This window comes from Pedobacter heparinus (genome assembly GCF_032678725.1).
Classification (GTDB): Bacteria; Bacteroidota; Bacteroidia; order Sphingobacteriales; family Sphingobacteriaceae; genus Pedobacter; species Pedobacter heparinus_A.
The window spans coordinates 57,672-139,469 of sequence record NZ_JAVTSC010000017.1; the positions used below are offsets into that span (position 1 = coordinate 57,672).

Annotated in this window: 71 protein-coding genes (1 of these 71 cut by a window edge); 42 read left to right on the forward strand and 29 right to left on the reverse strand. The window is 42.6% G+C overall.

Features of this window, described 5'->3' with window-relative positions:
• Positions 1-1,525, forward strand: the 3' portion of a protein-coding gene (locus tag R2Q85_RS21650; RefSeq protein WP_316813892.1) for an AAA domain-containing protein. Its footprint begins 386 nt before the window's first position; only the last 1,525 of its 1,911 coding nucleotides appear in the window; the start codon falls outside the window, past its left edge; the stop codon is at positions 1,523-1,525.
• Here the strand turns inward: R2Q85_RS21650 and R2Q85_RS21655 are convergent.
• Both R2Q85_RS21655 and R2Q85_RS21660 read right to left on the reverse strand, forming a co-directional pair.
• Complete coding sequence (locus tag R2Q85_RS21655; RefSeq protein ID WP_316813893.1) at positions 1,522-1,725, reverse strand: hypothetical protein; 204 nt, start codon at positions 1,723-1,725, stop codon at positions 1,522-1,524. The two genes, R2Q85_RS21650 and R2Q85_RS21655, sit on opposite strands and share 4 nt — an antisense overlap.
• Positions 1,726-1,851: 126 nt before the next feature.
• Positions 1,852-2,013 (reverse strand): hypothetical protein, encoded by a 162-nt coding sequence (locus tag R2Q85_RS21660; protein ID WP_316813894.1) that lies wholly within the window; start codon positions 2,011-2,013, stop codon positions 1,852-1,854.
• Between the two features lie 98 nt (positions 2,014-2,111).
• Here R2Q85_RS21660 and R2Q85_RS21665 point away from each other — a divergent pair, with 98 nt between their 5' ends.
• Complete coding sequence (locus R2Q85_RS21665; protein ID WP_316813895.1) at positions 2,112-3,692, forward strand: M1 family metallopeptidase; 1,581 nt, start codon at positions 2,112-2,114, stop codon at positions 3,690-3,692.
• Here the strand turns inward: R2Q85_RS21665 and xrtY are convergent.
• The gene (gene xrtY, locus R2Q85_RS21670) at positions 3,659-4,222 is read right to left on the reverse strand and encodes an exosortase Y (RefSeq protein WP_316813896.1); all 564 of its coding nucleotides are present in this window, start codon (positions 4,220-4,222) and stop codon (positions 3,659-3,661) included. The genes R2Q85_RS21665 and xrtY overlap by 34 nt on opposite strands.
• Before the next feature lie 104 nt (positions 4,223-4,326).
• Here xrtY and R2Q85_RS21675 point away from each other — a divergent pair, with 104 nt between their 5' ends.
• From R2Q85_RS21675 to R2Q85_RS21760, 18 genes are all read left to right on the forward strand, one after another.
• Positions 4,327-4,941, forward strand: a complete 615-nt coding sequence (locus tag R2Q85_RS21675; protein WP_316813897.1) for a DUF1269 domain-containing protein — start codon at positions 4,327-4,329, stop codon at positions 4,939-4,941.
• Positions 4,942-5,050: 109 nt separating this feature from the next.
• The gene (gap, locus tag R2Q85_RS21680) at positions 5,051-6,046 is read left to right on the forward strand and encodes a type I glyceraldehyde-3-phosphate dehydrogenase (protein WP_316813898.1); all 996 of its coding nucleotides are present in this window, start codon (positions 5,051-5,053) and stop codon (positions 6,044-6,046) included.
• Between the two features lie 283 nt (positions 6,047-6,329).
• Positions 6,330-7,523, forward strand: coding sequence for a phosphoglycerate kinase (locus R2Q85_RS21685; RefSeq protein WP_316813899.1), 1,194 nt, complete (start codon positions 6,330-6,332; stop codon positions 7,521-7,523).
• Positions 7,524-7,723: 200 nt separating this feature from the next.
• Positions 7,724-8,197, forward strand: coding sequence for a division/cell wall cluster transcriptional repressor MraZ (mraZ, locus tag R2Q85_RS21690; RefSeq protein ID WP_316813900.1), 474 nt, complete (start codon positions 7,724-7,726; stop codon positions 8,195-8,197).
• A complete protein-coding gene (rsmH, locus tag R2Q85_RS21695) occupies positions 8,187-9,092 on the forward strand; it encodes a 16S rRNA (cytosine(1402)-N(4))-methyltransferase RsmH (RefSeq protein WP_316813901.1) in 906 nt (301 codons plus the stop codon). The genes mraZ and rsmH overlap by 11 nt, the downstream gene beginning before the upstream one ends.
• Complete coding sequence (locus tag R2Q85_RS21700) at positions 9,089-9,505, forward strand: FtsL-like putative cell division protein (protein ID WP_316813902.1); 417 nt, start codon at positions 9,089-9,091, stop codon at positions 9,503-9,505. The genes rsmH and R2Q85_RS21700 overlap by 4 nt, the downstream gene beginning before the upstream one ends.
• Complete coding sequence (locus R2Q85_RS21705; RefSeq protein WP_316813903.1) at positions 9,495-11,585, forward strand: penicillin-binding protein; 2,091 nt, start codon at positions 9,495-9,497, stop codon at positions 11,583-11,585. The genes R2Q85_RS21700 and R2Q85_RS21705 overlap by 11 nt, the downstream gene beginning before the upstream one ends.
• A 1-nt stretch (position 11,586) precedes the next feature.
• The gene (locus R2Q85_RS21710; protein WP_316813904.1) at positions 11,587-13,044 is read left to right on the forward strand and encodes a UDP-N-acetylmuramoyl-L-alanyl-D-glutamate--2,6-diaminopimelate ligase; all 1,458 of its coding nucleotides are present in this window, start codon (positions 11,587-11,589) and stop codon (positions 13,042-13,044) included.
• Complete coding sequence (mraY, locus tag R2Q85_RS21715) at positions 13,044-14,291, forward strand: phospho-N-acetylmuramoyl-pentapeptide-transferase (protein WP_316813905.1); 1,248 nt, start codon at positions 13,044-13,046, stop codon at positions 14,289-14,291. Before R2Q85_RS21710 ends, mraY begins: the two co-directional genes overlap by 1 nt.
• Positions 14,291-15,634 (forward strand): UDP-N-acetylmuramoyl-L-alanine--D-glutamate ligase, encoded by a 1,344-nt coding sequence (gene murD, locus R2Q85_RS21720; protein ID WP_316813906.1) that lies wholly within the window; start codon positions 14,291-14,293, stop codon positions 15,632-15,634. The genes mraY and murD overlap by 1 nt, the downstream gene beginning before the upstream one ends.
• Positions 15,635-15,637: 3 nt before the next feature.
• On the forward strand, positions 15,638-16,804 hold the full coding sequence (locus R2Q85_RS21725; protein WP_316813907.1) for an FtsW/RodA/SpoVE family cell cycle protein: 1,167 nt from the start codon (positions 15,638-15,640) through the stop codon (positions 16,802-16,804).
• 32 nt (positions 16,805-16,836) lie between these two features.
• Positions 16,837-17,952, forward strand: coding sequence for an undecaprenyldiphospho-muramoylpentapeptide beta-N-acetylglucosaminyltransferase (murG, locus tag R2Q85_RS21730; protein WP_316813908.1), 1,116 nt, complete (start codon positions 16,837-16,839; stop codon positions 17,950-17,952).
• Complete coding sequence (gene murC / locus R2Q85_RS21735) at positions 17,952-19,307, forward strand: UDP-N-acetylmuramate--L-alanine ligase (protein ID WP_316813909.1); 1,356 nt, start codon at positions 17,952-17,954, stop codon at positions 19,305-19,307. Before murG ends, murC begins: the two co-directional genes overlap by 1 nt.
• Positions 19,300-20,244 carry a cell division protein FtsQ gene (locus R2Q85_RS21740; RefSeq protein ID WP_316813910.1) on the forward strand — a complete coding sequence of 315 codons (945 nt, stop codon included), beginning with the start codon at positions 19,300-19,302 and terminating at the stop codon, positions 20,242-20,244. The genes murC and R2Q85_RS21740 overlap by 8 nt, the downstream gene beginning before the upstream one ends.
• Before the next feature lie 24 nt (positions 20,245-20,268).
• Entirely contained in the window at positions 20,269-21,630 is a 1,362-nt protein-coding gene (ftsA, locus tag R2Q85_RS21745; RefSeq protein WP_316813911.1) for a cell division protein FtsA, read from the forward strand.
• A 129-nt stretch (positions 21,631-21,759) separates the two neighbouring features.
• Complete coding sequence (gene ftsZ / locus R2Q85_RS21750; RefSeq protein ID WP_316813912.1) at positions 21,760-23,394, forward strand: cell division protein FtsZ; 1,635 nt, start codon at positions 21,760-21,762, stop codon at positions 23,392-23,394.
• A gap of 167 nt (positions 23,395-23,561) precedes the next feature.
• Positions 23,562-24,803, forward strand: coding sequence for an aminotransferase class I/II-fold pyridoxal phosphate-dependent enzyme (locus R2Q85_RS21755; protein WP_316813913.1), 1,242 nt, complete (start codon positions 23,562-23,564; stop codon positions 24,801-24,803).
• 259 nt (positions 24,804-25,062) lie between these two features.
• Entirely contained in the window at positions 25,063-25,239 is a 177-nt protein-coding gene (locus R2Q85_RS21760; protein ID WP_015809123.1) for a hypothetical protein, read from the forward strand.
• 51 nt (positions 25,240-25,290) lie between these two features.
• On the opposite strand, the gene dapA is transcribed toward R2Q85_RS21760, so the two are convergent.
• The 3 genes from dapA to R2Q85_RS21775 form a co-directional block, all read right to left on the reverse strand.
• Complete coding sequence (gene dapA, locus R2Q85_RS21765) at positions 25,291-26,172, reverse strand: 4-hydroxy-tetrahydrodipicolinate synthase (protein WP_316813914.1); 882 nt, start codon at positions 26,170-26,172, stop codon at positions 25,291-25,293.
• A 10-nt stretch (positions 26,173-26,182) separates the two neighbouring features.
• On the reverse strand, positions 26,183-28,195 hold the full coding sequence (gene ligA, locus R2Q85_RS21770) for an NAD-dependent DNA ligase LigA (RefSeq protein ID WP_316813915.1): 2,013 nt from the start codon (positions 28,193-28,195) through the stop codon (positions 26,183-26,185).
• 156 nt (positions 28,196-28,351) lie between these two features.
• Positions 28,352-29,068 carry a hypothetical protein gene (locus tag R2Q85_RS21775; protein WP_316813916.1) on the reverse strand — a complete coding sequence of 239 codons (717 nt, stop codon included), beginning with the start codon at positions 29,066-29,068 and terminating at the stop codon, positions 28,352-28,354.
• A 67-nt stretch (positions 29,069-29,135) separates the two neighbouring features.
• Here R2Q85_RS21775 and tyrS point away from each other — a divergent pair, with 67 nt between their 5' ends.
• Positions 29,136-30,422, forward strand: a complete 1,287-nt coding sequence (tyrS, locus tag R2Q85_RS21780; RefSeq protein WP_316813960.1) for a tyrosine--tRNA ligase — start codon at positions 29,136-29,138, stop codon at positions 30,420-30,422.
• Here the strand turns inward: tyrS and R2Q85_RS21785 are convergent.
• From R2Q85_RS21785 to R2Q85_RS21795, 3 genes are read right to left on the reverse strand one after another with little or no spacing between them, the layout of a single operon-like run.
• Positions 30,419-31,402: an acyl transferase gene (locus R2Q85_RS21785; RefSeq protein ID WP_316813917.1), complete on the reverse strand. Its 984-nt coding sequence runs from the start codon at positions 31,400-31,402 to the stop codon at positions 30,419-30,421. The genes tyrS and R2Q85_RS21785 overlap by 4 nt on opposite strands.
• A gap of 27 nt (positions 31,403-31,429) precedes the next feature.
• Positions 31,430-31,780 carry a hypothetical protein gene (locus R2Q85_RS21790; protein ID WP_316813918.1) on the reverse strand — a complete coding sequence of 117 codons (351 nt, stop codon included), beginning with the start codon at positions 31,778-31,780 and terminating at the stop codon, positions 31,430-31,432.
• A gap of 4 nt (positions 31,781-31,784) precedes the next feature.
• The gene (locus R2Q85_RS21795; RefSeq protein ID WP_316813919.1) at positions 31,785-34,220 is read right to left on the reverse strand and encodes a penicillin acylase family protein; all 2,436 of its coding nucleotides are present in this window, start codon (positions 34,218-34,220) and stop codon (positions 31,785-31,787) included.
• A gap of 188 nt (positions 34,221-34,408) precedes the next feature.
• Between R2Q85_RS21795 and R2Q85_RS21800 the strand changes: the two genes are divergently transcribed.
• The 3 genes from R2Q85_RS21800 to glgB all read left to right on the forward strand — a co-directional run bounded on the left by R2Q85_RS21800 (position 34,409) and on the right by glgB (position 41,873).
• Positions 34,409-37,333: a TonB-dependent receptor gene (locus tag R2Q85_RS21800; protein WP_316813920.1), complete on the forward strand. Its 2,925-nt coding sequence runs from the start codon at positions 34,409-34,411 to the stop codon at positions 37,331-37,333.
• A gap of 164 nt (positions 37,334-37,497) precedes the next feature.
• The gene (locus R2Q85_RS21805) at positions 37,498-39,963 is read left to right on the forward strand and encodes a glycoside hydrolase family 31 protein (RefSeq protein WP_316813921.1); all 2,466 of its coding nucleotides are present in this window, start codon (positions 37,498-37,500) and stop codon (positions 39,961-39,963) included.
• Positions 39,963-41,873 carry a 1,4-alpha-glucan branching protein GlgB gene (gene glgB / locus R2Q85_RS21810; protein ID WP_316813922.1) on the forward strand — a complete coding sequence of 637 codons (1,911 nt, stop codon included), beginning with the start codon at positions 39,963-39,965 and terminating at the stop codon, positions 41,871-41,873. The genes R2Q85_RS21805 and glgB overlap by 1 nt, the downstream gene beginning before the upstream one ends.
• Here the strand turns inward: glgB and R2Q85_RS21815 are convergent.
• The 3 genes from R2Q85_RS21815 to R2Q85_RS21825 all read right to left on the reverse strand — a co-directional run bounded on the left by R2Q85_RS21815 (position 41,848) and on the right by R2Q85_RS21825 (position 47,793).
• A complete protein-coding gene (locus tag R2Q85_RS21815) occupies positions 41,848-44,586 on the reverse strand; it encodes a CHAT domain-containing protein (protein WP_316813923.1) in 2,739 nt (912 codons plus the stop codon). The genes glgB and R2Q85_RS21815 overlap by 26 nt on opposite strands.
• Positions 44,574-46,655 (reverse strand): PKD domain-containing protein, encoded by a 2,082-nt coding sequence (locus tag R2Q85_RS21820; RefSeq protein WP_316813924.1) that lies wholly within the window; start codon positions 46,653-46,655, stop codon positions 44,574-44,576. The genes R2Q85_RS21815 and R2Q85_RS21820 overlap by 13 nt, the downstream gene beginning before the upstream one ends.
• A 148-nt stretch (positions 46,656-46,803) precedes the next feature.
• Positions 46,804-47,793 (reverse strand): hypothetical protein, encoded by a 990-nt coding sequence (locus R2Q85_RS21825; protein ID WP_316813925.1) that lies wholly within the window; start codon positions 47,791-47,793, stop codon positions 46,804-46,806.
• 175 nt (positions 47,794-47,968) lie between these two features.
• Between R2Q85_RS21825 and R2Q85_RS21830 the strand changes: the two genes are divergently transcribed.
• From R2Q85_RS21830 to R2Q85_RS21865, 8 genes are all read left to right on the forward strand, one after another.
• Positions 47,969-48,538: a sigma-70 family RNA polymerase sigma factor gene (locus R2Q85_RS21830; protein ID WP_316813926.1), complete on the forward strand. Its 570-nt coding sequence runs from the start codon at positions 47,969-47,971 to the stop codon at positions 48,536-48,538.
• Positions 48,535-49,290, forward strand: a complete 756-nt coding sequence (locus tag R2Q85_RS21835) for a hypothetical protein (RefSeq protein ID WP_316813927.1) — start codon at positions 48,535-48,537, stop codon at positions 49,288-49,290. The genes R2Q85_RS21830 and R2Q85_RS21835 overlap by 4 nt, the downstream gene beginning before the upstream one ends.
• A 157-nt stretch (positions 49,291-49,447) precedes the next feature.
• Positions 49,448-49,981 carry an RNA polymerase sigma factor gene (locus R2Q85_RS21840; protein WP_316813928.1) on the forward strand — a complete coding sequence of 178 codons (534 nt, stop codon included), beginning with the start codon at positions 49,448-49,450 and terminating at the stop codon, positions 49,979-49,981.
• 28 nt (positions 49,982-50,009) lie between these two features.
• Positions 50,010-51,176 carry an outer membrane beta-barrel protein gene (locus R2Q85_RS21845; RefSeq protein WP_316813929.1) on the forward strand — a complete coding sequence of 389 codons (1,167 nt, stop codon included), beginning with the start codon at positions 50,010-50,012 and terminating at the stop codon, positions 51,174-51,176.
• Positions 51,151-51,711 (forward strand): YceI family protein, encoded by a 561-nt coding sequence (locus tag R2Q85_RS21850; protein WP_316813930.1) that lies wholly within the window; start codon positions 51,151-51,153, stop codon positions 51,709-51,711. The genes R2Q85_RS21845 and R2Q85_RS21850 overlap by 26 nt, the downstream gene beginning before the upstream one ends.
• 8 nt (positions 51,712-51,719) lie before the next feature.
• On the forward strand, positions 51,720-52,658 hold the full coding sequence (locus R2Q85_RS21855; RefSeq protein ID WP_316813931.1) for a DUF5777 family beta-barrel protein: 939 nt from the start codon (positions 51,720-51,722) through the stop codon (positions 52,656-52,658).
• Between the two features lie 17 nt (positions 52,659-52,675).
• Positions 52,676-53,140, forward strand: coding sequence for a ubiquinol-cytochrome c reductase iron-sulfur subunit (locus R2Q85_RS21860; protein ID WP_316813932.1), 465 nt, complete (start codon positions 52,676-52,678; stop codon positions 53,138-53,140).
• 115 nt (positions 53,141-53,255) lie between these two features.
• Positions 53,256-53,918 carry a Pr6Pr family membrane protein gene (locus R2Q85_RS21865; RefSeq protein ID WP_316813933.1) on the forward strand — a complete coding sequence of 221 codons (663 nt, stop codon included), beginning with the start codon at positions 53,256-53,258 and terminating at the stop codon, positions 53,916-53,918.
• A 9-nt stretch (positions 53,919-53,927) separates the two neighbouring features.
• Here R2Q85_RS21865 and R2Q85_RS21870 read toward each other — a convergent pair whose 3' ends face one another.
• From R2Q85_RS21870 to pfkA, 4 genes are all read right to left on the reverse strand, one after another.
• Positions 53,928-54,731, reverse strand: a complete 804-nt coding sequence (locus R2Q85_RS21870) for a hypothetical protein (protein ID WP_316813934.1) — start codon at positions 54,729-54,731, stop codon at positions 53,928-53,930.
• A 130-nt stretch (positions 54,732-54,861) separates the two neighbouring features.
• Positions 54,862-55,863: a type I glyceraldehyde-3-phosphate dehydrogenase gene (gene gap, locus R2Q85_RS21875; protein WP_316813935.1), complete on the reverse strand. Its 1,002-nt coding sequence runs from the start codon at positions 55,861-55,863 to the stop codon at positions 54,862-54,864.
• A gap of 9 nt (positions 55,864-55,872) precedes the next feature.
• Complete coding sequence (locus R2Q85_RS21880) at positions 55,873-56,715, reverse strand: hypothetical protein (RefSeq protein ID WP_316813936.1); 843 nt, start codon at positions 56,713-56,715, stop codon at positions 55,873-55,875.
• A gap of 1 nt (position 56,716) precedes the next feature.
• Complete coding sequence (gene pfkA / locus R2Q85_RS21885) at positions 56,717-57,703, reverse strand: 6-phosphofructokinase (RefSeq protein WP_316813937.1); 987 nt, start codon at positions 57,701-57,703, stop codon at positions 56,717-56,719.
• 117 nt (positions 57,704-57,820) lie between these two features.
• On the opposite strand from pfkA, the gene R2Q85_RS21890 reads away from it, so the two are divergent.
• A complete protein-coding gene (locus R2Q85_RS21890; RefSeq protein ID WP_015809095.1) occupies positions 57,821-58,510 on the forward strand; it encodes an NUDIX hydrolase in 690 nt (229 codons plus the stop codon).
• A 72-nt stretch (positions 58,511-58,582) separates the two neighbouring features.
• Here R2Q85_RS21890 and R2Q85_RS21895 read toward each other — a convergent pair whose 3' ends face one another.
• Positions 58,583-59,443, reverse strand: a complete 861-nt coding sequence (locus R2Q85_RS21895; RefSeq protein ID WP_316813938.1) for an N-acetylglucosamine kinase — start codon at positions 59,441-59,443, stop codon at positions 58,583-58,585.
• Positions 59,444-59,764: 321 nt separating this feature from the next.
• Between R2Q85_RS21895 and R2Q85_RS21900 the strand changes: the two genes are divergently transcribed.
• The 3 genes from R2Q85_RS21900 to R2Q85_RS21910 are packed head-to-tail and all read left to right on the forward strand — an operon-like array spanning position 59,765 to position 62,899.
• Complete coding sequence (locus R2Q85_RS21900; protein ID WP_316813939.1) at positions 59,765-60,799, forward strand: GntG family PLP-dependent aldolase; 1,035 nt, start codon at positions 59,765-59,767, stop codon at positions 60,797-60,799.
• 12 nt (positions 60,800-60,811) lie between these two features.
• The gene (gene accC / locus R2Q85_RS21905; protein WP_316813940.1) at positions 60,812-62,305 is read left to right on the forward strand and encodes an acetyl-CoA carboxylase biotin carboxylase subunit; all 1,494 of its coding nucleotides are present in this window, start codon (positions 60,812-60,814) and stop codon (positions 62,303-62,305) included.
• Positions 62,306-62,314: 9 nt separating this feature from the next.
• Positions 62,315-62,899: a riboflavin synthase gene (locus tag R2Q85_RS21910; RefSeq protein ID WP_316813941.1), complete on the forward strand. Its 585-nt coding sequence runs from the start codon at positions 62,315-62,317 to the stop codon at positions 62,897-62,899.
• Here R2Q85_RS21910 and R2Q85_RS21915 read toward each other — a convergent pair whose 3' ends face one another.
• On the reverse strand, positions 62,900-63,946 hold the full coding sequence (locus tag R2Q85_RS21915; protein WP_316813942.1) for a hypothetical protein: 1,047 nt from the start codon (positions 63,944-63,946) through the stop codon (positions 62,900-62,902).
• 110 nt (positions 63,947-64,056) lie between these two features.
• On the opposite strand from R2Q85_RS21915, the gene R2Q85_RS21920 reads away from it, so the two are divergent.
• Positions 64,057-64,353 carry a hypothetical protein gene (locus R2Q85_RS21920; RefSeq protein WP_316813943.1) on the forward strand — a complete coding sequence of 99 codons (297 nt, stop codon included), beginning with the start codon at positions 64,057-64,059 and terminating at the stop codon, positions 64,351-64,353.
• 33 nt (positions 64,354-64,386) lie between these two features.
• Here the strand turns inward: R2Q85_RS21920 and R2Q85_RS21925 are convergent, their stop codons facing one another.
• Positions 64,387-66,156 (reverse strand): histidine kinase N-terminal 7TM domain-containing protein, encoded by a 1,770-nt coding sequence (locus R2Q85_RS21925; protein WP_316813944.1) that lies wholly within the window; start codon positions 66,154-66,156, stop codon positions 64,387-64,389.
• A 219-nt stretch (positions 66,157-66,375) separates the two neighbouring features.
• Here R2Q85_RS21925 and R2Q85_RS21930 point away from each other — a divergent pair, with 219 nt between their 5' ends.
• Positions 66,376-66,963, forward strand: a complete 588-nt coding sequence (locus R2Q85_RS21930; protein ID WP_316813945.1) for a porin family protein — start codon at positions 66,376-66,378, stop codon at positions 66,961-66,963.
• 112 nt (positions 66,964-67,075) lie between these two features.
• Positions 67,076-67,351, forward strand: coding sequence for a hypothetical protein (locus R2Q85_RS21935; RefSeq protein ID WP_316813946.1), 276 nt, complete (start codon positions 67,076-67,078; stop codon positions 67,349-67,351).
• Positions 67,352-67,355: 4 nt separating this feature from the next.
• Here the strand turns inward: R2Q85_RS21935 and R2Q85_RS21940 are convergent, their stop codons facing one another.
• From R2Q85_RS21940 to R2Q85_RS21950, 3 genes are all read right to left on the reverse strand, one after another.
• A complete protein-coding gene (locus R2Q85_RS21940) occupies positions 67,356-68,276 on the reverse strand; it encodes a YihY/virulence factor BrkB family protein (RefSeq protein WP_316813947.1) in 921 nt (306 codons plus the stop codon).
• Between the two features lie 112 nt (positions 68,277-68,388).
• Complete coding sequence (hppD, locus tag R2Q85_RS21945) at positions 68,389-69,519, reverse strand: 4-hydroxyphenylpyruvate dioxygenase (protein ID WP_316813948.1); 1,131 nt, start codon at positions 69,517-69,519, stop codon at positions 68,389-68,391.
• Positions 69,520-69,567: 48 nt separating this feature from the next.
• On the reverse strand, positions 69,568-70,725 hold the full coding sequence (locus R2Q85_RS21950) for a homogentisate 1,2-dioxygenase (RefSeq protein WP_316813949.1): 1,158 nt from the start codon (positions 70,723-70,725) through the stop codon (positions 69,568-69,570).
• Between the two features lie 207 nt (positions 70,726-70,932).
• On the opposite strand from R2Q85_RS21950, the gene R2Q85_RS21955 reads away from it, so the two are divergent.
• The 3 genes from R2Q85_RS21955 to R2Q85_RS21965 all read left to right on the forward strand — a co-directional run bounded on the left by R2Q85_RS21955 (position 70,933) and on the right by R2Q85_RS21965 (position 74,223).
• On the forward strand, positions 70,933-72,264 hold the full coding sequence (locus R2Q85_RS21955) for an anaerobic C4-dicarboxylate transporter (protein ID WP_316813950.1): 1,332 nt from the start codon (positions 70,933-70,935) through the stop codon (positions 72,262-72,264).
• 70 nt (positions 72,265-72,334) lie between these two features.
• On the forward strand, positions 72,335-73,333 hold the full coding sequence (locus tag R2Q85_RS21960) for a fumarylacetoacetate hydrolase family protein (RefSeq protein ID WP_316813951.1): 999 nt from the start codon (positions 72,335-72,337) through the stop codon (positions 73,331-73,333).
• Positions 73,334-73,335: 2 nt separating this feature from the next.
• On the forward strand, positions 73,336-74,223 hold the full coding sequence (locus tag R2Q85_RS21965) for a flavin reductase family protein (protein ID WP_316813952.1): 888 nt from the start codon (positions 73,336-73,338) through the stop codon (positions 74,221-74,223).
• Between the two features lie 19 nt (positions 74,224-74,242).
• Here the strand turns inward: R2Q85_RS21965 and R2Q85_RS21970 are convergent, their stop codons facing one another.
• The 7 genes from R2Q85_RS21970 to R2Q85_RS22000 all read right to left on the reverse strand — a co-directional run bounded on the left by R2Q85_RS21970 (position 74,243) and on the right by R2Q85_RS22000 (position 81,573).
• Positions 74,243-74,788, reverse strand: coding sequence for a C40 family peptidase (locus R2Q85_RS21970; RefSeq protein WP_316813953.1), 546 nt, complete (start codon positions 74,786-74,788; stop codon positions 74,243-74,245).
• A gap of 63 nt (positions 74,789-74,851) precedes the next feature.
• Positions 74,852-75,553, reverse strand: a complete 702-nt coding sequence (locus tag R2Q85_RS21975) for an SDR family oxidoreductase (RefSeq protein ID WP_316813954.1) — start codon at positions 75,551-75,553, stop codon at positions 74,852-74,854.
• On the reverse strand, positions 75,554-77,344 hold the full coding sequence (locus tag R2Q85_RS21980; RefSeq protein ID WP_316813955.1) for an aromatic amino acid hydroxylase: 1,791 nt from the start codon (positions 77,342-77,344) through the stop codon (positions 75,554-75,556).
• 77 nt (positions 77,345-77,421) lie between these two features.
• Positions 77,422-77,907 carry a GtrA family protein gene (locus tag R2Q85_RS21985; RefSeq protein WP_316813956.1) on the reverse strand — a complete coding sequence of 162 codons (486 nt, stop codon included), beginning with the start codon at positions 77,905-77,907 and terminating at the stop codon, positions 77,422-77,424.
• 4 nt (positions 77,908-77,911) lie between these two features.
• A complete protein-coding gene (locus R2Q85_RS21990) occupies positions 77,912-79,840 on the reverse strand; it encodes an LTA synthase family protein (protein ID WP_316813957.1) in 1,929 nt (642 codons plus the stop codon).
• Positions 79,841-79,877: 37 nt separating this feature from the next.
• Entirely contained in the window at positions 79,878-80,573 is a 696-nt protein-coding gene (locus R2Q85_RS21995; RefSeq protein WP_316813958.1) for a CAP domain-containing protein, read from the reverse strand.
• Positions 80,574-80,850: 277 nt separating this feature from the next.
• Positions 80,851-81,573, reverse strand: coding sequence for a copper homeostasis protein CutC (locus R2Q85_RS22000; protein ID WP_316813959.1), 723 nt, complete (start codon positions 81,571-81,573; stop codon positions 80,851-80,853).
• Positions 81,574-81,798 lie beyond the last annotated feature (225 nt).

The window sequence follows — 81,798 nt, forward strand, 5'->3', positions numbered from 1 at the left end:
TGATCACACTTATGATGAAATGCAAGCTGCGATTAAAAAAGCCGACGGACAGGTAGCAAAAGGAGAGGAAAGTGCCTTGACGAGCGTGCTTCTGGGTAGGAAAATCCCTGGTTTCAATCCGCATGTTTTTCCTTATCCTATTCCTGAATTAAATGCGGTTCAGCAACTGGCGGTAAATCATATTGTTGCGGCTCATGAACTGGCTGTGGTTCACGGGCCACCCGGAACAGGTAAAACCACCACGTTGGTACAAGCCATCAAAGCGTTGATTAAGCAGAAGGGTAAGCAAATACTGGTTGTAGCGCCCAGCAATACGGCGGTTGACCTGCTGAGCGAAAAATTAGCTGATGAGGGCCTGGATGTTTTGCGCATTGGCAATCCGGCAAGGGTTTCTGCGCAACTGTTTTCTTTAACCCTGGATAGTAAAATGGCAGCTCATGCCAGCATAAAAGAAGTCCGGAGCTTAAAAAAACAGGCTGCCGAATATAAAAACCTGGCCCATAAGTATAAACGGAATTTTGGCAGGGCAGAAAAGGAGCAGCGTAAAGCACTTTTTGATGAAGCGCACAAGATCATGAAAGAAGTGGGCATTATAGAAGAGTATATTATTAATGATCTGATTGAAAAGGCCCAAATTATTACTGCAACACTGGTAGGTTCGGTACATTATACGGTAAAGGACCGGAAGTTTGATACGGTAGTAATTGACGAGGCTGGTCAGGCGCTGGAACCCGCATGCTGGATACCTATTTTGAAAGCCAGTAAGCTGGTTCTTGCAGGGGATCATTGCCAGCTGGCCCCCACTATTAAATCAAACGAGGCTGCAAAAGCAGGTCTGAATAAAACCTTGCTGGAAAAGTGTGTTGCTCTGCATCCTGAAGCTGTTATTTTACTGGAGGAGCAGTACCGGATGCATGAAAAGATCATGAACTATTCCTCTGCCGTATTTTATCAGAACAGATTGAAAGCACATCCTGCTGTTGCCGGGCACCTGCTGTTTCCGGAAGATGCACCTTTGGCTTTTGTGGATACTGCCGGATGTAGTTTTGAGGAAAAGATTGATGGAACAAGTACTTTTAATCCTGACGAGGCGGTCTTTTTGCTGAAACACCTGAGTCAATTGGTTGTTCAGTTAACGGCGCTGTATTCGATTACAGATTTCCCTAGCATAGCCATCATTTCGCCCTATAAACAGCAAATTCAAGTGTTGAAGGAATTGTTGGACAGTCATCCGGTATTGCAGGAATTTGCTGTTAAAATTTCAGTGAACACCATAGATAGTTTTCAGGGACAGGAACGCGATATTGTCTATATTGGCATGACCAGAAGTAATAATGAAGGAGTTATCGGTTTTTTAAGTGATATTCGCCGTATGAATGTGGCCATGACCCGGGCCAGGAAAAAACTGGTCATCATAGGGGATAGCGCAACACTTTCAAGATTGCCTTTTTATGCCGATTTTATTACTTATGCTGCTGGTATTGATGCTTATCAGAGTGCATGGGAGTTTGCTGATGCAGACTAAGCACCTTTAGTTTCATCAGATTGATCGCCACTGCCATATTGGTCCGAATAATCTCTGGCTTGTTCGTCAGCAGTTTCATCACCTTCATGTTCATTTTCCAGGTTATGATCCAGGCGGTCATTCCATTTATCGAGCCCGTCAGGGTGGTCATGTTTTTTGATCAGGTTAGCGTTTTCCGGGTTAGTTTTTGGTTTTTTCATGAGTATGCATCTTTATATGGATGTTCTAAATTTTCCAGCCTAATGTTGAAACAGTTTTTAGAAACAATTGTTTTATAGTCCTGATGACCTGATAAAGTTTTTGAGTTAACTCCTCCCCTTGCTTAATTATTTCTTTGTTTTTACTTTTTTTGCATCTTTTGCAGAGGTTGCATTTTCAGGTTCGGCGCCTTTTGGTTTCTTTTGATCGGTTGTCTCTGCTTTTTCTGTTTTTGTTTTAGGAGCTTTCATGGTTATTTTTTTAGTAATAGATATAAATGACTGCTTCAATAAAACACCGCTTGGCAGAATAGGTTTTTTTGTTTTTTGCTGATCAGATGAATTTGATCCATGATAAATTATTATCTTTCGAAACTTAATATCCAGTAATGAAGAAATACCTAACCCTTGTACTTATATTTTTTAGTTCCATAGTTTTTGCCCAGGAAAAGTACTGGCAGCAACATGTTAGTTATCAGATTGATGTTGCCTTAAATGACCAGGACAAATCGCTTAAAGGTTTTGAAACAATTGTATACAAAAATAATTCACCTTCCAGTCTGGATTTTATCTGGTTCCACCTCTGGCCAAATGCCTATAAAAATGAAAACACAGCTTTATTTGAGCAGTTAAAGAATGATACAGCGAGAGCGGGGAAATTAGATAAATATACTTTTGGCAGCATAGAAGGGTTAAATTTCAAAGTGAACGGAAAGCTGGCGGTTACGGAAGCGCACCCGAATCCCAAATATATAGATGTGATGAAGGTAAAACTGGCTTCTCCGTTAAAACCTGGAGATTCTGTAAAGATCACGACTGATTTTAAAGTGAAACTGCCTTCGTATTTCTCCCGTTCGGGCTTCGCTGATGGAGAGTTTATGGTTTGTCAATGGTATCCCAAACCAGCGGTTTTTGACAAAAATGGCTGGCATGAGTTCCCTTACCTGGATATGGGCGAGTATTATAGTGATTATGCCTCATTTAATGTGAATATCACCGTTCCATCCGCATATGTGGTGGGGGCTACCGGTGTGTTGCAAAACGCGGATGAACTTGCGGCCTATAAAAGCACGGGTGCAAAGAATGTGGCCAACAGAACGGGGAAGCCTGTATTATATACCGCTAAAAATAGCAAAGGGTATAAAAAATTGAATTACAAGATCAATAATGTGCCGGATTTTGCCTGGTTTGCCGATAAGGATTTTGTGATCCAGTATGATACGGCAAGGCTGGCTTCCGGAAAAGTGGTTGATGCATTTACCTATTATCACAATAAGGACAGTACTTTGTGGAATTATAGCATTGATTATGCAAAAGATGCCGTTAAACGTTACAGCAAATGGATTGGCGAGTATGAATATCCGGTAGTACAGGTGGTGGAAGGGCCGAAAAATAACTCCAGTGGAGGTATGGAGTATCCTACCATTACATTGATCACCAGTCCGGATGCCAAAAAAGAATCCCTAGATGCTGTGATAGCACATGAGGTAGGCCATAATTGGTTTATGAGTATGCTGGGCAGTAATGAAAGACAACATGCCTGGCAGGACGAAGGGCTGAATACCTATTTTCAGTTCAGGTATGAGGCGGAAAAGTACAGGTCCAATTCAATTTTTGGCAGCGGAATCCCGATAGAAGTTCAGGCCTTGCCTGTTGATAAATTTTTAAATGCGATTTATGGCGCCTTGAGTGGCATACCCATGCCGTCAGCCATTGATCTGCCATCGGATAAATTCAAGTCCTCAGACGAATACAGTACAGCTTCTTACCTTAAAACTGCGTTATGGCTGTACATTCTGGAAAATGCTGTCGGCAGAGAAAAACTGGATGCCGCCTTTCAACATTATTTTAAATTATGGACTGGCAAGCATCCTCAACCTGCTGATTTGAAAGCCGCTTTTGAGGAATCCTTAGGTACCAATCTGGACAGGTACTTTCAGCTGTTGAACAAGGAAGGCAAGTTTGAATAATTTAGCCAGCTATATATCATGGTTAAAAGTATGAGATACAAGGCGAAATTGAAAACATCGTGATGATCTGCTAAGAACCACATTGGCCCGGGCTTGTAAAATAAGGCAATCAGCACAAATCTTAATGTATTTAAAAGTTGAATACTAATTAGACCTGTAACCAGGAAAACAATTCTTGAACGTAATGATTTAGGAAAAGCCAGTGTAAAGGCGGCGAAGAAACTCATTACACCATAACCAAGACAGGAATAGATGAGTCTGAACCCAGCATGACCTTGTACCTTAAGGCTAATGTCTGTCGTATAAACGGTATGCCCGGTCAATTCCAGTATTTTTGCTGTTGTAAACAGGCATAGCTCTCGCCAGGCTTTGATGTAATTTAAATGATGATCTGCAAATGGATGGTATAATCCACCAGGGGTACTAAGGCCAATAAACCCTAGGTTGAATCCATAGAAGAGAAAAAACAGACATGCGAAATGGATGAGGAAGCGTATGGAAGAAGGGGGATGCTGATTGGTGTTGAACATAGCAATTGATCCTGAAACCCAAATGTATAACTATTTTGTCATTTGATACAAAACTAAAGTGGGCATTCAATTGTCTTAATTTCTACACTGAATAAACTGATGTTATGGAAAAGATAATTCATGCCGTATTTGATAACGAAGTAACTGCCTACAAAGGTTTACAAGCTTTGGAGCAGCTGGATTTGGTGCACGATATATCCTTGGGTGAATCGTATGTGTTGACAAAAAATAGCGATGGCGAAACCTCAATTAAATCAGCTAAAGACAAATCGGAAGGAACTGGTATGGTAAGTGGAGGTTTGCTGGGCGGATTGGTTGGCTTGCTTGCAGGCCCCCTGGGATTTATTGTAGGTATAGCAGGGGGGATGATTGCCGGATCGGCTACTGAAACGCTTCGTGCTGAAGACAGATCTGATTATCTTGATGTGGTTTCAGCGGGTATCCCAAATGGAAAATCACTACTTGTTGTGCATGTATGGGAAGATTGGCAAACACCTGTTGATTCGGTTCTGCAACCTTTTACGGAACAGGTGCTGAGGTTTGAAGTGCAGGACAAGGTTTTTGATGCCGATTTTCAATCCAGGCAATATCAGGCCTGGATAGACAAAAATCCTGGTATAGCGGTTGATTATGATGAGGAGAAGCAGAAAAGACTTGAAAGCCGTCTGAATGCACAGCAAAACAAATTAAAGCTGGCAAAAAAAGTTGATAAAATCTGATTCTTACCGTTTGTACGCCAGCGGCATAAACAGATAATATTATGACCATTTTTACTACCATTACCTTAAAGAATATAGGTACTTTTGCGCCGATAGTTATACGAGCAAAATGAAATTAGCAATTAATGGTTTTGGAAGAATAGGGCGTATTTTTTTACGCACTGCGATTGAAAAAAACATCAATGTGGTTGCCATAAATGACCTTGGTGATCCGGCAACTTTAGCGCACCTTTTTAAATATGATACGGTTCACCGTGGTTTTAAAGGCGAGGTTTCTTATGAAGCGGACGGGTTGATCATTAACGGGAAGAAAATTCTGGTATATAGTAAAACCCATCCTGAAGATTTGCCCTGGGGGGAACTTGGGATAGATCTGGTACTGGAAGCTACAGGCAGGTTTACCAGCAGAACCGGAGCGACGCTTCATTTGAAGGCTGGAGCCAGGCAGGTGCTGATATCGGCGCCATCTGCTGACAAGGATGTTCCGATGGTTGTGCTTGGTGTAAATGATGACAAGATAGATCTGGCGACCCCGGTATTGTCAAATGCTTCCTGTACGACCAATAACGTTGCGCCAATGGTTAAGATATTAGACGATAACTGGGGGATTTTGGACGGTTACATCACTACGATACATTCCATGACAGGCGATCAGAACCTGCATGATGCTCCGCATAAAGATTTAAGAAGGGCGCGAGCTGCTTCAGCTTCCATTATACCAACCAGTACAGGTGCTGCAAAGGCCGTTACCAATATTTTTCCGCATCTGGAGGGAAAGCTGGGCGGCGCTGGTATCAGGGTTCCCGTTTTAAATGGTTCATTAACTGATTTTACCTGTATCCTAAAAACAGATACGACCCGGGAAGCGATTAATGCTGCTTTTAAAAAAGCATCAAGAGAGGAGATGCAAACCATTTTAGAATATACAGAAGATCCTATTGTATCAGTTGATATCCTGGATAATCCTCATTCCTGCATCTTTGACGCACAATTGACCTCTATTGTGGGCGACCTGGTGAAAGTGGTCGGCTGGTACGACAATGAGGCTGGTTACTCCGCCCGTTTGGTTGATCTGGTAGAAAAAATTGCGGCTAACAATGGTTAAGTACATCTCAGCAGCTGCGGGGTATGGCTACTGACCCTGATTTTTCAGGCAGGGGGATATGGTTCTGAATTGAAAATTTGCAATTAATGAGCTAAGATCTGCTAATGCTTCTTATATTTGGTGCGATGCACGAAGCGTTGCTGTTGAGTTTTATAAAAAGCCGGGCTTTGAAACCCATTTCGGAGGAATTTGAAGTTCCAGGAATAGGCCCGCATTTTAAAATGATTAAAAACATCTGTTAAATAAGCACGTAACCAAACCACTAGTACAAAACAAATTTAAAATGAGAATAATAGATCAATACAATTTCAAAGATAAGAAGGCTTTAATCAGGGTAGACTTTAATGTTCCTCTTGATGCTGACTTCAACATTACTGATGATAAACGGATGCGTGCAGCTTTGCCTACCATTAATAAAATATTGAATGATGGCGGATCAGTGATCTTAATGTCTCATTTGGGTAGGCCTAAGGGGGGTCCGGAGGACAAATATTCTTTAAAGCACATTTTGGGTGACCTTTCGAGAATGCTGGATCTGGAAGTGAAGTTTGCTGATGATTGTATCGGGCCTGACGCGGTGGAAAAAGCGAAGAACTTAATGCCAGGACAGGTTTTATTATTAGAGAACTTACGCTTTTACAAAGAAGAAGAAAAAGGTGACCGTGATTTTGCTGAGAAACTTTCAAAGTTAGGTAACGTATATGTGAATGATGCCTTTGGTACCGCACACCGTGCGCATGCTTCAACTGCTATTGTTGCTGAGTTTTTCCCTTCAGCTAAATATTTTGGTTACCTGATGGCTGAAGAGTTGAAAAATGCTGAAAAGGTGAATCATGGTGCTGATAAACCTTTTACCGCTATTATGGGTGGTGCTAAGGTGTCTGACAAAATTCTGCTGATCGAAAGCCTGCTGGAAAAAGTAGATAACCTGATCATTGGAGGAGGAATGGCTTATACTTTTGCTAAAGCTCAGGGTGGGGAGATCGGAACTTCCTTACTGGAAGAGGACAGAATGGCTTTGTGTCTGGAGCTGATGGAAAAAGCTAAGGCAAAAGGCGTCCATTTATATTTGCCCCTGGATACAGTTATTGCGGATAAGTTTGATAACGAAGCCAGTAAGGATACGGTTGATACAGGCAAAATTCCAGCCGACTGGATGGGGCTTGATATCGGTCCCAAAACAATTAAATTGTTTGCGGATGTGATCGCTGGTTCTAAAACATTATTATGGAATGGCCCGATGGGGGTATTTGAGATGGCTAATTTTGAGAAGGGAACGCGGGCAATTGCAGATGCAGTAGTGGCTGCAACCCAAAACAACGGTGCTTTTTCTTTAATTGGTGGAGGCGACTCGGCAGCTGCAATTGCAAAATTCAACCTGGAAGAGAAAGTAAGTTATGTTTCTACCGGTGGCGGGGCCTTGCTGGAATATATGGAAGGTAAGGAGTTGCCTGGTGTTAAGGCAATTAATGATTAAACGAAAAGAATGATTTTAGGACAGGCGTTTCGTTTTTACGAGACGCCTGTTTTTGTTTACCACCTAATTTTCTGCGTTTTTGATGGTGTAGAGGCAGAAAAATCAGGTTATAAAATATGTTGATAATTTTTTGTGGTAGAATGTGGTAAAAAGTGGTAGAAATATCTATTTTTACACTACATAAAATTGCACATATAAAAATGGTTCAGCTGTTAGGAGAATTTGATTGTAAATTGGATGCGAAAGGCCGCTTGATGGTCCCTTCGAATCTGAAGAAACAATTGCCTGATGTTGAGGCTGAGGGACTTGTGGTTAACCGCGGTTTTGAGAAGCATTTGGTGCTTTACCCTAAAAAGGTATGGGAAGGCATGGTGGAGGAGTTGAGCAAGTTGAACCAGTATGAGCCAAAAACAAGAGAATTTATCAGATATTTTACCCGTGGCGCAACGTCTTTGACGCTTGATGCTGCCGGAAGGGTGAATTTGCCGAAGTCTTTATTGGAATCTGTAGGGATTGAAATCAGTGATGAGCTGGTTTTGGCTTGTCAGTTTGATAAAGTTGAGGTTTGGTCGAAGAAAGCTTACGAAGCGTTGTTTGACAAGGAGCCTGAAAATTTTGCATTTCTCGCCCAGGAAGTAATGGGAAATAAAAACAGGGGGGAAGATGGAAAATAGTTATCATGTTCCTGTCTTGTTAAAAGAATGTCTGGAGGGATTGAATATCAAACCTGATGGGGTGTATGTTGATGTCACTTTTGGTGGCGGTGGGCATTCCAGGGAAATACTTAAAAAATTAGATGCTAAAGGTGTGCTGATTGCTTTTGATCAGGACCCAGATGCCCAAAGAAATAAAATTGAGGATCCCCGTTTCCATTTTGTAGATCAGAATTTTGCTTTCCTTAAAAATAACCTGCGTTTGCTGGGTATTAAAGCTGTTGACGGTATACTAGCTGATTTGGGTGTTTCTTCGCATCAGTTTAATGAGCCCGAACGGGGTTTTTCTACGCGGTTTGATGCGGCATTGGATATGCGTATGGATAAGCAGGGAAAGCTGACTGCGGGGGAGGTGCTGAATACTTATGCTGAAGAGCAGTTGCATAAAATTTTTGGGATATACGGTGAAGTTAAAAATGCAAAATCACTGGCCAGGGCAATCGTCACAGGTAGGGTTGATCGTCCGGTACTTACTTTGGCTGACTTTAAAGCTGTAGCGGCTGCTCATATACCTAAGGGGAAAGAACATAAGTATATGGCGCAGGTTTTTCAGGCGCTGCGCATTGAGGTAAATGCGGAAATGGAGGTTTTGGAGAGTTTTCTTACTCAGACTGCGGATGTGATTAAGCCTGGCGGGCGTTTGGTGGTGATGTCTTACCATTCGCTGGAAGATAGGCCGGTTAAGAATTTTATTGCTAAAGGGAAATTCAGGGGCGAAGTAGATAAAGATTTTTTTGGAAATGAGCAAAAGCCCTTTAAAGCGGTTACCAGGAAAGCAATTGTTGCCGAGGCTGCAGAGCTGGAACGAAACAGCAGGGCAAGAAGTGCCAAGTTAAGGGTGGGGGAAAAGATATGAATAACCAGTTTAGGACAAGGGTAGAAGAGGAGCCGGAGCTGGAAGAAGAGGTGGAGGTACAGCCCCGGCTGAAGAAAAAAGAGCCGGAAAACAGTAATGCTTTTTTCAGAAAGTTGTTTACTGAAGGGGTGGTGAGTAAAGAGTCGGCTACGGAGATGCTGCCATTTTTAATCTTTCTGTCGGTTTTGTGCATGCTGTATATCGCCAACAGTCATATGGCAGTTAAAAATGTAAGGAATATTGATAAGTTAAATAAAGAAGTGAAAGAGTTGAGCTGGGAGTATAAATCACTCAAAGCTGACCTGATGTTTAAAAGTAAACTAACTGAAGTAGCAAAAAAAGTGGATACACTGGGAATTAAAGAATTAACAGAGCCACCAAAAAAAATTGTAATAAACAGTAATGAATATTAGAGACAACATATTATTGCGTGTTTATCTGGCTTTCGGGCTGATTGTACTGCTTGCCGTGGCAGTATTGGTCAGACTATGCGATGTACAATTTGTGGAGGGACAAAAGTGGCGTGCCATGGCCGATAGTCTCTCTACAAAGTATATCAACATTGAAGCTGCGCGGGGTAATATTTACTCTGTAGACGGTAGCCTGCTGGCAACTTCGATCCCTGAGTACGAGTTGAGGATGGACATGTTTGCCGGTGGAATACAGGATAAAGATGTTTTTGATGAAAAAGTAGATTCCCTGGCGCTGAGATTATCGCAGTTCTTTAAGGATAAAACATCCAAAGAATACTCCCGTTACCTGCGTGCAGCGAGAAGGGATAGCGCGCGTTACCTGCTGATTAAACGCAAGGTTGGCTATCAGGAATTGAAAATGGTAAGGACTTTTCCTTTGTATAACATCGGTAAATATACCGGAGGGTTGATCGCAATACAGCAAAATAAAAGAATAAGACCTTTCAAATTCCTCGCTGCAAGGACTATTGGCTATAAGAATGAGAATGTTGCCAATGGAGTAGGTCTGGAAGGTGCCTATAAGGAATACATTAACGGCGAAAGTGGTAAAAGACTGGTTCAGCGGATTGCAGGAGGAGTTTGGATGCCGGTTAATGATGAAGCTGAGGTAGCGCCAAAAGAGGGTGCGGATATCATATCAACCATTGACATCAACATGCAGGACCTGGTTCAAAGTGCATTGGAAAAACAGTTGAAGCTAAGTGATGCAGATCATGGAACAGTGATTCTGATGGAAGTAGGATCGGCTGAAGTTCGCGCTGTAGCTAATTATACAAGGGTAAGCAAAGGTGTATACGAAGAAAAGTTTAATTATGCGATTGGCGGGAGTCAGGATCCGGGATCTACATTTAAACTGGCTTCTTATATGGCTTTGCTGGAAGATAAAAAGATTGATACCAATACCATGGTTGCCACGGGTGATGGAACTTACAGAATTCCGGGACATACCATAAAAGACTCACATGGTGGAATAGGTACGGTTACGGTAATGAAGGCTTTTGAGCAGTCTGCAAATACGGCTGTTGCGAAACTGGTCAATACCCATTATCAGGATAATCCTTCTCAGTTTACTGATCATTTGTACGACATCCACATGAACGAGAGGCTTGTCTTGCAGATCCCGGGAGAGACCAAGCCGGTAATCAAGAACCCTTCGTTCAAGAGCTGGAATAAAAATATGACCTTACCGCAAATGGCCTATGGCTATGAAATGCAGATTACGCCATTGCAAATGCTGGCATTTTATAATGCCGTAGCCAATGATGGTAAATATATCGCACCAATTTTTGTAAGGGAAATCAGACGGCTCGGCAGCCCTATTGAGCAATTCCAGGCCAGGGTGATTGCTGATCGCATTTGCTCTGAAAGAACCATTAAGAAGTTGCAGGCTATGCTGGAATCTGTAGTAACTAAAGGAACCGGCAAACTGATGGGTTCGCCCTTATATAGGGTGGCTGGTAAAACAGGTACGGCACAGGTTGCGGATGAAAACAGGGGCTATGGTAAAAAAGTGTATCAGGCTTCATTTTGCGGCTACTTTCCGGCAGATAAGCCTAAGTATTCCATTATTGTGTCTATAAACGGACCAAAAAACGGGTATTACGGTGCCCAGGTGGCAGGACCGGTATTTAAGGAAATTGCCGATCGCATTTATGCAAGTGATATGGAAATGTACAACAATATTCCTGAGCGTCTGGTTGGCAATACCACCAATCCAGAAGCTAAGGCTGGTGAAAGTAAGTCGGTTAAACGGGTTTATAATGCTTTGGGTGTTAAAGCGCTGTATGCGGCAAGATCCGGAGGGGTAGATACCAATAATGGAGTAGCATACGAGGCGTACAATACGATAAAGGGTGTGATGCCAAATGTGAATGGAATGGGCTTAAAAGATGCATTGTATCTTTTAGGAAACGCGGGTTTAAAGGCAAAGGTAAAGGGAAGTGGAAAAGTGATCAGTCAGTCTATCCCTGCGGGAAATAGGATAGGAAAAGGATTATTGGTACAAATTGATTTACAATAAGATGCAGTTGCAGGATGTTTTATATGGTGTGCAGATAGCTGAGCAGGTTGGAACAACCAGCAGGGAAGTGAGTGCGCTGGTATTTGATTCCCGTCAGGTTGTTAAAGATGCTGTTTTTTTTGCAATAAGGGGTACTTTATCCGATGGGCATGAATATATTGCGGCTACGATAGCTGCAGGTGCGACAGTAGTGGTTTGTGAGGAGATCCCTGCAGAAAAGCTTGCTGACGTTACCTACATTCAGGTACAGAGCAGCGCACAGGCCCTGGGTAAAATGGCTGCCAATTTTTACGGAAATCCTTCTGCCAAATTGCAGTTGATTGGGATTACCGGCACCAATGGTAAAACAACCATTGCTACACTGCTTTTCAAATTGTTCAGAGCGCTGGGCTATAAAACAGGCCTGATCTCGACGGTAGAAAATCAGATCAATGATGAGGTGATCCCTGCCACACATACCACACCAAATCCTATCGCATTAAACATGCTTTTGCAAGATATGGTTGATGCAGGTTGTGATTATTGTTTTATGGAAGTGAGCTCGCATGCTGTTGTTCAGCATAGAATTGAGGGTTTGAGTTTTGCGGGAGGAGTGTTTTCGAACATTACACATGATCATTTAGATTTTCACAAAACCTTTGATCAATATATAAAGGCCAAGAAAGGATTTTTTGACAGCTTGACGGCATCAGCCTTCGCGCTTACCAATCTGGATGATAAGAATGGCATGGTCATGCTGCAAAATACCAAGGCTGCTAAAAAGACCTATGCATTGAAACAGCTTGCTGATTTTAAAGCAAAGGTGATAGAAAATAGTTTTAACGGTTTACATCTGGATATTGACGATGCTGATGTTTTCTTTAAGCTGGTAGGCTCTTTTAACGCTTATAATTTACTGGCTGTTTATGGTACAGCGGTATTGCTGGGCCAGGATAAATTAAATGTGCTGACCTTGCTCAGTAATTTAATGGGAGCAGAAGGAAGATTTGATTACATCACATCCGACCAGCAGATTATCGGAATTGTAGATTATGCGCATACGCCAGATGCCGTTCAGAATGTGCTGAGCACCATACATGACATCAGGAAAGGAACGGAACAGGTGATCACCATCATCGGATGCGGTGGGGACAGGGACAAAAGTAAACGCCCCGTTATGGCACAGGTGGCCTGTGACTGGAGCGATAAAGTGATCCTTACGTCCGATAATCCCAGAACGGAAAATCCACAAACAATAGTGGAGGAAATGGAAAAAGGCGTTTCGCCAACAAATAAACGTAAGACACTCAGTATAGTAGACAGAAAGGAAGCCATTAAAACAGCTTGCCATTTGGCCAGACCCGGCGATATCATATTGCTGGCTGGAAAAGGACACGAAAAATACCAGGAGATAAATGGGATCAGGTATCATTTTGATGATAAGGAAATATTAACCGAACAACTAAACTTAATCAGCTAATGTTATACTATTTATTTGAATATCTGAATCAGCATTATGATTTTCCTGGGCTAAGGTTGTTCCAGTACATTACTTTTCGTACCTCATTGGCTGTCATTTTATCCCTGATCATTACTACTGTTTACGGCCGGAGACTGATCAATTACCTGCAAAAAATGCAGGTCGGAGAAACGGTAAGGAATCTGGGCCTGGAAGGGCAGATGCAAAAGCAGGGCACGCCTACGATGGGTGGGATCATCATCCTGCTGGGTATTCTGGTACCTACATTACTACTGGCCAATCTTACAAATATTTATGTGATACTGATGATCGTAACCACGATCTGGATGGGGGTAATTGGTTTTGTTGACGATTACATTAAGGTTTTCAGAAAGAATAAAGAAGGTTTAGCGGGTAGGTTTAAGATTGTTGGTCAGGTTGGTCTGGCGCTGATCATAGGCTGGACCATGTATTTTAACCCCAATATCGTGGTTAGGCAGACGGTAGATGAAGCCAGTGTTTCTAAAGCGACTGCACCTATGGTATTGCGGCAGAAAGGGGAAAGTTTTTATTATACCCAGGATGTGAAATCGACTTTAACCAATGTTCCTTTTTATAAGAACAATGAGTTTGATTATGCCAAGGTACTTAAGTTTTTGGGCCCGGGGTATGAAAAATATGCTTTCATGGTATTTCTTGCTTTTACCGTCTTTATCATTACAGCGGTATCAAATGGCGCCAATATTACCGATGGCATCGATGGCCTTGCAACAGGAACTTCAGCAATAATTGGAATTACGCTTGGCTTGCTGGCTTATGTTTCGGGTAATACCGTGATTGCTGATTATCTGAATATCATGTACATTCCCAATTCTGGTGAGCTCATGATCTTCGCAGGGGCCTTTGTTGGAGCTTGTGTGGGCTTTCTTTGGTACAATTCCTATCCGGCCCAGGTCTTTATGGGAGATACCGGAAGTTTAGCCATCGGAGGTATTATTGCCTCTTTTGCCATCATGATCCGTAAGGAACTTTTGATCCCGATTTTATGTGGTCTGTTCCTGATTGAGCTGGTATCTGTAATTATGCAGGTTTCCTATTTCAAGTACACCAGGCGAAAGTTTGGTGAAGGCAGAAGGATATTTTTAATGTCACCGTTGCACCATCACTATCAGAAAAAGGGCTATCACGAAGCAAAAATTGTAACACGTTTCTGGATCATCGGGATATTACTGGCCATTATCACCATCATTACCTTAAAACTACGCTAATGGAAAAGAAAAGGATAGCAATTCTTGGAGCTGGAGAAAGTGGTGTAGGTGCGGCAATGCTGGCGCAGCAGCAGGGCTATGACGTATTCGTATCTGATTTTGGGGCAATCCCATCTCAATATAAAGAAAAGCTTCAGGAGCTGAATGTCGTATTTGAGGAAAATATGCATACCAGGACTGAGATTTTAAAAGCTGTTGAAGTGATCAAAAGTCCTGGTATACCAGATACTGCCGGGATCATCAAAGAAATCAGATCGCGGAATATTCCGGTACTTTCTGAAATCGAATTTGCGAAACGGTATACCAGGGCAAAAACCATTTGTATTACAGGTTCTAATGGTAAGACCACTACTACAATGTTAACTTACCATATTCTAAAAAATGCAGGTTTAAATGTAGGGCTTGCAGGGAATATCGGGCATAGTTTTGCGGCGCAGGTGGCTGCTGCTGATTTTGACTGGTATGTATTGGAGATCTCAAGTTTTATGCTGGATGATATGTATGATTTTAAAGCGGATATCGCTGTTTTATTGAACATCACTCCCGATCATCTGGACCGCTACGATTATAAACTGTCTAACTATGCTGCATCAAAAATGCGCATCACCCGGAACCAGACCAGTGAAGATATTTTTATTTACTGCGCTGATGACGAAGAAACCTTAAAGGCATTAAAAAGTGCCCGGTTGAATTCAACCGTATATCCTTTTTCTATCAGGAAAAAAATTGAAAAGGGCGCATACCTGGAAAGCAACAACATACACATCAATATAAACCTAAACGATCAACTAACCATGTCTATTACAGAATTAGCCCTGCAGGGAAAGCACAATATTTACAACTCTATGGCATCGGGCATAGTAGCTAAGGTATTGGATATCAGAAATACTGCTATACGGGAAAGTATGGGAGATTTTAAGAATATTGAACATAGACTGGAGCATGTGGCCAGGATATCCGGTGTAGAATATATCAACGATTCTAAAGCTACAAATGTCAATTCTACCTGGTATGCCCTGGAAAGCGTGGGTACGGATGTGATCCTGATTATGGGTGGGGTGGATAAAGGGAATGATTATGATATGTTGAAGGATATGGTCCGTCAAAAAGTGCGGGCAATTGTATGTTTAGGTAAAGATAATAAACGGATTCACGAGGCTTTTGAGGATGATGTGGAAATTATAGTAAATACATTTTCTGCTCATGAGGCTGTGCAGGTTGCTTACCATCTGGCCAAAAAAGGAAATACAGTATTGTTGTCTCCGGCTTGTGCAAGTTTTGACTTGTTTAAGAATTACGAAGACAGGGGGAACCAGTTTAAGGCAGCGGTTAAAGAATTATAGGCTATGATTGCAATAAATAGAATTTTAGATAAAACAAAAGGAGATCGCTGGATTTGGCTGATCATTATCCTTTTGTCCATGATCTCCATACTTACAGTTTATAGTGCTACGGGTGCTATTGCTTATAAGAAAGGGGTTACGGTAGAGCGGTATTTATTGTATAAACATGTTATTTTCGTTATTCTGGGTATTGGAATGATCTATATCGCCCATTTGCTGGATTATAAGTATTATGCCGGTATTTCAAAGATCCTGATGATCATCACCATTCCGCTGCTGTTTTATACGGCTGCTTTTGGAGAACACATCAATGATGCTTCGAGATGGGTAAAAATCCCTGTAATCGGGTTAACTTTTCAAACCTCTGATTTAGCCAAACTTGCGCTGATCACCTTTCTAGCCAGAATGCTGACCAGGAAACAGGAAAATATTAAAGATGTAAAAAAAGCATTTATCCCGATCATGGGCTCTGTATGTGTGGTGTTTGCACTCATTGCCTGGGCTAATTTATCTACTGCACTGATGCTTTTTGGAGTAAGTATTTTATTGCTGATCATTGGAAGGATCAGTATTAAACAGATCCTGATGGTATGTGCAGGGGGCTCGGTGCTGTTGTTGTTCATTGTGTTTCTGGGGCCAAGAGCGGCAACGTATGAATCAAGGATCAAATCATTTTTGCATCCGGAACAACAACATTCAGACAAAACTTATCAGGCCGATCAATCAAAAATTGCGCTGGCAACTGGTGGTGTTTTCGGGAAAGGTCCAGGTAACAGCACACAAAGAAACTTCCTTCCGCACCCCTATTCAGATTTTATTTTTTCCATAATTGTGGAAGAATACGGGGTAATTGGTGCGGTAATGATGATTGTTTTATATCTGGTGCTGTTGTACCGCTGTGTAAGGATCGTAACCCAGAGCCCCAAAGCTTTTGGGGCCCTGCTTGCTGCAGGGCTAAGTTTTAGTTTAACCATACAGGCTTTTGCGAATATGGCGGTTGCTGTTGGTTTAGGTCCGGTTACCGGGGTTCCGCTGCCATTGGTGAGTATGGGAGGAACCTCCATATTGTTTACCAGTATTGCATTTGGCATTATATTAAGTGTGAGCAGGGATGTAGAAGAACAAGGTAGTAAAAAGGTGATTGTAGGCGAAATACCAGCAATGGCTTAAGGATGGTGTGTAAGGATTAAAGAAAAAATAAAATGAGACCAACAAGAATAATTATTTCAGGAGGCGGTACGGGCGGACATATATTTCCGGCCATATCGATAGCCAATGCGCTAAAGCGTATGGAGCCCGGCTGTGAAATTTTATTTGTTGGGGCTGCTGGCCGTATGGAAATGGAAAAGGTTCCTGCTGCCGGTTATAAAATTATTGGTCTGAACATCAGTGGTATACAAAGGGGCTCTATTGCCAAAAATTTAAGTCTGCCATTTAAATTAATGGGCAGTATACGTAAAGCGCTGCAGTTAATCACTGATTTTAAACCTGATGTTGTAGTAGGGGTTGGTGGATATGCTTCCGGGCCGATCTTGTTCGCCGCATCCCTAAAAAAGGTTCCTTATCTGATCCAGGAGCAAAATTCTTATGCCGGTATGACCAATAAATGGCTGGGCAAAAAAGCAGCCAGGGTTTGTGTGGCCTTTGATGGAATGGATCAGTTTTTCCCTGCCGCCAGCCTGCTTAAAACTGGCAATCCAGTACGGAAAGATGTGGTAGATATATTAAACAAGCATCATGCAGGGGCAGAATTGTTAAAGCTCGATCCATTAAAGAAGACCATTCTGGTTACCGGCGGAAGCCTTGGTGCCGGAACTTTAAATAAGAGTATTGAAAAACACATTCTGGAAATATTGGATGCAGATGTGCAGCTCATCTGGCAAACCGGTAAGTTTTATTATAAAGATATCGCCGGGCGCCTGGGTTTAGATTTTCATCCCAATGTACGCATACTGGAATTTTTGAATAAGATGGACCTGGCTTACGCTGCGGCTGATGTAATTGTTTCAAGGGCAGGAGCGGGTACCATTGCAGAATTGTGCCTGATCAAAAAACCAGTGATACTGGTTCCTTCACCTAATGTGGCGGAGGATCATCAGACAAAAAATGCAATGGCACTGGTAAAAAACAATGCTGCACTATTAATTGCAGACCGGTCAGCTGAAGACACCCTGGTTGCCGAGGCTTTGAGCTTGTTGAATGATAAGGAACGTGGCAGAATATATGCAGAAAATATAGGCAAAATGGCCCTGCCTAATGCGGATGATCTGATCGCAGCGCAAGTGATGTTACTTGCCGGAAAGGGGGGCAACAGCTGATGGAACTGAATCACATACAGCGGGTTTATTTTGTAGGTATCGGAGGGATAGGAATGAGTGCCATTGCCCGCTACTTTGCAAAACGGGGATGTGTAGTTTGCGGATACGATAAAACGCGCACAAATTTAACTGTTGCTTTGGAACAGGAGGGGATATTGGTTTCCTATCTTGATGATGATGCCGTGTTGCCTGTATGTTTTTTAGAAAGTAACAGCGATACCTTAATCGTTTATACACCTGCAATACCTAAAAATTCGGAGATCTTAAATTACTTTAAAGACAATAGTTTTATTCTAAAGAAGCGCTCCGAAGTTTTAGGCATCATCAGTAAAGGTCAGTTTTGTATAGCTGTTGCCGGTACGCACGGAAAAACCACTACATCATCCATTATAGCACATGTGCTGATAGACAGCGGATATGGTTGCACTGCTTTTTTAGGTGGCATTGCTACCAATTACAACAGCAACTTTATTATCGGAAACAATAACGTTGTGGTGGTTGAAGCAGATGAATACGACCGTTCTTTCCTTACGCTTCATCCTGATCTGTCTGTAATTACTTCTATGGATGCAGATCACCTGGATATTTACGGTGATGCTGCCAGCCTGCACGAATCTTTCGGTCTGTTTTCGAAGCAGTTAAAACCAAAAGGCACTTTGTTTGTAAGGGCAGGACTACCTTTAAAAGATGGGCTTAGCTACAGTGTTGGGCAGGCCTCGCAAATTACCGGGCAAAATATCAGGGTGGATGGCTCAATGTTTGTCTTTGATTATGTTGATACTGAGCTGAAGATCAATGATATACGGCTGATGCTGCCAGGTAAGCATAATGTTGAAAATGCTGTTGCGGCTATTGCAGTAGCGCTTAAACTGGGCATAGCGCAGGATAAAATAAAGGCTGCAATAGCTTCCTTTAAAGGCGTTAAAAGGAGGTTTGAATACATCGTTAATACGCCGGAACATATTTATATAGATGATTATGCACATCATCCGGAAGAACTAAGGGCATGCTTTGATGCGGTAAGACAATTGTACCCTGATAAAAAACTGACTGTTATTTTTCAACCTCATCTTTTTACGCGTACCCGTGATTTTGCAGATGAATTTGCAAAAGTTTTAAGCACTGCCGATCATTTGTTGCTGCTGGAAATATATCCGGCCAGGGAATTGCCGCTGCCAGGTATAAATTCGCAATTTTTACTGGATAAGATCTCCTTAAAACACAAGGAAATATGTGGAAAAGATTTGGTGTCCGAACAGATAAAGAATAGCAAACCTGAATTACTTTTAACAGTAGGTGCGGGAGATATAGATACATTGATACAACCACTTAAAGCCATTTTAACCCATGCTTAAAAGGATAAATTGGAAACCGGTTTTTAAATGTTTTGCCTGGATAATTTGTCTGGGAGGTCTATTTGTGCTCATGAGTTTTGTGGAGGGGAAAAAGAAGACTGTTGTTTGTACTGATGTTAAAATCCTGATTCCCGGAGCGGATAATTTTATAGAGCGTGAAGAAATAGATGCCATTTTAAAGCAAAGCCAGGGTAAACTGGTTGGTCAGCACCTGGCTGATATTAACCTGCAGCGTATTGAAAAGGACATTATTGCAAACCCATATATCGCGTATGCAACAGTGTACGCAGATATGAATGGTATTATCCAAATAAAAGTGAAGCAGCGGCAACCGGTTTTGCGGCTGATCAATGCCAATGGTCAGGACTACTATATCGATAAATACGGACTGAAAATGCCTGTTTCGCCCAATTTTACTGCCAATGTTCTGGTGGCCAATGGCAACATTCTTGAGCACTTTAGTGGTAAAGTAGATACCTTGATTACAAAACTGGCTGGTGATTTGTATAAAGTGGCTTTATACATCAAACAGGATACGCTTTGGGACGCGCAGATTGAGCAGCTGTATGTAAATGATAAAAAAGATATAGAGCTGGTGCCCAGGGTAGGAAACCAGCGTATTATTTTGGGCAGTGCGGATTCGCTGGAAACTAAAATGAGAAATCTGCTGGTTTTTTATAAAAAGGCCATGCCTAAAGTTGGCTGGGATGCCTATAAAACAATTAATGTGAAGTATACGAATCAAATCGTATGCGAAAGAAATAAAATAGATTCTTTAACGGGTAAGGTGATTAAAGACCGTGCGGATAGCGCCAAACAAAATCAACAGATCCTTGATTCCGCAGTGCGCAGGCAAATTGCTCTGGAAATGCAGGAAGACGGAAATGTGGAAGTTAAAAACGAAAAAATTAAAACGGATACCAGGAAAAACAACTAATAAACTCAACAAATCGATATAGTTATGGGCAAAGAAAAATCTACCATTCAATCTCCAATAGTAGTCGGATTAGACATCGGTACTACTAAGATCTGTGTGATCGTTGGTCGCAGAACACAGCATGGAAAAATAGAAGTATTAGGGATCGGGAAAGCGGAATCAGCAGGGGTTACCCGTGGGGTGGTTTCTAATATTCAGAAAACAGTGCAAGGGATAGCACAGGCCGTTGAACTGGCCAGCGGACAATCTAATGTTGAAATCCGCGTTGTGAATGTAGGTATTGCCGGACAGCATATCAAGAGTTTGCAGCACAGAGGGATTTTGACCCGTCGTGAGTTGAATACGGAAATCAGCAAAAAAGATATCGATAAATTAATTGACGATATGTTTAAGCTGGTGATGTCACCAGGCGAAGAGATTATCCATGTATTGCCTCAGGAATTTACAATTGACAATGAACCTGGCGTAAAAGATCCTATTGGTATGGCTGGAGTGCGTTTGGAAGCAAACTTCCACATCATCTCGGGTCAGGTGACAGCGGTGAAAAATATCATGAGGTGTGTAACCAATGCCGGGTTGCAAACTCAGGAGTTGATATTAGAGCCCCTGGCTTCTTCAGAATCGGTGTTGAGCGACGAAGAAAAAGAAGCCGGAATAGCCCTGGTTGATATAGGTGGCGGTACTACTGATATTGCCATTTTCCATGAAGGTATCATCCGTCATACTGCTGTTATTCCGTTTGGGGGCAATAGTGTAACAGAAGATATTAGGGAAGGCTGCTCAGTGATGAGAAACCAGGCTGAGTTGTTGAAAACCCGTTTTGGATCTGCGCTGGCTGAAGAGAATAAAGAAAATGAGATCATTTGTGTTCCCGGTTTAAGAGGCAGGGAGCCTAAAGAGATTTCTGTAAAAAACCTTGCTTATGTCATCCAGGCCCGTATGGAAGAAATCATTGAGCATGTATATTACGAGATCAAATCTTCAGGCTATGAGAAAAAGCTGATTGGTGGGGTAGTCATCACCGGTGGTGGTGCTTTACTGAAACACTTGTCTCAGCTGGTAGAGTATGTAACGGGTTTAGACTGCCGTGTTGGTTATCCCAATGAGCATTTGTCTAAATATGAAGACATGCCCAAAACCATTTATGACGACCTGAAAAGCCCGATGTACGCTACCAGTATTGGTTTGCTGATCAAAGGCATACAAAAGGCCGAAGAGCTGCTGGAAGAAATGAAACAGCCAGGCGTTTTTGTAGAGAAGCCAAGGGATGCCAAAGAAAAAACAAAGCGTTCAGGTGGTGGATTGTTTGATAAGCTCCTTGCAAAAACTAAGGATTTTATCAAAGATGACATGAATGTGAGTGACGAAGATTATATTAAACCGTAATATTTTTCCACAATGTGTGATTTTTCCACATTTTCAACATTTGTGGAAAACGCCTGTTAAAAAAGTGTTAATATTACATAGAGAGATGAACAGGTAAAACGAATTTTTAAATAACTGATTCATAAAGATATGCAGTTCGAAATGTTAAAAGATAAGTCATCAATCATCAAGGTAATTGGTGTTGGTGGCGGTGGTGGTAACGCGGTAAACCATATGTACCGTCAAGGAATTACTGGTGTAGACTTTATTATTTGTAATACAGATGCCCAGGCGCTTGAGTTTAGTCCTATTCCCAATAAGGTGCAGTTGGGCGCAAGCCTTACTGAAGGTATGGGTGCTGGATCTATACCAGAGGTAGGCAAGAACTCAGCTATAGAAAATATAGATGATATCAAGCAAATGCTTGGTAACACTACAAAAATGCTGTTCATCACTGCGGGTATGGGAGGTGGAACCGGAACCGGTGCCAGTCCGATCATCGCCAAGGCAGCGAAAGAACTGGATATTTTAACGGTTGCTATTGTCACTACGCCCTTTGCTTTTGAAGGTAAAAGACGTAAAATGCAGGCCAATGACGGTTTAGATGAATTGAAGAAATACGTGGATTCTTATCTGGTGATTTCTAATGACAGGTTAAGGGAGATTTTTGGTAACCTTACTTTGGGTTCCGCTTTTTCGCAGGCCGATGACATCCTGACCACCGCTGCAAAAGGCATTGCCGAAATCATCACTGTTCCCGGATACATCAACGTGGATTTTAAAGATGTGCGTACAGTAATGAAGGATAGTGGGGTATCTATCATGGGTAGCTTTGCCTGCGATGGAGAAAACAGGGCATTAAATGCGGTTGAAGGTGCACTTGCATCACCATTGTTAAAGGATAGTGAAATTGAAGGTGCCAGGTATATCCTGTTGAACATCAGTTCAGGCCTCCGTGAAGTGACCATGGATGAAGTGACCATTATCACTGATTATATCCAGGACAAGGCCGGTCTTTCTGCCGACCTGATCTGGGGTAACTGTATTGACGAAAGCCTGGAAGATAAACTTTCTGTAACCATTATTGCTACAGGTTTCCAAACTACAGAGCAGCGTGATGAGGAGAAAAAGAACGTTAAAAAGATATCTCTGCTCACACCAGAAGAAGCACCTTTGGTGAGACCTGTTGAACCAGTCAATTCTTTCATTGAGCCTAAAGCACCCGCTTTTTCCAGCGAACCGGTATTAAAAGCTAAAGAAGGGACTAAACAATCGGATCTTTTTGGTGACCTGTTTAATGTGAATAAAAACCGCGCAGCAGAAGAACCGGAAAATGTAGTTGTAAAGCACTCCCTTGTTCAGGAAGAAGCACCTTTGGAAGAAAGTCCGGAAGATGCAGGTTTTGAGTTCGAAATAAAGGTTTCAGAAACAGATTTTGTGTTTGAAACACCGGCCACGGTATTTAACAATGATACCGTTCCGCAAAAGGAAGAGGTAATGGAAGCTGGTGCTGATGATGATAAAAGCGATGAGTCGATTGAAGATCAGCTAAAGAAATCTAAAGAAAGAATTTTAAGGCTGAAAGACCTGAGCATGAAATTGCGTACCAGTAATGGCTTACAGGAACTGGAAAATGAACCTGCTTATAAACGCAAGCAAATGCAATTACAGCAAGTTCAGCATTCCTCTGAATCCCAGGTTTCCAGGTTCACCTTAAGTAATGATGAAGATGGATCTACTGAGATCAGACCAAACAACTCTTTCTTACACGATAATGTTGATTAATTTAAAATCATGATAAGATAAAAAGCCTTAACAATAACCTGTTAAGGCTTTTTGGTATCCAGATAATTTGCTTTTCAAGTAGTAATGACCAGTGGCTAATTATTGTATATCAGGTATATTAAACCTAACTTTGCAAAAAAACATAATAACTTAAAATACATATAACATTGGATATTTTTGAAAAGATAGCAAAACACATGGGGCCGATAGGACAACATCACAAATGGTCGCATGGATATTTCTCATTTCCTAAATTAGAAGGCGATATCGCTCCCCACATGACTTTTCGTGGTAAGGAGCACCTGGTGTGGAGTTTAAACAATTACCTGGGTTTAGCAAATCATCCGGAAGTTAGAAAGGCGGATGAGCAAGGAGCGGCAGATTTTGGTATGGCTTATCCTATGGGAGCCAGAATGATGTCCGGGAACTCCAAATATCATGAACAACTGGAACAGGAACTTGCTGCTTTTGTAGGTAAACCCGATGCTTTTTTACTTAACTACGGTTACCAGGGCATGGTTTCTATCATCGATAGCCTGGTAGACAGAAATGATGTTATTGTATACGATGCAGAATCTCATGCATGTATTATTGATGGTTTGCGTTTGCATATGGGCAAGCGTTTTGTATATAAGCACAACGATATTGACAGTGCCCGCAAACAGTTGGAAAGAGCAACCAAACTGGTTGAACAAAGTGGAGGTGGTATTTTAGTGATCACAGAAGGGGTATTTGGAATGTCCGGCGCACAGGGAAGATTAAAGGAGCTGGTTGATTTAAAACAGGAGTTCAATTTCCGTTTGCTGATTGATGATGCGCACGGTTTCGGTACAATGGGCCCGACAGGTGCAGGTACACATGAAGCACAAGACTGTATTGACGGGGTTGACGTCTATTTCGGTACCTTTGCAAAATCAATGGCCGGAATTGGCGCCTTTGTAGCTTCCACAGAAGAAATGACCAACTTTTTCAGGTATAATATGCGTTCTCAGACCTTCGCAAAGGCTTTGCCGATGCCAATGGTTATCGGATTGTTAAAGCGCCTGGAGCTGCTTAAAAACAACCCTGAATTAAGGGAGAAATTATGGAATGTGGCTACCACGCTGCAGAAAGGATTGAGAGACCGTGGTTTTGATCTTGGCGTAACCAATACAATGGTTACCCCGGTTTTCCTAAAAGGAGAATTACTGGAAGCTACCGCCTTGACCATGGACCTGCGGGAGAACTATGGGATATTTTGTTCTATTGTAGTTTACCCCGTTATTCCTAAAGGATTAATTGAATTGAGGCTGATCCCTACTGCAGTCCACACTATCGAAGATGTTCAACGTACGCTGGATGCTTTTAGTGAGGTTTCAAATAAACTGAAAAGCGGTTATTACAAAGAAAATCAATTCTCTATAGCATAATATTTATAAAAACAAAAAAAGCCCTTTATAAGCTATAAAGGGCTTTTTTTGTTTGTTTTGTTTTGCAATTACCTGTAAATCAATAGTATGACATCTAAAAGATAATGGTGATTGTTTATAAACCTGCGTAATGTGGAAAAAAACAGGGTTTTTGCTGGTTTTTTTGTTATTGTAAAAATTCTTTTATTAAAATAAACATCTTACTTTAGTAATAGAGTATTAATCAAAACCTTAAAAAACTAAAAGGAGTAAATTAACGATGAAAAAATTTAATGAAGTAAAAGAACTTGTTGCCGCTTTAGAAGCAGATGCAGACAAATTCTACAACAAGGCAAACAGTGCCGCAGGAACCCGTGTACGTAAAGGTATGCAAGATCTTAAAAACCTTGCTCAATCTATCCGTCTGGAGATTCAAGACACTAAAAACAAAGGCTAACTTGCTGAATTGTTTTGATGAAAAACGCCCCGGTAATCCGGAGCGTTTTTTTTATGCTGTAATTTTATTAGTTTCTGTAATAATAGCTTTTCTAAGGCCTTCTGATACTGTTACCAATGGCAGGCGCACATAATCATCGCATACACCCAAATGCTTTAACGCCGCCTTTACGCCGGCCGGATTACCTTCTGCAAACATCATCCTGGTAAATTCAATTAACTTCAGGTGCTGTGGTAATGCAGCCGCATAATCGCCTTTAAGCGATAGTCTGATCATATCAGACAATTGTCCAGGCAAAGCATTTCCAATAACCGAGATCACACCAACAGCGCCCAGCGAGATCATCGGCATGGCCACAGGATCATCACCTGATATCAGCATGAAATCTGCGGGTTTGTCGCGCATGATCTGGTTAAACTGATCAAAATTGCCGGAGGCCTCTTTAGTGCCAATGATATTTTTACAGTCAGCAGCCAGTCTGCAGGTAGTTTCCGGACTTACATTACTGGCGGTACGTCCTGGTACATTGTATAGCAACAAAGCCAGGGGGCTGCTTTCACTGATCGCTTTATAATGTTGATATATGCCTTCCTGGGTAGGTTTATTGTAATATGGGCTGGCCGATAAAATCGCATCATAGCCATTTGCTTCAAAAGTTCTGATGCTATCGATAACTTCTACGGTATCATTGCCACCTATACCGGCAACAAGTGGCAGCCGGCTGTTGTTAACTTCTGCAGTAAATTCCCAGATCTTTTTCTTCTCGTCCTTATTTAGTGTTGAGGCTTCTCCTGTGGTACCTAAGGATACCAGGTATTCTACCTTTCCGTCAATCAAATGATTGATGAGTCTTCTTAACCCATCATAGTCTACTGTTCCATCTGCATTAAAAGGGGTAACTAAGGCTACACCCGTTCCGTGAAATTTGTTCATTTTTTATTCTTTACTTCAATAGCTCTAATAACTCTTCCTGCGAAATAAATGGGACATTTAACTTTTTCGCTTTTTCGAGTTTAGATGGCCCCATATTATCTCCGGCTACAAGATAATTAAGTTTTGCAGAGATCCCACTTAAAATCTTACCACCATTACTTTCTATCATATCTTTGAGCTCTTCTCTGCTGTAATTCTCAAAAACGCCCGAAATTACAAATGTTTTTCCAGTTAACTTATCACTTTGTAAGGTAATTTCATTTTCTGCAGCTTCAAACTGTAAATGGTATGATTTTAACAGTGCTATTTGGTGTAAATGATCAGGTTTGCTAAAATATTCAATAATACTTTCAGCTATCCGTTGCCCAATTTCATCTATGGCTGTTAGCTCTTCCAGACTTGCAGTAGCCAGCTTATCTATGTTTTTTACACCAAAGGCCAGTTTTCTGGCAACAGTTTCGCCCACATACCTTATTCCCAATCCGAACAATACCTTCTCAAAAGGCATTTTTTTGGAAAGTTCAATTCCTTTTAACATGTTTTCGATGGATTTCTCTCCAAAGCGGTCCAGCGTTTTCAGTTCCCCTGCTTTTTCATGTAGAGTATACAGATCACTGATATGGGCAACCAACCCGCGCTGGTAAAATGTTTCAATGGTCTCGTCACCCAGTCCATCAATATTCATTGCCTTCCTGCTGATGAAGTGCTGGATTTTCCCAACGATCTGCGGAGGGCAGCCCTCATCATTCAGGCAATAAAAAGCTACTTCACCCTCTTTTCTGATCAGCGCGGTTCCACATTCAGGGCATACGGAAGGATATAGAATCTTAATAGCCCCGGCTTTGCGTTTATCCAGGTTTACGTTCATGATTTTTGGAATGATCTCCCCGCCTTTTTCTACAAAGACACTGTCTCCCTCATGCAGGTCCAATCTTTCGATCTCATTCGCATTATGCAGCGTTGCCCTTTTTACAGTGGTTCCTGCAAGTTGTACCGGCTTCAGATTTGCTACGGGGGTAACTGCGCCGGTACGTCCCACCTGATAAGTTACCTTATCCAGAATGGTTTCCACTTCCTGGGCTTTATATTTATAGGAAATTGCCCAGCGCGGGGATTTGGCCGTAAAACCGAGTTCCTGCTGCTGTGCATAGCTGTTTACTTTAATTACAATCCCATCTATATCGTAAGACAATTTAAAGCGTTCGTTTTCCCAATGTTTAATGAACAGCAATACTTCTTCGATACTGCTGGTCAGTTTGGTGTGCTCAGATACATTAAATCCCCATCTTTTTAAGGCCTGCAGACTTTCCCAATGGTTCTTAAAATAATTTTTATCCGTATTTAGCGAATAAAGAAAACAATCCAAAGGACGTTTGGCTACTTCTTTAGAATCCTGCATTTTAACAGTTCCTGCGGCAAAATTTCTGGGGTTGGCATATTGTACCTCACCGAGTTCTTCCCGTTCCCTGTTCAGCCGCTCAAAGGCAGCGCGGTGCATAAAAATCTCCCCCCGTATTTCAAATAGTGGCGGCACATCCTGTTCCATTAACTGATGCGGAATGGTATGTATGGTTTTCACGTTAGTGGTCACATCATCACCTTTAGCCCCATCACCCCTTGTTACCGCCCTTACCAGTTTTGATCCCTCGTAACTTAGGCTGATGGACAATCCGTCAAATTTCAGCTCACATACATACTCAAAATTGTTGCCGATGGCTTTTTTTATACGTTCGTCAAAATCACGGAGATCCTGTTCGTTATAGGTGTTACCAAGAGACAGCATTGGCCACCTGTGCTGCACTGTGGTAAAAGACCTGGTAATGTCGCCACCCACCTTTTGGGTAGGGGAATTTGGGTCTGCAAATTCAGGGTGCGCCAGCTCAAGAGCGGCAAGCTCTTCCAGTTTTTTATCAAAAGTATAATCTGCAATGCTGGGCATTGCCAAAACATAATAATTATAACTGTGCTGGTTAAGCTCCTTAACCAAGGCATCCATTTTGTCTTTTACTTCAGTTGCTGACATGAATGCGAAGATACAAATAAGCTATTTAGCTGATTTAGATTTGAGGAAATTTTTTACCTTTCCCTAATCTGGCAATTGTCCTGGAAGGCTTCATTTTGCCTGGTATTTGGTACACCCCGAGGTTGTTTCCTGTTTATATTAGATTTCATGAATCAATCAACTTTTGTTCAGTTCCCTTTCAATGTCATTATAGATGGTCAGGTAATCGTCTTTAATGCTGTTGCTGAACACGCTGAGCTGAAGGTTCAGTTCCAGCATTTGCTGCTCCGTAAATGGCTTGTCCCATAAGCGCATGCAGATGCGGTTGAGGGCATAGGAAATGTTGTCAATTTTTTGATAGCTGAAAAGATATCTGCTGGAGATGAAGTTGTTCAGGAATTTTAAAAAAACCGTGGTGTCGGCTAAGGAGCAGGTGTGCAGAAAATCATCCAGCGCAGATTTGTCGGCTTTGCCCAGCTGATCATAAAAAGTATTGATGTTAACGATCCCATCCACAGTTAACAGGTGGTCTAAAACCAGTTCCAGCCCAATATGTGCAAGAAAAAAGGGTTTAACAGGGCTGTTTTCGCAGGCTTTAACGATCAGTTGTTTCAGGTTATTGGTATGATGCCGGAAGAAATCTGAAGAGTGAAAAATCCGGTCTACCTCAATATGTCTTTCCCAGCCCTTGAGTATAGCGATCTGCTCTTGCTGTGTTTTAAAAAGATGTCGGATCTTGAGGGGATATAAATTATAGTCTTTATGTGCGTTCTTAATGAAATCTGGCAATACCACTCCCAATACCATATTTTCGTCTGGATTGTTCCGCTCAAAATAAAAATGGGATAAGAAGTTCATGCGGTTAAAAGTAGCGATTTTTGTCCGAAAAGCCATTTTTTACCTGTCTTCAAATTTAAGGATAACGCAGCTTTTCCTATATTTGCGCACAAATTAGATGATGATGACCAATTTTGTAGAAGAGTTACGCTGGAGAGGCATGTTGCAGGATATGATGCCTGGTACAGAAGAGAAACTTAATGAAGGGATGACCTCCGGGTATATTGGTTTTGATCCAACAGCAGATTCATTGCATGTTGGGCACCTTACCCAGATCATGACACTGATCCATTTTCAGCGTGCCGGACATAAACCTTATGCTTTGGTTGGCGGCGCAACCGGAATGGTAGGTGATCCATCGGGTAAGTCGGCCGAACGGAACCTTCAGACAGAAGATATGGTGGAGCATAACCTGGCAGGGATGAAACGCCAGCTTTCCAGATTTTTAAAATTTGAAGCTGCAGGTAATGGTGCCGTAATGATCAACAATGCGGATTGGTTTAAAGATATGGGCCTTTTCAGTTTCATCAGGGATATTGGCAAGCACATTACTGTGAATTACATGATGGCCAAGGATAGTGTTAAAAGACGGCTTGAGGGCGATTCCGGCTTATCTTTTACCGAGTTCTGCTACCAGCTGATTCAGGGTTATGACTTTTACTATTTATGGAAACACCACAATTGCCTTGTACAGATGGGCGGCTCAGACCAGTGGGGCAATATTGTTACCGGAACTGAACTGATCAGAAGGAAAGATGCAGGTACAGCCTATGCCATTACCACTCACCTGATTAAAAAAGCTGACGGAACAAAATTTGGTAAAACAGAAAGTGGTGCAGTCTGGCTGGATGCCGCAAAAACATCACCCTATAAATTCTACCAGTTCTGGTTAAATGCCTCAGATGATGACACCAAAAAGTGGACCAGGATATTTACGCTGAAAACCCAGGAGGAGATCACTGCTCTGGAAAATGAACACGATGCTGCGCCACATTTGCGCGTACTGCAAAAAGCACTTGCAGCAGACATAACCATTAGGACACATTCTGAAGAAGCACTGGAAACTGCTGTGAAAACGTCGGAATTCCTGTTTGGCAATGGTTCGCTGGAGTTTTTTAAAACTTTGTCTGAAAGCCAGGTACTGGAGATATTTGAGGGTATCCCTCAGTTTACCATTTCGAAGGAGGAGCTGGAGCAAGGCATAGATGCTGCTACGCTGCTGGCCGAAAAAACAAGTGTGTTTGGTTCTAAGGGAGAGGCCAAGAAACTGATACAAGGCGGAGGAGTAGCTGTGAATAAGGAAAAACTAAAAGATCCTTCAGATAAAATAAGCACAAATGACCTCCTAAACGGAGCATTCATCATTGTGCAAAAGGGCAAGAAAAATTATTATCTGCTAAAGCTACGCTAATTAACCAGCAGATTACAACCCCTGATATCGGCATTGTCAAAACGGCCCAGTACCTCAAATGAGCCATCGGGAAACAAGCGGCCCAGGTCTTGTGTGGCAATAAATGAACAGGAGTTGACGTTGGCCAGGTCTATTACATTGATGCCTCCTGTCCTGTTGCCGCTTACCAAACTTAAAGGATCATTGGTATCCCGCAGGCAGATCTTCATCCAGGGCGGGCAATTGAAAATTCCATTCCCCCCGGAATAAGCCTGAGAGAGCATTTCGGTCATGCCGTATTCGCTATGAATGGCCTTTACGCCAAAGCCATCCTGTAGCAGCTGATGCAATTCTTCGCGTACCATTTCTTTTCTTTTTCCTTTCATGCCACCGGTTTCCATCACAATCAGCTCTGGAAAATCCAGTTGATATTTTTCAATAAAATCGAGCAAGGCGTAGGTAACCCCTATAAGTATCGTTTTTTGATTGGCGGATTGCAGCCGTTGCAATTGCGTATAAAGCTCGGCATGGTTGTGCAGGAAATAACCACTGCCTGGATGTTTGCTTTGTTTCAGCAAGGCGTCAACCATGTAGATGAGTGAAGAACCCTCACGTTCCAGGTAAGAAGGCAACAAGGCCAGCAGACAGGTATTTTCCAGGTCTGGATAAAACTGTGCAAAGGTTTTGTTAAAACTTTGCTCATATAGGCTAAGCTGGGTTACCAGGTGTTGGCTCTGTGCTGTTCCGGTCGTGCCTGAACTACTGAACACCATTTCAGGCTTGTCTTCCGAACTGAGCACTTCATGTGTTTTGAAAAAACTGATGGGCAGATAAGGAAGTGCTGCAATGCTGCTGATGTTTGAAGGGTCAATCCTCAGGTTGTCGATATAGGCCTTGTAAACCTTGCAGTTGGCGGCCTGGTGTTTAAATACAGCAAGGCAGGTTTTTTCGAGGTCCTGCGCATTGCTGATCGAAAAAATTTGCTTGTTCAGATCATTCACGCGGCAAAAATACGCAAGAATTTTTAATTAGGAATTTGATTTCTTAACCAATACTGCTTTCCTGAAATGGTAGCCGCAAAAGCCACTTACAGCAGCAGTAAAAGCGCCAAGCAAGCTACTGAGCAGCAGGATCAGCAGCCAGGATTGTACACCAAACATTTCGGCAATGCGGCTTGCCAGGACATGGTTATTGGGTATGCTTTTAAAAAGTGCCATGCCCGTCCATAACAATAAAATGGCAAAAAAGGGTGCCCATAAGGATATTTTACCTGTTTTGCCGATCAAACCGCAAGTGGCAAAAGAGATCACAACAATGATCCACCAGGGTAAAACCAGCTGAAGTAAAAAAGAGAGGATAAGGATCACTATAAAAACCATGCTGCTATTTTTTGGATATTATTAACTGTGAAATAATTTTGGCGGTATTGTCGTCCGGGGCTTGCATTAAGTACAGGTCATAGAGTTTTCCGCTGGCCCAGGTATCTATCATGTTGTCATAAAAGGGGCTGCCCGGATTGCCGGATTGTCCTCCGGGAAAAACGCCATGTCCTTTCGGTTTTTTCCCCAGTTCAATCACCATTCTCCAGGATGGCCCATTGCTTTCGCTTAACGCATTAATGGTCATTTTACCGCCACCGGTTAACAGTATTTTGGAGCCAAAGCCGGGTATTTTGGCCAGATGCGGAACGTTGGTGTGTTTAAAATTTCCCCATTCCCAGGTTTTCCCGATAGCGCCGTATCTTCTTTCCAGACTGTCGCAGCTGTATTTAAAGGCTTCATTAACCAGATCTGCAAGGGTTTCTTTTTCAGGTGTATTTATATTGTCGATCCATTTGGAGTTGGGTTCGTGCAGGATGAGCTGTACGGTCCTGTCGCGGGAGGGGTAACGCATCGGGATATTGGCAATGGTAAATTCGTCGTCCCAGATGTTGAACTGCAGCCTTTTGGTCCAGAGGTCGAACACGCTGGCTGCGAGTGATTTTGCATCGTAGAATTTATTCCAGGAAGCAACGATGCGGAGAGCTTCCTGTTGTGTGGCGTTAAGTTTGTTCCTGTCAACCATGATCAGGATGGCAGGCAGGATATTTTGCGCATGGATGCTGTAGCTGTCCGTTTGCATGTTGATGATGCTGTCGGCAGTTGCTTTATTCATGGCGGTAAGCCGGTCGTTGATGCGTTTGCCACGCTCATACGGACTAAACTCCCAGTTGATATAATAGGGATAGCTTGGATCGGTGGAAGACTGGTTTGCCGAACTGACGAAATTTCTTGGCGGGTTTTTTACCGTAGGATTTTGTGCAGCCGGGATCCATCCCTGCCAGTCATTTTTAGGATCGGAGCCGTCCAGGATAAATTTACCCTGGTCTTTCCATTTTAGCGGGAACTTGCCGTTTGCGGTAATAGCGATATCATTTTCAGCGGAAGCAAAGATGAAATTCTGCGCAGGAGCGGTGTAAAAGGTAAGTGCCCTGCGGTAATCGCCATAATTTTTTCCCCTGTTTAACAGGTAAAAGGTTTTGAGTTCATTTGACTTTTCGTGTGCAATCCAGCGAAGTGCATTGCCTGTAGGAATATTTCTGGCTTTAGGGAAATCTGTGTGCTGTAAATAGACTACAGGGCCATGGTGTGTGTATATTACGGTATCGGTCACATTTTTATCACCCCTCACCACAATCTTTTCCAGCCGGCTGCTGGCATTTTTCCACTGGTTGTTGTACCAGTAAGCTTTATGGGTGTCGTCTTTAAATTTAATCTGATAAAAATCCAGTACGTCGGCAGCTACATTGGTTACCCCCCAGGCAATATCCTGGTTAAAGCCAATGATGATTCCCGGAGCTCCCGGCAGGGAAACACCGTACGCATTTAATCCAGGGGCATGCAGCTGGATCTGGTACCAGATAGATGGAAGTGTGAGGTCCAGGTGCGGGTCGTTTTCAAGAATGGGATAGCCTGAAGCAGTTTTTTTGCCGGAAAGGGCCCAGTTGTTACTGCCGATGCCTTCTTCCTTTTGCCTGGTCCTGATGTTACTGCTGAGTGTTTCATTAACAGCGCTGGGTGCAGAAGGCACAGGCAAGGGCTTAAAATCCCATTTGGTACCCAGCGGTATGATGGGTTCTTCTTTAAAAGGATAGTCGGGGAAGAGATCCTTTACCACAGCTGTACCAAATTTGTTCCTGATATTATTGAGGTAAAACTCATCAGAACCCATGGCCAGGACCGCCGACATTTGTTTTAAAAGCAAGGCACATTTGATGGGTGTCCAGTCTTCGGGCTTAAAATCCAGCAGTTTATATTCTACAGGGAGCTGAGACCTGGACAGGGAGTGGATATAGGCATTGATGCCGGCGGTATAGGCCAGGATCATTTCTTTGGATTGCGGATCGGCCATCATGCCCTCCAGGGAATTTTCTGCACCATAGACCATGCCCATCCGGCGCTGGTATTTATCCAGTTCTATTGCTTTTTTACCTACAACTTCCGATATTCGGCCCGCTGCAAAGCGGGTTTGAAAATCCATTTGCCATAAACGGTGCATAGCGGTAACATAACCTTGTGCAAAATATACATCATGGTCGTTTTGCGCAAAGATATGGGGGATCATGCGGTCGTCAAAAGCGATGTCAACGTTTTGGTAACAACCTTTCAGTGCAATTTTGTTTCTGGCTTTAACATTGGTGTTTTCGGCATTTTGCCAGAAACCGGTAAATGGGTTCAGGAATTTTAAGATGGGGGGCAGTGCTCCGAATTTTGTATGAAGGGTATATGCCAGCAATATGGGAATTAAAATGCAAATGAAAGCCTTTATTTTATTCATCATAACTCGTTGAAAGTATACTATCTTATAAATTGAATAGCTGTAATTATTGCCATGGCAATTTAACACAAAACTTAATTGAAATGCAATGAAAATTAGATTTTGTGAATGAAATAATTTGCCGAATAGAATTTGTTAATATCAAAAATTTTATTAAGTTTATGTTAAAATCAAACTAAATATAATAGCGTATGAGTAAAATGTTTACAAAAGCGATTTTTACACTTTTGCTAGCTATTGCCGGATTTACGGTGTATGCACAAAGTGTTGTGGTTAGTGGCTTGGTTACCGATAAGCAAACTAAACAACCAATACCAGGTGTTGGGATCACAGTAAAAGGCACGACCAGCGGCACTGCTACAGATGCAAATGGCAGGTATTCATTTAGTACAAGCCAGAAAGCCCCGTTTACTCTCGTTATTTCTTTTGTGGGCTATGCATCCGTTGAGCTTGAGATTAGCGGAAATACCTCAGGTTTGGCTACGGAACTGGAACCTACGGCTATTTTAGGGCAGGAGGTGGTGATTTCAGCTTCCAGAACACCGGAACGCATCCTGGAATCTCCGGTAACGATTGAAAGGATAGGTGCTGCTGCGATTAAGGAATTGCCAGGTGCTTCTTTTTACGATGCGCTTACCAATTTGAAAGGGGTAGAAGCGAGTACACAAAGCTTAACTTTTAAATCGATCAATACCCGTGGATTCAATTCCAATGGCAATACCCGTTTCAATCAGTTTGTTGATGGTATGGACAACCAGGCGCCGGGATTAAACTTTTCTGTTGGTAATATTATTGGTTTGTCGGAACTGGATGTGGATAATGTGGAATTACTGCCAGGTGCTTCTTCTGCCTTGTATGGTGCGGGGGGAATTAATGGTACTTTGCTAATGACTTCAAAGAATCCTTTCAAATATCCCGGGGTAAGTTACCAGTTCAAAACAGGGGTAAACCATGTAAATGATGACAATTCTGCAGTACAGCAATTTAACCAGCTGGATGTGCGGGTGGCTAAAGCCTGGAACAACCGCTTTGGCTTCAAAGCGACATTTTCTTACCTGCAGGCAAAAGACTGGTTTGGAAATGATTCCAGGAACTTTGACAGGGTAAATAATGTGCTGAAACCAGGAGACCGGAATTCGGACCCGAACTACGACGGCATCAACGTTTATGGAGATGAAGTGAGCCAGAATATGCGTAACCTTGTTCAGGGTAGCATAGAGCCTGCTATCCGGGCAGGGATATTACAGGCGTCGAACAACCTACTCGACCCGAGAGCGGCTTTGGGTAATGTTCCGGCAGGATCGAGTTATCCTGTCTATTTAAATTTCATCAGTAACAACATACCGGCCCCACTGCAGGCGGCAGTGGCCAATCAATACCTGCCATTTTATTTTGGCCTGACCTATCCGAGCTTATTGCCTAATGAATCTGTTTCCAGAGATGGTTACAATGAAGCGGACCTGGTGGATTACAATTCCAAATCTTTAAAAACTTCCGGTTCCTTTAATTATAAGATCAGCAATACGATTGAGGCCATCGCACAACTCTCCTGGGGTAGTGGTACTTCCGTGTATACAGGAGCAGATCGCTATTCTTTACGAAATTTCAGCATCGGTCAGTACAAACTGGAACTGAAAGGAGAAGATTTCTTTTTAAGGGGCTACACTACGCAGGAGCGCTCTGGTGATTCCTATATTTCTTCTGTTCTGGGGGTCTCTATCAATGAAGTGGCCAGCCCGAACAACACCTGGTTCCCTGCTTATATCGGGAGCTTTATTGGTGCGCGACTGACTGGCCAATCGGCGGAAGCTGCACATGGAACCGCCCGGATAGCCGCAAACAGTACAGGGAAGGGCAGGCTTTTACCAGGAACTGTGGCTTTTGAAAATACCAAGCGCCAGATCATGAACACGAACATCAGCGCCACCAATATCAATCTTGTTGATCCTTCAAAGAGTGTGTATGGAGCCAGATTTGATGATAAAACCAATTTGTACCATTATGAAGGGATGTATAATTTCAGTAATGCGCTGAACAATGTAGTTGAACTGCAGGTAGGGGCTTCCTCGAGGTTGTACCAGCTGCGTTCGGGTGGAACTATTTTTGATGACCTTAACGAAGACCTGAACATCAATGAATACGGTGCTTTTGCCCAGCTGGGTAAGAAATTATTTAAGGACAAATTTAAGCTGACCTTTGCAGGGCGTTATGACAAGAGTACCAATTTTGAAGGCAGGTTTACCCCTAGGGTTACCGGAGTGCTCACTGTAGCCGAAAACAACAACATCCGCGTTTCTTATCAGACAGGCTATCGCAACCCCACCACCCAAAACCAATATATAGATCTTTCTGTACTTGGCGGAGCAACCAGGCTGATCGGAGGCTTGCCAAAAAGTTTGAACAAATATAACCTGTACACTGATAAAGGTGTTTTAAGAAAGGATTATATTGCCTACCTGGCCTCGGTAGCGTCAAGCCCTACCAATACCGGTGATCCGACTTTGCTGGTGCCTTATACCTTTGATGCAAAGGGGCTACGCCCGGAAAGTGTGGAGTCCTATGAATTGGGGTATAAGGGATTGATCAGCAAACAATTGCTGATTGATGCTTACGGATATTACAATACCTATAAAGATTTCATCACTGCCATTACCCTGTACAGAGGCCTGACAAGTTATGGAGTCCCTGTAAATGCAGCAGGTAATGTGAATACTTATGGCGCCGCATTAGGACTGGATTATTTATTGGGTAAATATACTTTAAGCGGAAATGTTTCCTATAACGAGATTGGTGACCTGCCGGCTGATTATGACAATGACTTCAACACACCTAAAATACGCTATAACCTTGGCCTGGCGAACAAGGAGATCATTAAAAATGTAGGTTTCAATGTCCAGTACCGCTGGCAGGACAAATACCATTGGTTCTCCTCCTTCGTAGTAGGCGATGTACCGGCATTCTCTACATTTGATGCCCAGGTTAATTTGAAAGTACCTTCTGTCAATTCTATGATTAAGATCGGAGGTTCAAACATCTTAAATAAATATTATATTACTTCCTTCGGTAATCCGGCTGTAGGTGCGCTTTATTACGTATCTTATACTTTTAATCCGTAAAACATTTATGCACATTTATTAAGCCCTGTCCCTTAGGGCGGGGCTTTTTCATTGGGGTAATTTTAATATCACAATAATCCTTTGGTTTTAATAGAAATTTTAACACCTTAGTTGTATAAAGTACACGAAGTAGAGCCGTCGTGTCTCTACAAAAGGGGGATTTCATGGAAGAATTAAATAAACAAAACAAGGAAATAAACGATATAAACACAACGGAAGCAGTTGAAGAAGTTGTTCAGCATTTAAATAATCCCGTTTCGGGCCCGAAGCCAATTGTAAAAAAGTACCTGAGTACGGTACAGGAGGTACATACAGAAAGCAATAAATTCTATTTTTCTGATGGCGACGCCCGTGTGGAGATCAGGGTGGTCAGTGATGAGATCATCAGGGTAAGGCTGGCCCCGCATGGGGTTTTCCTGGATGACTTCTCTTATGCCGTGCCTGTAGTAGATCAAAAGGTAACCACTTTTAAAATGGAGGAGCAGGAAGAACATTACCTGGTGGCGACAAATACCATTACCTGTAAGGTCAGAAAAAGTGATTTTCACGTTTCTTTTATAGAAAACCAGAGCCAGATGCTGATGAGTGAGGATGAATCACCAATGCACTGGGAAGAGAATATAGAATTTGGTGGTTATTATGTGTATGCCACTAAAAAATGCCTGCCAGATGAGAATTTTTACGGTTTGGGGGATAAGTCGGGAAATATGAACCTGCGCGGACGTCATTTTCAGAACTGGAATACGGATGCTTACTCTTTTGGCTGGGACCAGGATCCCTTGTACCGCACCATCCCTTTTTATACCGGCGTCCATCAGGGTGCAGCTTACGGGATATTCTTTGACAATACCTTCCGCTCGTATTTTGATTTCGGAAAGGAAGATAATACCAAAACCAGTTTCTGGGCGGATGGAGGCGAGCTTCAGTATTATTACATCCATGGCCCTCACCTGATGGATGTGGTAAAAAGATACCAGAGCCTGACCGGTACCCATCCTATGCCTCCAAAATGGGCTTTGGGTTTTCATCAATGCCGCTGGAGTTATTATCCGGAGAAAAAGGTGAAAGAAATAGCCGATGGTTTCCGGTCAAGAAATATTCCGTGTGACGCCATTTACCTGGATATTGATTACATGGATGGTTACCGTTGTTTTACCTGGAACAAAAGCCATTTTCCTGATCCCAAAAGGATGATCAAGGAACTGGCTAACGATGGGTTTAAAACAGTAGTGATGATCGATCCCGGAATTAAGGTAGATGACAATTACTGGGTATTTAAAGAAGGTAAAGAGAACAATTATTTTTGCCGCCGCAGTGACGATTATTTTATGGAGGGCCACGTATGGCCTGGCCGGTGCCAGTTCCCGGATTTTACCAATCCGACTGTACGGGAATGGTGGGGTAAATTGTATAAAGAGCTGGTAGATATCGGTGTAGCCGGGGTTTGGAACGACATGAATGAGCCTGCAGTATTTGGCTCTGGCACCTTCCCTAATGATGTAAGGCATAATTACGATGGATACAGGGGTTCGCACCGCAAGGCGCACAATGTATATGGGATGCAGATGGTACGCTCCACCTATGACGGACTTAAGAAACTGATGCGCAATAAGCGTCCATTTACCATTACCCGGGCGGGTTATTCGGGCATGCAGCGCTACGGCTGCGTATGGACGGGAGATAATGTAGCTACCTGGGAGCACCTTAAGATTGGCAATATCCAATGTCAGCGCATGTCGATTTCAGGGGTGCCATTTTGCGGAACAGATATAGGCGGGTTTAGCGGAGAGCCGGACGGAGAGTTGTTCACGCGCTGGATCCAGCTGGGTACCTTTTCGCCATTTATGCGTGCGCATTCGGCCGGAGATACGGCGGAACGTGAACCCTGGAGCTTTGGTGAGCCTTATACCAGCATCAACAGAACTTATATAGAATTGAGGTACAGGTTGATGCCATACCTGTACTCGGTATTTTGGGAGCACCACCGTTATGGCTTCCCTATACTGAGGCCTTTAGTAATGCTGGAACAGGAAAACAGCAGCAACAGCTATCGCCAGGATGAGTTTACTTTTGGCGACAAAATACTCGTATGCCCGGTACTGGAACAGGGAGCAGTATCAAGAATGGTTTACCTGCCTAAAGGCAAGTGGTATAATTTCTGGACACATGAAGTTTTAAACGGGGAGAGTGAACACGATATCAAAGCACCTTTGGCGCAGATGCCGCTATTTGTAAGGGCGGGATCTGTGGTGCCAGAATACCCGGTAATGCAATATGTTGGAGAAAAGAATATTGATGAGGTATTATTAAACGTATATTACACAGATTACGAGGTGAATTCATTCCTTTTTGAAGATCATGGCGACACTTTTGCCTATGAGCAGGACATTTATTCGGAAAAGAAATTCAGTGTGAAGGGTACAGCTTATCAGCTGAGTATTGAACAAAGTGTAGATGGATTGTATACGCCAAATTATGAGTGGTATGATTACAAAATTATTGGCCTGCCGTTTAATGTAAATAAGGTTACTGTGGACGATAAGGAGGTTGTGGATTATCATCTGGATGAGCACAGTTGTCTGCGTTTTAAATCAAATAAGAATTTTACCAGTATAAAAATATATAACTAATGAGAGCAGTGCTTGTCCATAGCTTATTCAGTGATTTTGATATTTCTTTATTTGTTTCTGGTAAGCACTTCAGGCTATATGAGAAATTTGGTGCGCACCTGATCAATGTTGATGAGGTAGCTGGTACTTATTTTGCAGTTTGGGCACCTAATGCCCAGACTGTACATGTAATCGGCGATTTTAACCAGTGGAGCAGAACCGGCCATCTCTTAAACAGACGTCTGGATTCCTCCGGCATATGGGAAGGTTTTATCCCGGGGATTGGTAAGGGGGACTTGTATAAGTTTTTGGTAAAAGGTTTTGATGGTCTGGAAGTAGAAAAAGGGGATCCTTATGCCAAAAGATGGGAACATCCGCCTAAAACGGCTTCTATAGTTTGGGATAACGAGTACAAATGGAAAGATAAAGCCTGGTTAAATAAACGGCCAAAGCTAAATGCGCTAAATAAGCCCATGTCGGTTTATGAGGTGCACCTGGGTTCCTGGCAGCGTGATCCGACCGAGCCGGACCGGGTATTGACTTATGTGGAAATTGCCAATAGCCTGGTGCCTTACGTCCTGGACATGGGCTTTACCCATGTGGAGCTGATGCCTTTAATGGAATATCCTTATTTTCCATCCTGGGGATACCAGATCACCGGGTATTTTGCGGCAAGTTCCAGGCATGGTACCCCGCAGGAGCTGATGCACCTGATTAACGAGCTGCACAGAAATAATATTGCGGTAATTATGGACTGGGTGCCTTCGCATTTTCCTGGGGATGCACATGGGCTTTATCATTTCGATGGTACGCATTTGTACGAGCATTCGGATATGCGCAAAGGCTTTCATCCCGATTGGAAATCCTATATCTTCAATTATGACCGGAACGAAGTGCGTTCGTTTTTGATCAGCAATGCGCTGTATTGGCTGGATAAGTTTCATGTGGATGGATTAAGGGTGGATGCGGTGGCTTCGATGCTGTATTTCGACTTTTCCCGTAAAACAGAAGATGCAGCCAAAAATGAATTTGGAGGCACTGAAAACCTGGGTGCGATTGCCTTTTTAAAAGACCTCAATATAGCAGTTTACGGGAATTATGAAGGGGTGCAAACCATTGCGGAAGAAAGCAGCACCTATCCGCTCGTGACTCATCCGGTACACCATGGCGGACTTGGCTTTGGCATGAAATGGATGATGGGCTGGATGAATGATACCCTGAAATATTTCAAAAACGATCCGATCAACAGGAGGTACCATCACTATCAGCTTACTTTCAGCATCACTTATGCTTTCAGCGAAAATTTTATGCTGCCCTTTTCTCATGATGAAGTGGTGCATGGAAAATCGTCAATGATCTACAAGATGCCTGGTGATGAATGGCAGAAATTTGCCAACTTGCGGGTGTTGTATGCGTATATGTTTACCCAGCCCGGTACCAAGCTCCTGTTTATGGGAAATGAATTTGCACAAACGCATGAATGGGATTTTAAAAGTTCTTTAGACTGGCATTTGCTGGAACATGCGCCGCATATCGGGATGCAGAGGACCGTAAGGGCAATCAATAAGCTGTATGCTTCAGAGCCAGCTTTATATGAGCATAGTTTTTCTGCGGAAGGTTTTGAATGGATCAACGCAGATGATGCCAGGCATTCCATTTATAGCTATATCAGGAAAGGCAAAAAGGCAAAAGATACCCTCATCGTCATTTTAAACCTGACGCCTGTTTACAGGGAAAATTACAGGGTGGGACTGCCTTTCAGGGCGAAATGGAAGGAAATATTTAACACGGATGCCAAAGAATTTTTTGGCAGCGGAAAGCTGAACAATAAACTGATACTTCCTGAAAAAGTAGCCTGCCACAACAGGGATTATTCGGTTGTACTGAATATTCCGCCTCTGGCTGTTACGATCCTGAAGCAGGGTGTTTAGTTTTTTTTCTGAGCTTTAACAGGTAATACATACCCAGTATTGCAGGGAGCAGCAAGGCTGCCGGTTGTCCGTAGGTTTTGAAAATACTGCCGGCCGGTTTTAAGGCGATCTTTTTATCATAGCCCATGTAAATGAGGGCGTCCCAGTAATAGGGCAGGTATTGCTGTGCCTGGTGCTGCTTGTTTTGCAGCCAGCTTAATTTGGCATGGTGCAGGGCCATACTGACATCCTGCCCCAACAACAGGTTGCTGTAGCAGCTTGCGGTGATTTCTGATGCCGCCAGGTCGTTTACATTCCATAAGCCAGCTATAGTGCCACCGGTACCTATTGCAGCAAAACCTCTGCTCAAGCTGATAATGCCCTCACTGGCATTCATGATACCGTCCGCTGTTCTGCAAGCGCTTAAGACCACCAGGTCTGGAGCCGTTTTTCTTGCAGATAGCTCAAATAAAAATACCTCATTATCGTTAAAGGCCAGGGTGGGTTCTTTTTGTTGTCCAGACAGATAGGCATGGGTGCTGATGTGCAAAACATTGGCCTGGTCAAAAGCCTTAAAAAAATCTTTTGCGCCTGCATCTCTATCTTTCATGAACCGGCCCTTCACGATCTTTTCTATGGTCTCAGCTTCTCTGGCTACAGCAGGGAGGAATTGCTTTTTTTTATTTTGATGGGTAATGAACAAACCTGCAAAGTTGTTGGCGTGGGCAGTTTTTTTTGTCGCCTGGTTGATCCAGGTTTGAATGGAAAAGGCATAGGCGATGCGCTGGCTCCTGATCAGGTATGGCCAGTTTGCAATAGAAGACTGGTAGTCTTTATGGGTAATCAGCCCGTCAAATGACAGATAGCCTATGATTTCGTCCGGTATGATGATGAGTTTGCTGTCCTTATTGAAATTAAAGCCCGAAAACAGGCTGTTGTAAATTTGATTCGAAGCTTTAAAAAAAGTTTTAGGCTGGTTCATCATTGCTGAGGGACCTTTATGGTAATAGGTGCTTACAAAATTGAAGATATTTTTTTTGACTGCCGGGGCCGAGTGAATTTGTTTGATGTGCTTTACCCTTTTGCCATAGATTTCCACTACATAAAGCTTTTCGGCTCCGAAAAAGAATTCCATAAAATGAGCCTGGGCAGGCAACTGGTTTAACAGATTCGTTGTACCAGCAGCAACAGGACTGTCATTATTTACTGCCAGAGATGGATAGCGTTTAACCAGCTCTTTTTCCAGCGCTTCCAGTTTAAATTTAAGGACGGCATTGCGTTGTTCTATCTCTTTTATACCTGCAGTATTTTGGAGAATTTCTCTTTCATTATAAGCAATGGCCTGTTCCAGTTTTGTTTTTTGCTGAAACAGCGTGTCTTTACTGGAAAGTGTCAGTTGTTGTTGGTTTTTACGGATGTCGTCCAGTAGCGTGCGTGCCTTGGTTTGCTCAATCACCTCCATAATGCTGACTGCATATTGGTGTTGCTTTGTTTTTTTAAGCAGGTCGAAAGCTATGGAAATGGCCCTTTCTGCAATTTGTTTGGTTTCCGTCTGGAAACGTTGCCTGGTTTTTACATCTGCCAGTTCAAAGCGGATCTTATCGGCTGCAAGTAGAGATAAACGTATATTGAGTAGTGATTCTTCTTCCTTGTTCAACAGCCTGCAGGCCAGTGATCTTTGGTAAAAAACCTCCATCAGACGGTTGTCGCCAAATATCCGCTTTACATTGAGCTGTCCGGTATCATCCAGCAAACCAAAGGAAGTTAATGCCTGGTTAAAATAATCCAGGGCAGCGGCGGCCTGCTTTTGGGCAAGTTTAAGCTTACCCATCTGGATTAAGGTATAGGCCTTTTCCCTTAGCCTGTTGCCTTTATAATATTGAAGGTTAATGTTTAGGGCCTGTTGATAATGGTTTTGGGCCTGGCCGAAGTTTTTTTTCTTTAACTGGATGTCGCCGGCCGTAATGTAACTGCTTAAAAGCCAGTAAGCACTTTCAAAATCAGGACTGCGCATCTTTTGGCGGGCAATATTCCTGCTGATCAGTTTTTCTGCAAGTTCGAATTCTCCTTTATCATTGTAGATATCAGCCAGGGTATTGTCTAGCAGAATCAGTTCGGAGGCTGCAGTGCCGGTCTTTGCTTTAGCCGACAGGATACAGGACACTGCGTTCCTGAAATCACCTAAAGAGCGGTAGGAGATGGCCATGTTGTTGTAAATAGCAATAGCCAGCGGGTCATTGTGCTCTTTTTTAGCGTATTCAAGTGTTTTTTGCTGAATGAACAATGCTTTTTCGTAATCGCCCAAACGCGTATAATTGTTTGCCCAGGGCTTCAGGATATAATCGGCTATACCTTCTACATTCAGTTGATGTGCAGTATAATAATTATAGGCCTGCTCATAACAATTGATGGATTGCAGGATATTGCCAGCATACATCTGGTTATAGCCCTGATTGCTGAGCAGCATCAGCCAGGCTTCCTTTTCCGGGCTGCTTGCCGGCTTTCGCCAACAATCCAGTTCGCTGCGCATCAAAAAGGGGAGGCTTTCCCTGGGATGCTGATAGCTGTAATCTATCCTGGCATAGATCCATTCGGAGAGGTTATTTTTTTCTTTTAAGGAATCAAGTGTCTGATGGAGATATGGAGGTAGCTTTGCCGCGGTTTGTGCAGCCAGAAAACCGGGAAATAAAAAGCAAAAAAGAAATATACACAGTTTTCTGGCTAAAATTTCCATGTTAAATAAGTAATTAACCGGTTATCTGAGCCTTGCAGGGTATATAGATACCTGAAACCAATGGAAGGGCCAACATGCACTTTACCCAATTGTATGTCGGCAAATAAGGTGTTTTGAAAATCGTTAAAACTTTTACTAACCTTGCTGAACGATTTTTTGATGCTCCCTTCCTGACCGGTTCCAACAGCAGTTAACAGTTCGTATACTGCAGTTTTGCCCGGAGTAGCTTGTTCATTGATGTTGAAGGAAACCAGGGTGCCAATTCCTGCCCCGATGTATTTATTGAAATTGTAACGCAACTGGGCCGGAACAATGTTAATGGTGATCACTTTAATGCGGGCGGTGCTGTCGATATGTTTAAGTCTGGCTTCTTGTTGCTTTCCATCAATAACTACGGGTACAAGCCGGTCGTTGCCCGGGCTTCTGTTAACCAGATATTCTTTTTCTGCATAAGTGCTGCCATAGAGTTCTACCTGCCAGTAATACCTGTGCGGCGCATAAGGGGCCAGACTGACACCCAGGCTAATATTGTTTTGCCCGGAAAATGGGGTATTCCCATTTTTGAAAGGAAAGCCGTAACCGGCGATAATGCCTGGCGATAAGCCCATTTTATATTTTCCTGTGGCCCTGTTGGTATAGATGGGCTCATTTTTATCAAAAACAATAGCTGCCCCGCTTTTAAACGGTAATTTTTTAGGTTTTTCCTTAAAGCCAATTTTGTATTCGATGAAACCCATGGTAGAGTCCGCATCCTTAACACCTTTTTGCTGAAGGCCCGGCAGGTATATATTCTTAAATATAAAATGCAGGCTGTCGGCTGTGCTGAGGGTATCCAGGCAACTTTGGTTGGCATAGGCGGTATTGCAGCCGGTAAGTTTAGGTTTGGAATCTATAATTTCTACGGAGCCTTTGTTCAATACCGCTGCGATGGCTACACCTACATCGATTTTTTTTGCAGGTCCTTTGCCCGTATTTTGAAACCGCACCTTATAGCTGAGTTTTTTGTTTTTGCCGGTAAAACGAAAATTCATCCTGCTGTTTCTGAGCATCATTTTGTTGGGATCATGCGAGGCCACGATCTGCAGTTCTACCGTAAAAAATTCTGTTACAGCCAGGGGATTATCCGGGATAAACATACCGGTCAGTTTTACAACGGCATTGGTATCTTTGATCATTTCCGGTGTAGTTTTAAACTGCATGAACAGGAATTTCTCTTCTCCTGCTTTCAGGTTTTCAAATTTCCAGCTCTCATTTTTTCTGTAGGCTGCCATTTTTTCTTTGATCACTGCGCTGCCTTCAGGGTCAGCAACAACGGCAGACTCTCCGTATACAGGTCCATTAAGTGAAGCGTAAAACGGATATTCAGTATTTACTTTTCTTGCGGTTATCGCGCCCTGTTTTTCCAGGGAAGTCTTTTTTTCCTGGTTATAGGTCCTGGTTTCGGCCAGTTCGAAATTATCTTTGTTAAATTCTTTGTCGTTGTATAAAATGGAAACTGTACCACTAAGGTTTGACAGTCCGTTTTCCGCTTTATTGCGGTAACCAAATACCAGCATCATATCGTCACCTGGCTTGGGCATACAGTTTGTTTTAAGCTCAATTGCACCACCAGATTTAAAGAATGAGGATGGTTTTTGCTGGCTGGCAGCGAGGATAGGACGACTAGCCCCTGGTTTTATAGGTTTGGGGCGTGTTGGCGGGCGTTTGCCATCGTCATAGCTGTTGGTGGCAAATAAACGGACATCATACCTGAGTGTATCGGGGTAACTATGCAGAGGTTCTGTTTCAAAAGAGAACTGACCATCACCAAACTCCCAGAAATACGTATAAAACGGCGCTGGTGCACCTGCAATCTGGCGAAGCGGACGTAAAACAGCACTGAAGTTGACCACACCATTTTCTATTTTATGATTAATGATGGCTGGCACGGTATCCGCAGGTACAATAGCGGGCTGAACCGTTTGTGCTGCTCCGGATTGCTTTACCTGTGCGCAAAGGTTATCCGGCGTAGTTATTTGCAGTGAAATGATCCCTGTAAATAGTGAAATGAGGTGTAGCAGTTTTTTCATATTCGCTAATAAATTTAACAATATAATTAATAAATCAACAGGGTAACAACCTAAATCAGGTATTTTATGTAGCTATCCCCAAATATCCGGAAAAGCAAAAAGATAAAGCCCTTTAAGGGCCTTATCTTCAACGTATTGATTTGGGATGCTAATAACTATCCAGGCTGTTTATGGCTGCTTGTACGGCTGTTTCTGTAGTTTCAGTCAAGCTTAAGGTAAGGCTTTGATTGGCAGTGATGCTGATCTCCTGTGCGGCATAATAATACCTGCCATCTTTGATAGAGAAGGCGAACATACGGCCTTCGGAACCGATAGGCATCATGTTATCGTAGCTTTTTACCTTATTCGCCCCATCAGGTGTGTACAACTGGGCTACCACATTGCTTCCTTTTGCACAGAAGTATACAAAGGTTTCTCCGCTGTAAGCATGGAAACTGGCCATGCTACCAGGGTTGTTCAATACTTCAACTTTAACGGTCGTTTTTGGACTGGCATTGTTGTAAAATATATCGCAGTTTACCCAGCCCAGGCTTCCAAAATCAAAAGTGAACGCAGATTGTGAAGCCCCAACTTCTTTCAAACCTGCACCATTTGCATTTCTTGGGGCAGCCCAGGCCATTTGATTATTGGCTGCCGGTACCAGAGGTTTTTCTGCCTGATCTACCCCTATCCAGATTTGGGTGGCGCCATCTCTTTTAGCAGGGATGGAAATTTTAACAGGCACTGCCAGGTTCTGGTCTACACTGGCCCCATTGGATTTTACATCGATAAAAATAAAGCCATCTGAAGCAAGTGGGGCACCTGAGGAATGATTGGTGTTTGCACCTGTAAATATGACCGCACTTCTTTTCAGCACTTCGTAAACTTCTACCGTTACATTCCCGCTTATCGGGACACCTGCTTTGGTTAAAGACCCCGCCGGAAAAGTGACTTTAGTACCGTCTAAAAAAGTAAGGGTTTGAGGAAGCGCGGAGGCGTTGATTTCTTTACTTTGTTTCTGAGTACCAAATTTAGCTGTAAACTCTTTTGCTGTATTTACGGTGCTTCCGTTGTCATCGCCGGAGTTCTGTTTTTTACATGCAAAGTTTAAAGAGATCAATGCGATAAATAATGCTGATGTTAAGTTAAATGTTTTCATGTCTTTAGTTTTAAAATTGCTTACTCTGTTAGGGCTTTTCAGCGTTCGCCATTGGGTGATTCGATTAGATATCAGGTACAGTTAAAAATTGTTACCCCCTGTTTCATTTTTTTTTATCAGGCTATCAAAAGAAATTTTAAATTAGTTGTCTATATGCTTCATTATACCCTTGCCAATGGCTAAAAACATACATGCAGACCAGCGCTACCTTACAGGCCTCGTAAATAATGATGCCCCGGTAATTAACGAGATCTATAAACGCTGCGCCGGGAAAATCAGATCCTGGATCGTTTTTAACAATGGGACTGAAGATGATGCCGCGGATATTTTTCAGGAAGCCCTGATGGAGGTATACCGGCAGGCCAAATACAAGTCGCTGGAGCTAACCTGCCCCTTTGAACCCTATATTTTATTGATATGCAAACGTAAATGGTTAAATGAAATAAAAAAAAGATCAATTCTACCGGTAACAAATAGCGAGGAAGATTTATTACATATCGGAGAGGATACTTTTGCAAATGCAGATGAACTGGAAAATCAGGAAGCGCAATCTAAATTGTTTTTCAATGCTTTTGAAAAACTGGGGGCACGCTGCAAAGAGATTATATCCTGGAGCATGAAGGGCGAGGCACAGGAAAAAGTGGCCGAGACCCTTGGTGTGACCTATGGTTACCTGAGAAAAAAGAAGTCTGAATGCATGGCATCTCTGATAAAAATGGTTCAATCAACTAAAACGGAAGAATGATGAACGAGGAGAAATTATTAGCTGTTGCCCGTTACCTTGAGGGTGATATGGGGCTTCAGGAAAAACAAGAGTTTGAAACTTTGATCCAGTCGGATCCTGAACTGCAGGGACTGCTGGAGGAGTATAAAAATATTCACCTGACGCTGAAGATGAAACTTGCGCCATCTGAGGAGGATCGGGCGGTTGGAGCTGCATTGCAGCAGTTGAACCAGCAGTATTTTAAGGATGCTGCAATGGCCGGCCCTGTTAAGGTAACCAGGGTAGTGCCTTTTGTGAGCTACCTGAAATGGATGAGTGTGGCCGCAGTATTGGTGATCGGCCTGTTGGTGTGGGCGCCCTGGAGGGCTAACCTATACGAGCAATATGGCATCAGTAAAGAAATGTCGGTAGCTGAGCGTGGTGAAGGTGACAAAAATAACCTGGAAAAAGCCGCTGCCTTTTACAACGTACATGATTTTGTAGCTGCTGGTAAAATTTTAGAAAAGGAATACCTGGCTGATACAGACAATTCGCTTATTGCTTATTATTATGGGATAACCCTGATAGAAAACACGAGCGAGGCCAAGGCAAGGACTGTACTGAGCAAATTACACAACGGTGAATCCGTATTTAAATATGATGCGGCTTACTATATCGCTTTAAGTTTTATTAAACAAAACAATTATCCCCAGGCCCTGGAATGGCTGGAAAAGATTCCTCGGGATACTCCCAGCTATGATAAAGCACAGGAACTGATCAAAAAACTGCGTTGATAAAATTAATCTAAAGTATTGCTATACAAATGCTTATTGTTTGGGTGGCATTTCTTTTTAATTATTTGTTCATTTTTTTGTACTAAATTCATAAGCGCAGGCAACCCCCATGCGCTGATCTGCGTACCTGTTGGTATAGATGAATTAAAAAAAATACGTGGACGAGTTTAACATTCAGGAACTGATAGCCGGTTGTAAGAAAAAAGACAGGAAATGCCAGAAAGGACTTTACCAGCTTTTTTATAGCTACGCTATGCGAATGTGCATCCGGTACGCGAAAGATAAAGATGAAGCCGTAGAACTGGTAAATGATGGGTTTCTCCGGGTCTTTATTCACATTCATCGTTACGAGGAAACACGGCCATTTAAGGCCTGGTTAAGTACAATCATTATCAATGCCTCAATAGATCATTACAGAAAGCAAATAAAGCGTATTGAAATGGAAGAGCTAAACGCAAGGTATGAACTGGAAGATAAAGAGGGTATCCTTTCCCATATCCATTATGAAGACCTGATTAAACTGGTCCAAAAACTATCTGTTGCTTACAGAACGGTTTTTAACCTTTTTGCCATTGACGGCTATACACATGAGGAGATATCGGCAATGCTTTCTATTTCTGTTGGGACATCCAAATCTAATTTATTTAAAGCAAGGGAGCAGTTAAAGAAGATGCTGAAGGCAACAACGTGATCAAAATTTTAATAGATAAAACACCATTATGGAATTGAACGACAAGGAGTTTGATGCCACCTTTAGAAAAAAGGTATTTGATGCTGAACCTCAGTTTGAGGAAGCGGCATGGGATAAGATGGAGCAAAAGCTGAGGAGGAGAGACCGTGTGGTGTTTTTTAGAAAGGCGGGTGCTTTATGCTTATTGCTGTTGCTGTGTTGTTTGGCTGGTTACCTGATGTTTGATCAGCAGCTGCCGGGAAAACTTCAGCCTGCGGCTGCGGGAAAAAGTAAACCGCTGCAGCTGCCGGATGTGCGGAATCGGGGAGGCGAAACCAATCCTGTTCCTGAAACTGATCAACCGGCAGCGGCCATTAAGTATCAGGAGCTTTATGTGGATCTGGCAGACAGTTCCAGGAGCCCAAAAACTGAAGAACGGCTTTTGAGTGCTGAAAGTGACAGTTTAAACAGGATGCTGGCGGGCAAGATAAGCACCCCATCTGTTCCAGAACCTGAGCCGAAAATTGATTCGGTCAGCACTGGTTTGCCTGGTACTGATGTGCTGCCGGCTGCTGTCGCCACTATCGGCAAGAAACAAAAAACCACTGGCCGCAGGATATGGCCTCTGAGTTTATCGCTAAGTGCAGGTCCAGAGTTCAATTCATCGGGGGCAATGCTGGGTGGCAAAACGGGTTTTAGTGCAGGCTTTGGCTTTGGTATACATATGACCAAACGCATTACCCTGCAAACCGGGCTGACATACAGCAGGAAAGACTATGCGGCTGACAACTATGAGTATAAATTTAAAAGTGTAAGGGCCATGGATGTCATCTCCCGGGTTGATGCTTCTTGTGCGGTGCTGGAGATTCCATTACAGCTGGCTTATACGGTATTGGATGATGCGCAGAAAAGCATTGACCTGAATGTAGGCATGTCGAGTTATTTTATGCTTAAAGAAGATTATATATACAGATACAATGCCGGATCGGGTATTGCAGACCGGCTGCAGGAATACAGGAACCAGAACCAGCATTATTTAGGAGTAGCCGATCTTTCTGCTACGTATTATATTAAACTTAAAAAAGAAGGATTAAGGCTTGGACTTGAGCCTTATGTTAAAATACCATTAACCGGCGTTGGCGAAGGTAAGGTAAACCTGAAATCGAGTGGCATTTCATTAAAACTGCGATATGACCTGGGAAAAAAAAATAACTAGCATCCTTTTGGGCAGCTCATTTCTGCTGTTGCAGCTGAACGCATCAGGTCAGAACTATGGGAGCAAAAATGTAAAACTGGCCATGTTTTCTTCTACTCCCGTGGAGGACATCAGGGCGGTAAGTGTAAAAGGTGCTGCAGTACTGCTAGCCAAAACCAGGGAGATTGTGGTGCAGGTGCCGGTCAGGACCTTTGAATTTGACCGTAAATTAATGCAGGAGCATTTTAATGAAAATTACATGGAAAGTGATCAATACCCGTTGGCTAAATTTAAGGGGATTATAGATCAGGTCATTGATTTCACAAAGGATGGGGTATATCCGGTTACGGTAAATGGTACTTTAAGTGTACATGGGGTAGATAAAAACCGTGTGATACCTGGAAAAGTAATTATCCGGAATGCTGAAGTCCATATCCTGACAGAATTTAAAGTGGCCTGCGCAGATCATAACATAAAAATACCGAACCTTATCATCACTAAGGTGGCCGAGGTGATCAACATAAAGGTGGATGGCATGCTTAACCAGATCAAATAACCCAACATATGAAAAAGATCAGTTTATTTACGGTTCCTCTTTTATTTAACTTAATGACGGGCTATGCGCAGCAGGCAGATTCTTTGTTGAATGCGCTGGATAGCGGAACAGTAAAACCCGGAATCGAAGCAGTATTTAAATCTACCCGCGTTGTTTTGTCACATTCCAGCGAAACGCAGAGGAAGCATGACCTGGATATGCGCATTCGTCATCATTTTGGAGATATTGGCGGAAAGTTTGGGACTGCCCATACTTTGTATGGCCTGGATGTTGCATCTGACCTGTTTATTGGTTTTGATTATGGCCTAACTGACGATTTAACCCTTGGCCTGGGCAGGAGTAAGCAGGATGAAATGTATAATTTTTCCGGCAAATATAAATTGCTCAAACAAAGAGCTGAGGGTAAAATGCCTGTTAACCTTACGCTGTTCGGGCAAATGGGCTGGATAGCCAGGGAACCTTTCTCTGAAACGGAATTTGCTCCCTATTCCAACAGGTTCTCGTATTTTTTTCAGTCTATCATTTCGAGGAAATTTTCTTCGAGGCTTTCCCTGGAAATAATGCCGGCCCTGCTGATGAGAAAAAATATTACAGACAGCAGGGATCCTGAAAACATTTTCTCATTGGGCTTTGCAGGCCGGATGAAATTGACCAAAAGGTTATCTTTTGTTGCCGATTATACTTTAGTTAATGGTTTGTCACGGCCAAAAGATCTGGCCCAGGTATATTATAATCCACTAGGCCTGGGGTTGGAAATTGAAACCGGCGGCCATATCTTCTCCCTTAATTTTATGAATTCAGAATATATTCTGGAAAACAACTTTATTCCGAATACAAAAAAATCATGGGAGGAAGGCGGTGTTCGTTTTGGCTTTACCATTTCCAGAAACTTTACCCTGTTTAAATCAAAAAATAAAGACCCGGATAAAACATCTAAAATTTACTAAATCTAAAATTTAAAATTATGGAACGTGAAGAATTCATCAAGTCTTTAGGACTTGGACTGGCACTGCTATGCACTGGATCTTGTATCTCCGGATGTGGTGGAAAAGGTGATACCGGCAGCCCTGATCCTGGTACTAATCCTCCCGGTGGTGGTGGCGGAGGCAATACTGCAACTGTTGATCTGGCCAGCCAGTTGATGGCCGTAGGTGATCAGGCTACTGCAAATGGGGTGCTGTTTTTTAGGATTGCCACCGGCAATGTCCCCGCATCAATTGTAGCCACCGAAGCCAGTTGCCCGCATCAGGGTGGCAACCTGGTATGGAAACAAAGTGACAATAAAATACAGTGCCAGCTGCACTTTTCGGAGTACAGTAACAATGGGACTGTGCTGCAGGGGCCCCAGGGTACCACCGGAAATACCAGGACCCTTAAAATTTACACCACAGCACTAAGCGGGACCAAGCTGACCGCAACAATAGCCTAGAAAATGGAGGATGGCCATCGCATGCTTTACGTTTGCGGTGGCTTTTATGAATTCCATTTTTTGGAATCCTTAAATTCAAATGGCTATCTTCATCCCCGGTAACTAAGGATGAGCTATGGAAAGAAAGTATTTAAATGCCAGTAAAATATTTTTAACAGCGGGGGCTTTGCTGGGCTGGTTTGCCTTACTGGCGCAGTTGTACCTGATCATTGCTAACAACCCCATTCCGGTAACGGAGTCTGTTACCCGGTACTTTAGTTTTTTTACTGTTCTAACAAATATTCTTGTAGCCCTGTGTTTTACAACGATGCTGCTGAGGTTTAATAGAGATCACCGTGGTTTTTTAGCCAGACCGGATACCTTGGCAGCGGTTACTGTTTACATCAGTGTTGTTGGGATTGTTTACAATTTAATCCTGCGCTTTACCTGGCAGCCCCAGGGTCTGCAGTTCGTTGTTGACGAACTGTTGCATTTGGTGATGCCGATCCTGTTTATTATTTATTGGTCGATGTTTGTTCCAAAGAATACACTAAATTGGTCTGCCACACTTTTTTGGCTCATTTACCCCTTTATTTACCTGGTGTTTATCCTGTTTAGGGGATCCCGCTCAGGATTTTATCCCTATCCTTTTGTGGATGTAGATAGACTTGGCTATCACCAGGTGCTGTTAAATAGCTTTTATTTATTGATCGTTTTGCTCACGTTGTCCCTGCTCCTGGTTGGAATTGGAAAGTTGGTACAAAATCACCGGAAAAAGAATAAATACCTGCGTTACTGAGCATAATCCCTAACTGAATTCTCTGATATCTACAATCCTGTTGCTGTCGCTGAACTTCAAAAAGGTAATGCCTTTTTTATTTTTTTCCCAGCTGAAATTGTCTCTGATCCATTCGGACAGATCGGCATTAGCTGGTGCAGGTTTTGAAAGTGCTTGTGTAAATACATCATCACTTTCATAATGAACCTGGTATAAGGACGAAGACTGAAGGAAAACCAAGGTAGATTTGTCTGGCGAGTTAAGGATGAACTCTCCCTGGATTCTCTCTTCCGGATTTTGTCTTTTGATCAGGTGGACCTGGGCGTTGACATTGGTAATAAAAAAATCATTGTTGACCAGGTAACCCCCTCTTCCGAGCTTATTCAGGCCTTTGGTGAATTTACTGTCCAGCTCACCTGTTGAGGGACGGTTCAGGCTAACCACATTAAGTTTCTGATCTTTAAAAGCGATCAGATAAAAGGCTGAAGCTAAATCCGGATGATCCGCCAGTTGTACCAGCATCGTTGTTTTTTGGGTGTTTATAGGCTGTACAAAGGAAAATTTATCGGCAAGTCCGTTTGAATCGGTTTTATTAACCTGGATGCGTACTACGGTATCCTTGAATTTTATGCCAAATGCTTCGGTTCCGCTACCTGACTCATCTTTACCGGAATTGTATTTGTAAACCGTGAAAACGCTGTCTGCTGCAGGCTGAGCATCATTAAACTTTTCGCTGGATGTAAGTGTTCTTGGGGTATAAGTGGCTGCTGTTTCCTTTTGCTGACAACTGAATAAAAGAGCGGACAACCCGAGTGCGCATACTAATTGTTTCATAGTTAATTGTATTTTTTAGTTTCTGCAAAATTAATCTTTGAAAGGAAATATCCAAGCCTGTAACAAGAAAAGGACGCTCCATCCGGAAGCGTCCTTTTTCTAACCAAATATAAACCTGTATGAACGGGTTTTACTTTAAGTTTCCGTAGTATTCTACGAATTTGGCTAATGCTGATGAATAGCCCCATTCGTTATCGTACCATGAAACTACTTTTACGAAGTTATCATTCAATGAAATACCTGCTTTCGCATCAAAGATAGAAGCGTGGTCATCTCCGATGAAATCTGAAGAAACAACTTCTTCGTCAGTATAAGCAAGTACACCTTTAAGTTCACCTTCAGATGCAGCTTTCATTGCAGCTTTAATCTGCTCATAAGTAGCAGGTTTTTCTAAACGTGCAGTTAAGTCAACAACAGATACATCGGCCACAGGAACGCGGAAGGACATACCAGTTAATTTACCTTTTAATTCCGGTAACACCATACCTACTGCTTTAGCAGCACCAGTAGAAGAAGGGATAATGTTAGAGAAACCACCACGGCCACCTCTCCAGTCTTTTGCAGAAGGACCATCTACTGTTTTCTGCGTTGCAGTTACCGCATGAATGGTACTCATTAAGCCTTCAACAATACCAAAGTTATCGTTTAATACTTTGGCAATTGGTGCCAGACAGTTTGTAGTGCAGGAAGCATTGGAAACAATGGTCTGATCTGCAGTCAGTTTGTGGTGATTTACGCCCATTACATAAGTAGGGATATCTGCATCCTTTGCTGGAGCTGAGAATACCACTCTTTTTGCACCGGCAGCGATGTGTTTCTCTGCGTCAGCACGTGTTAAGAATAAACCTGTAGATTCGATAACAGTTTCTACACCTGCTTCATTCCATTTCAAATTTGCAGGATCTCTTTCTGCTGTAATGCGGATGGTTTTTCCATTTACTACAAGGTTTCCGTTTTCAACGGCGATAGTGCCATCAAAACGACCGTGAGTAGAATCGTATTTTAACATATAAGCCATGTAATCCGGCTCAACAAGATCATTGATTGCAACGATATCTAATCCTCTTTTTAAAGCAGCCCTAAAAACCAGTCTGCCGATACGGCCAAAGCCGTTAATTCCAATTTTGCTCATTTTAAATTATCAATTTGAATAGTAGTTTAGTAAATTATATATAGGTTCTTTGGTAATCGATGTAATTTTCAGTCCATGTTTTTTAGCTGTTGCCCGCAACTGATCCTGAAAATTTCCCGCGACAAGGCCTACAAAATGTATTTCTGTTCCAGGATGAAGTTGAACGGTGGGCAATAAATAAGTCTGAAAATAAAGTTCAAAAGAATGATCAATAAGTTCAAGCAGATATTTGTTTTCCCTGTTTTCCAGGAAAAAATCAAAGAAAGAACTTAAAAATTGTTGTGCCATTGGTTTTTTATAGACTCTTTCCAGTATTTGAGGCCTGTCCAGGTTGTATTTCAACTCAAATTCCTTTTGCAGTTCTGCCGGAAGTTTTTTCTGCAAAAACCGTTTTAAAATGATTTTCCCCAGGTAGTTAGCAGATCCTTCATCTCCAAAAACGTAACCCAGGCCATAGTTGTTTTTTTCTGGTTTTTTTCCATCAAAATAAGCACAGTTGGCTCCGCTGCCTAAAATTCCGACAATACCGCTGTTGTTGAAGCAGGCAGAGAGCGCAGCGCCATACAGGTCGTCTTTGACGCTGATTTTGCTATACCTGAAAAACATTCCAAGTGTTTGGGCCAGCTCATCCCTGCGCTCATCGGAAGAAGCGCCCGCGGCAAAAACATAGATCTTTTTGATGCTTTCAGCGTGGTTAACCAATGTTGTTTTTTTATTCAGGTATTGAAGGATGGTTTTTTGATCGTTAAAACAAGGATTTATACCTGGCATGGTACACTCAGCAATAGTCTTCCCGTCCCTGGCTATCTTCCAGAAAGCTGTTTTCGATCCGCTGTATACTACTGCTATCATATTATATGGACAAAACTTTAGTCATTTCCAATAAATCACTTTCCAGTTTAAAAAAATGCCTGGTAAGGGCTTCTTCAATACTGGTTGTTTTCACTTCATTACCCCTGAGACCAACCATTTCCATGGTATTTCCTTTTAGTAATTCATTAACGGCTGCAAATCCAAGCCTGCTGCCAAGAATCCGATCGAAACTACTTGGACTGCCTCCGCGCTGAAGATGGCCTAAGATAGTGACTTTCGTATCATAATGGTTAAAACGTTCTTTAACTTTTTTTGCAACCTCATAAGCACCACCGTCTTTATGACCTTCAGATACAATTACAATACTTGAAGTTTTTTTGGTAGAAGCACCCGTCTCCAGCATGCTGATCAGTTCATTTAAACTGGTTTCTTTTTCAGGCAGCAATACAGCTTCAGCTCCACTAGAAATGGCACTTCTTAGTGCGATACAACCTGAATCCCGGCCCATTACTTCAATAAAGAACAAACGGTCGTGAGAATCAGCAGTATCCCTTATCTTATCTATTGCTTCAATAACGGTATTTATGGCGGTATCGTATCCTAAGGTAAAATCAGAGCCGTAAAGGTCGTTGTCGATGGTTCCCGGAACACCCATTACCCTGATGCCGAATTTTTCACCAAAGCGTTTGGCCCCGGTAAAAGTTCCGTCCCCACCGATCACTACCAGCCCGTCTATGTCACGGGCTTTCATGTTTTCGTAGGCAAGCGCCATGCCTTCATCGGTTTTAAATTCCAGACAGCGTGCGGTTTTTAATATCGTGCCTCCCAGATGAATGATGTTACTAACGGATCTTGCATCCATCGGATTAATATTATTACTGATTAATCCCTGATATCCTTGCAAAACTCCAAACATATTTATACCATTGTATATTCCGGTTCGGACTACTGCTCTGATGCACGCGTTCATTCCGGGAGCATCTCCTCCAGATGTTAATACGGCGATATTTTTGATATTTGGTTTCATGATTTATATTTACGAATATAGCGTGTATTTTTTACACTAAGTAATTTATTTTTTATTTTCCTATGTTAAGAGGAAACAAGTATATTTATTTGCTTTAATATTTAAAAATTTAATGTTTTGAAAGAAGTCTTACCAAAATTTAATTCCACTTTCTCGATTGATTGTGTGCTGTTCGGGTTTGATGAAGGAGAATTGAAAATTCTTTTAATTGAAAGAAACGAAGAACCTTTTAAGGATTGGTGGGCCTTGCCTGGTAACCTGGTTGAAGAAGATGAAAGCTTAGACCAGAGTGCGACCAGGATTTTGCATGAGCTTACCGGCCTTAGTGACATTTACATGGAGCAGTATTATACGTTTGGTGATGTAAACAGGCATCCCCAGGGCAGGGTAGTGAGTATCGCTTATTATGCACTTTTAAGACTGGGTGGAGATAAAATAGTTAAGCCAATCAGCAACTATGCCAAACAGGCTTACTGGAGAAATGTAAAAGACCTTCCGAGGCTGGCCTTTGATCACCAGCAGATCTTTGAGAAAGGCATGGAAAAGATCAAAAGAAGAATCAAACACCAACCCATAGCCTTCGAGCTGTTACCTGAAAAGTTTACACTTACACAACTTCAGAATGTGTATGAAGTGATCCTGAACAAAAAACTGGATAAGAGAAATTTCAGAAAAAAGATGCTGAGTTTTGGTGTGTTGAGAGACCTGAACGAGAAGCAGTACGGGGTTTCTTTCCGGGCGGCCACCCTTTATAAATTTGATAAAAGAAAGTATGCCAAGTTATTTGGAAAGGAAATTTCTTTTTAAATGTTTTTCTTGTCTATAAAAAAAGCCCGGACTGATTAATCCGGGCTTTTTTTATAGCGACTGATTTTTTGGTTATTTTTTGTTAGCAATATGCAGGTGATAATCTACCAGGTCATCTATAGGCGAACGGATAATTTTACCGATACCCATTTCATACCTGTCTGCTACTACACTCAGAACATCCCTGAAGCTGTAACCCACAGAGCCTACACAATTTAATTTATAATCTTTGTAATTGGGATAATGAATAACCAGGGCATCGAAAAATGCAGTGAATGCATAATCTATGGTATTAAAGGTATAGTCTTCATAGTTATCTTTAAAATCGTACAGAAATTTGCTAAACCCGGCACAAAAACGGTTTGGAAGTGGTTTGTTGTAAATGTGGTCAAAAATATCCTCATTGGTCAGTGCATAATTATCGTAAAAGGTTTCTCTTAAACCTTTTGGCATATAACCTTTCATGTAATCGCCCAGAATTTTTTTGCCAATAAAGCAACCACTGCCCTCATCGCCTAAAAAGTATCCCAGCGAATCAATGTTCAAGGTGATGTCTTTACCGTCGTACAGGCACGAATTGGTTCCTGTACCCAATATTGCGGCAAAGCCTGGCTCATCGCCCAGCAATGCCCGGCAGGAGGCCAGCAGGTCATGACCAATATTTATTTTTGCATTGGGAAAAACCTGCTGCATGGCATCGGCGACAATTTTCCGGTTGGTTTCTGTTGAACAGCCAGCGCCATAGTAATTTACTTCAGTGAGTTTCTCTGTTTCTAAATGGTCAGGAAGAGATTTCCTTAACGACTCTACGATGTAGTCCGTTTTTGAAAAATATGGATTGTAGCCTTCTGTGTTGAAAAGAATTTTTCTACCAGCTTCATTAATTAAACACCAATTGGTCTTGGTCGAACCGCCGTCTGCAATAACTATCATCTTAATTCGTCTTTTTCGGGATAAAATTAAATAATCCTGCCACTTTTGTATTGGTTTTACTCATAAAATTATTTTTTTGGTTTTGGTTAGATAATTGTTTTTCTGCGTTTAAATGCTTTTTAAACGTGATTTTATAGATTTTTTAGCTTAGGATATTGTCAAATAAACACTAAGCTAAATTACACTTGTTATTTTAAAATCCAAATTTAAAATTCCCAGTCAGCATAAGCGTTGTTTTTTTGACTTTTGCTGATAAGTTTTAGGACATAAAAACTGGTAATGTGGAGCAGCTTGAGTAGTTTTGTATAAAAGAATAGCCGAATGAATATAGACCTTCGAAGTGATACCGTCACTAAACCTGATCAGGGAATGCTGGATGCCATGATGACCGCAAAAGTTGGAGATGATGTATTTGGAGAGGATGAAACGGTAAAAGCACTGGAACATAAGCTGGCCACCATGTTTCATATGGAAGCCGGGTTATTCTGTCCTTCAGGAACAATGACCAACCAGATCGCCATTAAATGTTTTACCAACCCGATGGATGAGGTCATTTGCGACCAGACCGCGCATGTGTACCGCTATGAGCGAGGGGGTATCGCTTATCACTCTCTGGCTTCGGTAAGATTGCTGAACGGGGAACGCGGAATTTTAACACCGGAACTTATTGAACCCGAGATCAATGATGACAATGTTCATTATCCGCATTCCAGCTTGGTGGTACTCGAAAATACAGTTAACAGGGGAGGAGGAGCCTGCTATGCATTGTCACAGATAGAACCCGTGCATACCTTGTGTAATATAAAGGGATTGAAACTTCACCTGGACGGAGCAAGAATATTCAATGCGCTTGCGGCTACCGGAGACCATGCTGCAGCTTATGGGCAATACTTTGATGGCATCTCTGTATGCTTGTCGAAGGGGCTTGGTGCACCTGTAGGGTCTGTATTGCTGGGTTCAAAAGAAATGATAAAAAAGGCAGTCAATATCCGTAAGGCCTTTGGTGGCGGAATGCGGCAGGCAGGCTTTCTGGCCGCAGCAGGCATTTACGCATTAGATCATAATATCGCTAAACTCCCAACCGATCATAAACATGCCAGCGCATTGGGCGAAGCTTTAAGCAGAGTGAGTTACGTGGCGTCGGTACTTCCCGTTGAAACCAATATTGTGGTGTTTGAAGTGGCCGGTGAACTGAAACCGCTGAATGTAGTGCATCACCTGGCTGAAAAAGGGATTATCTGCAATGTGACCGGGCCAAAAACGGTAAGGATGGTGACACATTTAAACATTTCTTCAGAAATGATAGACAGGGCTATAGAAAACATAATACATTTGCATATATCAGCTAATAAATAATTTCAGGTGTAAATGAAGAAAATTCTTATCGCCAACAGGGGGGAGATCGCTTTGCGCATTATGCGTTCAGCAAGGGAAATGGGTATCAAAACGGTTGCTGTCTATTCTGAGGCCGACAGGACTTCACTCCATGTACTTTATGCAGATGAGGCGGTGTGCATTGGCCCCGCACCATCCAATCAATCTTACCTGATCGGAGAAAAAATTATTGAGGCCTGCAAAATTACAGGTGCGGAGGCCATCCATCCGGGCTATGGCTTTTTATCTGAAAATGCGGCTTTTGCCAGATTGGTAAAAGCTTCCGGACTGATATTGATCGGGCCTACACCGGAAGCTATGGAAATCATGGGCAATAAACTTTCTGCAAAGGCTGCGGCATTGAAATACCAGATTCCTATGGTTCCGGGCACCGAAGAAGCCATTACCGATGTGGAAGAAGCGAAAAGAAGGGCAATTGAAGTAGGTTTCCCAATTCTGATCAAGGCAGCTGCAGGCGGTGGTGGTAAAGGCATGCGTGTAGTTGAAAAAGCAGCCGACTTTGAGGAACAGATGCAACTGGCCGTAAGTGAGGCCTTATCTGCTTTTGGTGATGGCTCAGTTTTTATTGAACGTTACGTTTCTTCGCCGAGACATATAGAAATACAGGTGCTTGGTGATACCCATGGAAATATCGTACATCTTTTTGAAAGAGAGTGTTCCGTTCAGCGCCGGCACCAGAAGGTGATAGAAGAAGCGCCTTCCAGTGTTTTAACTGCGGAAATACGTGAAAAGATGGGCAAATGTGCAGTTGATGTGGCCCGTTCGGTAAATTATGTCGGCGCAGGTACGGTAGAGTTTATCCTGGATGAAAACCTGGAGTTCTTCTTCCTGGAGATGAATACCCGTTTGCAGGTGGAGCATCCCGTAACCGAAATGATTACCGGGCTGGACCTGGTAAAAGAACAGATTAGAATTGCCAGGGGTGAAAAACTGGCTTATCAGCAGGAGGACCTGCACATTAGCGGCCATGCCATAGAGCTCAGAGTGTATGCGGAAGACCCTGAGAATAATTTCCTTCCGGATATCGGGGTGTTGCAGACCTATAAAACACCTAAAGGCAATGGGGTAAGGGTAGACGACGGATTTGAGCAGGGCATGGAAATACCCATTTATTACGACCCCATGATCGCTAAACTCATTACTTATGGTAAAGATCGGGATGAAGCAATTGCACGCATGGTTCGTGCGATTGATGAATATCAGATTACGGGTATACAAACCACGCTTGAATTTGGTAAATTTGTGATGCAGCATGATGCATTTAAATCGGGTAAATTCGATACCCATTTTGTGGCTAAATATTTTAACGCGGGTCGGCTGAAAACGCAAAATGATGAGGAAGCTTTAATGGCAGCCCTGATGGCTGCATTGTTTTTCAAAAGACAACCCGCCGCAGCAGGGCAGGATAGTGTAGCACTGGAAAAATCCAGTGCAAACAACTGGAGAAAGAACAGGTTAAATAAATAGTGAATTGATATGTTTACAGGAATAATAGAGACATTAGGCGAAGTTACAAACATAAGGGCAGAGGGTACCAATCTGCATTTTACCATAGCATCTGCAATCAGTAACCAACTTAAAATTGACCAGAGCGTTGCACACAATGGGGTATGCTTAACCGTGGTTGCTTTGACCGAAGACAACCATACCGTAACTGCTATCCGGGAAACCCTGGAAAAATCCAATATGCAGTATCTTAAAACAGGGAATAAAGTTAACCTGGAACGCTGTATGCAAATGAACAGCAGGCTGGATGGCCATATCGTTCAGGGGCATGTAGACCAGACTGCCGTCTGTATAAAAAGGGCGGAACTGAACGGCAGCTGGGAATACCGCTTCAAATATGAAGCTGTAAATGGTAATGTTACTGTCGAAAAAGGCTCTGTATGTATCAACGGCATCAGTTTAACAGTGGTCGGTTCTGCAGATGATGAGTTTTCTGTATTTATCATTCCGTATACTTTTGAACATACCAATTTACAGGAAGTTAATATTGGTGATACTGTAAATGTGGAGTTTGATATCATCGGAAAGTATGTGGCCCGGCTGGTAAACAGGTAATTACCTTTTTAGCTCCTCAATTTTATTTTTAATGTAGGAAATGTGCCGCCGCTGTTTTTCGGGATTCTTGATGCTGTTCAGGTATTGAGAATAATAGCTTGCCGCATTTTTTTTATCGTTTAACTTATCTTCGTAAACCAATGCTATGTTGTAATACAAACTGCCATTGTTTTCAAACAAAAGACCCCTTTTATATACATCTATTGCCTCCTTATTTTGGTTCATATTTTCATAAGCATCTCCAAGCAGACCATAGTAAGTAGCCGTTTTAGGAGATATGCCTTCTTTAATGGCTAGTTTAAAATAGACCATGGCATTTTTATAATCCCTTACACCTCTGTAGCTCTGGGCCATCTGGAACAACAGTTGTTCTGAAGGGTTCTTTTTTGCGGCCAATAATTTCTTTCCTATAATTATGGCTTCCTTGTATTCTTTAAAGGCCATGTGGATCGGCATCTTTGCGTTTAATAACTTTAAATTGGTACTGTCTGCTTCCAGCGCAGGTTTTAGTATTTCTCTGGCTTTATTGAACAGGTTATCTCTAAAATAGACATCTGAAAGCTCAGCGCTTACCTCGGCATCCAATATATTTAGCTGGTTCGCCCTTACCAGGTAAGCCTTTTTTAGCGCACTTTCCGGGTCGTTTTCCAGTTTTGCCAGTTGTTTGTTGGCGTTAAAATTGTTGCTGTCAACTTTTAAAACTGCTAAAAAGTATGCTTTTGTTCTTTCATCCTGATGATAGCTGGCACTGATGTTGCCCAGCGCCGATAGAACTTCCGGATCTTCAGGCAGCAATCGGTTCAGCTTCAGGTAATGTTGCTCAGCTTCAGGTAATCTGTCTGCCATCAGGCTGGCATAGGCCAGCTGTTTTAGCTTTTTAAGATCCGTACTGTCTTTATAAATGGTTTGAAGGTATTGCATTGCCTCCGTGTATTGCTGGGCCTGGTAATATTGCAAAAGCTTGTCCTGATCAAGGTTTTCTGAGGTCTGGGCCTGGGCTAATGGAATAGTGATACAAGTGAAAATTAAAAAAAATAGTTGTCTCATACTGCGGGAAATTACCAAAAACTACATATACTACCAAAAAATAAAAACATATTGGCAGGGTAATTGGTTGATTAGGTAATAAATAGAACGTTAATTTTAATATAGTGGATATGGATACTTTGAAAAAGTTTGAATTAATGGAGAAGATTGTAAGAGAGCTGGGTGATTTACAGCACTCACAACAGGCAATTATTCAGAAAATAGGAAAAATTGAGGTTGACAATATCGAACTCGGAGATAAAAGGTTAGATAAAGACCTTTCTGATATGCACCAGCGTGTAGCCGATAACCTGGATACGATAGTGGGCATATTGGAATATTTCGCAGATAAAACCCAAAATTTTGGTAATAAAAACAATGTTGATGCCTTGAAAGAGCAACAAGCCATTAATGGTGCAACAGGATAATAAAAAAAGCCCCTTTTCGGGGCTTTTTTTATGTTATTTATCGTCAGTTACTGGCAAATACAGATAGAAACTGGTCCCTTTTCCACGTTTACTTTTCACCAATATCTTCCCATCGTTCCGTTCCATAAAATCTTTGCAGATGACCAGGCCCAGGCCTGTTCCTTTTTCATTCATGGTGCCCCTGGTAGAACTTCCTGCACCTGTAAAAATCGTATCGAGCATTTCGGCTGACATGCCTTTTCCATTGTCGTCGATCCGGATCATCATGGTGTGGTCTGCCCGGTAAGCAGCACTGATGTTGATCTCGCATTCCTCCATGCAAAATTTGATGGAATTGTTTAAAATATTCCGGACAACGATCTGGATCATGATCATGTCGGCATACACGATCATGCCCGGAAAAACATCGTGAATAATGTTGATCTTTTTGATGGCTGCTGATGGTAAATGATAATTTACCTCATTGAGGATCATGCTCCTCAGTTCAAAGAACGTTTTATTGATGCCATAGCCTTTTAACTGGCTTCTGGACCAATGCAGAATGTTCTCCAGCAGGTCAGTAGTGTACAAAATGTCGCTGCTGAGTTTTGGTGACAGGTTTTTGAATTCGTCTAAGGAGATCATGCCTGTATTTACCATTTTAAGTACTTCAGACAGGTTTACCAAAGGTCCCCGGAGGTCATGTGCAATGATAGAGAAAATTTTGTCTTTCAGCTGATTTAGCTTTTTCAGTTCTTCTGTTTGCTGTTTAGATTTTAAGGCTTCCAGACGTATTGCCGTCAGGTCCTGGATTTTAATTACCGTTGCCTCATTGTTCAGCTGGTTTTCATTCAGGTACATGATATTTGCTTCCAGGTCAAACAATTCTTCATTCAGCTGCAATTTCATTTCTATTTTTCCTGAGCGATGTGCGGTAATGTAGTCCAGGAATCCGGGTTGCCCGGGAAACAGTTTGTCCACCTGCATACCGATAATTTTAGACTTCTGTTCATCAGGAAGATATTTTTTAACCGCCGGATTATAATCTATTACTCTGTTTTTCCCGTCTAATACCAGGTAACCGTCCTGAATCAGGTCGAGTACTTTTTCCCGCGCAACTGGTAAGATATCGAACAGCTTAAAGCGGTAAATCGCAATGGCAATCAGAAAAATGGCCAGAATAAAGGCAAAGGGGGTAAGGTCAAGGTTTTCCAGCGGGCGTATCCCCAACAGGTAAGCGAGGTTAACCAACCAGGGAATCAGCGCTGCAAAGAAAATAGTATAATTCTGCCGTCTGTAAATGGGCTCTGCTTTTCTGAACTTTACAAGGATCTGGTAGCTGCCGAGTCCGAGCAGAATGTAAAAGTAAGCGGTGAAAATTCTGTACCAGATGCCTGGTGTAACCACCAGCATTGGAAAAGGGCCCGAATGGTCTACTGCCAGGTTCAGGTATTGCAGGTGGTGATGGTCGTTTGTCCATACCAATACAACGGTAAGCAGAGAAACTGCCAGCAGTGCGCCCAGATTGAACTTTTTCTTGTACCAGCAATCTTTGCCCGCAAGCTGTAGGCAAAATAGAAACCAGTTCATGGGCAGCGTAGTAATGCCGAGATACTCGATACTGACGAAAAACTTCATCTGCTCCAGGGTATTGCTGGCCAGTTCAAAGCCGTAACCTAAAGACCAGATGGCATTAGATAACATCATAAAACCAAAAAGTCGTACCGCTTCTCCTTTTTTTCCAAATAAATTGTAAGAAAAAATGAGTGTAATAATGCCGCAAAAAATTAAAGTAATGGCATAGGAATTAAATGTAAAATCCATTCAAATAGGTGAAGATGATTAATCCCGTTAAAAGTGTTGAAGCATTATTACTGATGTGGAGATAAAACTACGGAATTTTTTTTCAATTGAAAATATTATTAGCTTTACTTAAAGAATGCAAACTATTAAAAGTTAAGATTGTTATTCAGGAATAAAAGGAGGAATTGGCTATGCCAGTTTTATAAAAATTTAAATCACCCAAATTATAAATACAAACAAATGAAAAAAATCATTTTATCCGCACTGCTCATTTCCTTAAACCTGGCTGCATTTAGTCAGGTATTGCCCAGTTTCCAATTGGGCTTAAAAGCAGGAACCAATCTATCTAAACTCAGTACTGATAATACTTTTAGCAGCGACAACAGGGCAGGTTATTATGCAGGCTTGTGGGCGCGTATTGGTGCTGCAGGTATTCATTTACAGCCAGAGCTTTATTTAAGTGGAAAGAATACAACGTTAAAAGCAAGCAATGGTGAAGAAAATAAAGTGAAGTTTACCAGTCTCGATGTGCCGGTATTGGTAGGTACAAAGATAGGTGCAGCAGGTGTTGGCCTCCGGTTAAATACCGGTCCGGTAGTTTCTTTTATCCTGGATGATGAACAATCGTTCGGACAAGCTGCCGGCAGCGCATTTCAAGGAAATTTTAAAGGACAGAATTTTGCATGGCAATTTGGCGCAGGCGTAGATATCGGAAATTTAGGTCTTGATTTAAGGTATGAGACCGGACTTTCTAAAATTGGAAAAGATGGCTATGACGATACTAAACTGAGCCTTTTCACCTTCGGGCTGGCCTACAAATTGTTTTAATAAATAAATTTTTTCCACATTTTGTGTAAAAGGGTAAATGATTGTCATTTACCCTTTCTTTTTGGCTTCATAATTGATCTGCTATTTCTCCCTAACTTAATTCAATACGGCTATGAATATTAAAGAGTTGCTTTTAAATGGAAAGAGCTTTTCAGAGCTCCTTAAACAGTTTTCAATTGATGCTGCAGATGTCAGAATTCAGGACGAAGAAACGATCCTTTCTGACCAGTTTTTAAAACACCAGGAAATTGTAAAAGAAAGTATCTGTATTGAAGCAAAAAATAAGGATGGCATTGTCAATTTTTTTGGAACGCTGCACTATAACCTGCTCAACAAGCTCGCTGTGTTTGAAATGCTCGGCTTTGAAAAGGTATTGGTGAGCGAGTAGATGCTTAAGTGCTTTTTAATACTTCTTTTATTTCATAATTATATGCCCCTTTAATAGGACGTATAGGGGTTTCTTTGTCATCACTCAATACCTTCACATAGCAGGCGCCAAAGTAAAATATAAAGGAAGAATAAAAAACAAAGAGCATGATGAGCACAATAGATCCCGATGTGCCGTAAATATTTCCGATACCGCTTAATGGCAGCATTATCCTTAAAATGTATTTGCCAAAAGTAAACAGGACAGCAGTAAGTATGCCGCCACGCAAAGCGGCCATCCAGGTTGGTCTGCCATTTGTTAAAAAGCGAAACAATACGGTAAACCATACCATGACTATCGCTATAAACAACAACTGGTTTAATACGGATAAAAAGAATTTACCGAAGGTTGGTGCTGCGGTATTGATGTATACCCCGATAAATGCCTGTATACTGTCGGTTAAAAAACCAAACAGGAACAAGAGACCAGCCAATAAAATGATCACCATTGATCTTGCCCTTAATTTCATGGTGAACATAAATCCTACATGGTCCTTTTTGCCAATAGACCAGATCTGGTCCATGGAGTTTTTGATGACATTGAACAGCGTGGTGGCCACAAACAGGAAAAAAACAAAACTGATCAGTGTAGCATACCATTGGTGATCTATTCCTCTGATGTTTCTGAGTGTTTGTCTGATCTGCCCTGTGCTGTCGTCATCTAAAATATTGGCCAACCGTTCAAACAAACGTGTAGCCAGTATTTTCCTGTCAATAAAGAAACCAAACAGCCTGATCAGGATCAGTAAAATAGGGGGGAGTGCAAAATTGGTAAAAAAGGCAGTAGCACCCGCCAGCCGCAGGGGGTCATTTTTCTGGAATAGCCTGAACGCAGCGCTTAACCGGATAAAAAAAAGTCTTGTTCTTTGAAGTATGTTGATTTCCATTCCCCCGCTTGAAGCCCGAAAATAACTATTTTTTTTGTATCCTGATACCCAATTGCATAAAAAGAGACATCCTTGTCAGGATGCCCTGCTGGTTTTTAATTAAATCGACCGGTTACAGGTTTCCTCTCAGTTCCTGTTCGCGTTCTAAAGACTCAAATAAGGCTTTAAAATTACCTGCTCCAAAAGATTGTGCACCTTTACGTTGTATGATCTCAAAGAACAAGGTCGGCCTGTCTTCAACCGGCTTGGTAAAGATCTGCAGAAGGTAGCCTTCCTCATCACAATCCACCAGAATTCCCAGTTCTTTCAGTTGGGCAATTTCTTCATCAATTTCACCCACACGTTCCGGCATCATGTGGTAGTAGGCTTCAGGGGGTGCACTCAAAAACTCAACCCCCCGAGCTTTTAAGTCCCTTACTGTGGTCAAAATATCTTTTGTTGCCACAGCAATGTGCTGCACCCCTTCGCCCTCATAAAATTCCAGATATTCTTCAATTTGTGATTTCTTCTTTCCTTCAGCCGGCTCATTGATCGGGAATTTAGAATAACCATTTCCATTGCTCATTACCTTGCTCATCAGTGCAGAATATTCCGTATTGATCTGCTTGTCGTCAAAAGAAAGGATGTTTACAAAACCCATCACTTCTTCGTACCATTTGACAGTTTCGTTCATCCTGTTCCAGCCTACATTGCCAACGCAATGATCTATATACAACAAACCGGCATCAGCAGGATTGTAGTCACTTTTCCAATCCACATATCCCGGTAAAAAACTGCCTTTATAGTTTCTGCGTTCAATAAACATATGGACAGTTTCGCCGTAGGTATAAATGCCTGACATGCGGACCTCACCAAATTCGTCGGTTTTTGTTACCGGTTGCAGGTAGGGCTTTCCACCTCTTCTGGTGGTTTCTTCAAATGCACTGTAGGCATCGTCCACCCAAAGAGCAAGTACCTTTACACCGTCTCCATGTTGTTTTACATGTTGCGCAATCGGACTTTCCGATTTCAAAGCCGTGGTCAATACCAGTCTGATCTTTCCCTGCTGTAATACATATGAAGCCCTGTCGCGCAGGCCCGTTTCGGGCCCGGCATAGGCCAGCGACTGAAAACCAAAGGCTGTTTTGTAATAATGTGCAGCCTGTTTGGCATTGCCTACATAAAATTCTATATAATCCGTTCCATTTATCGGAAGAAAATCCTGCGCTTTAGCAATCTTTTCTGCAAATGTTTGTGTTGACATCTTAGTTTTTCTATTAAATAAGTTAGTTTAACCTTGCAGCTGAATTTTTTACGATTGCCAGCTCTTATAATACCCCTCATCCTCTATGGCTACCGCATCCTCAGTCAGCATCAGGGGGCGAAAAGGATCGATCATTACCGCCAGTTCATCTGTACTTTCCTTGCCTATTGATTTCTCTACCGTACCCGGATGCGGTCCATGCGGGATGCCACCCGGATGCAAGGTGATCTGTCCTTTTACTACACTTTTCCTGCTCATAAAATCACCGTCTACATAATAGAGCACCTCATCACTGTCTACATTGCTATGGTTATAGGGTGCCGGAATTGACAAAGGATGATAATCGTATTTGCGCGGGACAAAAGAGCAGATCACAAAATTGTGTCCTTCAAAGGTCTGGTGTACCGGCGGAGGCTGGTGTAACCTGCCGGTGATCGGTTCAAAGTCGTGAATAGAGAAAGCATAAGGATAATGAAAGCCATCCCAGCCCACAAAATCAAAAGGATGAGTACCATAAGTATAGGGATAAATCAGGCCTTGTTTCTTAATTAATACCTTAAAATCACCATATTCGTCAATGGTCTCCAGATCGGATGGCCTTCTGATGTCCCTTTCACAATAAGGGGAATGCTCCATCAGCTGACCATATTCATTGCGGTAGCGTTTCGGTGAGCGGATCGGGCTAAAGCTCTCCACAATAAATAGCCTGTTCTTTTCCTCATCAAATTCCACCTGATAAATGGTGCCACGGGGTACCACCAGGTAATCGCCATAGCTAAAGCGGATCTTGCCAAAGCCTGTTTTTAACGTTCCGGTACCTTCATGGATAAAGATGACCTCATCGGCCTGGCTGTTCTTGTAAAAATAATCCGTCATTGATTTTTTGGGTGCCGCCAATGAAATGTGCAGGTCGTTGTTTACCAGTACCGGTTTGCGGCTTTTCAAATAATCATCCTCGGGTTTAATGTTAAAGCCGAGCAGACTTGTATGTTTTAAATGTTTTTCTCTTGCAATTTTAGGTTCAACGGAGTAGGGCTCACCTAAAGCCTTTACCAGGGTAGGCGGGTGACAATGGTACACCAGGGAATATAAGCTGGAGAAACCCTCGGTAGAGACCAGCTCTTCCGCATAGAGGCTTCCGTCTGGTTTCCGGAAAACGGTATGACGTTTGGCAGGGATAGTACCTAATGTGTGATAGATAGGCATAACAATATGTCAGTTAATTGGTTAGAATAATAAGTCTCTGCTAAATTAAGTATTAAATCTATCAACCACCAAATGATAAGCCATTTATTCTATCTGGTCCTTTCAAATCCAGGTCCACTATTTAATTTCAAGTATTTATTTTATGCTGTGAGGTAATTAATTTTTATATATTTAGAATCGCGAAATGAAATTAAACGAGTAAATACGATGGTTTGGATACAGCTGGCAGTTTTAATCCTGCTTATATTGATTGGTGCACGCATGAAGGGTATTGGCCTTGGTGTAATGGGGGCGGTAGGACTCCTCATCTTTGCACTGGGCTTTGGCCTTAAACCGACTACACCCCCGATAGATGTCATGCTCATCATCCTGTCAGTTGTTACGGCTGCCGCTGCTTTACAGGCTGCCGGGGGAATGGATTACATGGTCAGTATTGCCGAAAGGATCCTGCGTAAAAATCCAAACCACATCACCTGGCTTGGCCCGCTGGTTACTTATTCCTTTACACTTGTTGCGGGTACCGCACATATTATATATTCCTTACTGCCCATCATTGCCGAAGTAGCCACCAAAAAGCGGGTAAGGCCGGAACGGCCACTCAGTATTTCTGTTATTGCCGCCCATATGGCCATTACTGCAAGTCCCATTTCTGCTGCAACTGTTGCACTAACTGCTTTAATAGCTCCAAAAGGATATGAATTGACACACATTCTTATCGTCGCCATTCCGGCTACCATCATTGGTGTACTGGCTGGTGCGCTGGTGGCCAGCAGACAAGGAAAAGACCTGATGAAAGATCCCGAATTCCTGGAACGGCTAAAAGATCCTGAATTTGTTAAATTACTGGATGGTGATCAGACTGATCAAAGCCAGGAAAGAGTATTCAGTGCAGCGGCTAAAAGGTCGGTATATGTTTTTTTGCTGGCTGTGGTTAGTGTGGTGCTGTTTGCTGCCATTCCTTCGCTTCGTCCTTCATTTTTAACAGATGGTAAAATGCTGCCCTTACGTATGGTCGAGATGATTGAACTGCTCATGCTTAGCGCTGCGGCTGCCATTGTCCTAGTTACCGGAACACCTGCTGCCAAAGTATCGCAGTCCAGCATTTTTCGTTCGGGAGGTGAGGCGGTCGTTTGTATATTTGGTGTAGCGTGGATGAGTGATACCTATTTGCAGGCGCATATGCCTTTCTTTGAAACACATTTGAGTGCCTTTGTTACTGATCACCCCTGGACATTTGCCATCGCCCTCTTTGTGATGTCTATCCTCTTGTTCAGCCAGGCTGCTACCGTAAGGGCACTGATGCCACTTGGCATTTCCCTGGGCATCCCGGCGCCGGCATTGATCGCGATGTTCCCCGCTGTTAACGGAGATTTTGTCATCCCCAGCTATCCGACCCTGGTGGCTGCAATGGGTTTTGACAGAACAGGGACTACAAAAATAGGCCGTTTCCTGCTGAACCATTCTTTTACACCTCCGGGCTTAACTACGGTTATTGTGACCATTGCTGCCGGTTTTCTGCTTGCTGCCGTACTGTTGTAAGTTTTTGATGATTACGGCTGTTCGTTTAATTTTATATAGCTTTGAATAAAACTTAAAATTTATAAAGGTCATGAAGCTGGTATCCTATAAAACAGAAGACAGAGAACACCTTGGTGTTTTTGTAAACGGTAATATTTATAATTTAAACTCCTGCGATAAGCAGTTGCCTGATGAAATGAATGCTTTTTTACAGGGCGGAGAAGTTTTGATGGAACGCGCTAAAAAAGTAGACAGGCAGATCAGGGAGGGTGCAATGCAGCCCAAACAGGAAGCTTTTTTTGAATTGCTCGCCCCCGTTCCACATCCAAGTTCCTGTCGCGATGGTTATGCTTTCCGCCAACACGTAGCTGCGGCACGCCGAAACCGGAAAGTGGATATGATTGCCGAGTTTGACCAGTATCCGGTTTTTTATTTCACCAACCACAATGCCATCCAGGGCCCGGGAGAAATTGAATGTATGCCCGATCATTTCGAGAAGCTTGATTTTGAACTGGAAGTAGCGGTAGTGATCGGTAAAAAAGGACGTAACATTACTGCTGCGGAAGCTGACGATTATATCGCTGGTTACATGATCATGAACGACATGAGTGCCAGGACCCTGCAAAAGGAAGAAATGCTGTTAAACCTTGGGCCGGCAAAAGGAAAAGATTTTTCAACTGTAATCGGCCCCTGGCTGGTTACTCCGGATGAGCTGGAACAATATCAGACAACTGCAAAACCCGGCCATACCGGAAAGGCCTATGACTTAAAAATGACCTGTACGGTTAATGGCCAGCAAGTATCGGCGGGTAGCATGGCAGATATGGACTGGACCTTTGCCGAGATCATTGAACGCTGCGCATATGGTGTGGATATCTTACCCGGAGACGTTATTGGTTCAGGTACGGTTGGCACCGGCTGTTTCCTTGAATTGAATGGTACGGGCTTACTCAACAATCCTGATTTCAAACCCCAATGGTTACAGGATGGAGATGAAGTAGAAATGGAAATCACTGGTCTTGGACGTCTGATCAATATCATCAGGAAAGCCGATACTGATTTTTCTATCCTGGCATTGAAAAAAAGATAGCCATGCTGACAGTTAAAACTTCAGAACTGACGCCTGCAGAGCTCCAGAATTATATGCAATACGCGGTTGCGCCAAGACCCATTTGTTTTGCCACCACCATAGATGCAGCAGGAAACATCAACCTGAGTCCCTTCAGCTTTTTTAACATGTTCAGTACCAACCCGCCGCTTTGTATTTTTTCGCCGGCAAGGAGAGTGCGCGACAATACCACCAAGCATACGTTGGAAAATATCCTGGAAGTTAAAGAATGCGTGATTAATATTGTTAACTATGCCATGGTACAGCAAACCAGCCTGGCCAGTACAGAATACGCAAAAGGGATAAACGAATTTGAAAAGGCAGGATTTACCATGCTGCCTTCGCAACTGGTGAAACCACCGCGAGTGGCCGAAGCACCGGTACAGATGGAATGCATCGTTAAAGAGGTCATCCATCTGGGTGAAAATCCAGGTGCAGGGAACCTCATTCTGGCAGAAGTAAAACTGATTCATATTAAGGAAGAGATCCTGGATGACGAGGGCAGAATAGACCAGGCAAAAATAGATCTGGTAGCCAGACTTGGGGGAGACTGGTATTGCCGGGTTACCCCGGAAAACCTGTTTAAGGTGACGAAGCCTTTAACTACCTTAGGAATCGGCATAGATGCCTTGCCTGAGGCCATAAGAAATTCCAAAGTGCTGACGGGTAATGACCTCGGGATGTTGGGCAACATAGAACACCTGCCCACAACCGAAGAAATCGACGCGGTAAGAAAGCTTCCTGAAGTAAAGGAAATTATGGATGCTTCCATCGGCGATACCCTAAACCGGGAGCGTGAACTGCAGCAGCTTGCGCAGCAATGGCTGCATCAGGGAAATGTTAAGGATGCATTGAAGGTAGTTTTATTGTAAAGCTACCTTGTCATGAGGGCTATAAAATGCTGATTACTTTTAAAAAGCGTTTTTTGTAAAAACCCTCTTCCAGGCTGGAAATCGTGACACCTTTAGCTCCGCCAGAAGAAGAATGGATAAACTTTACTTCAGTACCATCTATGGCATAGATGATGCCTACATGTCCTGGCGTTCTGGAACGGCTGTTGGTTCCTGTAAACACAATCACATCCCCGATCTTTGCATCTTCCAGCTTTTTAGCCTCACCACTTGTGGCAAAATCCCTGGAGGAACGCGGAACCTTGAAACCAAAATTACTGAATACGTAGTTTACAAAACCCGAACAGTCAAAGCCCCGGCTTGGACTGCTGGAGGCAGACCTGTACCTGATGCCCAGCATTGATTTTGCAAAGTCCAGCAGCCGGTTGGGCGATTCCAGTTTTTGTGCCTGGTTTGTTGGGTTTGCCGTTGTCTGTTTCATCAGGTTTTTCACCAGTTCCTGGTACTGTAAAGGCACTGTGGTCTGCGACTTTGCCGCAGAAAAACTTAAAAAAAGAAAACAGAATACAATAAGGTGTTTCTTCATATGGATCAGGCTAAAGATATTAAAATTATACTTTAGCCCTAATAAATGTTGATAACTTCTTGATTATGGCGTTGTTACTGCCACAGGGAGGATTTTTCCGTTGAAAAACTTATGTGCTGTCCGTGCAAAATCAGCCACATACTTACCCATTTCGAATGCGAGTACAGGTGATTGATAGCCAGGAAAGGCCAGTTCGAGCATCTCTGTCTGCGCAGAGCCAAGAGCCAGGCAATTTACTTTGATCCCGGTGTCAACCAGTTCGAAAGCCAGGCATTCTGTCAGGGCGTGTAAGGCTGCTTTGCTCGCAGAATAAGCGGAAAGGCCTGGGAACTTTACACTACCCTGGAAGCCGCCCATACTGCCAATGTTTACAATATGACTGTCATTGCCCATTAGCGGCAGCAGGTTTTTGATCATATTGAAATGGCCCAGAACGTTGCTTTCAAACATATTCGCCAGGTCTGCAGCGGTGGTTTCTGAAAAGGGTTTGTTTACCAGGGCCCCGGCATTATTGATCAGGATATCAATATGCCCTAGTTTTTCTATTAAGAAAGGCACCAGTGCCGCATAATCATCATTTACAATGTCAAACTCAACAGGCAGCAGGGTGCAGTCAGGTGTAATGCTTTTTGCTATTTCCAGCAGTTTACGCAGTTTGTCAGCCGATCTGGCAATGCAAACCACCTTATTCTCCTTGTTCAATGTAAATTCTAATGCCGCTTCAAAACCTATTCCGCTGCTGGCGCCTGTCAATACAATATTCATTTAATGTGCTTCTTCCTCTGTAATCAATTGTGTAACCGGGTTTTCAATAACATGTAAACCGTCATTTATCAGTTTTGTATACTCACATTCGCTCGCTGATTTGAGCTCCAGGTAAATCCGGATTTCCTTTTCCAGTTCCGGGTATAATTGCTTATGATATAATATTTCCAGAATTTCCATAGCCGCAAGCCAGTCATATCGGTGTTCGGCTTTTAAACTGCTAAAAAGAACTGGCAATTGCTCATAAGCGGCATCGTTTTCCCTAACCTGGCGTACCGTCTGGTAAATGCCATGCAGTTTCTGGATTTTTTCATCATAAACCACTTTGTGGGTCTGTTTATTGCTGACGTGGGTAATTTCTTCGTAAGCATCTTTGTCGGCAGCACCGTTATACACAGCAACGATCTTTTCACCCACTGCCATGTCATAGGTGCCCCATTCCGGCTGGAACAGGATGTTGCCATTGCTTTCTTTCACGGTACAGTTTTCAAAGGTAATCAAGAAAGTCTTTTCATCTTTCTGATGAATGACCTTTACGATACCCTTTACGCTGATGCCACTTTCGAATTCGAGAATGGCCAGGTTAAAGGGTTTAATGCCGCATGTCAGCAATTGCCGAATGTCCATATCTTCCAAAGGGGTATCAATGCCCTTAAGCTTACCTACCGGTGATGAAAAACCGTCCTTGTGGTAATGTTTACCATGGTCCTTCAGTTGTTTATTGTCTATTGCCAAAGCAGATGGTCCGGTGGTTTTGATAAATGTAAGCTGGTCCTGCCCATCCAGCCCCATGTCTGTGAACACACCGGTAACCTGTAAGCCAGAACTGTAAACTGCTGTTGCCGGGTTTTTACATTCAATAGCTTTTACAATGCTTTCCGTGCCGCCCTTTCTAAAAGCCATGGTATCCGCAAAAGTTTCCAGCACATCAATCAGGTTCTGGAAATTCTCCGTCACAAACAATTGTGGCTGTGGCTTGGTAATGTCGTAGGTATAGTTGATGGTATCGGCATTGTACCATAATTTTGTCACTTCAGGTTTCATGCAGCCCGCACTTTCCCCTATTGAAGAGAGCAACCCTGCACCATAGATTTTAGGGTCTTCCAGTGTTCCGATCAGGCCGTACTCCACTGTCCACCAATGCAAACGGCTCAGTAAGGCCATTTCAGAAGGTTCGCCCATGTTTTCAGAGATCTGCTGTAACAGGCGTTCTGCCTTTGCAATCTCCGTATCATTGGCATCCACTGCCTCTTTTAAGATAGAAAGGTTCCGGATGGCCTCGTAGAGTTCAAAATCTTTAGCAGAGAACATGGCCTTTGCACCAATGGTGCCGAAATAACTCAGGTAATTGTTATAATCGCTGTCTGCAATAATCGGGGCATGCCCGGCCGATTCATGGATGATGTCTGGGGCGGGGGTGTATTCAATATGATTGATCTGGCGGATATCTGCCGCAATAACCAGTACCCTGTAGGCCTGATATTCCATAAATGCCGCCGGTGGTATAAAGCCGTCAACGGTAACTGCGCCCCAGCCAATTTTGCCCAGATTGTCGTTCATCGTTTGCAGGTCTGGGATATATTCAATACTTAAACCTGCGCTTTGCAGACCCTTGATGTAGGGGTAAAATGCCACTTGTTTTAAATAACTATAATTCTGGCGCATCACATAACGCCATACCGCCTGGTCTACAGGCGTGTATTTTTCATAGTGCTGCTCCACAATAAATTGCCGTAAATGCCTTGGGAGCTGAGCTACCTGTTGGTTATTAAAGTCATTAAAATCATTCATTGCATGAATTCTGTAAATATTTAAGCAGATGTGTAAAGTTACGCAAATAAAAAATAATGGCGGGAGCCAACAATGATCTATTTTCTTACTTTAAAGGAGAAATGCTTCTGAGAAAAGTAACTGAAAACGGCAAGGATTACTGTGATGATGATTTTTGAAATGGTTGGATAAAAGCCAAAAGCTTCTACCAGTACTTTAAGCATGGCATAATTGAGCAGTATATTGGTCGCTACTACTGATCCATACCGGAAGAGCTGAATCCGTCCTTTTAAGTTGGATTTAGTGAAAATCAGGTACTTGTTGAGCATAAATCCTATAAAAAAGGTAATGCAGGATTCGATAATGAAAGCAGCGATTGGAGCTGTAATTAAGCCTGGAAGCGGTGGAAAATTGAGGCGTACGTCTTCCTGGTGCAATATCCAGTTGTAAGCAATGTAATAGACGAGAATACCCGTAGCTGCCGTAGTGCCGCCCGAAACAATATACCTGAACGTATGCAAGGATAACCAGCGCGAAAAAGGGGTGTAAAAGAAGTCTATTATTTTTAATAAGGCCTTTCGCATGTATTTAATTCGCGGTTAGTTGGTTTGCTATCATCCGGTTATTGTATTGCTGCACAAAAGCTTTAAGGTATTTCTCCATCTGCTCTGCAACTAACGGTTCTTTTTCCAATATGTTGTTTTGGGTTAAGCGATCTGTTTTTAAATTATACAGGGAAAGGTTTATTTTTCCATCATTGATCAGTAAATAGTCTCCCTGGTAAAAGCTAAAGGTACCATCGTTATTGTTCACTACAAAATTATCTTTCCTTTTGTCAAAGGCATCAAAACCCAGGGCGAAATAAGGCTTGTCGTAGTGTAAATAATTCAAAACGGTAGGCATTATGTCTATCTGCTGTACATTTTTGTCAGCCTTTCCTTTTAAATCTCCTCCCGGGTAATAGAATACAATCGGAATGGAAAAATAACCTGGTGTGGTTTGATATTCGGGAAAATACGATACGGTAGCATGGTCTGCACACAGTACAAACAGGGTGTTTTTATACCAGGGCATAGCCGATGCCGCTCTGAAAAAATTGCGCAGGGCCATGTCTGTATAGCCCAGTACTTCCTGTACCTGCAAATGACCTTTAGGAAATTTACCTGCGTACTGGTCCGGCAACTTGAAAGGGTGATGGGAGGAGAGGGAAAAGAAGGCAGAGAAAAAGGGTTGCTTCAGCGTGTTCATGGTTTGGGCCATGTACTGCATAAAAGGATCGTCCCAAATGCCCCAGGTGCCATCAAAATCCTCGTTTTTTTTATATTCGTTTTGTCCGAAATAGTGTTTGATGCCTGCCAGGTGGGTGTAAGAAGAAAAGCCCATAGAGCCATTGGGTGCCCCATGAAAAAAGGCTGTTTCGTAGCCCTTATCACCCAGTAGTTTGGCAATACTCGTGGTTTTATTACCTGAATATACCGAAAGGACAAAAGGCTCCCGGATAGAGGGGATGCCTGAGATCACTGAGGGCAGGGCATCTATCGATTTACGCCCGTTGGCATAGGTATGTGTAAAGGTATAGCTCTGTTCGATCAGCGAATCAATAAACGGGGTGAAGCCTTTATATCTTCCACCCATCAGGTCTTTATTTAAACCACCCACATGTTCCTTACCCAGACTTTCTATGATCAGGAACACCACATTCAGCTTTTTAAAAGCAGCGGTGTCTTTTGGCAGGCGTATGGGATTATACAGGGTGTTTAGTGTTGGCTCATCATAATAATTGACGGGCTTTAATTTAGATGCCTTTAAAGTCCTGAATATGCAAAAAGGGGTGTTCAATACCAGGCTCATCTGATCTGGCGTATCTACAAATTCCCCGGCATTGCTCAGGGTAATCGGCCTTGTACCAGAGCCCCATCCGCCACGTGCGCCGGTAAGGCAAGCCAGGGCAATGGCAAACATCAGTACGGTTTGCAGTACATAGTCCGGCCATTTAAAATTTTCTGCTTTTTTAACACGTACCAGTTCATACAGCTTTACAAAAGCCCATATGATCAGGGCATAAAGAATAAACAGGTACCAGTAGTCGGCCAGAAAATCCATGAACAATTTAAACTTGTTCTGTTCGTTGCTGAACTGACTGAAAAATGTAGCCGTAGTCCGTTTAAGTGTGTATTTATAATAGGCAAAATCGGCAAAGTTGGCCATAATGCCTATACTGTTACTGATGATGAAAATCCATTTGCAAAAGCGCTGGTAACCGTCATGGTACTTGAAAGGAGCTGGGACTACCTGCAGTAAAATAAAAACAGCATTGATGTAAATGAGTGCAGAAACATCAAATTTTAACCCTCCCCATAGCATGTACAGGTATTTGGACAGGGTAACGTGCTGAAACAGACCGTGGTTAAAAAAATAAAAGCCTAACCTGCATAATGTATATAAAACCAGTAAGATCAGGAACCTGTAAGCAAGCGCCAGGTAAAGATTTACCGCTGTAGTATTTTCTCTTTTCAATTGTTGTGATTTGCGGCTGCCAATTTAAGTAATTTTTTCATCGGGACGGATGTGGCAGGGCTACAAAATCGATAACTGCACAGTAACGATAGGTTTTGTGTGATTGTATACTTACACCTACCGTATTTAGCTGATAGGAGGTGTTTAAGATCATCTTTCTGTGCCCCAGATCGGGCACGCCTTTGTCTATCAGTAATAAACAGACATTGCCCAACCCGGTTGAAAAGCCGAAAGCCAGGTTTTCTCCGTTTGATTTATTGGGGTACATTTTACCGATCCTGTCTTTTACCGTCCGGCCATCGCTTGAGTTATGTGCCGCAAAATTGTTCTTGTTCAAATCTTTTGCGTGTTGTCTGGCCACCCAGCTCAGCGCTTCATCGGGCCAGAAAGCGGGCAGCAGTTTGATGTTTTTCAGATCGTTCTTCAAACTCCTGTAATAACTGTCGGTCCGGCTGATCTTTAACCTTTCGTAATTGCTGTATTGCTTCATTTTTTCATTATAATCGTCAATAAAGTCTTGCAAAAAGGTGTTAAAAAAGCGTTCCCCATCCATACGTACCAGGTTCATGTAAATGACGATGTCTTTTTCTTCGCCGGTCAGGTAGGGTGCATTTCCTGCGGTATTGGCCATTTTTAATTCTTCTTTAGTCCAGGCATCCGCATTTTGCGCTTTAAGGGAGGCAGGTATACATAGGAAAGAAAGTGATATAAGGAGGATTGATAAGGACTTCATGGTGTAGGCTGAGCAAAACTTAAGCCATTATTATGGGGATGAAAATTACGATTCTCTTCATCGCCTGCACAATTTCAGTTTTTCCGTTAAGGAAAAACTGAAAAGACGCCAGGTCGCTTCAGAGAAGGTAATTTTTCTTTTTGGAAGGGGTTTTCGTGGAGAAAGTAATTTTTCTTTTTTAGAAGGGGTTTCATTGGAACAGGTAATTTTTTAGACGGAAGGGGCATAGGAAAAGATAATTTTTTTCAAAGCAGGTGGTTAAAGTTTGTAATGCCTTTTATAATTCTGTTCTATTTGCCAGCGCGATCAGCTGTTTTACCATATACTCATCGGCTGCAGCTCCCATACGGAGATTGATGTTTCTAAACCGCATTTCGCTGGCGACGCTTTTACTTGCAGAAGCATGAAATTCTTTCGCTCCGGTCTGTCTGATCAGCGATTGGATATTATTTGCATTAATGCCGGCACCCGGCATAATGCTGATCCGGTCTCTGGCCTGTGCAATCAGCTTCTGCAACATTTCTGCTCCTTTTAACGCAGAAGATTCGCCTCCGGAGCTGAGCAGTCTTACACAGCCCAGTTTAATGATGTCTTCCAGCGCTTCTGGCAGATTATTGCTGAGGTCAAATGCCCGGTGGAAAGTGACATGCATGTTACCTGCAAGCGCGATCAGTTCTCCGCAACGTTCCTTATCTACACTGCCATCGTGCTTTAAGATGCCCAATACCGCGCCATCACAACCGAGTTCCCTGCATGCTTTAATGTCTGCTTTCATCAGTTCAAACTCCAGGTCTGTATATAAAAAATCTCCTCCCCTTGGCCTGATGATCGGGTAAACCTGGATGTTCAGCATTTTTTTTGCCATTTCAATCTGCGAATAGCTCGGGGTGGTGCCACCTTCCGGTAAATTATCACAAAGCTCCACCCTGATCGCACCACCTTCCTGGGCTGCAAGGGCAGACCGCAGGGAATTGGCGCATACTTTCATATTGACCATCATCGTTTAACAGCATTAAAAAATATTTATATAAAATTTAGTATTATGTATAACATTATAATTGCATTAGTTTGTTTGAAAATTAACGCACTGACTGGCAAAGATAAGCGTAAGGCGTTCGAATTTTAAATGAACAAAATCAGATAAACTAAATTGTTAAAAATGAAACGTAGAGAATTTATTAGAAGCAGCGCATTGGCTACAGCTGGATTTACCATCCTTCCTACG

Bases quoted from the DNA above. Each gene is read 5' to 3' on its own strand.
- R2Q85_RS21920 (WP_316813943.1), top strand. From the start codon at position 64,057: ATGGATACTTTGAAAAAGTTTGAATTAATGGAGAAGATTGTAAGAGAG.
- R2Q85_RS21865 (WP_316813933.1), top strand. From the start codon at position 53,256: ATGGAAAGAAAGTATTTAAATGCCAGTAAAATATTTTTAACAGCGGGG.
- gap (WP_316813935.1), bottom strand. From the start codon at position 55,863: ATGAGCAAAATTGGAATTAACGGCTTTGGCCGTATCGGCAGACTGGTT.
- R2Q85_RS21845 (WP_316813929.1), top strand. From the start codon at position 50,010: ATGGAATTGAACGACAAGGAGTTTGATGCCACCTTTAGAAAAAAGGTA.
- rsmH (WP_316813901.1), top strand. From the start codon at position 8,187: ATGGAAAATAGTTATCATGTTCCTGTCTTGTTAAAAGAATGTCTGGAG.
- murD (WP_316813906.1), top strand. From the start codon at position 14,291: ATGGAAAAGAAAAGGATAGCAATTCTTGGAGCTGGAGAAAGTGGTGTA.
- R2Q85_RS21835 (WP_316813927.1), top strand. From the start codon at position 48,535: ATGATGAACGAGGAGAAATTATTAGCTGTTGCCCGTTACCTTGAGGGT.
- pfkA (WP_316813937.1), bottom strand. From the start codon at position 57,703: ATGAAACCAAATATCAAAAATATCGCCGTATTAACATCTGGAGGAGAT.
- R2Q85_RS21675 (WP_316813897.1), top strand. From the start codon at position 4,327: ATGGAAAAGATAATTCATGCCGTATTTGATAACGAAGTAACTGCCTAC.
- R2Q85_RS21790 (WP_316813918.1), bottom strand. From the start codon at position 31,780: ATGGTTTTTATAGTGATCCTTATCCTCTCTTTTTTACTTCAGCTGGTT.
- R2Q85_RS21655 (WP_316813893.1), bottom strand. From the start codon at position 1,725: ATGAAAAAACCAAAAACTAACCCGGAAAACGCTAACCTGATCAAAAAA.
- murC (WP_316813909.1), top strand. From the start codon at position 17,952: ATGGAACTGAATCACATACAGCGGGTTTATTTTGTAGGTATCGGAGGG.
- R2Q85_RS21825 (WP_316813925.1), bottom strand. From the start codon at position 47,793: ATGAAAACATTTAACTTAACATCAGCATTATTTATCGCATTGATCTCT.
- accC (WP_316813940.1), top strand. From the start codon at position 60,812: ATGAAGAAAATTCTTATCGCCAACAGGGGGGAGATCGCTTTGCGCATT.
- hppD (WP_316813948.1), bottom strand. From the start codon at position 69,519: ATGTCAACACAAACATTTGCAGAAAAGATTGCTAAAGCGCAGGATTTT.
- R2Q85_RS21950 (WP_316813949.1), bottom strand. From the start codon at position 70,725: ATGCCTATCTATCACACATTAGGTACTATCCCTGCCAAACGTCATACC.
- R2Q85_RS21900 (WP_316813939.1), top strand. From the start codon at position 59,765: ATGAATATAGACCTTCGAAGTGATACCGTCACTAAACCTGATCAGGGA.
- R2Q85_RS21665 (WP_316813895.1), top strand. From the start codon at position 2,112: ATGAAGAAATACCTAACCCTTGTACTTATATTTTTTAGTTCCATAGTT.
- R2Q85_RS21860 (WP_316813932.1), top strand. From the start codon at position 52,676: ATGGAACGTGAAGAATTCATCAAGTCTTTAGGACTTGGACTGGCACTG.
- R2Q85_RS21910 (WP_316813941.1), top strand. From the start codon at position 62,315: ATGTTTACAGGAATAATAGAGACATTAGGCGAAGTTACAAACATAAGG.
- R2Q85_RS21930 (WP_316813945.1), top strand. From the start codon at position 66,376: ATGAAAAAAATCATTTTATCCGCACTGCTCATTTCCTTAAACCTGGCT.
- tyrS (WP_316813960.1), top strand. From the start codon at position 29,136: ATGACCAATTTTGTAGAAGAGTTACGCTGGAGAGGCATGTTGCAGGAT.
- R2Q85_RS21700 (WP_316813902.1), top strand. From the start codon at position 9,089: ATGAATAACCAGTTTAGGACAAGGGTAGAAGAGGAGCCGGAGCTGGAA.
- R2Q85_RS21685 (WP_316813899.1), top strand. From the start codon at position 6,330: ATGAGAATAATAGATCAATACAATTTCAAAGATAAGAAGGCTTTAATC.
- R2Q85_RS21975 (WP_316813954.1), bottom strand. From the start codon at position 75,553: ATGAATATTGTATTGACAGGCGCCAGCAGCGGAATAGGTTTTGAAGCG.
- R2Q85_RS21895 (WP_316813938.1), bottom strand. From the start codon at position 59,443: ATGATAGTTATTGCAGACGGCGGTTCGACCAAGACCAATTGGTGTTTA.
- R2Q85_RS21775 (WP_316813916.1), bottom strand. From the start codon at position 29,068: ATGGCTTTTCGGACAAAAATCGCTACTTTTAACCGCATGAACTTCTTA.
- R2Q85_RS21705 (WP_316813903.1), top strand. From the start codon at position 9,495: ATGAATATTAGAGACAACATATTATTGCGTGTTTATCTGGCTTTCGGG.
- R2Q85_RS21915 (WP_316813942.1), bottom strand. From the start codon at position 63,946: ATGAGACAACTATTTTTTTTAATTTTCACTTGTATCACTATTCCATTA.
- R2Q85_RS22000 (WP_316813959.1), bottom strand. From the start codon at position 81,573: ATGATGGTCAATATGAAAGTATGCGCCAATTCCCTGCGGTCTGCCCTT.
- R2Q85_RS21870 (WP_316813934.1), bottom strand. From the start codon at position 54,731: ATGAAACAATTAGTATGCGCACTCGGGTTGTCCGCTCTTTTATTCAGT.
- R2Q85_RS21965 (WP_316813952.1), top strand. From the start codon at position 73,336: ATGCTGACAGTTAAAACTTCAGAACTGACGCCTGCAGAGCTCCAGAAT.
- R2Q85_RS21800 (WP_316813920.1), top strand. From the start codon at position 34,409: ATGAGTAAAATGTTTACAAAAGCGATTTTTACACTTTTGCTAGCTATT.
- R2Q85_RS21805 (WP_316813921.1), top strand. From the start codon at position 37,498: ATGGAAGAATTAAATAAACAAAACAAGGAAATAAACGATATAAACACA.
- R2Q85_RS21725 (WP_316813907.1), top strand. From the start codon at position 15,638: ATGATTGCAATAAATAGAATTTTAGATAAAACAAAAGGAGATCGCTGG.
- R2Q85_RS21985 (WP_316813956.1), bottom strand. From the start codon at position 77,907: ATGCGAAAGGCCTTATTAAAAATAATAGACTTCTTTTACACCCCTTTT.
- R2Q85_RS21940 (WP_316813947.1), bottom strand. From the start codon at position 68,276: ATGGAAATCAACATACTTCAAAGAACAAGACTTTTTTTTATCCGGTTA.
- R2Q85_RS21820 (WP_316813924.1), bottom strand. From the start codon at position 46,655: ATGAAAAAACTGCTACACCTCATTTCACTATTTACAGGGATCATTTCA.
- R2Q85_RS21710 (WP_316813904.1), top strand. From the start codon at position 11,587: ATGCAGTTGCAGGATGTTTTATATGGTGTGCAGATAGCTGAGCAGGTT.
- R2Q85_RS21980 (WP_316813955.1), bottom strand. From the start codon at position 77,344: ATGAATGATTTTAATGACTTTAATAACCAACAGGTAGCTCAGCTCCCA.
- ligA (WP_316813915.1), bottom strand. From the start codon at position 28,195: ATGTCAGCAACTGAAGTAAAAGACAAAATGGATGCCTTGGTTAAGGAG.
- dapA (WP_316813914.1), bottom strand. From the start codon at position 26,172: ATGAACAAATTTCACGGAACGGGTGTAGCCTTAGTTACCCCTTTTAAT.
- mraZ (WP_316813900.1), top strand. From the start codon at position 7,724: ATGGTTCAGCTGTTAGGAGAATTTGATTGTAAATTGGATGCGAAAGGC.
- R2Q85_RS21970 (WP_316813953.1), bottom strand. From the start codon at position 74,788: ATGAAGAAACACCTTATTGTATTCTGTTTTCTTTTTTTAAGTTTTTCT.
- R2Q85_RS21740 (WP_316813910.1), top strand. From the start codon at position 19,300: ATGCTTAAAAGGATAAATTGGAAACCGGTTTTTAAATGTTTTGCCTGG.
- glgB (WP_316813922.1), top strand. From the start codon at position 39,963: ATGAGAGCAGTGCTTGTCCATAGCTTATTCAGTGATTTTGATATTTCT.
- R2Q85_RS21960 (WP_316813951.1), top strand. From the start codon at position 72,335: ATGAAGCTGGTATCCTATAAAACAGAAGACAGAGAACACCTTGGTGTT.
- R2Q85_RS21760 (WP_015809123.1), top strand. From the start codon at position 25,063: ATGAAAAAATTTAATGAAGTAAAAGAACTTGTTGCCGCTTTAGAAGCA.
- R2Q85_RS21935 (WP_316813946.1), top strand. From the start codon at position 67,076: ATGAATATTAAAGAGTTGCTTTTAAATGGAAAGAGCTTTTCAGAGCTC.
- mraY (WP_316813905.1), top strand. From the start codon at position 13,044: ATGTTATACTATTTATTTGAATATCTGAATCAGCATTATGATTTTCCT.
- ftsZ (WP_316813912.1), top strand. From the start codon at position 21,760: ATGCAGTTCGAAATGTTAAAAGATAAGTCATCAATCATCAAGGTAATT.
- R2Q85_RS21880 (WP_316813936.1), bottom strand. From the start codon at position 56,715: ATGATAGCAGTAGTATACAGCGGATCGAAAACAGCTTTCTGGAAGATA.
- gap (WP_316813898.1), top strand. From the start codon at position 5,051: ATGAAATTAGCAATTAATGGTTTTGGAAGAATAGGGCGTATTTTTTTA.
- R2Q85_RS21855 (WP_316813931.1), top strand. From the start codon at position 51,720: ATGAAAAAGATCAGTTTATTTACGGTTCCTCTTTTATTTAACTTAATG.
- xrtY (WP_316813896.1), bottom strand. From the start codon at position 4,222: ATGTTCAACACCAATCAGCATCCCCCTTCTTCCATACGCTTCCTCATC.
- ftsA (WP_316813911.1), top strand. From the start codon at position 20,269: ATGGGCAAAGAAAAATCTACCATTCAATCTCCAATAGTAGTCGGATTA.
- R2Q85_RS21830 (WP_316813926.1), top strand. From the start codon at position 47,969: ATGGCTAAAAACATACATGCAGACCAGCGCTACCTTACAGGCCTCGTA.
- R2Q85_RS21995 (WP_316813958.1), bottom strand. From the start codon at position 80,573: ATGAAGTCCTTATCAATCCTCCTTATATCACTTTCTTTCCTATGTATA.
- murG (WP_316813908.1), top strand. From the start codon at position 16,837: ATGAGACCAACAAGAATAATTATTTCAGGAGGCGGTACGGGCGGACAT.
- R2Q85_RS21955 (WP_316813950.1), top strand. From the start codon at position 70,933: ATGGTTTGGATACAGCTGGCAGTTTTAATCCTGCTTATATTGATTGGT.
- R2Q85_RS21815 (WP_316813923.1), bottom strand. From the start codon at position 44,586: ATGGAAATTTTAGCCAGAAAACTGTGTATATTTCTTTTTTGCTTTTTA.
- R2Q85_RS21795 (WP_316813919.1), bottom strand. From the start codon at position 34,220: ATGATGAATAAAATAAAGGCTTTCATTTGCATTTTAATTCCCATATTG.
- R2Q85_RS21925 (WP_316813944.1), bottom strand. From the start codon at position 66,156: ATGGATTTTACATTTAATTCCTATGCCATTACTTTAATTTTTTGCGGC.
- R2Q85_RS21850 (WP_316813930.1), top strand. From the start codon at position 51,151: ATGACCTGGGAAAAAAAAATAACTAGCATCCTTTTGGGCAGCTCATTT.